This window comes from Promicromonospora kroppenstedtii DSM 19349 (assembly GCF_000515355.1).
Lineage (GTDB): Bacteria > Actinomycetota > Actinomycetes > Actinomycetales > Cellulomonadaceae > Promicromonospora > Promicromonospora kroppenstedtii.
The window spans coordinates 64,219-150,609 of the sequence record NZ_KI911740.1 but is presented as its reverse complement, the minus strand read 5'-3'; the positions used below and the strand labels follow the sequence as shown (position 1 = coordinate 150,609).

At 66.2% G+C, this 86,391-nt stretch carries 77 protein-coding genes and 1 pseudogene; 27 read left to right on the top strand and 51 right to left on the bottom strand.

Going from position 1 to position 86,391, the window contains the following annotated elements:
- From PROKR_RS35960 to PROKR_RS23125, 3 genes and pseudogenes are all read left to right on the top strand, one after another.
- Positions 1-255 (top strand): annotated as a pseudogene (locus tag PROKR_RS35960) (hypothetical protein); the annotation flags it as partial.
- Positions 256-305: 50 nt separating this feature from the next.
- On the top strand, positions 306-1,514 hold the full coding sequence (locus PROKR_RS23130) for an MFS transporter (RefSeq protein ID WP_051433269.1): 1,209 nt from the start codon (positions 306-308) through the stop codon (positions 1,512-1,514).
- 52 nt (positions 1,515-1,566) lie between these two features.
- Positions 1,567-3,000, top strand: coding sequence for a hypothetical protein (locus tag PROKR_RS23125; protein ID WP_036968056.1), 1,434 nt, complete (start codon positions 1,567-1,569; stop codon positions 2,998-3,000).
- Positions 3,001-3,024: 24 nt separating this feature from the next.
- Here the strand turns inward: PROKR_RS23125 and PROKR_RS23120 are convergent, their stop codons facing one another.
- The 4 genes from PROKR_RS23120 to PROKR_RS23105 all read right to left on the bottom strand — a co-directional run bounded on the left by PROKR_RS23120 (position 3,025) and on the right by PROKR_RS23105 (position 5,383).
- Positions 3,025-3,474, bottom strand: a complete 450-nt coding sequence (locus PROKR_RS23120) for a hypothetical protein (protein ID WP_036968054.1) — start codon at positions 3,472-3,474, stop codon at positions 3,025-3,027.
- Positions 3,467-3,895, bottom strand: coding sequence for a DUF4259 domain-containing protein (locus PROKR_RS23115; RefSeq protein WP_036968050.1), 429 nt, complete (start codon positions 3,893-3,895; stop codon positions 3,467-3,469). The genes PROKR_RS23120 and PROKR_RS23115 overlap by 8 nt, the downstream gene beginning before the upstream one ends.
- Before the next feature lie 53 nt (positions 3,896-3,948).
- Positions 3,949-4,917: an aminoglycoside phosphotransferase family protein gene (locus PROKR_RS23110; RefSeq protein WP_036968048.1), complete on the bottom strand. Its 969-nt coding sequence runs from the start codon at positions 4,915-4,917 to the stop codon at positions 3,949-3,951.
- Between the two features lie 82 nt (positions 4,918-4,999).
- A complete protein-coding gene (locus tag PROKR_RS23105) occupies positions 5,000-5,383 on the bottom strand; it encodes a MerR family transcriptional regulator (protein ID WP_084800632.1) in 384 nt (127 codons plus the stop codon).
- A gap of 65 nt (positions 5,384-5,448) precedes the next feature.
- Between PROKR_RS23105 and PROKR_RS23100 the strand changes: the two genes are divergently transcribed.
- On the top strand, positions 5,449-6,984 hold the full coding sequence (locus PROKR_RS23100; RefSeq protein ID WP_051433268.1) for a SulP family inorganic anion transporter: 1,536 nt from the start codon (positions 5,449-5,451) through the stop codon (positions 6,982-6,984).
- Between the two features lie 9 nt (positions 6,985-6,993).
- On the opposite strand, the gene PROKR_RS23095 is transcribed toward PROKR_RS23100, so the two are convergent.
- The 3 genes from PROKR_RS23095 to PROKR_RS23085 all read right to left on the bottom strand — a co-directional run bounded on the left by PROKR_RS23095 (position 6,994) and on the right by PROKR_RS23085 (position 8,607).
- Positions 6,994-7,449 (bottom strand): NUDIX domain-containing protein, encoded by a 456-nt coding sequence (locus tag PROKR_RS23095; RefSeq protein WP_036968045.1) that lies wholly within the window; start codon positions 7,447-7,449, stop codon positions 6,994-6,996.
- A 120-nt stretch (positions 7,450-7,569) separates the two neighbouring features.
- Entirely contained in the window at positions 7,570-8,193 is a 624-nt protein-coding gene (locus tag PROKR_RS23090) for a hypothetical protein (protein WP_036968042.1), read from the bottom strand.
- A gap of 102 nt (positions 8,194-8,295) precedes the next feature.
- Positions 8,296-8,607, bottom strand: coding sequence for a hypothetical protein (locus PROKR_RS23085; protein WP_036968039.1), 312 nt, complete (start codon positions 8,605-8,607; stop codon positions 8,296-8,298).
- A 149-nt stretch (positions 8,608-8,756) separates the two neighbouring features.
- Here PROKR_RS23085 and PROKR_RS23080 point away from each other — a divergent pair, with 149 nt between their 5' ends.
- Positions 8,757-9,731 carry a phosphotransferase family protein gene (locus PROKR_RS23080; RefSeq protein ID WP_036968036.1) on the top strand — a complete coding sequence of 325 codons (975 nt, stop codon included), beginning with the start codon at positions 8,757-8,759 and terminating at the stop codon, positions 9,729-9,731.
- 68 nt (positions 9,732-9,799) lie between these two features.
- On the top strand, positions 9,800-10,888 hold the full coding sequence (locus tag PROKR_RS23075) for a PrsW family glutamic-type intramembrane protease (RefSeq protein WP_036968034.1): 1,089 nt from the start codon (positions 9,800-9,802) through the stop codon (positions 10,886-10,888).
- A 14-nt stretch (positions 10,889-10,902) separates the two neighbouring features.
- On the opposite strand, the gene PROKR_RS23070 is transcribed toward PROKR_RS23075, so the two are convergent.
- The 11 genes from PROKR_RS23070 to PROKR_RS23015 form a co-directional block, all read right to left on the bottom strand.
- Positions 10,903-11,469 carry a YcxB family protein gene (locus PROKR_RS23070; RefSeq protein ID WP_036968031.1) on the bottom strand — a complete coding sequence of 189 codons (567 nt, stop codon included), beginning with the start codon at positions 11,467-11,469 and terminating at the stop codon, positions 10,903-10,905.
- A gap of 519 nt (positions 11,470-11,988) precedes the next feature.
- On the bottom strand, positions 11,989-14,871 hold the full coding sequence (locus PROKR_RS23065; RefSeq protein WP_169736532.1) for an RNA 2'-phosphotransferase: 2,883 nt from the start codon (positions 14,869-14,871) through the stop codon (positions 11,989-11,991).
- A gap of 113 nt (positions 14,872-14,984) precedes the next feature.
- A complete protein-coding gene (locus PROKR_RS23055) occupies positions 14,985-15,179 on the bottom strand; it encodes a hypothetical protein (RefSeq protein ID WP_036968021.1) in 195 nt (64 codons plus the stop codon).
- 267 nt (positions 15,180-15,446) lie between these two features.
- Positions 15,447-17,231 carry an AIPR family protein gene (locus PROKR_RS23050; RefSeq protein ID WP_211240211.1) on the bottom strand — a complete coding sequence of 595 codons (1,785 nt, stop codon included), beginning with the start codon at positions 17,229-17,231 and terminating at the stop codon, positions 15,447-15,449.
- Complete coding sequence (locus PROKR_RS23045) at positions 17,215-20,481, bottom strand: ATP-binding protein (protein WP_036968015.1); 3,267 nt, start codon at positions 20,479-20,481, stop codon at positions 17,215-17,217. Before PROKR_RS23045 ends, PROKR_RS23050 begins: the two co-directional genes overlap by 17 nt.
- On the bottom strand, positions 20,478-21,116 hold the full coding sequence (locus PROKR_RS23040; RefSeq protein WP_036968223.1) for a hypothetical protein: 639 nt from the start codon (positions 21,114-21,116) through the stop codon (positions 20,478-20,480). Before PROKR_RS23040 ends, PROKR_RS23045 begins: the two co-directional genes overlap by 4 nt.
- A gap of 68 nt (positions 21,117-21,184) precedes the next feature.
- Positions 21,185-21,403, bottom strand: coding sequence for a helix-turn-helix transcriptional regulator (locus PROKR_RS23035; RefSeq protein WP_036968013.1), 219 nt, complete (start codon positions 21,401-21,403; stop codon positions 21,185-21,187).
- Entirely contained in the window at positions 21,400-24,525 is a 3,126-nt protein-coding gene (locus PROKR_RS23030; RefSeq protein ID WP_036968010.1) for a type I restriction endonuclease subunit R, read from the bottom strand. The genes PROKR_RS23035 and PROKR_RS23030 overlap by 4 nt, the downstream gene beginning before the upstream one ends.
- Positions 24,522-25,628 carry a restriction endonuclease subunit S gene (locus PROKR_RS37035; protein WP_211240210.1) on the bottom strand — a complete coding sequence of 369 codons (1,107 nt, stop codon included), beginning with the start codon at positions 25,626-25,628 and terminating at the stop codon, positions 24,522-24,524. Before PROKR_RS37035 ends, PROKR_RS23030 begins: the two co-directional genes overlap by 4 nt.
- 89 nt (positions 25,629-25,717) lie before the next feature.
- On the bottom strand, positions 25,718-27,664 hold the full coding sequence (locus PROKR_RS23020) for a type I restriction-modification system subunit M (RefSeq protein WP_051433267.1): 1,947 nt from the start codon (positions 27,662-27,664) through the stop codon (positions 25,718-25,720).
- Positions 27,665-27,933: 269 nt separating this feature from the next.
- The gene (locus PROKR_RS23015; RefSeq protein ID WP_036968007.1) at positions 27,934-28,605 is read right to left on the bottom strand and encodes a hypothetical protein; all 672 of its coding nucleotides are present in this window, start codon (positions 28,603-28,605) and stop codon (positions 27,934-27,936) included.
- A gap of 205 nt (positions 28,606-28,810) precedes the next feature.
- Between PROKR_RS23015 and PROKR_RS23010 the strand changes: the two genes are divergently transcribed.
- The 3 genes from PROKR_RS23010 to PROKR_RS23000 all read left to right on the top strand — a co-directional run bounded on the left by PROKR_RS23010 (position 28,811) and on the right by PROKR_RS23000 (position 30,587).
- Positions 28,811-29,095 carry a hypothetical protein gene (locus PROKR_RS23010; protein ID WP_036968004.1) on the top strand — a complete coding sequence of 95 codons (285 nt, stop codon included), beginning with the start codon at positions 28,811-28,813 and terminating at the stop codon, positions 29,093-29,095.
- 854 nt (positions 29,096-29,949) lie between these two features.
- Positions 29,950-30,330, top strand: coding sequence for a hypothetical protein (locus PROKR_RS23005; protein ID WP_036968001.1), 381 nt, complete (start codon positions 29,950-29,952; stop codon positions 30,328-30,330).
- Positions 30,331-30,332: 2 nt separating this feature from the next.
- Positions 30,333-30,587: a hypothetical protein gene (locus PROKR_RS23000; RefSeq protein WP_036967998.1), complete on the top strand. Its 255-nt coding sequence runs from the start codon at positions 30,333-30,335 to the stop codon at positions 30,585-30,587.
- A 595-nt stretch (positions 30,588-31,182) separates the two neighbouring features.
- On the opposite strand, the gene mobF is transcribed toward PROKR_RS23000, so the two are convergent.
- Positions 31,183-34,887: a MobF family relaxase gene (gene mobF / locus PROKR_RS22995; RefSeq protein ID WP_169736531.1), complete on the bottom strand. Its 3,705-nt coding sequence runs from the start codon at positions 34,885-34,887 to the stop codon at positions 31,183-31,185.
- Between the two features lie 236 nt (positions 34,888-35,123).
- Here mobF and PROKR_RS22990 point away from each other — a divergent pair, with 236 nt between their 5' ends.
- The gene (locus tag PROKR_RS22990) at positions 35,124-36,068 is read left to right on the top strand and encodes a 1-aminocyclopropane-1-carboxylate deaminase/D-cysteine desulfhydrase (RefSeq protein ID WP_245605941.1); all 945 of its coding nucleotides are present in this window, start codon (positions 35,124-35,126) and stop codon (positions 36,066-36,068) included.
- Between the two features lie 20 nt (positions 36,069-36,088).
- Here the strand turns inward: PROKR_RS22990 and PROKR_RS30960 are convergent, their stop codons facing one another.
- The gene (locus tag PROKR_RS30960) at positions 36,089-37,132 is read right to left on the bottom strand and encodes a hypothetical protein (protein WP_051433265.1); all 1,044 of its coding nucleotides are present in this window, start codon (positions 37,130-37,132) and stop codon (positions 36,089-36,091) included.
- 241 nt (positions 37,133-37,373) lie between these two features.
- Between PROKR_RS30960 and PROKR_RS22980 the strand changes: the two genes are divergently transcribed.
- The 8 genes from PROKR_RS22980 to tyrS all read left to right on the top strand — a co-directional run bounded on the left by PROKR_RS22980 (position 37,374) and on the right by tyrS (position 45,367).
- Positions 37,374-38,555, top strand: coding sequence for an HAD family hydrolase (locus PROKR_RS22980; protein ID WP_245605940.1), 1,182 nt, complete (start codon positions 37,374-37,376; stop codon positions 38,553-38,555).
- A gap of 88 nt (positions 38,556-38,643) precedes the next feature.
- Positions 38,644-38,796: an albusnodin family lasso peptide gene (locus PROKR_RS33045; RefSeq protein ID WP_157602553.1), complete on the top strand. Its 153-nt coding sequence runs from the start codon at positions 38,644-38,646 to the stop codon at positions 38,794-38,796.
- 64 nt (positions 38,797-38,860) lie between these two features.
- Positions 38,861-40,711 (top strand): albusnodin/ikarugamycin family macrolactam cyclase, encoded by a 1,851-nt coding sequence (locus PROKR_RS22975; RefSeq protein ID WP_084800627.1) that lies wholly within the window; start codon positions 38,861-38,863, stop codon positions 40,709-40,711.
- Positions 40,708-41,310, top strand: coding sequence for a lasso peptide biosynthesis B2 protein (locus PROKR_RS30955; protein ID WP_051433264.1), 603 nt, complete (start codon positions 40,708-40,710; stop codon positions 41,308-41,310). Before PROKR_RS22975 ends, PROKR_RS30955 begins: the two co-directional genes overlap by 4 nt.
- Before the next feature lie 5 nt (positions 41,311-41,315).
- Positions 41,316-41,933 (top strand): GNAT family N-acetyltransferase, encoded by a 618-nt coding sequence (locus PROKR_RS22965; protein WP_245605939.1) that lies wholly within the window; start codon positions 41,316-41,318, stop codon positions 41,931-41,933.
- The gene (locus tag PROKR_RS22960; protein WP_036967992.1) at positions 41,930-42,637 is read left to right on the top strand and encodes a GNAT family N-acetyltransferase; all 708 of its coding nucleotides are present in this window, start codon (positions 41,930-41,932) and stop codon (positions 42,635-42,637) included. The genes PROKR_RS22965 and PROKR_RS22960 overlap by 4 nt, the downstream gene beginning before the upstream one ends.
- On the top strand, positions 42,634-43,884 hold the full coding sequence (locus PROKR_RS22955; protein WP_084800626.1) for a class I SAM-dependent methyltransferase: 1,251 nt from the start codon (positions 42,634-42,636) through the stop codon (positions 43,882-43,884). Before PROKR_RS22960 ends, PROKR_RS22955 begins: the two co-directional genes overlap by 4 nt.
- 94 nt (positions 43,885-43,978) lie before the next feature.
- Complete coding sequence (gene tyrS / locus PROKR_RS22950; protein ID WP_036967986.1) at positions 43,979-45,367, top strand: tyrosine--tRNA ligase; 1,389 nt, start codon at positions 43,979-43,981, stop codon at positions 45,365-45,367.
- Positions 45,368-45,502: 135 nt separating this feature from the next.
- Here the strand turns inward: tyrS and PROKR_RS22945 are convergent, their stop codons facing one another.
- The 4 genes from PROKR_RS22945 to PROKR_RS22930 all read right to left on the bottom strand — a co-directional run bounded on the left by PROKR_RS22945 (position 45,503) and on the right by PROKR_RS22930 (position 48,083).
- A complete protein-coding gene (locus tag PROKR_RS22945; protein ID WP_036967983.1) occupies positions 45,503-46,033 on the bottom strand; it encodes a class IV adenylate cyclase in 531 nt (176 codons plus the stop codon).
- Between the two features lie 49 nt (positions 46,034-46,082).
- Positions 46,083-46,577, bottom strand: coding sequence for a GNAT family N-acetyltransferase (locus tag PROKR_RS22940; RefSeq protein ID WP_036967980.1), 495 nt, complete (start codon positions 46,575-46,577; stop codon positions 46,083-46,085).
- Between the two features lie 102 nt (positions 46,578-46,679).
- A complete protein-coding gene (locus tag PROKR_RS30950; RefSeq protein WP_051433263.1) occupies positions 46,680-47,384 on the bottom strand; it encodes a hypothetical protein in 705 nt (234 codons plus the stop codon).
- 192 nt (positions 47,385-47,576) lie between these two features.
- The gene (locus PROKR_RS22930) at positions 47,577-48,083 is read right to left on the bottom strand and encodes an HAD domain-containing protein (protein ID WP_036967978.1); all 507 of its coding nucleotides are present in this window, start codon (positions 48,081-48,083) and stop codon (positions 47,577-47,579) included.
- Between the two features lie 500 nt (positions 48,084-48,583).
- Between PROKR_RS22930 and PROKR_RS33040 the strand changes: the two genes are divergently transcribed.
- On the top strand, positions 48,584-49,525 hold the full coding sequence (locus PROKR_RS33040; protein ID WP_211240209.1) for a hypothetical protein: 942 nt from the start codon (positions 48,584-48,586) through the stop codon (positions 49,523-49,525).
- On the top strand, positions 49,518-50,603 hold the full coding sequence (locus PROKR_RS22920) for a ParB N-terminal domain-containing protein (RefSeq protein WP_051433261.1): 1,086 nt from the start codon (positions 49,518-49,520) through the stop codon (positions 50,601-50,603). Before PROKR_RS33040 ends, PROKR_RS22920 begins: the two co-directional genes overlap by 8 nt.
- Positions 50,604-51,171: 568 nt before the next feature.
- Here the strand turns inward: PROKR_RS22920 and PROKR_RS33035 are convergent.
- The 15 genes from PROKR_RS33035 to PROKR_RS33025 form a co-directional block, all read right to left on the bottom strand.
- The gene (locus PROKR_RS33035; protein WP_169736529.1) at positions 51,172-52,452 is read right to left on the bottom strand and encodes a hypothetical protein; all 1,281 of its coding nucleotides are present in this window, start codon (positions 52,450-52,452) and stop codon (positions 51,172-51,174) included.
- A gap of 122 nt (positions 52,453-52,574) precedes the next feature.
- Entirely contained in the window at positions 52,575-53,384 is an 810-nt protein-coding gene (locus PROKR_RS31870; protein WP_245605938.1) for an alpha/beta hydrolase, read from the bottom strand.
- A 139-nt stretch (positions 53,385-53,523) separates the two neighbouring features.
- On the bottom strand, positions 53,524-54,786 hold the full coding sequence (locus PROKR_RS22915; RefSeq protein ID WP_036967975.1) for a hypothetical protein: 1,263 nt from the start codon (positions 54,784-54,786) through the stop codon (positions 53,524-53,526).
- A 4-nt stretch (positions 54,787-54,790) separates the two neighbouring features.
- Entirely contained in the window at positions 54,791-56,233 is a 1,443-nt protein-coding gene (locus tag PROKR_RS38255) for a class I adenylate-forming enzyme family protein (RefSeq protein ID WP_084800624.1), read from the bottom strand.
- Between the two features lie 160 nt (positions 56,234-56,393).
- On the bottom strand, positions 56,394-56,621 hold the full coding sequence (locus PROKR_RS31860) for a phosphopantetheine-binding protein (protein ID WP_084800623.1): 228 nt from the start codon (positions 56,619-56,621) through the stop codon (positions 56,394-56,396).
- 7 nt (positions 56,622-56,628) lie between these two features.
- Complete coding sequence (locus PROKR_RS31855; RefSeq protein ID WP_084800622.1) at positions 56,629-58,416, bottom strand: ABC transporter ATP-binding protein; 1,788 nt, start codon at positions 58,414-58,416, stop codon at positions 56,629-56,631.
- Between the two features lie 589 nt (positions 58,417-59,005).
- Entirely contained in the window at positions 59,006-59,272 is a 267-nt protein-coding gene (locus PROKR_RS22905) for a phosphopantetheine-binding protein (protein WP_084800621.1), read from the bottom strand.
- A gap of 2 nt (positions 59,273-59,274) precedes the next feature.
- Complete coding sequence (locus PROKR_RS31850; RefSeq protein ID WP_084800620.1) at positions 59,275-60,204, bottom strand: TauD/TfdA family dioxygenase; 930 nt, start codon at positions 60,202-60,204, stop codon at positions 59,275-59,277.
- Positions 60,194-61,600 carry an AMP-binding protein gene (locus PROKR_RS31845; protein ID WP_084800619.1) on the bottom strand — a complete coding sequence of 469 codons (1,407 nt, stop codon included), beginning with the start codon at positions 61,598-61,600 and terminating at the stop codon, positions 60,194-60,196. Before PROKR_RS31845 ends, PROKR_RS31850 begins: the two co-directional genes overlap by 11 nt.
- 22 nt (positions 61,601-61,622) lie before the next feature.
- Entirely contained in the window at positions 61,623-62,909 is a 1,287-nt protein-coding gene (locus tag PROKR_RS33030) for a hypothetical protein (protein ID WP_157602542.1), read from the bottom strand.
- On the bottom strand, positions 62,909-64,345 hold the full coding sequence (locus PROKR_RS31840; RefSeq protein WP_084800618.1) for a class I adenylate-forming enzyme family protein: 1,437 nt from the start codon (positions 64,343-64,345) through the stop codon (positions 62,909-62,911). Before PROKR_RS31840 ends, PROKR_RS33030 begins: the two co-directional genes overlap by 1 nt.
- Before the next feature lie 2 nt (positions 64,346-64,347).
- Positions 64,348-65,583, bottom strand: a complete 1,236-nt coding sequence (locus tag PROKR_RS31835; RefSeq protein WP_084800617.1) for a Rossmann-fold NAD(P)-binding domain-containing protein — start codon at positions 65,581-65,583, stop codon at positions 64,348-64,350.
- A complete protein-coding gene (locus PROKR_RS31830) occupies positions 65,547-66,563 on the bottom strand; it encodes an NAD-dependent epimerase/dehydratase family protein (protein WP_169736526.1) in 1,017 nt (338 codons plus the stop codon). Before PROKR_RS31830 ends, PROKR_RS31835 begins: the two co-directional genes overlap by 37 nt.
- 2 nt (positions 66,564-66,565) lie before the next feature.
- Complete coding sequence (locus PROKR_RS22885; RefSeq protein ID WP_157602539.1) at positions 66,566-67,798, bottom strand: glycosyltransferase family protein; 1,233 nt, start codon at positions 67,796-67,798, stop codon at positions 66,566-66,568.
- A 110-nt stretch (positions 67,799-67,908) separates the two neighbouring features.
- Positions 67,909-68,178 (bottom strand): hypothetical protein, encoded by a 270-nt coding sequence (locus tag PROKR_RS33025; protein WP_157602536.1) that lies wholly within the window; start codon positions 68,176-68,178, stop codon positions 67,909-67,911.
- A gap of 161 nt (positions 68,179-68,339) precedes the next feature.
- Here PROKR_RS33025 and PROKR_RS31825 point away from each other — a divergent pair, with 161 nt between their 5' ends.
- A complete protein-coding gene (locus PROKR_RS31825) occupies positions 68,340-68,552 on the top strand; it encodes a helix-turn-helix domain-containing protein (RefSeq protein ID WP_084800615.1) in 213 nt (70 codons plus the stop codon).
- 67 nt (positions 68,553-68,619) lie between these two features.
- Here the strand turns inward: PROKR_RS31825 and PROKR_RS22875 are convergent, their stop codons facing one another.
- From PROKR_RS22875 to PROKR_RS22835, 9 genes are all read right to left on the bottom strand, one after another.
- Positions 68,620-69,927, bottom strand: a complete 1,308-nt coding sequence (locus PROKR_RS22875; RefSeq protein WP_036967965.1) for a tyrosine-type recombinase/integrase — start codon at positions 69,925-69,927, stop codon at positions 68,620-68,622.
- Positions 69,928-70,120: 193 nt separating this feature from the next.
- A complete protein-coding gene (locus tag PROKR_RS22870) occupies positions 70,121-71,155 on the bottom strand; it encodes a DNA/RNA helicase domain-containing protein (protein ID WP_425414931.1) in 1,035 nt (344 codons plus the stop codon).
- 1,022 nt (positions 71,156-72,177) lie between these two features.
- Complete coding sequence (locus PROKR_RS22865) at positions 72,178-72,516, bottom strand: nucleotide pyrophosphohydrolase (RefSeq protein ID WP_036967963.1); 339 nt, start codon at positions 72,514-72,516, stop codon at positions 72,178-72,180.
- Between the two features lie 80 nt (positions 72,517-72,596).
- The gene (locus PROKR_RS22860) at positions 72,597-72,884 is read right to left on the bottom strand and encodes a DUF1330 domain-containing protein (RefSeq protein WP_036967961.1); all 288 of its coding nucleotides are present in this window, start codon (positions 72,882-72,884) and stop codon (positions 72,597-72,599) included.
- A gap of 186 nt (positions 72,885-73,070) precedes the next feature.
- Positions 73,071-73,904, bottom strand: coding sequence for an alpha/beta fold hydrolase (locus PROKR_RS22855; protein WP_036967958.1), 834 nt, complete (start codon positions 73,902-73,904; stop codon positions 73,071-73,073).
- On the bottom strand, positions 73,901-74,416 hold the full coding sequence (locus tag PROKR_RS22850) for an SRPBCC family protein (protein ID WP_036967955.1): 516 nt from the start codon (positions 74,414-74,416) through the stop codon (positions 73,901-73,903). The genes PROKR_RS22855 and PROKR_RS22850 overlap by 4 nt, the downstream gene beginning before the upstream one ends.
- Positions 74,413-74,781: an ArsR/SmtB family transcription factor gene (locus PROKR_RS22845; protein WP_051433258.1), complete on the bottom strand. Its 369-nt coding sequence runs from the start codon at positions 74,779-74,781 to the stop codon at positions 74,413-74,415. The genes PROKR_RS22850 and PROKR_RS22845 overlap by 4 nt, the downstream gene beginning before the upstream one ends.
- On the bottom strand, positions 74,778-75,494 hold the full coding sequence (locus tag PROKR_RS22840; RefSeq protein WP_157602533.1) for a DUF998 domain-containing protein: 717 nt from the start codon (positions 75,492-75,494) through the stop codon (positions 74,778-74,780). The genes PROKR_RS22845 and PROKR_RS22840 overlap by 4 nt, the downstream gene beginning before the upstream one ends.
- Positions 75,495-75,597: 103 nt before the next feature.
- Positions 75,598-76,521, bottom strand: coding sequence for an HIT family protein (locus tag PROKR_RS22835; RefSeq protein WP_036967949.1), 924 nt, complete (start codon positions 76,519-76,521; stop codon positions 75,598-75,600).
- Positions 76,522-76,700: 179 nt separating this feature from the next.
- Here PROKR_RS22835 and PROKR_RS22830 point away from each other — a divergent pair, with 179 nt between their 5' ends.
- From PROKR_RS22830 to PROKR_RS22805, 6 genes are all read left to right on the top strand, one after another.
- Complete coding sequence (locus tag PROKR_RS22830; protein WP_036967946.1) at positions 76,701-78,254, top strand: TIR domain-containing protein; 1,554 nt, start codon at positions 76,701-76,703, stop codon at positions 78,252-78,254.
- 80 nt (positions 78,255-78,334) lie between these two features.
- Positions 78,335-78,688, top strand: coding sequence for a hypothetical protein (locus PROKR_RS22825; RefSeq protein WP_157602530.1), 354 nt, complete (start codon positions 78,335-78,337; stop codon positions 78,686-78,688).
- Between the two features lie 20 nt (positions 78,689-78,708).
- Positions 78,709-79,047, top strand: a complete 339-nt coding sequence (locus PROKR_RS22820) for an Imm51 family immunity protein (protein WP_036967940.1) — start codon at positions 78,709-78,711, stop codon at positions 79,045-79,047.
- Between the two features lie 80 nt (positions 79,048-79,127).
- Positions 79,128-80,306, top strand: a complete 1,179-nt coding sequence (locus PROKR_RS22815) for a sensor histidine kinase (RefSeq protein WP_036967937.1) — start codon at positions 79,128-79,130, stop codon at positions 80,304-80,306.
- The gene (locus tag PROKR_RS22810; protein WP_036967935.1) at positions 80,303-81,001 is read left to right on the top strand and encodes a response regulator transcription factor; all 699 of its coding nucleotides are present in this window, start codon (positions 80,303-80,305) and stop codon (positions 80,999-81,001) included. The genes PROKR_RS22815 and PROKR_RS22810 overlap by 4 nt, the downstream gene beginning before the upstream one ends.
- Positions 81,002-81,083: 82 nt before the next feature.
- Positions 81,084-82,721 (top strand): alpha/beta hydrolase, encoded by a 1,638-nt coding sequence (locus tag PROKR_RS22805; RefSeq protein WP_245605936.1) that lies wholly within the window; start codon positions 81,084-81,086, stop codon positions 82,719-82,721.
- 79 nt (positions 82,722-82,800) lie between these two features.
- Here the strand turns inward: PROKR_RS22805 and PROKR_RS37030 are convergent, their stop codons facing one another.
- The 3 genes from PROKR_RS37030 to treZ form a co-directional block, all read right to left on the bottom strand.
- Entirely contained in the window at positions 82,801-82,947 is a 147-nt protein-coding gene (locus tag PROKR_RS37030) for a hypothetical protein (protein WP_211240206.1), read from the bottom strand.
- 307 nt (positions 82,948-83,254) lie between these two features.
- On the bottom strand, positions 83,255-84,535 hold the full coding sequence (locus tag PROKR_RS22800) for a glutaminase (RefSeq protein ID WP_036967932.1): 1,281 nt from the start codon (positions 84,533-84,535) through the stop codon (positions 83,255-83,257).
- Positions 84,536-84,779: 244 nt separating this feature from the next.
- On the bottom strand, positions 84,780-86,391 hold a 1,612-nt coding region (gene treZ, locus PROKR_RS22795; RefSeq protein WP_036967929.1), incomplete at its 5' end, for a malto-oligosyltrehalose trehalohydrolase.

Genomic DNA, 86,391 nt, shown 5'->3' with positions numbered 1-86,391 from the left:
GGCGGCTGCTTCGCGGGCGCCGCAGGGCGCGCCCTGCGCGACCAGTCCGCCCAGGCCGGCACCGCGACCTCCCTGTACGGTTTCGGCACCTTCGCCGCGGCGGGGCTCATCGCCCCGATCGCAGGCCTGATCGGCCTGCACGACGCCGCGCCGATCGCGGGTGTGCTGTCGGTGACGGCGCTGGTCGGGACGACGGCGGCGGTGGCGATCCGGCGCCGGGACCGGCGCGCGCTGCTGCCCCACTCCGTCGTCTGATCCACGCAGCAACACGCACTTGACCCTGAACCTGACTGGAGAATCGCACCATGTTCGACCTGCCCGAGCTGCGCCGGCACGTCCCGCTCGCGGTGGCGCTCGGGGTCGACTCCGTCGGCACCGGGATCAGCGGCCCGCTGCTGCTCCTGTTCCTGACCCGCGTCGCCGACATCCCCCTGGCCCAGGCCGGGCTGACGCTCTCGGCGACCTTCGCCGTCGCGCTGGTCGTGCCGGCACTCGTTGGCCAGGTGGTGGCCCGGCTGGGCGGGCGGAACATCCTGATCGCCGCGCAGGTGCTCCAGGCCGTGGGGCTCGCCGGGCTGCTGGTGGCCCGCGACCTGCCCGCGGTCGCCGTCTGCACGCTCGTGGCGGCGGTCGGGCAGCGCGCCTTCTGGTCGTCGGTCTTCTCCGTCATCGCCGACGCGTCCGACTCCGGCCCGGCCGAGGACAAGGACCGCTGGTTCGCGTTCACCAACATGGTGCAGAACACGGGCTACGCTCTGGGCGCGCTGGCGGCGGGCGCGCTGCTACTGCTCCCGGGCGACCTGCCGTACCTGCTGGCCATCGGTACGAACGCGGCCTGCTTCGCGGTCTCGGCGCTGCTGCTTCTGGTCGACCGTTCGGGCCATCGGGTCCATGCCGCCGACGCCGCCCCGGTCCGGGCGCACCGCCTGCCGACGCTGCCGTACCTCGGGCTGATCGGCGTCGGGGCGCTGTTCGCGTTCTGCAGCACTGTCCTCGGTTCGGGCCTCGGGATCTACGTGGTCGACGGTCTGTCCGCGCCGGCCGCGCTCGTCGGACCGCTGCTCGCGATCAACACGATCCTCAGCGCGCTCGGGCAGGCGCCGGCGGTGCGCCTGACCCGCCGCCGGTCGCGCGTCGCCGTCATGGTCACGGCCGGGATCATCTGGTCGGTCTGGGGCATGTGCACCGCGATGCTGGGGCTGGCCACGGCGTGGCTGATCGTGCCCGGCCTGGTGCTGTCGGTGCTCGTCTACTCGGTCGCCGAGCTGCTGCACGGCCCGCGGTCGATCGCCTACGCCGCCGACGCCGCACCACCCGGCCAGCGCAGCACCTACCTCTCGTGGTTCCAGTACTCCTTCGCGCTGGCCAACATCGCGGCGCCGGGCGTCTTCGCGGCGACGTTCAGCGTGGACCCGGCGCTGCCCTGGGCCGTGACGTCGGTGGTGGCGCTGGTCGCCTGCGTGGGGCTGGTGCTCGTCGCACGGGCGCTGCCACCGGAGGCGGCGCGGCCGTGACGGGGCCGACTAATCGTTCGTGCCCGTTTTCGGCCGCTGACATGATGACGGCGTGCTGAGAAACGTTGACATCGCGGAGCGCCTGGCCGAGGGCCTCGCCGCCGTGCGTGCTCGCGACGCCGCATCAACAGCGGTACTCGAGAGCTGGCTCCTGTCGATGCCCGCGCGTGACCTGCTTCGTGTCGATCAAGCCGCTCGACACTGGCGGCTGGCCGCCCTCGGGTCGGCGGAGGAGTGGAGCGACCGCGCGCTCCGCGGCTCAGGTCACGTCGGCGTCGCACTCGCGAGCATGCACTACAACGGCCACGTGCGCGAAGCCGCCCTCCGCCTCCTGGCACAGATGGGCGAGGCTCTGGCCGACCGCATGGTGGCCGTCCGCCTCGACGACAACGTGCCGCTGATCCGGGAGGCGGCCACCAGGTCGTTGCTCAACCGGACGTCGCTCGCGCAGGCGAGCCGTATCGTGCCCGTGCTGCAGTTCCTTGAGAGCCGCGCCCGTGCAGCCGAGGCCCTGCTCGTCTACCTGCACGCGGTTTCCGCCGACCACGGGGAGGCCGCGCTGTGGTCTCTGCTGAGGCAGTCGTCCACCCGGGAAGTCCGCCGGAGGGCGTTCCAGCACAGCCTGACGCAGGGGCTGGTGAGCACCAGCGACGCCGTTGACGCCCTGTCGCTCGAGGAGGACCGCGTCGTGCAGAGCCTCTTGGCTCGCTTCATCGCCGACACCGCGACACCCGATGTCATAGCGGCTGCTCTCTTGCACGACGCATCTGCCGAGAGTCGCGCGCTCGGGCTGGTCCGGCTGACCGCCGAGCAGATCGATCCGGCCGACCTCGAACGACTGCTGGTGGACCCCGGCGAGCTGGTCCGGCTCTGGGCACGGCAACGGTGGACCGAGCAGGGTCGAGACACACTCGCGGCGTACCAGGCGGCCGCGCTCGGACCCGAGCCGGCCCGAGTGCGAGCCCGCGCTTACCGAGGCCTGGTCGAGGCCGGGGGAAGCATCGACCACGCTGTAGCGATCGGCCTGGTCGGCAGCGACGAACCGCCCCTGCAGAAGGCTGGCCTGCGCCTGCTCGCCGACGACGCACGGGCGAGCGACGTTCCCATGCTGCTCCAGACCCTCCTGACCGGCACCGCCCGCGTCGCACGGCTCGCTTCCGAGGACTTGCTCGAGGTCCCGGCAGCCTGGTCCGAGGAAGACCTGCGGCCGCTGACGACCTCAGCCGCGCCCGAGCTGCGACGTCGGGCATGGTGGCTCAAGCGCGGTCGGAGTGGCTGGGACGAGACGATCGCGGACCTGGAGATCACCCTCGACGACGACCCCGCCCTCGCCGCGCTCGGTCGCAACCTGACGGTGCCCCAGTTCGCGGTCCCGACCGAACAGCAGCGAGCCCGGCTCGCCGAGCTGCTGCCCCAGGTCTGGCCTGATACCTGGCGCACGAGCCGTGTCGCGTTCGCCGCGGGCTTCCGGGCGCCGAGCTCATAAGCCCTCTGGCGTTAGTCGGGCCGTTCACCCGAACGCCAGCAGGTCAGCCCGCATCCGCTCCGTCTGGGGCTGCGGCCCGTAGACCCGGTCCCGCGCGTCCAGCGCCCGCAGCACCAGCGCGCGGCCGAAGTCGTCGATCTGACCGGTCAGGCGCAGCAGCGTGAACCCCGCGCCGATGACGACGTCGACCATGTCGACGTCGTCATCGGCGAGCCCGGCCGCGACCGCGGCCTCGTCGCCGAACCACTCGGGGTCGATCTGCGCCAGGGTCGTGCTGCCGTCCAGCTCGTCGGCCCGTCGCGCGGTCAGGACGACCAGGTCCCACCCCTCGTCGTTGCCGAACGGTGCGAAGTCGTCGCCCTGGTCGTCGTAGATCGGGTCGCGAAAGTGCGCGACGAAGGCCGGATGCTTGGGCCCGAGGCCACCGTCGTCGTCATCGGCTGCCGCGTCTGCGAGATCGGAGCGTTCAGTCACCGGACCCACCCACAGCCCCGGCGGGCGCAGCCGAGAGGGCCTGCCGCAGGTCCTCGATCGACGCCTCGACCTTGCCGAGCCACTCGCTCAGCGACTGTTCACTGGCCTCCTGCCACAGCTCGTAGACCTCCGAGCCGGCGCCGAGCACCTGGTCCGTCTGGTCCAGCAGCCACGCGGCACGCTCGTCGTCGAGCAGGTCACGGGCCGCCTCCACGGCCTCGGTGTGCGGCAGGTCGCGCAGCCCACGCGCGGCCAGCGCCACCTCGACGAGCGCGAGGACGGCCGCACCGGCGTCGCTCTCGATGTAGCCGCCCCGCAGCTCGTCGGCGAGGTCGGTGAACGAGAGCTCGCGGTCCGTGAGCGCCCCCAGCGTGTCCAGGGCCGCGTCGTTGCCCAGGACGTCAGTGCTCCATGTACCCATGGCGAGGAACGTACGCGGAGCCACTGACACTCCCCCGGCTGCCAGAAACAGGCCTACCGCAGCAGGCCCCGCAGCCAGGCGATGCTGGCTTCCGCCTGCACGCCCTGGAACTGGCGCAGGTGCGGGATCCCGGGCGGCGGCTCCTGCAGCGAGCCGTGCGTGAAGTAGGCGGCGAGCACCGCGACCCGGGTCGCGACGGCCTCGGGCTCGGTGCCGCGCGGGAGCGGCGTCCGGCCCAGCACTTCCGACGGCGTGGGCCCGCCGAGCGCGTGCATGGCGGGCAGCATCCCGACGAGATCGAGGAACGCCGCGCCCCGCACGGCGTGCGGCCAGTCGACGACGACGCCCCGCGGCCGGTCGTCGGGCCCGAGGACCAGCACGTTGTCCGCGCGGAAGTCGGCGTGGACCAGCCGGTCGCCCCCGAACGCCTCAGCCTGCCGTTCCGGAGCGGCGATCTGCGCGATCAGGTCGAGGTGCTCGGCGAGCCAGGGGTCGTAGATCGCCAGTCCCTGCGGGCGCTCGTCGGCCAGGACCTGCGCCTCGGACCGCGGCTCCTGGGCGTAGTCGGGGAACGCGTCGCCGTCGGGCGCCTGATGCTCGCCGATCTCGAGTGCGAGGCGTGCGAGCAGGTCGACGTCGTCGAGATCCCACGGGTCGGTGCGCACCGCGCGCCCGTGCACGGGTTCGAAGGCCAGCACGGCCCAGCTGGGCACGTCCACGCCGGCGACGCCGCCGTCGTCCGGCACGTCGAGGGACCACAGGAAGCGGGGCGACGGGAGTGTCGCGGGCAGCCGCGCGGCCTTGACCGCCTCGTTCCGGTGCAGCCGACGAGCCTCGGTCTGGTCAGGGGAAGCGGCCTTGACGAAGACCGGGCCGTTCTCGGTGGTGAGCACGCTGGCCAGGCCGGGCGAGTAGCCGCCGTCGTGCGAGACCCAGGAGGTGACCTTCGCGCCCAGGCGGTCCTCGATCGCCGTCCGGATCGGGTCGGGCAGGTCGGGCCAGGTGGGGCGTACGCGGGTCATGCCAGTGCAGCCTGCCGGAGCACGGGTCAGGGAACCAACGGAATTTCGGGACGACGCCGGGGTCGACGACGCGGAGGGTGGTTCAGAGCCGGTGCAGCAGGTCGATGAACTCGTCAGCCATGGCGAGCTTGCGGGCCAGGTCCGCGCGCCGCTCCTGCGCGGAGGTCACGTAGGCCGCCAGGCGAGCCCGGGCCTCCGGTGTGTCGTCCTGGGCCAGGGAGTCGGTGAGGTCGAGCAGGTCGGCCATCTCTTCCAGGCTGAAGCCCAGCGGCTTCATGCGCCGGATCAGCAGCAGGCGCTGGACGTCGGCCTCGGTGTAGAGGCGGAAGCCGCCCTCGGTGCGGCCCGACGGCGTGAGCAGGCCGACCTCGTCGTAGTGGCGCAGGGTGCGCAGCGAGAGTGCCGTCCGTTCGGCGACCGCCCCGATGTGGAACGTGACCTCGTTGATCACCGGTCGCTGCGCCATGGGGCCAGCCTCCCACAACACGACCGTCCGAACTCTACCCTCACGTCAGGGTAGAGTTGCCTCCCGTGCCTCAGACCCCCGCCGCCCCCGGCCCCGCGACCTCCCCCGCATCCGGCGCCCCCGAGGCCGCCGGGTCCGGTTCGTTCCGGGCCGCCTTCCGCTCCGTGACGACGCTGCGCACCGAGGTGCTCGCGGGCCTGGTGGTGGCGCTGGCCCTGATCCCGGAGGCGATCGCGTTCTCGATCATCGCGGGCGTCGACCCGCGGATCGGCCTGTTCGCGTCGTTCACGATGGCCGTCACCATCTCGTTCCTCGGCGGGCGCCCGGCCATGATCTCGGCGGCGACGGGCGCCGTCGCCCTGGTCATCGCGCCAGTGGTGCGCGAGCACGGGCTCGACTACCTGGTGGCGACCGTCATCCTCGCCGGGGTGATCCAGGTGGTCCTGGGCCTGCTCGGCGTCGCGAAGATCATGCGGTTCATCCCGCGTTCGGTGATGGTCGGCTTCGTCAACGCGCTCGCGATCCTGATCTTCCTGTCCCAGGTGACGCACCTGGTGGGCGTGCCGTGGGTGGTGTACCCGCTGGTCGCCGTGGGTATCGCGATCATCGTGCTGCTCCCGAGGTGGACCAAGGCCGTGCCCGCACCGCTGGTCGCGATCGTGCTGCTGACGGTGGCCGTCGTCGTCGCCGGAATCAAGGTGCCGACCGTGGGCGACGAGGGCGCGCTGCCCGAGTCGCTGCCCTCCCTCCTCTTCCCGGACGTGCCCCTGAACCTGGAGACGCTGCGGATCATCGCGCCGTACGCGCTGGCGATGGCGCTGGTCGGCATCCTGGAGTCACTGCTGACCGCCAAGCTGGTCGACGACGTGACCGACACGCACTCGAACAAGACCCGCGAGGCGTGGGGCCAGGGCGTCGCCAACGTCGTGACCGGGTTCTTCGGCGGCATGGGCGGCTGCGCGATGATCGGCCAGACCATGATCAACGTGCGCGGCTCCGGCGCCCGCACCCGGCTGTCGACCTTCCTGGCCGGCGTGTTCCTGCTGATCCTGGTGGTCGGGCTGGGCGACGTCGTGGCCATGATGCCGATGGCGGCGCTGGTCGCGGTGATGATCATGGTCTCGGTCGGCACGTTCGACTGGCGCTCGATCACGACGCTGCGCCGCATGCCGAAGTCCGAGACGACGGTCATGCTCGCGACCGTCCTCGTGACGGTGGCGACGCACAACCTGGCGTACGGCGTGATCGTGGGCGTGCTGACGGCGATGGTGCTGTTCGCGCACCGGGTCGCGCACTTCACGTCGGTGACGCGGCTGGATGTTTCGGACGACGACGGCGAGCGGGTCTACGCGGTCGAGGGCGAGCTGTTCTTCGCGTCGTCGAACGACCTGGTCTACCAGTTCGACTACGCGGGCGACCCGAAGAACGTGGTGATCGACCTGAGCCGGGCGCACATCTGGGACGCCTCCACGGTCGCGTCGCTGGACGCGGTGCGGGCCAAGTACGAGGCGCGGGGCAAGACGGTGACGATCGTCGGGATGAACGAGGACTCGGCGGCGCGGCACGGGCGGCTGGCGGGGGTTGTCGGGGGCGGGCACTGACGCACGGGTTCAGCCCTGGTCGGCGGGCAGCACGGCGACCGGATGGCCGTTCTCCAGCTCGGCCACGCCACCCTCGCTGATCGCACGCAGTGCGGCGATGATCCGGCGCGCGACGAGCGGGCGCATCCGCTCGCGCGCCTCGTCGAGGGTGCACCACGCAGAGGTCCGCAGCTCGTCCTCGGCGAGCCGGATGGTTGCGGTCTGCTGCTCGGTCAGCCGGCCGCCGTCGTACACGAGGACCAAGGCCTCGGTTCGCCCGTCGACGGCTGGTACGTGGTCGACGGCGACGAGGCGGCCCGGGCCAAGGTCCAGACCGAGCTCCTCGCGGACCTCGCGCGCGACGGCGGCCCGGGGCGACTCACCGAGCTCGACGGCGCCGCCCGGGGCCTCCCAGACCTGCTTGTACGTGGGCTCGCACAGGAGCACGCGGCCTGTGTGATCGGTGAACACGAGGGTCGCCGCCATGCGCTTCCGCGGGACGGTGTGGGTGTGCCGCGCTGAGCCGATGTCCTGGGGTTGTTCGTCGGTGGCTATGGTGGCGAAGGTAGACCGTGCCTGGCCGGAGTACTGGCCGGTGAGCCGACGTCAGAAGACTGCCGCCGAGAACCAGTCGAACCCGACCTCGCCGTTGCGCTGGATGAGGATGCTCGCGAACCCCTGGTTCGTCGTCCGGACCCCGACCGGCACCTTGAGGGGGATGGAGCTCTGCCCAACGGTGAGCGCGGCCGGGCTGTTCAGGCCGGTGATGCGCACCGTGCCCGCCGAGAACACCTGGAGGGTGACGTCGACCGTGTGGGTCTGGTTCGGCGGAAACTTGAGCAGGTAGACGATGTGGTACGGGAAGTGCGAGGCGAAGCTCGGGAGCCGGTGGTACGGCGGTTCCGCCTCCGTGCTGATGAGGCAGTCCTGCACGTACATGCCGAGCACCCGTCCGTCCGGCAGGCTCCGCCGGGACTGCCTGGGGGTGAGGCGCCCGATCGGCGTCGCGTCGAGCGCGGCGGCCTCGCCCTCCTCCTCGCCGAAGGTGGCGACGAGGCTCGTCCCGTCCCGTTCGGCCTCGTAGAGGACGTCGCGTACCGGCAGGTCGTCCCCCAGGTCGACCAGCCCGGCCGCCTGGAGCCGTTCGAGGACGGCGCCGTCCGGGCCGGTCGCCGTGATGTCTCTCAGCTGCGTGAGGGGGTCTGTTCCCGAGTGGGTCTCATCAGACATGATCGCTCCTCGTCGAGCGCCGCCCACGGGTGGGTTGCCGCGGGTTACTGACGGTTCGATCGTAAGAGCGGGACGGCGCGGGTTCGCGGTGGCCCGCGTTGTTCACCCCTTGCGGCCGCCCGAGAGGCCCGCGTCTGCAACCGCCCGTTCGAGGGCGTCGACCGACTGGTCGAGGATGTCGCGCAGCAGGCGCGCCTTGTGCAGGGCGTTGCGCGCCTCGGCCGGGGTGTCGGCGTCGAAATCGAGCGTGACGACGCGGCCGCAGTCAGCGATCGACAGACGTGCGCTGACCCGCTTGGCGTCGTCGTCCGGGGTGTATCCGGGCTCGACGGTGAAATCCGCCAGCGCGTACGCGCCCGCGTGGTGGCCGCGGCGGTTGAGGAAGGTGCGGCGGTAGAAGCGTCGGAACGCCATGGGTACCTCGTCTCAGGACAACTCCCGCCTGAGTGGGCGGGGCTGGAACCCGCGGGTGCTTCTCGCCATGTCGGCACTGTAGGTCGGTGGGGTTGGGGTTCGCACTGGAATTCGGCGCCGCCGAACGCACTGAACCTAGGCTGACGGACATGGCGCGCCTCCTCGACGACCCCGCTGCCCTTCGCACAGCTCTGTCGGAAGCCGGCGCGATCCAGCCGGGGTATTCGGGCAGTCTGGAGATCACGCGGATCGGCGCCGAGTTCGGCCTGAGCGGCACGACGGCGAGCGTCCGCCTCGACGACGACGCCTCGCCCGGGCTGGTCGTCAAGCTCGACACCGCGGAGACGATCCGCCGCGAGCAACTCTTCTACACCCGGTACGCCGCGGCGCTCGCTGGCCAGGTCCCCCGCTACCTGGGTTCTGTGCTCGACGACGACGCCGGGCTCCTCGCGCTCGAACTGGTCGCGCCGGCGGAGCAGCTCGACGTGCTCACCGGCTGCGACGACGCGACCGCCGAACGCCTCGTGTCCCTGCTCGCCACGCTGCATGCCGCGACGTGGGTCGCTCCGTCCGACGTCGACCTGCGGTTGCCACGCTGGCGGCGTCGGCCGTACGCGCCGGACGAGTGGACCGCACTCCTCGACACCGCCCGACGCCGGTTCCCGGAGATCATCGACAGTGAGGCGACCGAACGCCTCGCCGGGCTGCCGGGCCGGGTCGCCGGTGCGCTCGACCGGCTCGCTGCCGTCCCGCACGCCTGGATCCACGCCGACGCCCACCTCGACAACGTGCTGCGCCGACCGGGCGGCGGCGTGGTGCTGCTGGACTGGGCGACGTCGTGCGTGGGCCCGCCGCTCGCGGACCTGGCGCAGCTGCTGGCCGGAGGCCTCGTCGACGACCCGTCCACGAGCACGCGCGTGGCGGCCCTGCTCGAGGTCTATGCCGAGACGCTGGGCGCGCATGGGATCGAGACCGACCCCGACGACGTCGCCTCGCTCACGCGCGACGCCGTACTGCCCTGGGTCCAGGGCATGGTCGGCTGGGCGGCGGCGCCGGTCCGCCCGACCGGGCGAACGGACGCGGTGCTCCGTTTCCAGCTCGGCATCGCTGTGGCCTGGAGCTGAGCGGGGCGGCCGTCGTCGGGTCAACCGGTCCGATGGCGGCGCACGGCGGGTAATGCTTCTCTCCACTCATGACACTCGTCGTGATCGGGGCGATCCTCTTCCTGGCCGGCACGGCGGGTGCCTTCATCGCGGGTCGGCCACGGGAGGGCGTCCCGGCCCCGGGCTGGTTCCCGGACCCCGCCTCCCGCGTCGCTCGCCAGCGCTACTGGGACGGCCGGGCCTGGACCGGCGAGACCGCCGACGGCGGCCCGCTCGCCGATCGCGGCCGCCGGTTTCGCAGGAATTTCTGGGGCTCGTGGGTCTGGCACCTGCTGGCGGCCGTCGTCGTCCTGCTGGCCGGGTCGGTCCTGTACCAGTCCTCGGCGAACATCCACGTGATGGGTCTGGCGAGCCTGCTCGGCATGGCCGGCGTCTGCTGGGCCTTCTACGGTTTCGTGAGCCGCCGGCTCGCCCTGCACGACGTCGTCGGCCCCCTCACCATCGTGTCGGTCGTGGTCGGGACCAGCGGCGCCGTGATCCTGATCGCGGCGAACATCAACTCCTGGATCATCGACGGCGCGGGGATCGCGACGGCGACGGCGTGGGTCGGCGTCGTCGAGGAGGGGACCAAGCTCCTGGTCCCGCTGCTGCTGTTCGTCGCGGGCCGCTACCGTGACCCGCGCGCCGGCATCGCGCTGGGCCTGGCCTCGGGCTTCGGCTTCGCGATCACGGAGACCACGCAGTACGCCTACGCCACGGCGACGGCATCGGGCCCAAACTTCTGCGGCACCGGCACCCTGGATTCGACGCCGGCCGCGGTGGTGCAGGAGCAGATCTTCCGGGTGTTCACGGTGTCGCCGCTGCACTGGCTGTGGACCGGCGTCGCTGCCGCGATCGCGTGGCGTCTGTGGCACCTGTACGGACGCCGCGGCATGTGGGGCGCGCTGGGCGGAATCGCGCTGGTGATGGTGGTGCACTCGCTCAACGACAGCTCGGCGACGGCGTTCTGCGACGATCCTGCCGCCAGCACGGTCGCGGTGGTGCTGCGGTGGGTGCTAGTGGTGGTGATGTATGTGGTGTTCCGGGCGTGGGCGCGGAAGTCGGTGCCGCCGCAGCTGGTGGTGGTGGTTGGGCGGGGGTGGGTGCCCCGGCGGTTGCCTGCGGATCGCGGTCGGTAGCGCCGTGCTCCAGCTCAGCGGAGTCGGTACCGCTTGACGTGGGCCTGGATATGAGCTCGGACCGATGCCTGGTCAGCGAGTGGCACTGCCCGCTTGGGCAGCCAGTAGACGAGTGAGGCGAGTCCGTTCGGCACATAGACGTAGTACGCCTCGTTCGTCTCCAGGGCACGCGTGGCGACGTTCCATGTGAAGGACTGGCTGCCGCTGGGGCCCTCGTGGCGGAAACCCTTGCTGTCCAGAACTGCGTGAATGGGTTCGCGGTTCAGCGGCTTGCGCCAGGCGGCTCGGCCGCCGAAGCGCGCGTATCCGAAAGCGAACAGTGTGGCCACGGCGGCAGCCACGGTGAGGGGCACGAGCGTTGTCGCGTCAATGGCGGGTTGGCCGTCGTCATGGACGAGGAAGAAGCCCATCAAGACGGCAACCGCCAGCACAGCAAGCATCCCCCAGGCAAACCCCTTCAGAGTCCGCAACTGGGGCATGGTGCGGAGGAGATCGGCATAGTCCGACTGGGTGGGCGTGAAGTCGTACGCCGCCGCGAAGCTGGTGCTGGCCGTGGTCGGTCGGTAGTCGTCTGGTGTCACGCGGCGCAGCGTAACCATGGAGGGCTGGCCGCTTGGCCAGCGACCGGGGTGAACACGTGGGTGAGGTCTAGGGCTGTGCCGTAAAGCTGCGGCGGGGCCCGACCAGCAATTTAGAAGTTGATCATGTGGTTCGGAGGCGCGGGATCGTTGGAATTCTGCCGGTTTCCAGTCTAGCGGGGGCGGGGCGTGCCTGCTGCGTGCCACTCCGGAGCAGCCGTGGGCGAGAGCAAATCCTAATCGGCTACAACATCATGATCAGCGCGTCGGCTGTCGGGGAGCGACTGGGAATCAAGGCTCACGGTGCACTCCCCGCCGGCGCGGAGGACGGCAGGACCCCGATGTGTCACGTCGCAAAGGACCAGCCGGCCCGCCACTCACTGCGTTAAGTCCGGCGCGCGGAAACGGGCCGGTTCCTCATTTACCACCGCTCAGAGGCCGGCGCCTACAGCGCCGCGCCCGAGAAGCGTTCGGCGCGAATCGCCGCGAGCTTCGTACCGAGGAACCTGCGCGCCCATTCAGCTACAACCCCTTCACCGGCGGAAGCAAGTCCCAGTAGGTGGCCACGGGCTCGACCTGGAGAGCCTTGATTTCGACATCAAGCACCGCCAGCGTCTGCCCGCCGCGGCTCATCAGGCCAGGGGACCGCTCGCTTGTTGTCGACAAGAGAAGGGGGTAGCCGTGCCGGAGGCCGGCACGTATCGCTTCACGGGGTGATCGCGAGAGGTGCACCAGAAGCCTGCCCATTGGCCTCAGTCCTTGCCGACCCTCGATCACTGCTCTCGCCACCGAGATCGTCGTTCCGTGATACCCCTTGGTAGCCGGAGCCAAGACTTGCTCCGATTTAGTTGCTCCTGGAACGGCACGAGAATGGCCGTACCGAGCCCTCACCATGCCGTCTCGGAACTCGAAGCGGGGGTCGGAGAGCGTCGACGCCACGATCGAGATCTCATGTTCCGAAACCCCCTTGCCGATTGCCTCGGAGAGTTCCATGATCGACGCCCAGCCATCGTCGTCAACATCGACTTCCTCTCCGTGGCGAAGGTGGTACGCCATCGACTTACTAATCCGTCGGCGACGGTGCTCCTCAATGACCAGCTCAGCTGTGGTGAGATCCGAGAGTCCCCTGCTGCGACGCCAAGCCTTCAGGACCGACTGGAGCCACAAACGGAGGGAAGCGAACTTGGTATTTACCGCAAGCCAATCGAGCGTGGCCAGAGCGTGCTGCTGACCCCTGACAGATTCTTGGTCCCAGGTGAGCCGGCGGAGACAACGCGCGGCCACGCTCGCCTGGTAGGCGTCCCATGCTCGATCTCGTCGTTCGTCATCGTCCTCACTCACGCCCAGAGCAGCGACGTATCGATCGAACACGGCGCGACGGCTCGTCCAATCGCCATGGCCAAGGACCGGCGAATCGTCGGTTACCTGAGCGAGCTCGTATCCCATCGGCCGCGAACCAACTGCCTCTAAGTCGATTGCAAGGACCCGGCCATCTTCTGTGAGAACCCAGTTGTCCAGATGAGCATCTCTGCGGCGGACGATGTCCACGTGCTCCACGAACGACCACCAGTCTTCAAAAGCACGAAGCGGGTCATCAACTCCAATTGCGCGGAGCCACCAGCCAACCTCCTTTGACTTAAGCTCCTTTCTGACTCCGACACCACTCGCCTGCTCTACTCGATTCATGAATGCTAAGCAGTCGGCGACGCGTTCAAGGAGCGCCGGTCGTTGTGATTCAGGTGCCAGCTCTACCGCGGCGGCAGCTGGCGTGCCCGGCACGAAGCGGCGAACGCTACTCCGTCGGCCTGGCCCTGCCTCGAAGTCCACCAGATGCTCAGTCACCAGAAACTGATCGGCCAGGCCTCCATCGCGGATTGCGTCCTTGAGGTAGTTGATCCGTTCCGCTTCCCGCCGGAGCGCTTCCTCTCGAACCTCTTTGATCGTGAAGTTCTGGCTGACGAGACCGTAGTAGTCGCCGACGGTCTTCACCTCACTTCGCCCGCCAAGAGGGCTTTCGACGAGATCAGCACTTTGCATCACACGACCAGCTGCGATAGCGAACAGTTCCGTCGAAAGCCCGTCCCGTAGCAACTGGGCGTACTCGGCGGTGTCCGCTGGCAAAAGACCCGTCACCTGTGCGGGACCGTGCGCCTCAACGTCTTGTGCCATAAGAAGGACCGGGGCCGGAGCGGTCGGATCCTGAACTGACATCTTGATGAGTACCTCCAGCTGGTGTGAGCGATCCTGCGGACGCTCCAACACCGCTGCCAGGAGCAGCGCGTCCCTTGCACCCAGCAAGACGGACCTCTCATCCTTCAGTCCGGATAGGTGTCGCCCTCCGCCACGGAGCTCAACGACGCGCCGGAGCCTGTCGTGGTCTGCGCCGCTTGCTTCGAGTGCGAGCAAATCGGCGCAAACGCCTCTGGCGAGCAAGTCGCCCGCAAGCGCCCTGCCAATGATCGACTCCGTCAGTTCGACTGCAAGCTCCTTGACGATCCTCGCCGTCCGTTCGGTACGTGCACCGAACGGCAGCCGCAGCCCCACGACGGCATCACCATCCAGCAGATTCAAGTCCTTGTTGGCCTCACTGATCACCGCAGACAGCATGGACGCACGAACCAGGTCATCTGCGTCGGGATCGTGGGAGAAAGCGAGCGCGACACACACCGCAGCTTTCGCCAAGGCACCGACTCGAGCTGCACGTCGTGCGGTCGCCGATGCCAACCTCAGGAAGATGTCACATGAAGCAAGTTGAACGGCCGGATTGCTACGAGAATCGGCCACGCTCATGTACCCGACGGCTCGCTTCATTCCAGCGGCAAGCTGAGCGGCGTCCCGGTCAAGGTCGTAACGCAGAGCTTCGGCCTCGAGCAGGTACGGGACCGCTGTAGCGGGATCGTTGCCCTGTTCAAGCGACCGGAGCAGCGCAGAGATCGCCTCCTCGATGTCTCCTGAGACAGGGTGGTCGAACCGAGCCGCTAGCACCGTCGCGACCCCCAACCGACCGGTGAACTGGTGACGCCGCGGTTCCGGAGTGAGGTCGATGTGTCCGACCACGTCTCGCAGGTATCCACGGGCGACTCGCAGAGCGTGAACGAAGAGTACGGGTCGACGCCAGTTGACCTCGCGAGCGAGGTCATAAACCGCGATTGCGGCTCGTTCACGCGCCGTGTGGAGAGTCTTCAGGTAAGTCATCCCGCCCGGAAGCCGATCGACAACGAGTCGGGCACCAACAGACAGTTTCGCCTCGAACAGGACCGCCTCAGTTACAGACAGCGTCATGTCAAGGCCCCGTTGCCAGTCGGCGACTAGCGACTCCGGAGTCGCGGCGTCGGCGAGTAATGACGCGAATCGGACGCCGTCCATCTCCACCCGCATTGAAGCGTCACTCACAGGCTTTGGCACAATCGCGAGACTGCGAAGAGTAGTGCGAACAGAGTTGTGGGCCTCGTCAGGAAGGACCACTAACATCCTGGAACGACGTCGCGCCAACTCGCCCGGGGTCGGGAAGTGAATGCTCACTCGTCACCCTCGATACCGGGTTTCGACCCACCATCCCTCGGCGCCGACCGCTCGCTGGAGGACTCGCCTGCGCTCGCTCGGCCCGCGAGTCTCTCCTCTTCGAACGTCTTGGTCGCAGCCACCTCAGGCAGCGCTGCCGAGAACTCCAGGTTCTCGACCATCTCGACGAGAACGCGCGGTATGTCCTTCACACGGATTGGGAGGCTTCACCGTAGAAAACGTGACGCCAGCACGTGGGTGAATTGGCCGACAGTTCGGGTCGACGGAGAGTCGGTGGACCGGGCCACGAAGCGCGAGGGTGTACAGATGCACTGTGCTGAGCTCACACCAGCACAGCCGACAAGACGGTGCGACCTCAGCGATGATGAGACGGTACCCGCGGGGCAGCAGCAGGTCATCCGCCACCGCGGGGCGACGCACACATCGGACGACTCACCATCGTGATTACCGTCAAGGCCTCAGCGACCGGTGCTGCTGGTCAGCTCCCTGCGGGCCCGCTCGGCGAATCGCTCGTTGCGTACTGCCTCTCCCAACGGCACCCCAGCCTCTCGTTCGGCATCGATGGCCCGCTGGATCACGGGCAGCAGCTCGTGGACGACCAGCTTCTCCGCGGCCTCCGCGTTCCAGATCACCTTGAGAATCTTGTCGCACTCCTTCGTGGCTGCCCTGCCATTCGCCGGCAGCTGGACTGAACCGACCAGTCTCTGCCGGATCAGCGCCATCAGGTGAAACCGGGTGGGCCGGTAACCGCGATTGAGGCGCTGATTCCGGATCAGCCACTCCAGCCGGTACCAGGTCGCCGCGGCCGTGTAATAAAGGATCGGCGGCTGGCCGGTGACGTAGAGCTCCTTGCCCCGCGCCTTGATCAGATCCTGGAACCGGCCCACGCCGGACGGCTCGTCCAGGAACATCGCCAGGTACGCGCGGCTGAGCTGGGCACGGCTGATGACCCGGGTCTTCTCCACGTCCTTGCGGTCGCTGAATTGTTTCGCGCGACGTTCGTAGAACAGCTGGTGCGGCTTGTCTCGGCCGAGGGTAAAGAAGTCCTCCAGCTCTTTGTGGAAGTCCTGGCGCGCGGCCAGGTCCTCGTCACTGACGGGGGTCTGCTGGTTTGTCGCGGCGACAATACCCTGGATCACGTCCTCGTCCACCGAGTGAACGATGTGGACGCTGACGAAGACGTGGTCCGTGAGCTGATCACGCTCGTGGAACAGGACGTGACAGGTCTGGCATCCATTGACGATCTGGAAGTCGTCCAGCACGAAATCGTCGCCGACCCGGTCCATCTTCCGGGTCACGATGGTGATTCCGTTGTTCATCACGGCGAATCTCTGCCGCTTTTCCGGGTCCCGCAGGGTATCTCTAATACCGCTGTTGACAGGGTTGTATCCCTGGAAGGCACGTACGTTGCTCTCGAACAGGTTCTCACGCAGCTTTCCCGAGCCGTCGTCCAGTATGGTGCGGACCAGTTCGGTTGCCGCAACCAGCCCCACAAACGACTGTTCAACGCCCGGGGCCGCCGGCACAGCGAACTGTTTCGGCACCGGTACGGTGACCCGGACGGTGCTGGTCGCTTGCTTGTACAGCTCGCGCAGATCGCGCCAGTTCACGCAGAGCACGTCAGTCGTCTCGAATCGGTTGAGCCGATCCAGATGCCTCTCGGCCGATCGCGCCTTGCGATGGACCATGTCCGAGACCTGGTCGCCGGTGGTCACATAGCGGACGTGCAGCTGCGGAAGCTGGCCGGCGAGCTGGGCAGAGTTCCCGTAGATGGCGTCCAGGCACCCGCGCAGGTTCTCCACGTCCGCTGACACCTCGTACGGGATGCTCTCGGCCCCACACAGATGACCGAGATTCTCCGCAAGGTCCGAGATCACCTTGGTCTCGAACTTGCTGCTGGTCTTGGCCTGGATGATCACCACCTGCACCTGCGGCCGCCTGCGTTGCTGCATCGCAGCGCGCACCTCCGTCGGGTCCCGGTACAGCTCTCCGTCGATCAGTACCGCGTACGCGTCGATGCCGAGGTCGTTGCTACCGCCGGTGCGGTACGCGTCGGGATTGAAAGGGTCGTTGTAGTAGGAACTGAGCACACAGTAGGCAGCGAACGCCTCGAACGCCTCGGCCTCCGGCAGCTCGGTCAGGTCCTGGTCCTGCTGGAATGCCTCGAGCAGGCTCTGGATTACTTTCTCCACGACAGGTTCCGCCTCTCCACTTCTTGAGCGGGCTTCAGTCTCGTCGAGCACGGTCGATGACCTCTTCGACGGTCAGCGGGCTCGACGGGTGGTAGCTCAGGCAGATGGGGGTGCTGATCTTCTGAAATGCCAGTCCTTCGGCGACGGCGTAGAACTGACCAGTGCCCAGCCGGGAAATGTCCGGCACCGCACTGGATTTCGCGGCCGCCATCTCCTTGGCAGCGGCGATCTGCGGCGGGCTGTTGAGGAACCCGAACAGCTGCGTGGCGGCGTTACCGGTGATCCGGTTGTGGATACCGCGTGGCGCCTGCGTCGCGAACACCAGGCCGAGTCCGTACTTGCGTGCCTGCGAGGCCAGCGCGAGGGTGCTGTGGGTGCTCGCGGTCAGTGAACCGGACGGAGCGATCGTCTGTGCTTCGTCCATGACCAGTAGTCCACCGAGCGGTCGGTCTCCGGCGGGGTGCCGCTTGATCCAGGCAAACAAAGCCATCTGGAGCTGGTTGACAAAACTCTGCCGTTGCTCCTCGGTAGGCAGGCCGACCAGGCTAATCACCGAGATCCGGGCGCGTTTGCCGACTGCCGGGGTGAGCAGCACGCTGGGGTCCACCGGTTCACCGACCCCGCCGAACAACGGATCGTTGATCATGGCTGCGCGCAAGGTCTGCGCCATGTCCGCGGCCATCTCGCGCGCTTTGGCCAGTCGTGTCACCCCATCGGGCAGGTCACCAAGCAGGTCCAGAAAGTGGCTGAGCCCGCCGCCGCTCCTGCGTGCGAAGTACTGCAGCGCCTGGTTGAGAACGGCACGAGACCGTTCGGCCTTAGCGGTCGCGCCGTCGGCGCGGGCACGTGGTGCGAGCATGGCGACGGCCGTGTCGACGGCTTGGCGGAACTCGTCCTGGTCGTCGGCGACCGCAGCGAAGTCAGGCAGTGGACGGAACGCCAGCGGCCGACCGGATTCCCGGCGGGGAGTCCAGACCACGACATCGGTGTTGCGAAGGTAGTCGTCGGCACGCGCCGCGTCGTGGGGTCCCCAGGCATCCGGCGGCTGTGGCCACGGGTCACCGAGACGCGCCAGGTCATTGTTGGGATCGAGCACGATCGCGGACACGCCACGCAGCGCGCACTCCTCGACCAGCCGACGGATCAGCACCGTCTTACCCGATCCGGATCCGGCGAAGATCGCAGTGTGCTTCCGCAACGACGCCAGGGTGATCGTCACAGGTGTGCCAGTGTCGATCCGGACACCCACGTGCAGCATCACCGGGTCCGCTGCCGCCTGGCCCGGAGCAGCCGCCACCGGGTCGGCGGTGTCGTAGTCGGCGATCGGCCAGGATGCCTCGGACGGTTGCGGCGTGGGTGCCGATCCGGGTTCAGGACGCGGCGGTTCTGCGTCGTCCTGTGGGTCGCCGAACACTGCGCGCAGGAGGGCGGTGCGTCCGGCCGGACGGCGGCTGCGCAACCATGCACTGAACCGGGCTGGTGGCTGGGTACCGGCGAGTCGCTCCAAGGACGCGAACGTGCGCAGTCCGGTCTCCAACGTCTCCCTCGACAGCTCGATCACGACCCCGCCGGCCGCCTCGAACTCCTGAACCTTCTGCCGGGTCTTGTGGCCGCTCGACCAATCACCGGTGCGCAAGAGATAGGCCTTGCGTTTCGGCGCCGACAGGTCCAGCCCTGTGGCGTTCAGGACTCGGTCGATACGGTTGATGACAGCTCTCCCGTCCCGCCACGCGATCGCTCGGAACGACCAGAAGATCTTGTCCTCGGTACCCTCGTCCACGGTCCGTTGCAGTTCGGCGTGCAGGGCAGGATTACCAGCGGCCATCGTCGCCGGGGGCAGCTCGTACTGAGAGCGCTCCTCGCCCTGTTCGGCAGTCCACCACGTCAAGGCGGAACGCATGAGATCCGGCATGCACCGATCCTCCTGGCGCGGGTCCAGCGCCCTGGCGATATCCGCGACCACGCCGGCATCGTTCACCAGGTCGCTCAGCTGCCGGTCGATCTCGGTGAACTCACTGTTGTCGACAGGCAGCTGCACGGCCCCCGGCCGTGGCGCCGGTGTCTCTGCACCGCTCGGCTCGGCGAGGCTGGTCAGCTCGATGACTTCGTCCGCGTCCAGGCACGCCCGGACGTGGGTGTCGATCTGACGGATGAGGCCGCGAGCGGTGAACCGGACCGCGTCGGCGAACGCCTCCGGCCGCACCGGCCAGCTCGGATAGGGCGGGGTGAATCCGACCTTGCGAAACTTGAGCGCGAACCGCCTCTCGATGAGCGCCTGCCCGACCGCCGCCGTCGGGATGGTGTCCAGCTGCTCGGCGCGGCGGAAGCGTTGCTCGACGGAGCCTGGCGCATAGTCCGCGATTCCTTGCCAAATCGGATCCATACAGGCAACGAGCACCAATGACCGGCGAGTGACCTCGCGCAGTTCCATGAGGCCGCTGCCAACGTCCTCGAACGACTCTCTCCTGGGCAGTCCCATCGAGTCGGGTATCGAATTGGGTGCGGCGTCGGGCCCCTCGACCGCAGCACTGTCGGTCGCTCGGTCCGATTGCCTGATCAGCGTGTCGATTTGGTCCAGGGCAATCACGCTCGGCCCGGTGAGTGCGATCAGCTTGAAGAGTTCACCTACCGTCTCGTGCGGCTTCCTGGAGGCAGCGCGAATACCCCACTCGGCACGTTCGCCGACCACCGACTCGTCTTCCGCCGACAGATAGGCGGTGGCGACCTCCCTGGCCGCCATCGAACTGCTCGCCAGCAGCGCCACGGCCCGTAGAGTGTGTCCGCATTCGAAGGCGAGCTGCCGATCAAACTGGTCCAGCGCCTCGACGATGCCGTCGAGGCCCGACCGGGTCGGCTTGTCATGTCCCATGAGCTGCCGGTGCAAAGGTTCGGGCAGGTCGAGTTTCCGCGAGAGCCCCAGCCGCAGGGTCTGGCCCTGTTCGACTCCGTTGGTACCGGGCCGGAGCAGGCCACTGAGCAGGTCATGCACGACCCTCTGCCAAAAGGCCCGCTCGTGGCGCAGGTCGAGGGCGAAGAAGTAACCGCCCGCCGCGCTGACCCGCGACCGCACACTCGCGACGAGATGGGTCTTGCCTGACCCTGGCCGTCCGGTGACTACCACGCCAAGAGGGCTCTCGGCGGCACTGGCCTTAGCGGCGTCGAAGCCGGCCATGACCGTGCGTAACGCCTGACCGTTGAGGCCGGCAATGTGTGGCTTCGGCTCCTCCCACACGCCGTCCTTGCCGAGCGCCCAGTTGATCGCGGTCAGTTCGGCCAGTGCGTCGCGTTCGATCTCCTTCATGGGCGTCCGATAGAGATCAGGTGCACATCCTCGCCGCCCGTGTGCAGCGCGGCTGCCCTGTCTGCCTGGGTCAGCGTCTTCTGGTTGAACTCAGGATTGAGCCGCACCTCCGGTTCCAAGACCAGACGCAGAAGGGCTGCGTCCAGGTCGGCACGCGGCAGGTCGGCGACGGCGTGCCGGAGCCGCGTAAGGCTGACCCAGGAGCCGGGCGCGGCAGCCAGCGCGGCATACGCGTCACGGATTCGATCCGTGATGTCAACGGCAGGCACAGCCGGCTCGTCGTCCAGGACGAAAACGTCCGCCACCCGTAGATCGGACCGCGCCATGAAGGCCGCAAACCGACGGGTCAGCGCGTACTGCAGCCGCGTTGCCCGTGCCGCGCCCTTCGGCGTGGCACTGCCCAGCTCGTCCCCGCAGCGCCGCCAACCCTCGTCGGTGAGCTCGTGCATCCATGCCCGGTAGCGACCCGTCTGCCATGCCCTGATGTAACCGAGCTCGACCAGGCGTTCCCGAGCCCTCCTGTCGATCGTGATACCCAGCTCGTCGGCGAGCCCGGCGTTGGACGTTTCCCGGGTCAGCGTCATCAGCGCGAGCAGCGCCGAACGTTCCGGCAGGTTAAGCTGAGTGTCCGCCATGTCGCAAACGTACCTGGATTCCGACATGAGGGGCAGTGCCGTTGCAGGCACCGGTGCAACTCACCCGGCTAGCGAGAGCCGCGCTCGGTCAGCTTGAGAGTGAGCCCTAGCGCTCGCGCGATCTTGCCGATGGTCGCGGTACTGACATCGCTGTCGGCCTCGACGCGTGCGATCGTCGGCCGCGACAGGCCTGCAGCCTGCCCGAGCTCCACCTGTGACCATCCCCGCTTCTTCCGGGCCTCGCGGATGATCTCGCCGAAGAGAGGACGACCGGACTCTGTGCTCACGACCCCGACGCCTCTGGCTTGCCCCCGGACGGCTGGTCGCGATGGTGCTGGGAGTGGAGCGCGTCCGCCGCGATGTTCGCGATCTCAGCAATGAACGCGGGATCGGTCATGTAGGACTGGATCTCCTGGGACTCCTGACAGGTCTTCAGGACCGCCAGGCCGACGGCACTGCTGAAGCCCTCGGACGCCTTGAGCTGGGCCACGGTGTTGTTCTGTGCCATCGCCACCGCCTCCTCGTTGGCGTCCAAGAAGCCCCAGAAGGTCGTAATGAAGCCCGATACGCTCTCGGGACTCATGTCGACGCCCTGGGCCTTGAACATCTCGTTGACGCGATCGATGGCCTCGTCCAGGGGACCGCGCTCCGGTGTACCCGCGGAGCCACGGCGCTCCCCGTCGAACTCCGGCAGCTTGATCCCCTCGGTGCTGCCCTGGATCAACGAGTGGTCCTCGTTGATCGCCGACGGCACCAGCTTCACGCCGGAGAGTTGCACGCCCTCCAAGTAGCTGTCGTCGCCTTCGGCGCCCTCCGCGTGCAGGTTACGCACCAGGAGCGTTGCGAGGATCGCGCGGCGGTGAAGGTCGGGGTCTTGGTAGTCGACGATCTGGCTCAGGAACTGCCATGCGTTGCGGTAGGCGAGCACGTCGGCACGGAACTGCTCCAGCTCCTCCCTGAGCTTCTTGTCCTTTGTCAGCCGCGCCTGCCTCCACTGAGTGGCCCAGCTGACCTTGACCGGCGCGAGTGCCTTGGCGATCGCCTCTCCGCCCGCGTCAGCGAGGAAGGCGTCGGCGACGGCGTCCATGTCGCCCTGACCGTAAAGCCCGGCGGTGTCCATCCGCTCCCCGAGCGTGTACAGCGCGTTGGGGTCGACGTCGCCCTCGACGTGGGCGTCGGAGTAGTAGAGCGCGAAGTCCTTCTGGACGCTGGCGGGCGTGTTGCGGAAGTCGACGACCATCGGCGCGGTCTTGCCCGGGTAGATGCGGTTCAGCCTCGAGAGGGTCTGGACGGTGGCGACGCCGGTGAGCTTCTTGTCGACGTACATCGCCATCAGCCGCGGCTCGTCGAAGCCGGTCTGGAACTTGTTGGCCACGATGAGGACCTTGTAGATCCCCTCCTCGCGGAACGCGTTGGCAACATCGCCGAGCTCGTTGACGGAGATCTCGGTGACGTCCTCGCCGGACTGGTCCTTAAGACTGCCGGAGAACGCCACGAGCGTGCTCATGTCGTGATAGCCCTGCGCGGCGATGTACTCGTCCATCTTCCGCGACCAGTTAAGCGCCTCCAGCCGCGAGCTGGTCACGACCATCGCCTTCGCCTCTCCACCGAGCATTCCCATGACGTTGCGCCGGAAGTGCTCGATGACGACACGGACCTTCTGCGCGATCGCGGTCGGGTGGAGACGGGCGTACCTGACAATGTTGGAGACGGCCTCGCCGGTGTTGACCTGGATCTCGGTCTCGTCCTCGTTGTCCAGGATGTTCTTCACCCGCAGGAACATGTCGTAGGTCGAGTAGTTGGTCAACACGTCGAGAATGAAGTCCTCCTCGATCGCCTGCGCCATCGTGTATGTGTCGAACGCCTCCCAGCGGCCGTCCCGCTCAGTACCGAACAGGCGCAGCGTCTTCGCCTTGGGTGTCGCGGTCAATGCGACGAACGTGATGTTCGCGGCCTTCGCGATCGCTGAGTCCTTGGCCTCCAAGAGATCGTCGGCGCTGATATCCTCGCCCGGATCGAGTTCGACGTCGACCAGCAGCTCCTTCAGCTGGCGCGCGGCTGAGCCGGACTGCGAGGAGTGCGCCTCGTCGGCGACGACGGCCCATCGTCGGCCGCGGAGTTCCTCGGTGTCCTCGATCAGTTTCATGACCTCCGGGAAGGTCTGCAGGGTGCAGGTGACGATGTGGTCGCCCTCGAGCAGCGCCTTCTTCAGTTGCGGGGACTTCGCCTGCGACTTTTTCTCCCCCACCGTGACGACGAGCCCCTTGCTGGACTGCACCAGGTGCATGTCGTGACGGATATTCTCGTCGAGCACGGTCCGGTCGGTGACGACGATGACCGAGTCGAACGTCGACTTCGAGTCCGCGCCCATGTGCCGGATCAGCCGGTGGCTGAGCCAGGCGATTGTCTTGGTCTTGCCGGAGCCGGCCGAGTGCCAGATCAGGTACCGCTTGCCGGTGCCGCTGGCCTCGATGTCGGCGACGATGCGCTCGACGGCGCGCAATTGATGGAAGCGCGGGAAGACCAGCCGCCCGCCGTCCTTCTTCCCCGACTTGCTCGGCTCGAAGAGTGCGAAGTCCTTCAGGATCCGCATGAACATCGGGCGGGCCAGGATCTCGCGCCACAAATAGTTGGTCGAAGAGCCGCTCGCGGAAGGCGGGTTGCCCTCGTGGCCCTCGTTGCCCTGGTTGAAGGGCAGGAAGATCGTGTCCCCACCCTGGAGCTTCGTGGTCATGTAGACGAGGTCGTTGGAGACTGCGAAGTGGACCAGCGCCCGGCCCGGTGCCAGCAGCGGACGGGTTCTGCCGGGCTTGCGGTCCTCGCGGTACTGGCGGATCGCGTGCTGGACGGTCTGGGTGTTGTCGGTCTTCAGCTCCATCGTCACCACGGGGAGGCCGTTGGCTGTGAGGACGACGTCGAGCTCCTCGCCGGTGGTCGTGTCGAACCGGACCTGGCGAAGGACTCGCAGCCGCACCGCATCAGCAGCCTCCACGACCTCGGTGAGGTTCGGGTTAGCTGGCGGGAACTCCATCATCGGACCGAACTTGGCAGCGGGGCGCCCCACCTGGGCGTAGGTAAAGCCCTTGCGAAGCACACCGAGGAGTCCTCCGACCGGGTGCCCGGTGGTGGCGTCCATCTTGGTCGCCTTCGCGAGCTCCTTGGTGATGTGCAGCAGCAACTTCTTCTCGGCGTCGTCCCTTTGGCCGTTGCCCAGGTCGGCCGGCACGGCCTTCTCGTACTCGTCTGGGTATTGGGTGCTCAGCCATCGCAGGACATCTCCGGGGACCATGGCCAGGCCAATGTCCCAGCCGGTCGGCTTGCCGTCGTTCTCGTAGAGCCAGCCGCGCTCGGACAGCTCCTTACAGAGGTTCGTCTCGAACTCGAGCTCCATCAGTTGCGCGTGGCTCATGCGGCTACCCCTTGCTCGATCAAGACGTTCGTGATCAGTGCCCCTCGCCGTTCGATCAGCAGCTGGCGAAGCGTCGAGACCTTCTCCAGCATGCGATCGACGCTGGCGGACACCTCGTCAAGATGACCACCAATCCGCCGTTGCTCCTCCATCGGCGGCATCGGCACCGGCATCATGTCGAGCGCAGTCTTAGTGACTCGCTGAGCGTTCGGACGGACGCCGGTGCCGATCGTCCCGAAGTAGTCGACGTAGCGAGGACTACGCAGCAAGTGATGCACGTAGCGCGGATAGAACCTTGGTGAGATCGAGAAGGCCTTGTAGTCGGGGCTGATGTAGCCGGTCAGTGACGAGACTCCGAGGCCACCGTGGTTCAGCCACATCATGTTGGCGGCCAGCTGGTCCGGTCGAACAACCCTGTAGTTCGACACGTCTGACGACGCCTGCTGACCGTCGGTCCGGGTGTTGATCTCGACGCCCCGATACTCGGAGATTGAGAGCAGCGGGCCGGGTGGGTCGTCGCCGTTCCGCTCGGTGCTCTCGAAGAAGTCGTAGCCGAACTTCGTGCGTTCCCAGTGCTCGGGGATCCCATCCAGCGGGGAGTGCGCGTCCTGCCTGTGGCCGGCGTGATCGTCTGTGAGCCCGAACACCGCCGCAGTGTCCGTGGTCCGTTGCCGAAGAGCCTCCGCTAGCGCCTCAAGTGTTGTGATCATGCTATCGACCTTCTCGAGGCTGCTTGCGATCTCGCGCTGGGTGTCGATGTCGGGCAGGAAGACCCGCATCGAATCGAGCATCTCTGGCTGCAGATCCCACTGATTCGGCCGGATGCCCTTCGAGATGCTGGCGTAGTACCCGACGTGATGCATCGACCGCAACGTGTAGTGAAGGAACCGCGGATCGTCGTCCGTCTGCGGCTTGTAGACGAAGTACGCCGGAGAGACGATGCCGCGGAGAGCGGAGACGCCCAACGACCCCTGCCACGTCTTCATCTTGTTCAGAACGAGATCGCCAGGTTCGACGAGCTGGTACGCAGACATGTCCTCGCCCGCACGGTTCCAGTTGTCACTGCGGTCCGACTTCCTGATGACGCCGTAGTCGCGGTACACCGACAAGAGCTCCTCGGCAGGGAAGCCGGTCTTCTTGCCACGCCGATACAGGCACCAGAACGGCACCGACCTCCAGCTCGCTGCCGACCTCATGACTCGTGCACTTCCGCAAACATGGCGGCAAGGTCACGCATGATGCGTGCGACGTCAGCATCGATCTCGGCCAGAGGACGCGGTTCGGTGGGCACGTAAAAGAACCGCTTGAACGGGATCTCGTTGCCGTGCTTGGCCTTTGTCGCGTCCCAGCGGGCGTCCGGAGCGAACGGCAGCAGTTCGCGCTCCATGTGCTCGGCAACGTCCTCGGTCATCGGAATGCGCTCAGTGAGCTTCCACCCATCGGCGACTACCGGCCGTCCTCTGCGATCGACCGAGAGAGGCTCTGACTCATCGGGCACGGCCATCGCAGCCATGACCGCGTCGACCAGGCCCATCGGTGCTTTCAAGCCCGCCGCCTTCGCCGCCGCCGGGAGAGACTGCGGCAGGTCGTTCCACGCGGTGCCGTCGAGTGACTTCAGCACATCCACGTGACCTTCGACGAAGTCCTTGCGACCTCGGAGGACCTCAACGGCCTCATCGCTGAAGCGAGTAGCCAGCCGCGCCTGCTTGAACACCGGCACATCGCGGAACATAAAGTCCTCAGGAGTAAGGACCCGGGAGATCGCTGGGTCGGCGTGCTCGAAGGCCTCGTAAGCCTTGAGCAGGATCTCGCGGTGGCGCTGCTCCATCTCGCGACGCTTCTCGCCCATGGGCCTGCGGAGCAGCTCCCACTGCCCCGAGCCGTCGATGAGCTGGATCTTGCCCTTTCGCTCAGGGGCCTTGTTCGTGTCCAGGAACCAAACGTACGTCGCGATCCCGGTGCCGTAGAACATATCAGCGGGCAGGGCGACGATCGCGTCGATGAGGTCATCCTCGAGCAGCCACTGACGGATCGCACTGGGGCCGTTGTCAGCTGCGAACAACGGTGAGGCGTTGGAAACAACCGCGGCCCGGCCACCCTGACCGTTCCTCGATGCGGGGGTCAGCTTTGATGCGCAGTGCGCCAGGAAGAGCATCTGGCCGTCAGCGGTGCTCGGCAGGCCGTGGCTGAAGCGCGAGCCCGGCACCTTGGCCTGGTCCCGCACCGTCTTCTCGTCCGCCGACCAGTCAGTGCCGAAAGGCGGATTCGACAGTACGTAGTCGAACGTCTGGCCCTCGTAGAGGTCCTCGACGAGCGTGTTGCCCTGCTTGATCGCGTCCGGCCGGCCGCCCTGGATCAGGAGATCGGCCTTGCCGAGGCCGAAGGCTGAGGGCATCAGTTCCTGGCCGTACAGGGTGACGTCGATCTTCTCGTTCATCCGTCGCAGGGCCTCTTGCGCCACCAGCAGCATGCCGCCAGAGCCGGCGGTAGGGTCGTAGATCGAGCGCAGCGCGCTGTCTCCGGCGAGGGTTTCGTCGTCGTTGGTGATCAGGATGTCGACCATCAGCTTGATCGCGTCGCGCGGGGTATAGAAGTTGCCGGCAGCCTTTCCCTTCTTGTTGAAGGCGCGGTACATGACGTCCTCGAAGACGTCGCCCATGGCGGTATTGGCGAGGCGACCAGGAGCCAGGTCGATGGTCGAGAAGTGCTTGACCACCGCGTGCAGGCGGTTGGAGTCAGCCAGGACCTGAGCACGCCGATTGAAGTCGAAGGCTACCCAGATGTCAGCGATGTTGTGGGAGAAGCCGTCGATGTAGGACTTCAGTGATTTCGCGACGTTGTCATCGACGGACGCGATCGTCTTCAGGTCGAGCGGCGAGGTGTTGTAGAAGCTGAGCTTGAACCTGTCCTTGACCGCGATGTCGATCAGATGGGGCGGCATCCCACCTAGCGCGGCCACGAACTTGGTGACTTCGTCCTTGGAGCTCGCCAGCATGCACTCCAGCCGGCGTAGGACCGTGAACGGCAGGATGTAGTCGCCGTAGTCCTCCTCGTCGACCACGTTGCGCAGGAACTTGTCCGCTGTATCCCAGACGATTCGTGCCGTCGTCGCCGTGCTCGCTGCCGTGGGTTCTGCCATGTTCACCTTGATCCTAGATCTCCGCGCCTGTGTATCAGGAACATTACATGCCCCATCCCGTTCGAGGGCGTCAGTGGGTCTGAAGACACCGGCCGCTGGGGCCGCGGGTCCGGTCCTGGCACCGGCAGACGGCGACCAAGTGCAGGTAGACGCCCAAGGTCGCTTCAACCGCTCCAACTGGACCCGGCGGCGGGTCTGCTCCAGAGCGCCACCGGCCAGTCGCGCGACGCGGCGCCCACTGCCGGAACATGCAGGTCGAGCCATGCAGATCAGCTCTGCGGTCCGCCGTTCTCCCGCAGCCAGGACTCGAGTCCTTGAGGCACCCCGGTGCTGTCGATGTTCGCCAACTCGCCGGCAGCGACGAGCCACTCGCGATGAGCCGCCGGAAGGATCGCCGCCGTGGCGTCGATGGCGTACGCCGACTGCACAGTGGCGGGCAGGTCGCCGTCCGCAGCTGCCTCGTGTGCCGCAGTCAGCGTGGATCCGACACTCTCGGCCGCATGTCGCAACGTGTCCCCCGCGCGGGTCACGACCTCCTTGAGCACAGCGGTGAACTCCCGCTGTATCTCGTCCGGGATCGCGCCAGGGCCGCTTTCGCCGAGGTGGCCCAGAACGTTGCGCGTGGTCGCGGGTTCCAGCGGCTCAGTTGAAGAGGGCGCGGGGAGCAGGTCCCGTTCCTCGACACCCGCACCATGGCCGGCGGCGAGGCCCGCCTGAGCTTCCTTGAAGACCGTGAGCTTGATCGCGGAGATCGCCGCACCGCGGGCCGCTGCCGCAACCTCGTCGACCGCAGACGCCACAGCCGCGGTGTCGGTTTCCGCGAGACCTTCGTCGAGGGCACCGCGTGCGTCGTCGATGGCGGCTGACCGGTTGTCGAGGTCTTCCTCGAGGAACGCGACGTTGTCGTCGATGAAGGCGTCGGTTCTCTGCCAGTCCGGCACGCGGCCACTCCCCGGTATGCGTCGATTACGGCGGTTAAGCGGCCCAGGCTGTCACAGCAAACACCTGGGACCCCGTAGGTGACCGGCGGGCCGCGGGCCATCCACAGTTGCTCGCTGGACACCCTACCGACGATCGTGCCCGACAGGCTGCGCGAACACGCCCCCACCCCCCACCTGGGGTTCCGTTCCTGGTAGACAGCCTGTCGTGACGCCGAAGCCGACCATCGCCGACCGGATCCGAGACGACGCCGCCCTCATCGATGGCACACACCAGGGCGCGCAGATGCTCCTACATCTCCTGGGCAAGCACCGCGATGCGGCCACTGACGACATCGAGCGTGACTACTGGCAGACGCGGATCGACGTCACCGACGAGGCCGACCGTGCCATGCAAGCCGATCTGCACAGGCAGCCGTTGAGGGTCCTCGCTCTCCAAGAGCGCTGGATCGCCGAGATCAAGCAACTGCGCGACGGCGAGCACGTCTCGTAGCCCTGCGGCTTGCGGATGTAGCACCGAACCACCACCGAGCCAGTCGCTCAACACGTCCAGGGGGGCCAAGCGTGTCGTTCTACACGTCATCGAGAGCGCTGGACGAGATCGAGACCAGCCGCGTCAAGGAGACGACCAGGTCGTTCGGGCTGAGCAAGATCCTGACCGGCAGCACCAGTCGAACTGTCGAGACCGGATTCCAGGACCAGGTGGACCACGCGCTCGGACGTAGCCGCAGGCGCGGTCGAGCGGTGCTCACCAAACCCGTGGACCACGGTCGAAGAGGGCCAGATCCTCGACCTTCGCCTGAATGCCCTGAACTCGGGGATCATGCCCTTCCTCAGGTTCGGCGATATCCGCCGCGGCGAGAACGTCAGCGTCGCCGCGTTCTGGGCTCACGCGGTCATCTCGCCGCTCCACCAGCCGACAGGCTCCCCCGATGGCCAGGAGGCCTCTGGACTCCATCTCGTGCTCGTCGGGTCGCTCGACAACGTCTGCAGAGCGAGCTGGGCGTCGCAGGTGCCGGAGACAGTCGGACACGTACCCCTCCGATCCGGGATTCCTCTCCTCGTTCATCGCGGCAGAACTCGGGCTCGACAGCCCGCACGCGCGTCAGCACATCCACATGAGCGAGAAGAGCCAGAACCTCGACCCGGGGATCGCGCCGCGTTCGCCTGGCGGGAGACCGAACGCGCCTCGAAGGGGGGTGCCGTGGCACGGGCCCCGGACAGCTGGATCCGTCAGCGCCACTCCGCTGCTCGTGTCGTGGCGACCGTCATCGACATCACGTCCGAGCCAGTCGAAAGCGCCGAACGGGTCGTCCTTGCGCGCCCGGTCCTCATCCAGGACTTCGCATGACCAGCCCCCCGACGAACGAAGGGCCGCACAATCAGAACGGCGAGGCCGAGTGGGACACGCCGAGCGCTCGAGACAACCTCGAATACCTCCTCACCGAGGTTCGTGCCCGCCGACCACAGCTGATCCGCGACCCGGGCGAGCTCGACGTCCGCGTCTCTCCGTCCGACGGCGTTCCCGACGCACCCGAGCCACTGGGCCTTTTGCACCTGCTCGAAGGGCGCGCCCCGGCCGAGGCTCTCGAGCTGGCCATCCAGCAGTGGTACGACAGCCGCTACCCGGATCCGACGAAGACCAGCCCGGCGATCCGGCACCTGCCGCAAAACCACGCCGGCGACGTCGCGCTCTGGATCAAGCGTGAGCAGGGAACCCGGCCCTAGCGATGCAGGTTCTCGACTACCTAATCGCCCTGCGCAACGCACAAGACACCCTCGTGCTTCCCCGCTCGACCGCAAGCGCCGTGGCGGCCGGATTCGACCTGACCACGAACGGAACACGCATCGACGCCCAGACCGCACAGGAACTCACCCACCTGGTCTGGAGCCTCGACTGGGGCGAGGACGCAGCCGAGACCGTCGTCGGCGACGACTGGGGCCACATCAGCCGACGAGGGGACGGCCCACGACCCGTCATGTGAGGTCCGGCGATGCGGGCCTGCGGTGCTCGTCCTCCCGGCGGGTGCTCCCAGCGGCAGCTCGTGCGTCAAGGGCCATGCGTTCGTCGTCGGGCATCGGACCGGCCGTTTGCGGGATCCCGCCGGGCAGGACCCGGACCCCGCCTGGGCCTGACTTGCTGTGGCGCGGGTGAGGCGGTGCTTGAGGACGGCGCAGATGTCGTCGGCTCTGAGGAGCGTGCCGTAGGCGGCGACTGCGGGCAGGACTCGTTCGACGTCGCGCCCGTGGTCTTCGGCGCGGCGGAGCTCGCGGCACATTGGCCCGAACGCGTCCGTCGTGATCGCGCCGGCGGCTTCGTCCTTGGTGAGTCGGCCTGCGCCGGTGAGCACTCCGAGCATGAGGTGGGTCCAGCGTGGGAGTTAGGCATGGTCGGCGAGGTGCTCGTACTCAGCGATGAGCCGTTCGCGGCCGGCCCACTTCTGGTACTCGGCGCGCAGGGTCTCGTGGGCGGAGAGCTCGGCGCCCGTGCGGGTGAGGACGCCGACCGTGGTGGACTATGGCAGTACGTCACGCCGATGCCCGCCCTCAGTCCATCCCGCGAGGTTTCCGGCCTCGATCTCACATGCCGATCGATGGCGAAGGTATGGATAGCGCAGGGATCAGGGGCGCGACCTGTGTCGTCCTGTGAGCCTTGCTGACCGCGGCGCGGACCGTCTCGCGGTCGTGTCCTTGACGCGGGTCGTTCGCCGCTGGGCCGAGCGGTTCGCGCCCCGTGATGCCGTACTTGTCGCGGTAGGCGGCAACAACGACGAGTTCGCGTGGCACCGGCCCGTGGCCGTACAGCCTGACGCCGTATCCCATGCGGTGCACCCATCCGGCCCGGTCTTGGATCGCGGTCCGTGCCAGTGTCGTGGCGCGTTCTTCGAGCAGGCGAGCACGTTCGTCGAGGGCTTCGCGCACGTCGTCGGGCATCGGTCCGCGGGCAGGCGGGATCAGGCCGGCGATCAGCGGTACCGCGCGCTTTGACGGTCGTGCGTTGCGACGCTCGTCACGGGCGAGTCGGGTCAGGACGACGGCACAGGGGTCGTCGGCGTCGATGAGGTTGCGCTGCCTGACGACCCGCCGCAGTGTCGCGTGGACGTCATGGCCGGTGGCTTCGATGCGGCGCAGTTCGGCACACAGGGACCAGAACGAGTCGCTGTCGATCGCGGTGCGCGCTTCGGCAGGAGTGAGCCTGCCGTCAGTGACGAACGTCCGCAGAGCCACATCGGCCCAGCGGTCGCGTTGGGCGAGGCTCGCGATGACTTCGTACTCGGCCGCGAGCTGCGCGATGCCGGTCCACTTGTAATGTTCGACGGTCCGGGTCTGGTGGGCGGACAGCTCGGCGCCGGAATGCTGGAGCACCCCGAACAGGATGCTGCGGGCGGTGGTCTTGTCGTCGGGGCGTGGGTTGTGGTCGGTGGTGGGCTGGTCCAGCGCGACGTACGCCATGTTGGTGTCACGGCCGCGGGTCATCGCGACGTAGACGTTCTCGCGGGTAGTGGTGCGGGTGACTAGGACGTGGGAGGTGTCCACGGTCAGGCCTTGGGCACGGTGAGCTGTGACCGCGTAGCCGAGGTCAAGGTGCTCAGCGACGTAGTCGGCCGGCAGCAGCACGCTGGCACCCAACTTCTGTCCTTCGCGGTGCGCCTCGACCGACCCGTCCTGGTGCACCGCAATGATCTGCCAGCGGTCGCCGTTGCGAACGAAGCCGCCGTCGAGCACGTCCCGCCTGGTGGTCAGCGTGCGGTCGTTGCGGCGGGTGATGACAAGGTCCCCCACCGAGGCACGGCCGCCGTCGGCCAGGGGGACGTCGCGTCCAGGGCTGGTGAGGCCGGTCAGGATGCGGTCCGCGCGGGCGCGCTGGTTCAGGTTGTGCACGACGTTGATGGCCTCGGCCACCAGCACACTGGTCTCCCCCACCGCGATGGACCGTTGCCAGGCGGCATACGCCGTGTCGATCATCTCCGCGGTGGTGCCTTCGCGGATGCGGTCGTGATGGTCGTAGGTGTCGATCACCGAGGCGTCTCCATCGCGGAGGGCGAGGGAGGCCGTTTTCTCCCAGTCGTGGCGGAACCGGTGCACCCCGGACAACGTCGGCGCACCCCTGGCTACGAGGGTTGGATCCTCGACGGCAGCAGTGTTGCGTGCTTCGACGAGCATGCCGAACGCACCGCCCGCGTCCACCGACTGCAACTGCGCGGGGTCTCCCACGAGGAGCACCTTCGCGCCCGCTTGTTCGGCAGCGGCAGTCATGCGGTCCAGGTCCATGGTGCTTGCGAGGGAGGCCTCATCCACGATCACCATCTGCCCCTGCGTGAACTGCGTGTGCCCGTGGTGATAGGAAGTGAGCCACCGGGCGGTGGTGTCGCACGGGATACCGAGGTCCTCGGCCAGGACCTTCGCGGCGGCGGCCGAGGGCGCCAGCCCGATCACTGACCCTGGCCCGTGGTCGTGGTGCCAGGCGGTCAGCAGGGCGGACATCGCAGTGGTCTTCCCGGTCCCTGCTGGGCCGACCAGCACGTCCACCAGTCGGCCCGATGTCGCGATTGACGCCAACGCCGTGGCCTGCTCCATGGTCAGGTGGTGGCCGCGGTACCGGGCCCGGACCGCGACCCGCAATCCGCTCTGACCGGTCACCGGACCGGAGGTGTCCTCGGCACGGGTCAGGAGCCGGGTCTCGGCGGCCATGACCCGGGTGTTGGAGTACACGACGTGGTGCCGTGGTCGTAGTGCGCTGGACCCGTCTGCCCGCAGCAGCATCTCCGGGGTGGGTGCGAGCTCGGGTGGGGTCAGCGGCAGCGACCGAGCCTGGGCGGCTGCCACGACCCGGGTCACGAGCAGTTCGCGCTCCTCGTGAGATGCCAGGCGCACGCCCATCGTCTGGCGGGTGGCTTCGGCCCACAGGTTCCAGTACGTCCACGTGGCGCGCTTCTGGGAGACGACGTCGACGGCCCGGGCGGCGAGCTTGTCGACGAGGTCCGCCGGGACGTCGTCGGCGCGGAAGACGTGCCCGAGGCCGGAGGTGATCACGTCCTGCGCCCACCCGGCGGTGCCCCCCACCAACTGTCCGGCGCGGTGGTGCCATTCGGTGGTCAGGTCGGCCAGCGACCGGATCTGCTTCCCCGGCCGGGTCTCCAACGTCGCCTGGGAGCGGAGCTTGTTGATCGTCTCAGGCGAGGGCCGCCGCCCGTGCCGGGCTTCGTACTGGGCGATGAGCTCGTCGGTGCGGACGTCGACATCCCGCGACCGGGAGGAGAACTCCCTGATCAGGCTCTCGGGGACACCGGTGATTTCCCATGCCTTGGTGCGCCGCTCGCCGCGGTCGCGCTGGTCCCAGCCGATCCCGAAGGTGCCCGTCAGGCGGTCCATCAGGACGGCGTTGTAGTGCTCCGAGAGCGCGACCTGCGCCCTGTACATCGCCCGAGAATCCAGAGTGCGCCACTGGCCGTCGATCAGGGTGCGGACCTTGTTGGAGATGACCAGGTGGGTGTGCAGCTGCGGGTCGTGCGCCCGCGAGTCCCAATGGTCGTACGCGACGGCAGCTATCCCGGCGATGTCGACCTGCGCGGTGCCACCGTGCCCAATCCGGGTGGCGGCGATCTCCCGCTCGAAGAACTCCACCACCTCCGCCAGCGCGGCGTGGTGCGCGGCCAGGATCAGCGCCTGGCTCTGGCGGTCGGCCAGGCCCCACAGCACCGAGACCGACTTCGGCGGCGAGAACGTCAGATCGAATCCGGCTACCACCTTCCGGTCACTGGCCCCGGCGGCCTCCGGGAACGTCAGCCCAAGCGGCTCCCCCGTGACCGGGTCCAAGCCCGCGCCGATGAGGCGTTTAAGGTGTTCCTCGGTCACCGCGTCGCTGGGCTTCAGTTTCCCGTCGCCGAACTCCGTGACGCCCTTGCCGAGCCACCGCCCCGGCGGAGTGCCAGCCTCTGTGTAGTAGCGAAGCACCGACGACGGCTCACCCAGGTCGCAGTCGCCACGCACGACCGATCGCAGCAGGTACCCGACTCCGTCCCCTGCTGCGACCACGCTGATCGACACCGCCACACCAGTCAGGTGTGCGGCCCGTCCCAGGCCCGGCACGATTGTCGGAACGCACCTCAGCATGCATTCGGCAACCGCTATCAAACGACTCAATCCGCCATTGGTGCCAGAGGTGTGGTCCTGCCGAAGCGGCCCGCGGGACTTGCTGTCCCTCAGCTCGACGCCCGCGCCGCTGCCGCGACGTCGCGGCTTTCGCGTGCCGGTGAGTCGCCTGTGCCCGTGTCGACGTCGCACCAAGCCAGTCGGTGGCTGCCATCGGGTAGCGCCTCGGACGCGGTTGCGTTCGCCTGGTCCCTGGCTTGGCACATCCCGCCCATCCCCGAGGGCGGGCGGGCCTAGGTGTCGCCATTCCGTACAGCAGTTCCGCTTTCCCATCCTTCTGCGGAGGTCTGGTTCCCACATCCAGCGGACGGTGTGCTCGTGCCGCGGCTTGAGTCGCCTGTGCGGCCCGCGTCCCGCCGTCGTCTACTGTGACTGCACTGGTCCGGATCGGTGTCATGGAGGTCGTCGGCATGTGCGCTGCTGAGGCTCCCGACCTCCACCTGCCCTCGCCGTTGACGGAGCTGCACGACGATCGCCTGTCTGACGCGGGTGTGCGGCTGCTGCTCAAACGGGACGACCTGATCCACCCCGAGCTGCCGGGCAACAAGTGGCGCAAGTTGAAGTACAACCTGGCCACTGCGCGCGACGCCGGCGCCCGCCGTCTCCTGACGTTCGGTGGCGCATACTCCAACCACATCCGTGCCGTAGCGGCCGCAGGCCAGATCTTCGCGTTCGACACGATCGGCGTGATCCGCGGGGAAGAGCACCTCCCGCTGAATCCATCGCTGCAATTCGCCGTCGAGCGCGGCATGCGGCTGACCTACCTGGACCGAACCACCTACCGGTCCAAGACCAATCCGGCGGTGATCGACCGCCTGCGCGAGCAGTTCGGGGACTTCTACTTGATCCCCGAGGGCGGCAGCAACGCGCTCGCGCTGCGGGGATGCGCCGAGCTGGTCGACGAGATCGACCAGGACTTCGACGTCATCTGCTGCGCCAGCGGCACCGGCGGAACGCTGGCCGGAATCGCCGCGGCACTTCCCGCTTCACGTGCTGCCATCGGATTCTCGGTGCTGAAGGGTGGCGACTTCCTGCGCGACGACGTCGCCTCCTTCCAACGCGACGCCTACGGCCGCGTCACAGAAAACTGGTCGATCGAGACCGGCTACCACTTCGGCGGGTTCGCCAAGACGAACGACTCTCTGCGCGCTTTCATCGACGACTTCGAGAGCAAGCACGGCTTACGGCTGGAGTGGGTGTACGTCGCCAAGATGATGTACGGCCTGTTCGACCTGATTCAACAGCGGCGGTTTCCACCGGGCACGACCGTGATCGCGGCCATCACCGGACCAAACTTCACCGCCGAGGGATGACCTGCCAGCCGTGCAATTGGTCAGACCCGCTCGTGGTAGCGGCGCTGGACGGACTTGGCGGTAGAACCTTCTTCCCAGGTAAGTGTCCACTCGCCGGTGTTGACGGTGAAGTCCCGTCCGAAACCGAGCCAGCGCCCGCTCATGCGCCGGCGGCTCGGGTCGATCACAAGCTGCAGAGCCCCATGGTAGGTCGCGCCTCGGTAGTACCCGTCGGGCGCCGTCGTCTCGCTCCAGCTCCCCGTGGCGACGGGCGGGTCGAGCGCGAGCTCGACCCGTACGCGGGAGCCGGTCGAGTGCGGGAGGCTCTGCGCGATGAGCTTGTTCGCGCTCTGCCTGGCCACCAGGTAGTGCTCATCGACCAGATCGTCCTCCGTCCTCGCGCTGCGATACACGTACCGGCTGTGCCAGATCCCTTCGAAACCGGCCGATGCCGGCGAGTGCGCGCTCGTAGTTCCGCCAGACGAGGCTTGCCCTGTGAACTCAGGTGATGCAACGGCGAGAGAAAGCCCGGCACTGAGCTTGAGCAGGAGCGCGCGGCGTTCGTCCGGGTTGCCCAGCTGGCGCGACCACTCAGTCGCCAGGCGAGCGATCTCGCCCATGTCTGAGTGCTCCAGCAGAGTTGCCAGTTCTTCGGGCGCCTCCGCGCCGGCGTCACCGGCGCTCGTAAGCCCAGCCAGCTGGGCGGCATCAAACCCCGCGGGACCGCCGAAGGCCTGGTCCCGCGTTCGGAAGTCTGCGCCGTCGGCGACGAGGTCGGCCACACTGCACTCGTACAGTTCCGCGAGCCGCGCCAGCACGTCCAACGATGGTGCGTGGCCTGTACGGCTGGGCCACAGTTCCCAGTATGAGAAATTCTTGTCCGTCTTCGGGTCGTCGGGCCAACGCTGGTTCCAGCGGTCGGCGGCGTCCCGCTGACTCCAGTCGCGTGCCATCCGCAGTCCGGCGCGGAGGTTGACGTGATATCGCTCGCGGAACACTGTGGCGACTTGAACCCAGGTCTTGTGCTCGGCGCGCAGGGCCGCGGCGAGTTCCCGCTGCTCCTGTCGGACGCTCCTCGCCCCCATGGCCGGCCCTCTCGTTCGGTGTGGCTCCCACCGAACACGTTATGGCGACCCACCGCAAGATATCCCGGTTGAACAGGGAGCGTTCGTACGGCATGTTCACCGACCTGTGGGGTGTTTTGAGCGCCTGACCTGCGATTTCGTTAAGGCATTGGATCTTCGCCAGTCCACGTCGATACCGCAGCCCGTCAAGGGAGCACTTCCGATGGCCCACACCCCAGCAAGCCCCCCTCGCATGAGGCCGGTGACACCGCGCAACGAGACCACTGACATCGTCTCCCGGCGCATGGTCGCCCTGGACATCGACGGAACGCTCCTTGGGCGTGACGGCAGAGTGCCGACCGGAACGGTTGCGGCGCTGGACCTGGCTCGCGCGGCCGGGCACGAGGTGGTGCTGGCGACGGGTCGGTCTCTCGTGGGGCTGAGTCCGGTCGCCACGCAGCTCGGCCTGATCGACGGGTTTGCAGTGTGTTCGAACGGCGCTCTGACGGTGCGTCTGGACCAAGCTGTCGCCTCTGGCTACGTGATCCAGCGTGCGCAGCAGTTCGACCCTGCTCCGGCGGTCCGGCGTGCTCTCGACCTTGCGCCTGGGGTCCGGATCGGTGTCGAGGACGTCGGGTGGGGCTGGCAGGTGTCCGAGCCGTTCGAACCTGAGTTGCTGAACGGCGAACAGAAGCACGTCCCAGTCGTGGATCTGTGCAGGATGCCGGCAACGAGGATCGCGCTGCACGCGCCAGGAATCAGCCAGCACGTCGAGGACCTGGCCGCTACCGGAGTCACGGTGACCCCCGGCGGGCAGGACTGGCTGGACCTGACGGCGCCTGGAACCGGAAAAGCACCCGCCCTGGAGCGCCTCCGCACCCAGCTCGGCATCGGGCCCGCGGCAACGGTTGCGGTCGGCGACGGGCACAACGACTTGGGAATGCTTACCTGGGCGCGCCGCGGTGTCGCGATGGGACAGGCCTCCGATGAGGTGCGACAGGCGGCGGACGAGGTCACCGGCACCATCGACCAGCATGGGGCCATCACAGTTCTCCGCTCTCTGCTTCCCAGGGACATCCATACGGATGCACTCTCACCGCTCGCGGGGCAGCTCGCGGTCGCTGCTCATACCTCATCGGGCCTTATGGCCTTGCGGGTATGGCACGAGGACCGCTCAGAGATCTCGCGTTGCGACACCTGGGTCCTTCGCGACGGCGTCTGGGTACGGCACGGCCCGATCCCCTCTGCCACCGGGGCGACCATGCGTGCGATCGAGCTGGCCGCCGCCGAGGCCGGTCTCGCTTTTCCACGCGGCGATGTCGGCCGCCGTCGTGCGCACTGGCGCAGCGTGCACGACGGCGGAGGCCGGACCGGTTTCGAGCTGCCTCTGCACGAGCGGCTCGAAGCGCTGACTTCCACGGCCGCACACGACTTCCCGCACTGACACGCCGCGCCCTGGTCGCCTGCCGAGCGGATCCGCCGGCCAGTAGTCGGCCGTGGCCCCACAGTTGTCCGGGACCTACCCGGACCCGATGAGAGGAGAGATAGCGATGGAGAGCGACGCGATCACGACGGCGGCCGAGCCCACGGAGCAGGAAGTGACTGACCTCGGCGGCATCGTCACGCTCACAGAGGGCAGCAAGAAGAAGGCCGGCACAGAGGACAAGCGGTACGCCTACCGCTGATCTGACGGTGGTGGCTCGGCGACTCCGTCGGGCCACCACAACCCGGCACCACACAAGGTCGGGCATGACGAGCGCAGAGGGGATACAGATGCATTGGCTCGCAGGATCGCTCTGCACGGATACTGCTCGGCGTCCGGCTGGCAGCGTACCCGTCGACGGCGTGTCGGACCTCTGGCTGGTCGGCGACCCACCCCGAGCATGGGTTCGCACCGCGAACGCTCCAATGCGGTGTGTCGTTGTCGTCGGGACGTGCGGCGCCAGCGATGACGAGCTGAGCCACCTTGCTGCATCCGGTGTTCCGGACGACGTCGTCCTACGGTGGCCGGGCGCATACGCCGTCGTCGAGCAGACGACGGTAGCCACCACCATCTGGACGGACCTTGCGTCCTCCGTCCCCGTCTACACCACGGTGTTCGACGGAACCACGTACTGGGCAACGTCGGCGCGCGGCCTGGCCGGGCTGATCAATGCTGCTGTGAGCAGCGAGCGCCTCGCGGTGGAGCTGCTCGCCCCAAGCAGCCCCCTCCTTGCGGGCACCACCACCTACTTCGAAGGGGTCGACCTGGTGCCCGCCGGCCACCGGATGAAGATCAGCAGCAGCGCGACGGCTGTGGCCCGCGTGTGGTGGCCGGGTGGGGCACCGGATCCTGGGGTTTCACTCCGTGCGGAGCTCGACGCCGCCGTCGGGGTTCGGGTGGACGACACCGAGTCGCCGTCGTCGGACCTGTCCGGCGGCCTCGACTCCAGCTCCCTCGCACTCTTGGCCGCACACCGACTCAGCCCCGACCGGTCCGTGGCTGCCTTCACCGTCCATGCACCGTTCGACCGCCCAGCGGGCGACCTGCGCTACGCCCTCGAAGCGGCCGAACGGCCCGGGCTCGCACATCACCTCGTCCCGCTGGAGGCGGGGCACCTCCCTTACGGCGGCTTGGACACCATCCCGGCTACCGACGAACCGGCGCCATCGACATGCGCCTACGCTCGATTCGACTACCAGATGACCGCGATGGTTGACCGAGTGGGCACCGATGCACACTTGACGGGTGACGGCGGAGACTCGTTGCTGGGTACGCCGGACGCGTGGATCGCTGACCTCTTCGCAACCGGGCGGTACCGCGAGGCTGTGGAGGAGGCAGTTCGCCTTGCCCGTATGCGCCGCCGCTCACCGGGTCGAGTCCTGAGCGATGTCCTTGACTCCCTACGCAGTGACCCTGCCGACGCGCTTGAAGCATGGGCACGGCTGGCACGCGGGCAGGTTCCAAGTCCTCGCGCAGTCCGGCGCCTGAGGCAGCTGCTGCCGCTAGTCAACCTGCAACCCTGGGCTACCCCTATGGCTCGGAACCACGCCGCAGTACGCGCGGACCAGGCGGCCGAGTCAGCTCTGGCGGTACCGGCGGGCCAGCGGGCGGTCTGGGACGTCGTCGAGCAGATGGGCGAGGTCGGACGCACGGCCTACGCTGATGCTCAGCTAGCGGCCGAGTCCGGCGTCCACCTGCATAACCCGTTCGCGGACTCCCGTGTCATCGACTCTTACCTGTCCGGGGTCGCTGGAAGGATGCCGAGCCCGGCCGCGTACAAACCAGTGCTTCGAGCAGAGATGGGCGGCATCCTGCCGGCCTCGTTGCTGACACGAACCACGAAGGGCGTTTACACCCCCGACTACCACCTCGGGCTGCGCACCCACCTGAGCGGTCTCAGCAGCATCGCCGACGGGCACCTCGCCGCACTCGGGTTGATCGACCCCGCGGGCTTGGTCAACGGCTTGCGTCGGGCCGCGGCCGGACTCACCGGCGGCCTCTGGCTCTTGGACGCCGCGATCGTCTGCGAGACCTGGCTACGGGCTCACCACTCCACTGCACTTCCCGTCTGGGAGAGCACCAGCGACAACGTCAGATCGGAGGTGCTCACGCCATGATGTCTGCATTTGCGATCCCTGACGTAAGGGTCTGCGTCTTCGACGGCGTGACCATCCGGGTCGATTACGCGACCGGTCGTATCACCGCCGCTACCGGCACCACAGCCGAAGCGTGGGCGGCGGCACCCGGGGCTATCCATGGAGCCCGCTGGGGGCTGTCGTTCGGCACCGAGGAGGCCGACGTCGAATTCCCCCCTTCTCCGCCGCCCACTGTCCGCCACGCTGTCGCTGCTGCAGCGGCACTCGTCGTGACGCTGGTGGTCCGCTCGCTCGGTCCGCCCGAGCGAGCGATGTCACGGCTGACGAACCTTGTGGCGACGGCAGCCGGCCTCACCACCACGCCGTCGGCGACAGGCGAGGCGGAACAGGCCGTGTGCGCCGTCCGTTGGGCGTCGCGCTGGGCGCCGTTCCGGGTCGCGTGCCTTGAGGAGTCGGCCGCCGCCGTACTGGTCCTCGCACTGCGTCGACGCAGCGTGACCTGGTGCCATGGCGTTGCGCCGGATCCGGTGCAGTTCCACGCTTGGATCCAGGCTCACGGCTCCCCCGTCGCGGAGCCCCCGACAACAAGTCGCTACACCGTCCTACGTGCCATCCCCTGACCCACTTGGAGCTCGTCATCAACAACACTGCAAGCCCCGACCTGTGGCTGACCCACGACGGAGTCGGCCTCGGCCCGCTCCGCGCCGACCTGGCCGAGACCTACTGGCGCTGGGAGAACTCCGTCCCGGTCATGGCCGGCTACGCCCGCCAGACCCCGGAATCCCTCACCGAACGCACCGCCGGCCTCGAAGCCCAGCTCGAAGGCAGCGCCGACCAGACCCGCTTCACCATCTACCGTCGACACGACGACACCTGGACGCCAGTCGGGATGACGTCCCTGCTCATCGACGACCGCTACCGCACCGCCGAGTTCTTCATCTACATCGGCGAACCCGACCACCGCGGGCACGGCACCGGCACTACCGCAACCACGATGGTCCTGGACTGGGCCTTCCACGTCACCGCGCTGCGCTGCGTCTACCTCGAGGTCCTGGCCAACAACACCGCCGCGATCCGCGTCTACGAGAAGGCTGGGTTCCGCACCGTCGGCACCCGACGCCGCACCGGCTCCTGGCTCGGCCAACCCGCCGACGAGATCATCATGGACGCCATCCCTGAGGAGTACAGCGGACCGCAACTCGTCGAAGCCGCCGTCCTCGGTACCCAGCGACCCCACCCATGACGGGTACTTCTCGGGACGCTCTGAGCGCAGTCCTACCGACATTCGGATTGCGGGTCCGTTGGGATGACCTGGAGTTGCGCCTGCCCGACGACGTCGAGCTGCTCGCGCTCGCCAGTCTCGCCGCCGATGGCGTGCACAACCCCGAGGTCGCCCCGTTCTCCTGGCCATGGACCCGTGGCACCGACGAAGAGGTCAAGCGGAACGTTCTCGCGCACCAGTGGAAGAACCGGAGCCGGACCGCCGCCGACGACTGGGCGCTGTCGCTTGCCGTGTTCCGCGACGGCGAGATCGTCGGGGAGCAACAGATCTCTGCGAAGAACTTCCAGGTCACCCGATCGGGAAGTACCGGCTCCTGGCTCGGGCTTCGACACCATGGCCAGGGCATCGGCACCCGGATGCGACTCATGGCGCTGCACCTCGCGTTCGAAGGGCTCAGCGCGGCAGAGATGGTCAGCGAGGCATACGACGACAATCCCGCCTCGAACGCCGTGTCCCGCCGTCTCGGGTACACGGCAAACGGGTCGCGGGTCACCGCCCGCGAAGGACGCTCGGTTTTCGAGAACAGTTACCGCATGTCCCGAGCGCTGTGGGATGCCCGCCCGGACCACCTGCGTGCCGAGATTGCACTCGACGGAGCCCCGTCGGTCCGCCAGTTGTTCGGAATCGATCAACCGAAGCAGTCAACTGACAGGGGGAACGCATGACACAGACCGATGCGCAGAGCGGCATCGACGCCGACCCGACGTTGAGTTCCGAAGCCTTGCGTGAGCGGATGATCGCTGAGCTCATAGAGTCTGGCGTGCTCTCGGACCCGAAGATCGAGGCAACGTTCCGTGCAGTACCCCGCGAGGTGTTCGCACCCGCTGGCACCCCGGCAGACCTGCCATACGCGATCCACGATGCCTTGCGGACGCGGTTCGGCGACGACGGCAAGGCCCTGTCCTCGCTGTCCGCACCAACGATGCACGCCGGCAACCTCGCGCAGGCCGAGGTCCAGGAAGGGCAGCGCGTGCTGGAGATCGGGTCCGGCGGCCCCAATGCCGCCATGCTCGCCCACCTTGTCGGACCCACCGGCACCGTGGTCAGCGTCGACATAGACGAAGACGTCAGCTCCCGCACCCGCACCGGCCTCCAAGATCTCGGCCTGACCGACCGGGTCGAGGTCATCACCGCCGATGCCGCCGAACTCCTCGGGCGCGGCGTGTTCGACCGGATCATGGTCACCGTCTCCCCCTGGTCCCTCCCGCAAACCTGGATCGAGCAGCTCGCGCCCGACGGGATCCTGGTCGTCCCCCTCCAGATCGCACCAGGACTTCAACGCATCATCGGGTTCCGCAACAGGCACGGTCGACTCGTCTCGGAGTCAACAGTGCCGGGTGGATTCGTGCCCCTACAGGGCGCGGGGATTTTCAACCCGCCCTCGGTCCAGCTGACCGGCCCGTCGGGCAAGCCCGTCACGTTCACGTTCCCCGGTACCAAGGTCCCCGAAGGATTCGCGGTGTCGGACGACGTCCTGGCGACCGAACCGGTCGAGGCCTGGTCCGGCGTGATCTACAAGAACCGCACCATCTGGCTCGACCTGCTCACCTACGTCCTGGTCCAGCCGGGCGCCTGCGCGATGGAAGCCGAGGACCCGGCGGACCGCGGCTCAGACATGTCGTTCTACCCGGCCCTCGTCGACGGGGCTTCGTTCGCGGCTCTGCACCGCCGTCCCGCCACAGAGACCACGCTCGAAGTCGGCGCGATCGGCAAAGGCCCCGACGCAGCCCGCCTCACCCGACGGCTCGCCGACACGATCGCCCGCTACGGCGCCGACTACCGAGGCGCCGAACCGCTGTTCCAGTGGTGGCCCGTCGGTACCGAGCCAGACGAGGATGTCTCATCGTCCGTGGCGGTCCTGCCACGCCCGCACGGCACGCTCGCGATCAACTGGCCCGTGCTCATCACCTAAGCGCTGTCTACGGCGGAGTCCTCTGCCGGTCCACCCCGCCGACAGGTTCGACCAAGCACGAACCCATTACTGACCTCAGGAGTAGCAGACGACCATGACCCGCCTCGCCCAGTCCGTCCAGACCGCAACCATGCTGCTGCGTGGAGCCGACCTGGCCGGCTATCAGGCGGTCAGCGACCTGCTCACCGAGACGACGGCCCGCCGCACGATGGACCTGTCGGACCTCTCACCGTCCGAGCAGGCCGAGCTGATCGCAGCCCGAACCCAGCAGCTACAGCCGTCGACGCCCGCGCTCGCCGAGCGCGTCGCCAGGGCCGCTGCCGAGGATCGGAAGTTCATCGCGAAGTTCGGCATCGACCCGACCGGCTCGGAGGTCCACCTCGGCCACTCCGTACCGATGATGCTGCTGTCCCGGTTCCAACGGATGGGCCACCAGGTCGTCTTCATCGTCGGCGACATCACCGCGAAGATCGGCGACCCCTCGGGGCGGTCCGACGAGCGCCCGACGCTGACCGACGAGGACATTGCCCGGAACCTGGCGACCTACAAAGATCAGGTCACCCCGTTCTTCGACTTCTCGCACGCCCAGTTCCGCTACAACGGCGACTGGCTGCGCGATGTGAAGCTTCCGCAGATCATCGAGATCCTCACGAAGATCCCGGTCTCGATGCCGCTGCAGCGCGAGGACTTCCGCAAGCGGCTCGAAGCTGGCCAGGGGCTGTCGATGGCAGAGCTGATCTACTCCGTCGTCATGGCCTTGGACTCGGTCGAGATCAACAGTGACGTGGAGATCGGCGGGATCGACCAGTTCCTCAACATGCAGATGGGCCGCAAGGTCATGGAGATCAGCGGCCAGACGCCCGAGATCGTCGCGGCGACCTCGCTCATCGAGGGCACCGACGGCACAGGCGCGAAGATGTCCAAGTCGCTGGGCAACTACGTGCCTGTCGCGGCCCCGGCAGGCGAGATCTTCGGCAAGCTCATGTCCGTGCCGGACCGGTTGGTCGAGCCCTACTTCCGCGCGCTGTCGGAGTGGACCGATGCCGAGCTCGCCGTCGTCATCGAGCGGCTCGAGGCCGGGACCCTGCACCCGATGGACCTGAAGAAGATCCTCGCGGGCGAGGTCACTGCTGCGATCCACGGCGTCGACGCCGCGATGAAGGCTCGTGAGGAGTTCACCGCCCAGTTCTCGAAGCGCTCCTTCAGTGACGTCTCCGATCTCCCGGTAGTGGCGGACCTCGACGTGCCGGTCACCGAGATCGTGAAGAGCCTCGGATTCGCGAAATCGAACGGCGACGTGCGCCGCGTGGCAGAACAGAATGGACTGCGGATCGTCGTCGAGACCGATGGCGGGCGGGCGCAGACGACGCTGACACCGGACGATGCCCGCGAGAGCCTGGCGACGGTCCTCGCGGGGATCGACACGACTGCGGGCAAGGTCTTCCTCAAGGTCGGCCGCAAACTCGCCAAGATCGCCGGCTGAGCCCATGGCCGGCGGCGCCCCGGGGAGCGCACCGTCTTCTTCGATCTCTTCGGAACTCTGGTCGTGGCGCTGACCGCAGTCGGTCGCTCCTCGACGGCAGCGTGGCTTGCTGGAACTGCCGTTCAGCCTGGCGCTTCAGAAGCGGAGTTCGGGGATCGCAGCCAGGTCGATGCTATACCGGTCGTAGACCTTCATCGTGTTCTCCCCGGTGAGGTCATCGGCGCCGAAGCCGAGCAGGCCGGCGATTCGGATCACCTCCTCGGCTGTTGCGGCTTCGATCTCCAGGTAGGTGGGAATCCGCGGCCAGCTGTCGATCTCGATCTCGGCGCCGTCCAGAACGAAGCTCACCCGCTTGTTCTCCTGGTACGACTTCGCGGTGAAACCGAGCATCCCGAGCAGCGCATTCGTCTCCTCGAAGCTGTCGACGACGACCTCGGTCTCATGGGTGCCATCGATCGCGTCGCTCTTGATCTCCTTGACCGTGAGTGTCGTTTCCTGGCCTGTGTCCCGCAGCCTGATCCACTTGGACATGTCGCCAGGCACGATGTCATAGACATACCGGCGCATCAGCTTCTCGCCGAACTTCTGGCCACCTTTGTCGAGGATCGTCCGCTCGACGGCGGCTGGGTCGATATCGAGGATCTTGCCCTCGTGCTCGATCGGCACAACGGGTCCATTCGTTAGCAGAATCACGCTCGGTCGAATTGCGATGGGTTCATCGCACCATGCGGATCAGGGCGAAGCCGAGACTGTCGGTAAGGCCTGCGCCGTCCGGCATGAACCCGTGCTTCTCGTAGAACCTACGGGCACGCGGGTTCGCACCAGCCACCCAGAGTTCGGCGGGCCGGTTGGGCGGCAGAACGGTGTCGAGCAGGAGGCTGCCGATCCCGGTGCCATGGTGCTCACCGAGCACGTAGAGCGACCACAGCTCATCGGCCCGGACGGGCGGCGGCACGTCCTGCTTCTTCCGCGTCGGACCAGCCTTGGCGAAGCCCACCACGAGTTGGTCGACGACGGCGACGAAGGGGTACGCGGCAGCGTCGTTGGACAGTCGTTCTTGCCACCGCTGCGCACGGCGCTCGACCGTGTCGGTCTCCCAATGCTCGGCCGGGAGCAGGTTTGAGTAGGTCTCCACCCAGGAGGTGTGGTGCACGACGGCGATCGCCTCGGCGTCATCGAGGACCGCGGGTCGCACCAGTGGCTCGCTCATCGGCTCACGATGGCACCTGACGCGCGTTGGCCGCGAGGCATTTGCGAAGCATCGCTTGCGATCCAGCCTCCGGCCGTTCGTCCAGCGACTCGACCGCGCAGGTCACCCGCGCTCACGAAGACGTTCAGCCGCGGATCGGCTTCCGCCGGGGCACCGCCAGTCGAGAGTCTCCAGCCGCGAGTCCGAGCGGACTGCTTCGATGAGGGCACGCGATCCGGACACTCGGGTCGCGGTGAGGTCGTAGTCCGTCCACACGAACCAAGATCGGTCCGAGGGCCACCAGTTCGACGGGCTCAGACCGCGGAACAGGTCCTCATTTCGCGTCAGACTGCCGATGGCCGACAGCGTTCCCTCCAGGACGGTGAGCCTCTCGTACTCGTTGGCGGGCACCATCCCGTAGTAGGCGAAGCAGGCCACGTCAGGTCCGGAGAACTCACTCACGATGTCGAGCAACGCTGTCTGCGACTCGCCATCGAAGACGCCCTCCTCAACCTCTACGTCCGGCCAGTGAAGTTTCCTGATCAGGTACATGGCGTTCGGCGGCCATCCCCTTGCCTTCGACACTGCCGCCAGATCCTCGTCAGTGACGTCATGCCATCGACGCCGGACACGTGGCCCTTCCTCACGATCTGCAAGATCGATCGGAACCGTCAGGTCGTGCAAGACCCACGTGTCGTCCTCCCAGCCGGAAGCGTCCATTCCACAGGTAACCCCGTCCTCACGAACGTCCTGCGGGATCCACGCGAGCGCTGCCTGTGGGTCGGCTACCGGCCCGAATCCGCCGACCTCATCGGCGACTTGCGTCATGACCGTCCTTCACGTTGCGAGTTCGCGTCATCGGTATCGGCGATGCGCCTATTGGCGGCAGTCAATGCCTGTGAACGCGCTGTTTGCCTGGGGACGTCCGGCTCTCGTTCCGCAATCGGACCGCCCGCTGGAACCCGCAGATCCGCGAAACCGACGGAACATTCGATCCGGCCGACGGCGTAGCGCGGCCAGTCACAGCAGCTCCAGACCTCGCAGCCATGTCGCGATCTCGGCGACGCCCTCGGCAGTCAGCCCGACAGACGATTCGACCTGGAACAGCAGCGCGGGCCCAGGATGTTCCCGCTCGACGAACGAGCAGTCCGTCTCCGTGATGACGTCGTCGACCCACACGAACGGTCGGCCCGCCGCGACCCGGACCAGGGCACGCGTCTTCCACCCCAGACTGTTCGGGTCGCCATCCCCGTAGGGCGGCAGGTCCGCGACCGACAGCTCTGGTAGCCCGACCCGCGGCGCGATCACTTCGTTCGCGTCATTCATCCAGGCCGTCGCCCACACCAGGTCGCAACCCAGACCCAGCAGGAGCGGACCAAGGGCCGGATCGATGAAGTCGAACTCCGGGCGCGGCATGTCGGGGTCCTCAGGCTTACCGTCGCGAGGCTGAGGCAGCATCCCGGGCCCGCCGAACGGCAAGAGGGTCCCGTCGACGTCGAGGAACAACAGCGGGTGGGCAGCAGTCACGCATGCACGATAGCGGCCGGCGAACAGCGGCCGGCGCCGGTGTGCCCCCGCCTTCGCAGACGATAGGAGGCGGACGATGCGCACCGACGCGCACCGCCCGGGGAGATGCAGCAGACCAGGATGCCAATCTCGAGCGACTGTGCCACGAAGCGGGCCCCACGACGACAAATAGGTGCGCGCTCCTGACCAGGGCGTACGCCCCGCACACCAACAGGTGTGCGCTCCTTGGGTGTGCGGAAAGTGCGCGCACGGTCTGCATGATCGCGCCCATGAACACGAAGCCAAACGTTCCCCCGACAGATCCCGCGTTGCACGGTGACCCATGCACTTCGTGCGGCCCGCGACCACCAGACACCGCGGCCAATCTGCACGAGTTGGGGGACATGGACGACCCACACATCGACCTGCGTGAACGCCATGTCCCCCAACCGCCTGGACTGCAGAATGCGCGCCCAGGGGGACGTCGCGTGGTACCTCGACGGGTACAGGTGCATGTCACGGTGCAGGACATGGACGCCACCGATCGCATGACGCCGCCCGCCCCGCTCGGCCGGACGGCAGAGCCACGCGGATTCGCTTCACCAGAAGGCCTGCGCCAACTCTTGCTTCGACTGCATGCCGCAGGCCCCGACGTCTGGGCCACCGATCCGGAGGCAGAGGCCCTACTTGAGCACTGCGCCCGCCGGTTCGGTGCGCTGGCGCGCCGGTACCGGCAGACTCCGCACGACGCCGCGGTGGCCGCGTTCGAGGTGCTGCGTGCCGCTGCGACGGCGCGTGCCGTGGATCCGTGGGCGGTGGTGACCAGAGCGGTGGAGCTGACCTTGCAGGCGAACGAGCGCGCAGACGCCCTGCTGTGCTCCACGGGCAAGGCTCGGCGCCTGATGTCCGGCGGGCACCATGACGTGGTCCGATTCGGCGAGCGCGATGACGACGACCGCTCCTGGACGGACCACCTCGACGCGACCGCTGATGCTCGGCGCCGGTCGTCGGACAACGCTCCCGCCGACCCGAGTCCAGTCAACGGCGTCGCTCCCGGGGAGGTTCCAGTGGCCGTGGCGAACATCGTCGAGCTGCTCGTCGCGCTCGGCTGGCCCCGCGCCGTCTCCACGAACGGCTTGGACTACATCTGCTCGCGTCTGGTCGAGGCCCGCAACCCAGCCACCGCGTTCGAGTACCTGCGCCGTGACCTGACGCCGCTGACCCTGCTGGACATCTCGCACCGCTCGTGGACCGCTCTGTGCCGCATCGTCCTGGGACCCGACGATGGCCTCGGGCAGGTCTCCGGTCTCCTGCGCCGTGTCCTGTCCGGCGAACCGATCGCCACTCTGCTGACGGATCAGAAGCTCATCAGCCAGGTCACCCATTCCTGGCTGTCAGGACGCGAGGCCATCACGCCCGCGACAGATCGATCGGGCATGACACGGACGGTGCGCAATGCCTAACGAAGCCGACGCCCTCGCCGGGGCGCTCACCGTGACAGTTGACTCGATCATCGTCGGGGCTCGCCATCGCAAGGACGCTGGCGACCTTGATTCGCTCGCCGCGTCGATCGACCAGCTCGGGCTGCTGCAGCCCATCACCGTCACGCCGGACCGGGTGCTGGTGTGCGGGTGGCGGCGTCTGGAGGCCGTCAAGCGTCTGGGCTGGAGGTCGGTCGAGGTCTGGGTGCGCTCTGGGATCTCCGACCCGGTCACGGCTCTGCTCGCCGAACGCGATGAGAACACCCAACGCAAGGACTACACCCCGCTGGAGAAGGAAGCCCTCTATCGCGAGATCAAGGAACTACTCCGCGAGGATGCCGCACGCCGCCAAGCCGAGACCCGCTTCGGGGGCACACGCCGCAACGAGAACAAGAAGACCAGCCAGGTCGACGCCGACGGTGGAGTCCACCGGACCCCACCAGGGCAACCTGCCGAACCGACGAAGATCGCACAGGAGCACCCTGGGCAAGGCAAGGTCCGAGAGCAGGCTGCGCTGATCGTCACCGGCCGCAAGTCGCAGAACACCCTCGAACGCCTCAGCATGCTCGTCGACCTCACCCGCGACGCCACCCGGCCTGACCACATCCGCAGCCTCGCCACAGCGGCCCTGGCGCGGATCCAGGACGGGCACCCGGTCTTCCCCGAGTACGAGGCCGTACGGGCAACTCTCGCCGCCACCGATCCCGACCAGCAGACCATCGAACCCGTGACCTCTGAGGACGTCCAAGAGCTACTGGCCACGGTCAAGAAGAACGAGAACCGCCACCGCGCCTCAGACAACAACAGGAGCAAGGCCGACAACCACGACAGCGACCACTCTGGCGGCACGCGACGCAGCGTCCCGTCGGCCAGCCTGCGGCAGTGGGCCGCGATCTGGCCCGGCCTTAAGGGCTGGACCACTCAGTACAACCCCACCGTCATCGCCGAGGCCGCCTCTGAGACGGACTGGGACACCTTTCGTGAGGTACTCGCCGAGACCAACGCCTTCGCCCGCGCCGCCGAGGCCGCCCGAACCACGAAAAGACCGAACGCCCGGTGATCGTCAACCGGGCCGCGTCCTGGAGCATGATGACCAAGAACGAGGCAACCGCGATCGCAACGCTGCCACTGCTCGCACCGCTCACGTTCTTGGTCTGCCTTCTCCTCGCCCGGACTTTGGTGCCCGCTGGACCTGGAAGACGCGGCTAGGCTCCCGGCGCCCCACGAGCTGCCGGGTCGCACCCGATGGCATCACTGTAGAACAAGACGTCGTGACGTCGACGTACACGTGGGGTGCGGTTGACCTCGCGATCGTGTCCACGACGGCGTTCGTGCGCTACGTCTCGCCAGCCGTCCTATCGAAACCCGTCCTGGTGCCGAAGCGAGCGCTACGACCCGAAGACATCGCGCCAATGCAAGACCTCATCACGACGCACGCATCGCGATTCCGCAAGCGCTGAGCCGGTTGCGCACCACGCCTGCCTGATCGAGCAGCCCGCGCGCGCCAGGCTTGTCAGCCCGGTCTCGACACCCGTGAATGCTTGCCTCGCAGCGGCAAGAGGTTCGACGGTCGCCCAGAAGGCCCGAGCACGACATGCGCTATGGGAGCAAATCCACCACCATAGAGTTCAAGAAATATAGCCATCGAGAGCCCGAGATAGCGCGCTAAGCGCCGACTCAACCATCCATTTGTCGAGCCGACTGGTGCACCTAACCGCAATTTCAGTCGACGTTATCGTAATTTGAAAGTGCAAAAGAGACAGCACAAGCGCTCCATGCGATGCAACATCTGGCTGGCCAGGCACCACAGAAATCTCGAACGGTGCGCTCTCTGCGGACCCACTCGTAACCTCGGACGATCGCGCATCGAATACGAAGATCGTGACGTCACGATAGAAATTGGGCTCCAACGATACATAATTGCCGGCTGTTTCCAGTTCCGCGAAGTCGTACAGTCCGTTCAAGTACGCGACCATCACCTTCCGGTGAAACCCTGACCAGTATTCCGGGCGTCGCACGCCAGCAGGGTCGGGCGCAACGAACGACACATCGTCTGCCAGACATGCTCCTGGTTTACGTCCGCGCAGGATTGTCGCGTTCGAGAATACGGTCATCACCGTCGGCGCGCTGATCGCACACAAATCGGCCGCTATCCGTGTACATTCGGCCATCAAGAGTGACGGCACCGATACGCCCGAATCCGCGGCCAGACGACCATAAGCGGGCCGATTCGGGATACGTAACGAGCCGCTCCAATTCTCCGTCCTATACGTCGTCGCACGTACGTCCCTTCCCACCCATCGCGGGCTAGCATGAAATTCCTGCCAGTACTCGGTTGTGGAGCGCGCTCGGGCCGTCGTCTGCGCACGCGCCAGTTCGGACGGCTGCAAGATCTCGGACTCGTCGCAGGCGCTACTGAAAGACGCCCCACTTGAGACAAAAAGTGCGATCGCGTTGATTGTCAGGAGATCTGCCACGCTGTGATGAACCCATATTTCAAGACCCCTGGTGCTGATCAAGAATCGTGAGCAAAAGAAACCGGAACTGGAGGGCCGAACAGCCTGGATCCTTCCACGGGCAACCGCCTCTCTCGTCGGCAGCACCGCCGAGTGCCAGTTACCGTTGTGGTTCCACGCGAAAATCCGAAGGCATTCGAAGACCTCGACAGCCCGGTACAGACGATACTCAGCATCTTCAGCACCTAATTTGATGGTCGCAGTCAGCCACTGGTCGCGGCCTTGTTCGGACCTTCGGAGATGCTTAAGCTGAGTCCCGATTGCGCCAGCTTGCAAATTATCACACATATCGTGCAAATCCCGATCGGCTAAGAACGATGCGGTTCGAGGAACTCGAACCAACACAGTTCGATTCTTGCGCGACAAATAAAGGGGCCATTCTGACATTGCCATGCCCACAGGCGAACCATGGCCGCACCGAGCACGTGGTTCCCTCGGCGCCGGCACGAGCCGCCGACCGTTCCACGCCAACAGAAACGCAAATAACACCGGCACGCCTACGCGTCCCCGAAGGCTCAAGTGATCGGTTCACGCCAGAGCCAGCGAAGCGCGTCAGGCAGGAGCACTCCCGCATGGTTCGCGTTATGCCCGCCGTCCCCGAGGACGAGATGGAAGTCGTACCCAGCTTCGGCCAGGGCGGCACCGACTCGTAGATTCTCTGCGAGCCAGTTCCTCTCAGGCTGATTCCAACGCAGGTCACGGTGGCCAGCCTGCATCACGATCCGAAGCGGCTTGCGTGGTGTGTTTGGAATGAGCTCGGGGTACGGATTACCACCGGGAATCTGCGCGAAGCTCGAGAGAAAACACACTACGCGACGAAATCGGTCGGTGTGGTGCCAGGCCGCGGTAAAGGCGCAGTCTCCACCGCTGCTTCCCCCGATGATCGCCCAACGGTCCGGGTTGTCGCTGACATTGACATGGCTTCTGACCTCACGGACGATTTCATCAACGAGGAAACTGCCATAGCGGGAATCAAAGGCGTCGTACTCGGCATTACGGTTCTTGCGCAGCGATGGGTCCCCGACGGACTCGAAGACGCCGGGGTCTACGAAAACTCCGACTGTCACAGGGATGTCACCGCTGTGCACGAGGTTGTCCAACACGATCGCGCCTCTGACGTCACCGTCTGGGTCCAGGTACCACCACCCGTCTTGAAACACCGCGAGTCCTGCAGCTTCCGCTGGGTCATACGCGTCAGGAATATGGATCCAAACTCGGCGCGACGTTCCTGGGTAGATGCTGCTCGAATCCCAATGCAGCTCGATTGTCCGTCCTGGCGGAACGCCCGGACGCCGGAAGGAGTCTGGGCCGTGGTCGTACAACACACCCTGCGAGTCAAACCTGAATGGGCGATATGCCGCATGATTAGTCAATCTACACTTCCTGCTCTATTCGCCGGGAGTGGAGCGTCCGCCCCGGAACAACGGTTGCATTTACTGGTCTGGCGAGCCCGGCTGGGCCGCGTCATGAATGAGCAACGTTCAGCGCCGCAGCGGCAACCTCCGATGCACCCTGATCCGTGCCGAATACAGAACTGAGACGGCCTCCTTGCAGTCTCGCCAGGTCGGTCCTCTCCACACCGGGAAGCGACAGGTGGGATGCAAGAGTTTCGACTGCTAGATCGTGAAGCCGGCCACCGCGCCCGAACTGCGCGGCAACGTCCTGAAGGATCAGCGAGGTCAGCTCGGAGATTTCGCGGTTCTGTCGTTGAGAACCCACGTCAATACCCGGAAATACCTCATCGGTCCCCGCCCGAAGGCGACGAAGAATGGAGCCATGGGCGTAGTGCTGACCGGGGAGCGCGAAGAACGGAACCTTGGCGGACCATGCCTCCGCGATAGATGTGATTCCAGGCGGTGCAAAGAAGAACTCACAAGCACTCAGGTCACTCATGAACATGGCATGTGTCGGCCAGGCATGAACGAGACGACTCGTGGCGGCTATGGACTGCCCGAGCACGATCGGGTTCCCCCCGACTCGCACTGCGCCGTCGCCGACACCACTGATCTGCGCCGCCTCAAGGACCAACTGAATTATTGTGTCTGCCCACGACACCGCGGCCATGCTGTCAGTCAGCTCGTTCGACAGGCCTCCAACACTGACCATCACACGAACATCACCAGACGTTGAGGATTCACCGTCCGATGCCGGGTCGATGATGGCACCAACCGCCAGCGTCCTGCAGCGTTCTCGAGCCGCAGAAATGTGGGCTCGTGCGCCCTCGTCATACCGCTGAAAACACACGAGCGTTGAGACCCTGTGAGCGACGTACTGCGCTTCGTGCATCGGGAGTGCGCCAGCCGCCTCTAGGGCCTGTCTGCGCGCGCCGGGGCTACTACTGGATACGAGGTCCTTGATGAGACCCTCGTGCGGGCCGTCGATCTCGGCCAGGTCATCCGGCCAGTCCCACATCCAGAAGAGAGAGTCGACGTAGACACATGGCACACGTGAGAAGGCTGCCGCGAGTGCGATCGACGGCTCCATCACCGAGACCACCAGGTCGCGCCCTTCTACCATGCCGACCAGCGTGTCGAGGTCGAACGTACTTGTAGGCGCGACCGACGCAAAGAGGTCTGCCTCGCGTTGAGCCGCTGCCAACGCAGTGCCCGACCCCACGAAATCGACGCGCTGTTCAAACCTCCGCCCAAATATTCGTGCAATCGCGATGGCTTTGGATGAAGGACCGAACCCATAGGGTTCGGCACCCATGAGAATGTTCAACGGCATTACTTCAGGCCTCCTTGTGCGCTCCGGTGCGCGATCGGTGGATCAATGACTCGAGCCGTAAAGTGTCCACCTTTCCGGCAACCGAACGTGGGATGTCGTCGACCATCACCAGGCTTACATGCTCTCGAGGAATCCCGATGCGATCTGCGATTACGGAATTGATCGATGTCAAAGACGAAGATTGATTCGACACTTTCACGCAGACATACAATCGGTCACGGGTCGCATGTGCCGCAACTTCCGGACCCAACAGTTGTCTTGCGATATCTCGAACGTCACCGAGATCCACGCGGTATCCGGATATTTTGACCACGTCGTCAGTGCGACCAACGAGCCAAAGAAGGCCGTCATCATCAATTGACCCCCGATCCCCCGTCGGGCGGGAAGCTTTGCACTCACGGGGCTCAAATAGGTCGCAGGCACTCGCAACATATCCCGACATGTTGTAGTCAGTCTTCGCGACGATCCTGCCAACTACGCCATTAGGAACCGGACGACCGAGGTCATCGACGATCTCGAGGGAGACACCCGGGATCGGGCGCCCACAACTACCCCACTTCTCTCGGGCGAGACCGGGAGGACTGATTGAGATTCTTGGCCCGGTCTCAGTTTGCCCATACATTAGGCGCAGGTCGATCCCTCTAGCACCACACAGCTCATATAATGGTGACACGAGTTCTTTTGGCACGGCCCCCCCGGCGAACATAATCCGTCGGACCCCGGACAGGTCTCGTCCGCGCTTCATGGCCGCTAAGACCATGGGGGCGGAACCTGCGGCAAACGCTAAGCTCGTAACCCCTCCGTTCTCCACAGAATCCCAGAACTCTCCCGCCGTCACAGACGACGAAGAAACGACCAAACGCGCGCCGACCAGCAAATGGGCTAATAGGTTCGAAAGGCCATAGGAATACGCAGGCGTAAGCGTGGTCATACCGACGTCCTGCGAATTCAGCCCGAGCTTCTTAGCTACCGACAGGGCGTTGCCTACTATTGCGCCTGCCCCCATCGAGACGTACTTTGGCCGCCCGCTCGATCCCGACGTCGGAAGTATTACCCTTCTATCCCGGTGCACGGCAGTATCCGTGCTGACGCCACTCGGGGCTATTTCGCCACGAGAATATATATGTGTGGCGCCAAGATTCCGAGCAGCGATCGCTGCTTGACCGGTATTGGCGGCGTCGACAAGTACGACTGGCAGTCCCTCGTCCAAAAGCCAGAGCAGCGCAGTCAAGTCCTCGACATTTCGGTGCAAGGAGCAGACCACGAGTGACTGCGAATCAGCCTCGTTTAAAGTCGGCCATGAGGAGTGCCCGAAACTCTCCAGCAAATCGACCACCGGGGTCGCGTCAGTCCCATCTGCCAACCGCTGCAACGAGGCTGACCTCGGAGCGAGATTCAGAAGGACACCCGAATTCGTTCTCTTGTCCCGATTGATTATGGCCTCCATCTGAGACGACTTCTGCTGACGATTTGTGAGTACTTCGCTCCGCTGAACGCGGCGTATCGGTGATCTCGCGCGAGCAGCGCGTGCCTTCTCCTTTCGCGTGCGTGCCACGATCGACGGCTCTACTAACGGAGCCAGACAACGGGCCTATGACATAGCCGCACTAATAGCGAGCCTCTTCGCCGAGTTCCGATATCAAATGGACGATCGATTCGCTCGCAACCAGCCTCTCGATCGCAATCGTTCGCCCGACGATCGTCTCGAATCGAGCGATTAGGTCAATCGCCTGTAATGAGGTGCCTTCTAGACTGAAGATGTCGTCGCCCGGCTCAGGTGACCTCCCGTAGACGTCACGAACTGCTGCCTCAAGTTCGGAACGGACACTGCTCATGTTCCACCTAACTCTCTGTCGAGCTCTGCATGTCGACTACAGGTGCGCTAGGCCTCTCGCGCTCCAGTGTCTGTTCACGGAAAAGACGCGCGAAGTAGCCCTCCCGCGAGAGGAGTTCCTCGAAACTGCCAGCTTCGACGATCTGACCGGCCTCCATCACGTAAATACGTTCCATTTCCCGGAGCGTCCATGCCCTATGGGAGACCACGATGGTGGCGCGTTCCTTACGCGACCGTCGCAACTCATCGAAGATCTCCACTTCGGTCTCGGCGTCGATGGCAGACGACGGTTCGTCCAGCACCCAGATATCCGCATTGCGCAAATAGACCCTTGCGAGTGCAAGTCGTTGCCATTGCCCGCCAGATAGACCTACGCCTCCCCACACCTCGCCCAGCTGGGTGCTCACTCCCTGCCCCAGACCATCAACGAAATCTTCGGCTCGTGCCGATCGAAGCGCGTCCATGACTTCGCTGTCGGTCGCTCCACCCGAGCGGCCCAATGCCACTGATTGAGACACGGTGAGTTCGTACTTGCCGAAGTCCTGGGCCATGGCGCCAAAATTGGATAGCCACCAGTCTTGTGCAGCCGGCGCCACTGGCCTGCCGTTGACCAACACCCGCCCACCCGCAATGGGCAGCATTCCGAGGAGCCCGTTGAGCAGCGTCGTTTTCCCTGCGCCATTGCGCCCGACGATCGCAATCATCTCGCCTCGACTTAAGGACAGTGAGGCCTCGCGAACTGCTGGCCGCGAGCTTTCAGGATAGAACAGGGTGAGATCACGAACTTCGAGGGTCTCAATTGGTCCGGCCTCTTCGGAGGCGAATCGACTTACCTGGGGTGGGACTGGCCGACTGAGGAATACGACGAGAGACGCCACCGTGGGCCCGTATTGGACCAATAGTGCAATCTTCGATCCACCCGTTGCGACAGCATTCACAGCACCGAAGACTCCATAGACCGCCGCAGTCGCCACCGGTGTGAATCCGACACCTAAGAAGACTGCACCAATTGCCAGCGCGAACAACGTGCCGTTGACTGCAGCTGCGATTCCGGTAGCTTGAAGACCTGCTCGGATCGGACCTTTGCGGACCTCGCATATTCGGGCTTGTGCTTCTTTCTCAAGCTCACCGATGCGATCGACTGTCCCGAATGATGTCAGCTCGAGTAATGCGGACCTGCTGCCAAGTGTTTCTCTCAGGTATCGCTCGCGCCTGTAGATCTTCCCGAGGAGGAGCCACATCCTCTTGTGGGCGCGGCTAATGTATACGCCGATTGTGACTGCTGGGATTATCGTGAGCACTGTCAGTCCCGCAGCAGCTAGGCTGTAGTTTGCAAGGGCAATCACTACGCCGATAGCACCCAGGATTGATTCAACGGCCATAAGCGCATCGCCGTAGACGCGTGAGATGTGATCGACTATCGCCCTGCTGTGTCCTTCGATCTCCGACGCGAGGTCCTCTGTCGCAATCTCGTGCGGTTCGAGTTTCGCGGTGCGGTCCGCCAGCTGACCCTGAAGGGTTGCTCCCGTCTCCAGTTGCACGATCTCGGCGATGAAGTCGCGAACTGTTCGCAGCGAACTGACAAGTCCCACCAGGACTATTATGGACGCGATTTGCGGTGCGATCGTCTGATATGTGGCATTATCTGTTCCCAGTTCCTCAATCAGCGAAGCCATCAACAGGACTTGTGCGGCGGGCACGCAAGCGAAGGCAATCGAGAATAGCGCGACCAACGCGCCACATACTGGAGAAGCCTTAAAGCTTGCGCCAACGATGAAAATGCTGTTCCGGATCATTCAAGATTCCTTGTTCTCGCGATCGCCAGAGGTGGGCAATTCGTGAGTTTCACTCGTTGGTAGTCCACGCCGAACTCGACACCGGCCGCCTCGATCGGAAGAGGCGTCGCCACCATGGCCCCTCGCATACCAACTCCGAGCGATTTCGCCACCGATTCGCGGCAAGCCCAGCGCCACGCAAATTCGGCAAACTGTGCCTCCAATCTGCCCATCGCAGTTAGTTTGGGAGCAAGCAGCTGCCGAAGCCGCCACGAAACTGGCCGGGAGCACTGAATGTCTACGCCAATTCTCACGTTCACCGGTGTGTAGGCGACGGCACACCATGGCCCATCGTGCGATATGGAGATCGATCTGCCTGGGACACCGCGCAGAAACGGCCTCCCGCTCGACTCGTGGCCCACCATCTCCTCATAGTTCGAGTAGTCATACCCCTCACCTTGCAGGATGCCCTCGAAGAGCTCGAAGCACCGCCATCTTTGCGCCTCTCGGTCGGGTTCCGCGCCGCCGACTAGTTCTGCGACGGCAATGAAGATCGTTGACACTGAGCCTGGCAGGCGGCAGACAATAGGTGGTGTAGTTACTGCCACGGCTATTTCGCCCTCGCAACGACGCCTGTCACGGCATCGAAAAGCGTTCCAGCCGTTGCGAACGTGTCCCAGTTAAGGGCATCGAGCGGCAGTTCTACATCCCACTCTGTCTCGATCACGACGACCAGCTCAACGAGCGACAGCGAGTCCAGTCCCGCCGCCTCGAGTTCGGTTTGACGCGAGATTCCGCCGGTAAGCCGGGACATATAAGGTTCGAGAACTTCGGCAAATCTCTCCCACGAAACTCCAGCCACAGGATACGCCTCCATATTCACATGTCGCCCATTGTCACTAGAATTCGACGATTCCCCTCGAAGGGCATTCGTCCATGCATGTGCTGTTGGTTGTCGAGTGCGATCACGTCTCCGCGCGCCCACTTCGGTTTTGCCGCCAGGTTCAGCGCTAGATCCCGGACCTGCCTAAGGTCGTGGAGTTCGATCTCTTCACCATCGCCATAAGACACGCTGTGGGGAATAGCGTTAGGCCCGAACATGCGCTCGAAGACATTACGCTCACGTTCACTCATGCTCATCCGAGGATCCCACTGGTCTGCTTGGTTGAACCATAGAGCGCTTCCCGTCTCGCGGTGCGCGCGCAGCCCCGGGCGGTGCCTGATAATGCGCAGGTCGCCATTCTCCTCCCACAAAAAGGAGACCTTGCGCTTTGCGAGGTGTGCCTCGCATTCGGCGCGAGAGTCCGTTTGGTATTGTTCCATCCAAGTTTTTCCGGGACGGCGGCCGTCGTGGGGGAGCAGCTGTGAGTAGCGCACACCCCTGGAAGCGAAATCACTGACGATGCGTCGCGGTAAAGCTTCGAGCAGTTCGGATGCGTCACAAAGGGGAGTCTCACCACCCGTGGACGGCGGGTCGACGCAGACAAAGACGAGTAGTTGCGGAACCTTAACCTCATAGGATAATTCCTGGTGAAGGCTGAGAGTCTGCCGATTTGGGTACTCCGTTGAAGTGTAGACAGCGTCTGCAAGTTTCTTCCGCGGTGAGTTTCCGCCGATGTACTCCATGGCCTCGAGACCTGCGCCCTGGCTCAGGGTTTCCAGCCACGTCTCGGGCTCCCCAAGATGTTTCACGTTCCTGATCAACACGGGACTGCGCAAGCGATTTCCCTCTTGCGTCCATCTGTCACGGACAAGCGCGCCTGCGTCTCGATCGCTCAGGCGTGTTCCGTCGACTACGTCAATCCGCATCGCTGCTGAATCCCTCCGCAGTTCGGGTCGCACTACTATTGAGAAGGCGCTCCCGTATCTTCATCCGGTCGACCTTTCCATTTGCGGTCGTTGGCAGGCGGTGCATGTTGAGCCATCGGCGCGGCACTGCCGTCGGGCCCCACCTCTTCCCAATGATTGGCGTCAGTTCGCGGCGTAGGAGCGAGATGTCCAAGGCACCGACGATTGCTACACCGAGGCCGCGGACGTACTCGTCATCGCTGGCGAGCGGGACGACCGCCGCATCTTGAACGCCCCGGACCGAAAGCAACAACAGCGTCAGTGCGCGCACATCGATGTTCTCCCCGTGCACTACGACCATTTCGTCGACTCGCCCTGCAAGAAAGACGTACCCATCGGCATCGATTCTCGCCAGATCCCCGGCGCTCCGGTACTCGTTGAGTGCTCCTCGGATTCGCGAGAGAGATTTGATAAAGAGCTCGCCGACCACGTTGGGCTCCGTGAGGCGGCGCCCATCGCTTGTGCGCACTTCCGCACGTCCCCAAACGGGCCGTCCTGAGGTCCCCGGTCGCACACTCTGATCGATCCCGCTAGCTACGAGCGTCCCAATCCCTTCTGTCGTCGCATACATATCAAACACTCTCGATGCCCCCAGGTGGTCCGTCCATGCCTGACGGGAATCGGGAGGAGTGGGGCCACCTGTCGTCACGACGTTCTCTATTGTTCGGGGACTCCATTTTTGGGTGTCTAGGAGGCTGGCCAGTGCCTGGAACTCAGCCGGAGGAAACAACGCCCACGTCACGTGGCCGGTATCAATGAGCCGCGCAACACTCGCCGATCGGAAAGTGTCGGCGACCACGACGCGCAGGCGTCCCTCGAATGCACAGTAGAACGCCCAGAGAAATGCCGAATGCGTCCATACGCCACCGATATAGCAGACTGAGGAATCTGTCAGGCCCGTGACCTGGTACCCCGAGGGCATTGGCGAGAGCTGGCCGACCGGTATCTCGCCGAGCTTCTTGGCGCCTGTCGTTCCCCCGCTCGCGACATACACCGCGTCTTCGCGCTGTCTCAATCGCTGCGCTAGGTGCGGAGCGCTCGCGATCCGCAGATCCGCCGAACGATAGCCGGCTACTCCGCGTTCCACATGAACGTACGCTTTGAGTTCAGCTCCGGCGGAAGACCCCTTCTCATCCGCAGCTGGCGTGGTCAGGAATCCCTCCGGAACCACGGCCACGACTCCCGGATGGAGCGCGGCCGCAATCAGGTCAACGATTCCGTTGAGCCCGCGCCTTGGCGTCATCACAACGAGCTCGCGATCGCGAATGCTTTCATGCCATCCGTGTAGGACGGCACGCGCCTGGCGGACCAGTTCATCCCAGGAGCAGAGGACGGCGCCATCGATCTCGGCGATCACGACCCCTCCGTCATCGGCCGGATCAATCAATTCGAGCCTCCGTCGATCTGCCGACCAAATTCTCGAGAAGTGAATTCAGCACACCGCCAAAGGACTTGGTTGCGTCGCGAGGCTCCCTTGCCCTCGGCAGATCCCAGCGAAGTGAGATCCATTCGTCGGCGAAGCTCAGATCGACGAACGCCCTTGCAACCTCCGGCACGATCTCCAGTTCGAAGCTTGCGCCCTGGACCTCCAAAACTTCCCCGCTCGATGCGCGACCAAGTTCGTTCGCATTCCGCCTGACATTTAGTCGGAGGCTCCGCGCTCTGAGCGACCGGGCGCGGTCTAGGTTTAGATTCGAGTCAAAGTCAAGCGGATGGTGCTCGCTGGCCCGGGCCTCGTTAAGTAGTGTGCGCCACAATTTGGATGCGAATACTCCAGAGAGCACCGGCAGTTGGAGCTCCGTCGCTGGCAGTGTGAGGTTCACATTGCCGGGGCCCATATATGCTGCACCGGGCACTGGACTCGCCCGGCGGTGGAGTAGACTCATGGGTACTCTGAGGTCTTTGGGTGCCCGAATGCATTCACGCCACGCCGCGCCGATGCACATAAGCAATATGCTCGTGGGGTTGGAGTTAATTAACCTACTGGTTCTGGATATCGGAAGACTGTAAATCGCGGTGCCCTTCTCGCGCACCCGCAGTCTTTCCCATTCGAATCCTGACCAGTACGACTCATACTCAAGAAGCGACGATGCACTCTGCTGCGCGTTCAACTTACTCCGCCGTGAGTGAAGTCTTCTATTCTCGTGCTCCAATACACTCGAAAGCGGCAGAATCTGCATCGTGCGGCCGGCCTGGGAAGTGTTGGCGATGCGCCGCGAGAGCTGTTGTGTGAATGCTTTGAGCCCTGCCGCATCAGCAAACATGTGCGACGCGGCGATCACCGCCGAGTAGATTCCATCCTCGCGTTCGTATGTGAAGAACTGGACCGGTGCGGCATCGAGTTGGATCCGCCAGCTGCCGACCGTGAAACGATTATGTATTACACGGACCGCCCAGTCGCGGCTGCCGCGCAGTGTTGTATCCGTGACGGGAATCGGAAATGAACCCGCCTGCAGGCCGGCCATACCCGACCTGGTCTGCACCAGGACCCATCTCTGCAGTTCGAAATCCGCGCACAACTCCCGGATGTGCATCGCCAGCTCGTCTTTCGATTTGGTGCCTTGTGGCAGTACGTCCCCTACAACTACCCATCTTTCTGGCTCACGATTCATCTCTCGTATCCAGGACCACTCCTCGGCCTGGCCCCAGGACAAGTCGATCATCATCACCAGCCTCCCGAAACGTCGTCTCGTGCAAGGGCACGCAACGTCGCGCGGTCCGGTTTGCCGTTTGAGGTCAACGGGATCGCGGCCAGTCTGACAAACCGTTGTGGCAACCGCTCTGTGCCGAGAAACGACGCCATGTGCTCGATGAGCGTTGCTCGTGAGACATCGTCTCCGCAGACGGCAAATAGCGTCGACCTGCCGGCCTCATGTGGTGGCACGCAAACCGCCGCTTCAACGCCGGCACACGATCGTGCTGCGACCTCGATCTCAGCGACGGACACTCGGTGGCCCCGTTCCTTGTAACCATCACCGAGTCGCCCGACCACGTGTATCCGACCGTCGAGATCTAGCATGCCAAGGTCCTCTGTATCGAGCTCTCGGACGCCGTCAATTGTTGGGAACTTCAAGCTCGTCGAGATTGGGTCCCGCCAATACCCGACCGCGAGGTGCGGCCCTCGCACATGTATGCGTCCAACCGTTCCAGGGCTCACCGTTCTGCCACTTCCGTCGCGTATAACCACTTCTGTGTCCCTGAGCGGCGTGCCGCTGCTGGTGGCCGACACCTTCCATTCATTTGGCTCAGATATCGAGACCCTCTTGCACTCCGTGATGCCGTACATCGTCACGATTCCTGCGTTCGGCGCGAGGCTCGCGATTCGCTCAAGGACCGATCTGTCGACGGGTTCGCCGGTGAGTGTCACCAACCGCAACACATTGCTCATCGCAAGAGGGTTGCTTTTCACTGTTGCCAAGCGCGCAAGCGACGGCGTCAGGGCCAACACGGTCGCGGATGACCATTCAACAGCCCGCTGGAACCAGCCGAACTCGCCTGAGGGATTGCACAGGAAGAGAGTGGCACGAACCGAGAGGCTGAGCAGCATCTGGTACAAGCCGTAATCGAACGATAGACGGATGGGCGACAGAACATGATCGCCATGGCTATACCGAAGTCGCTCATTGATCATTTCAAGGCAGAACTCAATTTGCTCACGCGCGAGCATGACCCCGCGCGGAATCCCTGTCGAACCAGATGTATACATCAGCAATGCGAGGGCGGACATCGCCTTGGTGTCTACCTGTCGACTGCTGCGCAACGCCACCGGAACGACCTCACCCTCGAGCAGCTCTACGCTCGCACCCGCATCCTCGACGACAGCACGGCGGCGAGAACTGGGCCACTCGCTGTCATACGGGACGACGGTTGCGTCCACGGACATAGCTGCAAGTAGGGACACGACGTCCCCGCACGAGTGGGTGGTCCGCACAGCGACCCGGTCCCCGGCCCCCACGCCGGCGTCTCGTAGCGCGGCTGCCATCAGTTCCGCCCGGTCGATCAGCTCCGGGTAGGTGAGCGTCGCTGTTCTGTCCACAACGGCTACACTCCCGTTGTCGCTCTCTGCGCGAGTCAGAATTTTGGACAACACGTCCCATGGCATGCCTACCGACCGTCCTTCCGGTGCCACCCAACTCCAACGGTGTACAGAGGTGTCGCGCTCCGACGGGCCTGCTCGGTAAGCACCGCACTGTCGTGAACTTCGCCGTGGACATCGATCAGGCAGTCCAAGTTGGACAGCGCTGTCAACTGTCCGTCGGCTTCCAATTCGAGAACTTCGGCCCCACGTAGCCGGAGCTCCTCGGCAAGCCACACTGCCCGTGATCCCCGCTTATCACTGGAGCCTCGCTTGAACCCCATTCCGACGATGCCCACGGCCTTTCGATGGAGTTCGCCGATCTCGCGCTCGATACGTCCGACTACCCATTCCTCGTATCGCTCGGACAACTTGATCGGAGCCCACATAAAGTCCGCGGCACCGAATGGGCCGTCGAGCACCGCGAGGGCTTTGGCATCTTTCGGCAGACAAGGTCCCCCTACGAAGCCCGCTCTACTAAGCCCGTGCGCACGAGGATAACTCGCCCGCAGAGCCGTCCGAATCTCATCGAACGAACATTCATACTGAGTAGCCAGCACCTCAAAATAGTTGGCAAGTTGGAAGTTAAAGTAGCGATACCCATTAGTTATGAGTTTCGAGAGTTCGGCCGCCTCCCAATTCGGGAGCGAGATGCAGTCCATTCCCATGCTCTCAAACCACGACGTTGCACGTTCCACAGCAGGAAGGGGACCACCCAGCAGCTGTGGGATCTCAAGAACCTCCCGCTCGACTACCCCTTCAAGCGATCGCTCTGGCGCGACGACGAGGTCGCACGCGACGCCGCGCTCGGCGAGATATTCGCCAATGCCCCGCGTGGTACCTGGCGAGACCGTCGATCGAATGAGGAGCAGATGTGATGAGTTCAGGAATGGCGCCAATTCCTCGACCACACCATTGATACTTCCCCTTGTCGCGCCGTTGTCGCCTTCAGTTCCCACCACAACGACAATCACCGTCGCGTCTGCGACAAGTTCGATTTTCGTCGAAACTTCGCGAATTCTGAGGTCTGGCCGCTCGTCAAATCGCGCTCGCCAAAGTTCAACGCGATCGGCATCCTTGTCAATTACCAACGTCTCACAAAACCCAGCGATCGCGGCCGAGAGCGACGATCCAATCTCGCCACACCCCCCGACTACTGCGACGCGTTGTTTCTCCCCGTGTGCGCTCCCCGATTCATCTGCCATCTCAAAAGCGAATCCGTCGAAACTCAAAGCCGCCCCTCCATGAATTGGTTTGAGACCCATGGAACTAAATCATCGAGAACTTCGGAGAGTTGCTTCTCTGCTCGAAAATTGAGCAGGTCTGCAGCTTTCGAAACGGACGGACTGCGTTGTGCCACATCTCCGTCGATAGCCGGATCAAACACGACATCGAACCCAACATCCGGCCTCATTCTGCGCCAGATCATCTCTGCCACCTCTATGATCGAATGTGACTGTTCGATCGAAAGATTGAAATCCTCTCCCCTACCCTTTTCGGTGGTCATCGCCATTGCAATGCCCCGTGCAATATCCTCGGCGGCAGTAAAGTGCCTTCGCTGCTGACCGTCGCCGAGAATATGCAAAGGCGCCTGGCCGAGCAACACCTTGTGAATCAGGTCCGGAATGACATGGCCCATCACCAGTTTGACGCTTCCGGATTCTCGGCTAAAGCCGCGGACCGCTCGGGTCTCACCGGTACCCACGCAATTGAACGGGCGAACGATCGTGTACGGCAAGCCATAGTGGTGCCCTGCGGCACGCACATATGTCTCCATGGCGCGCTTTTCCATTCCGTAGGAGAGGTGGGGCGGGGGCAGTTTCGACTCGAGGCCTTCAGGAGTGGGCCACGTCTTAGCCTCGGCGAAAACTATCGAGGAACTGACAGCTACGTAGCGCTTCAGCCCACGTGTCCGCTCGTGATAACGGATAGCTGCGCCGAGAGTGGCCGCGGTAAGTCCAGAATTATAAAGGCCGACTGAGCCGTCATTAACAGTCAAGTACGGAAGCCCTCCGACCGCCGCGGCGTTAGCAACGACATAGTCCGCGCCATCCATCAGCCCGCTCAGAAGACTTTCGTCGAGGACTGAGCCTCTAACGTGCGTGTACGCCTCGTGAGCAAACGGCTGGCGTTCCCCGTACTTCGAGTCATCGTCCACCCCAACCACGTCGAAACCGCGCTCGATTAGGTGCGGTATCAAGTGACTCGCCACGAATCCATTGGCCCCCGTGACTAGAACGCGCACGCCTATCTCCCGTCATTTCTCGAACTGAGGACACTTCTATATTCGTCGAGCATTCGCTGCGCGTACGCTGACCAGGACTCCCCGATGCGCCCATCCCTCAACGCTGGTGGGATGTGGTGACGCACGTTCTCAGACATATCGAGCGCACGATGGATAATCGCCTCAGTGATACCTCCGTCATACGTGTTTAGCATCGGCTCATCGATTTCGTCGGCATCGTCGATTGCCGCCCCACGCCGGGGAACCCAGACAGGAGTGCCGAGCGACAGGGCCAATCCCGCGACACTCGACTTCACGGCCTGAACCGTCCCAATCAAAGCCAGACTCGCGGCGCGGAAGTAGAGCGCGACGTCGCTCTCCGGGACAAAATGCAGGTCCAGTCTTATGCCCCGGGGGTCACGCTCACCAGCCTGTCTGATCTCTCGTTCCAGCGCGCTGTCTGTTACGCCACCGGCGACGAGTAGGGTGCACGCGCGGTTCGTCCGCTGCCTGTAGCGTGCAAACGTATCGATCATGCCGGGAAGGTTCTTGTAGTGGCGGGCGGATCCGAATGCGAGTGCTATGGGCTCGTCCGTCGGCAGGCCCAATAGTCGCCGTGCGTTCTCGCTCGATTCGGTCTCGTGGGCGTAGACGCCTACATAGTTGCGGTTTCCTAGCAGCCGGCGCTTCTTGCTAATTAGAACTGGGAACTTTGCGATGAATTCGTCACCTAGGGAAGCGTTGCAGGAGACGAATAGGTCGGACATCGCGGCGAATCGCATCATGAACTTGTCAGTCAGTTCCCGGAATACTGGTTCGTGCGGCATGGTGTTGTTCGCATCCCACACAAGTTTCGTACCGCGCTTCTGCGCGGCCGCAAGCGAATTAAGTACCCACATGGCTGACAACGCCGCTAGCCAGGGTGTCTTCTCTCGTCTAGGCAGCCATTCCGGCCAATGGACGTGGATGATGTCGTAATCCCCACGTCTCGCGGCATTTAGCGAGAAATCTCTTACTTCTACACTCGCGATCCTCTCGAACTCTCGAAAGAGCAGCGTAACGTCGACGTTCCCAGCTGAGTACCTGTTGTAATGTGGCGACGTAATGACAATTGGATCGCGCAACGCCTCTCCCTTGCTTCTTTGCGGACGCGGCTCAACTCGATTCCGGCCTCCACGCGGGTACTCCGGCGCCTCCTTGCGACGTGGCCCTTTGTCCAGGTCGTCGTAGAGAGAAAGGGCCTGCAGTATTCCCATGGCGACACTTTCAGGTGCCGACCGCAGCCTGAGGAACCAGTGCTCTTCACGGTCAGTGCGCCCCCCTCTACGTGGCGGCGGATCCTCCTAACGTCGTCGTAAGTGATCGATCACCTGAACCAGACGTTACCGAGTGATCGATCACACTGCAAGGGTTTGCCGCAAATCGCCGGATTATGAAGCTCGCCGTCGAGCGCCTCGCTCGTCGTGGTCGACGTGCGGTCGTTGCGCCGGCTAGTGACCAGGTCTCTCACCGACGCGCGGTCACCATCGGGCAGGGGGACGTGACGCCCGGTGCTGGTCAGACCAACCAGGATGCGATCGAAGCGGGCACGTTGGGTTGGGTCACGCACTGCGGTGGCCGCCTCGGCGACCAGCACGCTCGACTCCCCTTGCGACAGCCCGCGGCCAGGACCCGTACGCGCCGTACCTCACCTGCTCGGTGCCGAGTTAACTAGCTCGGTTGTGCTCTGTGGCGACTCAGCGCCGGAGTTCGCTGCTCACCTCCGACGTAGAGCCCGAACTCCCGAAAGGAGCGATCATGCCGCGCACCAGCCCAGCACCTGCCCATTCCGCCCGCCTGGTCCCGCTGACTGAGGCCGCCGCGCACTTCCACGTATCCACCAAGACGCTGCGCCGCCGTATCGCCGACGGCACCATCACTGGATATCGCGTCGGTCGTCTCATCCGGGTAGACCTCAACGAACTGACCCAACGCCTTGTCGTCACGATCCCCTCAGCGCACTCCGTGTGAGCGCTCGCTGATCAACGACCGCGGAGACGGCTGGACGCGCAGCGGTGCGGGCCCAGCCGTTGATGCGTCACGCAGCGTTGCCCTCCGGTGTGTTCGCGCGCTCCTTCTCCAGCCGGATCTCCTCCCCCACCGCCGCACTCATGCGCGCGGCGAGCTCGATATCCCGGGCCATCGTCGCCTTCTGGTACCGCAGCACCACCGAGACGTCAGAGTGCCCGCCACGTCGCATGAGCTCGGCCAGGGTCGCCCCCTCCTGCGCGATCCGGGTCAACCCCGTGTGCCTCAGGTCATGGAACCGGTAGCCCTCCGGAAGTCCCGACACTGCGCCCCGAGCGCCCACCCAGATGCCATTCCATCGCGACGCCGACAGGTACTGGCTACCTCGCGCTTCACTCGGTACCACCGGCGCCGTCCGCCCCCGCCCCACGTGCTGGTCGAGATGGTCGCGCAGCCGCTCGATCATGAGCGGAGGCACAGCCATCGACCGGCGGCCGCTGTCCGACTTCGGGTCCGTGAGCTTGCCCGTGCTCCCGTTCTTCTGCCGCCGCACGTACAGGGTCGCCGCAGTCCGGTCGCCGTTCCAGACGATGTCGTGCCGCTGCAGCCCCAGCGCCTCCCCGCGCCTGAGCTGGCACCACGCCGCGAAGAGCACGGCGATCCGCCAGGGCTGCGGCACGGCCGCGTAGAGCGCGTCGACCTGCGTGGGTGTGGCGACGTCGTCCTCGGGTGTGTGGGCGTCGTTGTGCCGCACGGACTTCCGGGTCGGCGTCGGCGCGTCCGGCATCGCCGCGAGCAGCCCGTCGCGCACCGCCGCCCGGAGGACCATCTTCAACACGTCGACGGCGTCGCCCGCGATGCCGTTGTGCTTGGCGCCCTCCTTGAGCACCGACGGCATCGCGACGAGCTTGATCACGAGGGCACGCACCCGCTCGGTGTCGATCTCCCGAACCTTCACGTCCCCGAGCGGCGCCAAAAGGTAGTTGCGTACCCGCCCTCGGTAGGCGATCACGGTCCCCGGCCGACGGAGCTTGCCACCCTTGCCAGGCTCGGTCGCGATGCGCTCCAGCCACCGCTCGGCATACTCGCGAAACGTCACGTCCCGCGCGGCAGCGGCCTCTGCTGCGGCCCGACGCCGTCGCACAGCCTCGTCGGGCGGAAGCCACTCCCCTCGGCTGATCTTCGCGTGCACCCCGTTGAGCCACTCGCGAGCGTCACCCTTCGTGAGGAAGGTCAGTGGCTTGTCGTCCTCGGTGCGCGCCGAGTAGACCCTGTCGTCCGGACCCACATAACGTGCCTGCCAGCGCTTCGAGGGCAGCTTGCGCAGCCTGCCCCATGCCTCTCGCTTCTGAGGCCGTACCTCGGTTTTCGTGCCCATCGTCGGTTCCCTCCTGGTCGTGTCGGCGTGCCTCCTGCGTGCCTCTCGGGGAGGCAATTCGGGGCTCCTCACGTCCATAGGTGTCCACGACACCCCGGCACGCGAAAAGGCCCGGATCCGCGGAATTCCGCGGATCCAGGCCTCTGACCAGGCCGACCGCCCAAAGGCGGCCGAGCGACCAACTAGAAGTTGATCATGTGACCAGACGTCGCCCAGACATCAGCGACCGAAGAAACGCCCGCGTCTCCTCATCCGTCGAATAGATCAGTGTCCCGACCATCCCCCGTGTCAGCAGAACCTTGTATGTGTTCCGAGTGAGCCGCTCGAACTGACCCTCGGTGACGCTCTTCTTGGTCAGTTCCCCGTCACGGCTCTCGGCTCGCCGCACAACCCAGCCCCCTCCACCCCCATCGGCCGCCTGCCGCCAGATGAGATCCGGCCCGAGAATCACTCCGTTCCAGTCGTACTCGAATCCTTGCGCCGTATAGACGCATCCCACCTGACCAAACCCAGCCGGATCAGTCGCCCACAACGGAGACGGCGGTGCTCCGCCCACCGAGCGTTCGCCACGCAGGTTCCACGGACGTTGCCACGCACCGATCGTGACGTCCGGAACCAGAGACCCATCGTCACGCGGATCGGACCACGGCCAGCAGTAGCCGGCCGTCATCCGCGCGCCCTTGCCCGCATTCCGGTAGGCCTGCAACCGAGCCTCGAGCTCCTCCGGCGAGTCCACGACGTCGACCTCGAAATTCTCGTCGACGCCGTCCCAAGGCTGCGGCCCGTCCTCGACATCACGCAGGCCGAGCAGCCGCTCGACCCACTCGATGTACGCGAGGCTGCCGCCGGAGCGGAACTGGTCGGTCAGATCGATCTGCCGAACCTCGAGCCCCTTGGCCTCAGCCGCGAGACGAATTTCGTCGGGTGTACCCATCTCGCCGGGCCGTACCACCTGGTTCTGATCCAGAAGGAATACGGGCACGCGAGCGGCGTCGAGCAGCTCGTCGACCTGCGCACGTGCCTTCTCCCGGAGTTCCTTGCGTGCGTACCGGTCCACCGACTTCTCCCGAATGCGGTGAGCCTCGTCCAGGATCAACACCTCGAGGCCGTTGCGCTCTGCCTCCATGAAGTTGTTGAAGTACTTGAACAGGCCCTGCGTCCGCGTGGAGCCCTTGCCCGCGACCTTCCGAAGCGTCTGTGTGAAGCTGCGCGACCCCGTCGCGTGGATCGCCGTCCGACCCTCACGGGCAAGTTCCCCATGAGCGACAGTGCGATCACGGACTTACCCGAACCCGGGCCACCCGTCACCAGGACCACGGACTTGGAATCAGAGGAAACTGCCTTCTTCACCTGGTGCAGCACCAGGTCCCGTGCGGTCTTCTGCTCGTCCAGGAGAACGAACTGCTCCTGCTCGCGAATCTCCTTGGCCACCACCGACATGAGCTGCTTCGAGGGTGCGGTCTTGGAGCCAATCAGCCGGTCCGCCGCCTCCGCTCCCGACGCATCCTTCGCCAGCAGCGACTGCAGGTGAGCGATGAACTGGCTGCGACGCTCCCCCGTGAACATGGGAGCCTGAGCCAGCTCCTTGCTGGCAAGCAGATCGCCGACGCCGAAATCGGTCGCATTATGGAGGTACACCACGCCTTGAAGCTGGTCGGGGGTGTGCTCGAAGGCCTTCGAGAAGTCGCGCAGGTACTGGACGTAGCCTGCGACCTGGGTGCTCGGGTGCGACGAGAGGTATCGAGCGCCATCGACCTCGACGAGCGCGTCGTTGTCCTCCCACAGGTGCGCCTCGCTCCACTGCTTGAGCTCGACAACGACGTAGGAGTGATCGCCAGTTCGCGGGTGCACTCCGGCGAGGATCGCGTCGGTACGCTTCGAGGTCAGCGGCAGCCGATGTTCCAGTACCACCTCAACCTGATCCAGGCCCGCATCACTGAGGTCCCGTGCGAGGGCTGGCAGCGAGTTGCGCCACGAACGCCGCTCCCCCTCGCCGACATGCACGCCCTGATGCGAGAGCTGGTCTGCGAGATGCGTCTCCACGGAAGAAGAGTCTGAGTTGAGCGACGACGACAACGACGCCGCCGAATAGCGGATGACCGACAAGTACGTCCCCTGAGCAGCACGAATGAACGTGCGGCGGGGACATGTCCGCAGGTCGAGCCGGAAGTCCGTCGATGCCGCGTAGGCAGGTCGAGTCTAGGCAGGTCAGGAGCCGACGGGTCGGTAGAGCGCGGGCGATTCGTCCGATCAGGACGCAGAAATGGCCGGCGGAAAACGTCCGTCGTTCCGCGTGATCTTCGCGTGACCGGCCTGCACGAGGTCGACACCGCAGACGTCGGCCAACTGGACCAGGTAGAGGAAGACGTCGGCGAACTCTTCCTCGACCTCGCCTCGGGTGTGCGGGTCGGCCAACTTCTCGTGGATCTGGTCGTCCGTGAGCCACTGCATCTCGGCGAGGAGCTCGCCGACTTCGCCACCCAGCGCCATCGCGAGGTTCTTGGGCGTGTGGAACTGGCCCCAGTCACGGACACGAGCGAAATCGCGGAGTCGGTCCCTGACGGACTCAATGGTGGTGGCGTCATCCATGAGGTTGATTCTGCCCCGCCCGTACCGCTCCCCTACTTCGATCCGTTCAGGGGTAGGAAGTAGGCATCGTCGGTCGCCCCTCAGGCACCTTCGACAAGTACGACCCGGAAGATAGCTCCCCTGAACCGGTGCTCCGCCGCAGACTTGTAGGCGGGGCTGTCGTACCACGCACGCGCTGCGGCCGTGGTCGGGAACTCGATCACCACGACCCCCTCGGGCGCGGTGCCTTCGAGTACCTGCTGCTCGCCATAGGCGGCGAGGATTTTCGCGTCATGCCCCTCGAACGACTTCCCGACATTCTCCAGGTAGGCATCGACCTCGGACTGATCGTGCGTGCTTTCCTTGAAGAACACGACGTACGCACTCATGACGGGGCCCTTTCGAACGGCTTCTGGCGATGCGTGTCGTTGAGGCGTCCAACCATCAATCCAGCTCGCACCCGTGAGAGCTGAGCATAGCGGCTGGTCAGAGATGCCGACCGCGTGGCGCGAGCGTATTTGCAGATCCCGACGATGCCGAGATCGTCGGTCAGAAAAGCACCGACCACCCCACCGCTAACCCTCCCGAAGAAACTCCCTCAGATGCGGGACGATCGCCTGCGGCTGCATGGTGGGCGTGCCGTGATGGGCACCACTGACAGTCACGGCCCGCCCGCCGGTCGCGGCAGCCACAGCCTTCGTGCCGGCATGCGCCCAGGGCTTGCTCTTCTGCCCCACGAGCGCCAGGACCGGAACGCTGATCGCCTTCCACCGGTCGCCCGAAATCGGTCCGCCGTCCTGGAGGCCGGCGCAGAGCTCGACGTCGTACACCGTGGTGTGGGCCATCGCGGTCATCTGGCGCCATGCCGGGACCATCATCCGCATCGCGAGCACCATCGCGGCAGGCGCCTCAAGGGCGTCCCGCATGAACCGGGTCACCGCCTGGCCCCGACGCTCCTCGCGGACGAGCTGGTCCAGCTGCCGGGACAGCTCGCGCGGGACGGGTGGCCGGCCGTCGTCGACGATCACCGGTGCCTCGAAGGCCACGACCCGTTCGACCATGCCGGCAAGGCTGTTCGCGGCGTCGAGCGCGAGCACGGCGCCCGAGGACGCTCCGAAGAGGGAGGCCGAGCCGCCGTGGGCAGCGATCAGGGCGGCGAGGTCCTCCACCTCTCGGCCCGGGCTCCACGGCGAGGCTTCGGTGCTGCGCCCGCGGCCTCGCCGGTCATAGTTGATCACGGTGTGGTCCCGCGACAGGAGCGCGGCGAGCCGCCGGTGGTCGGACCGGTCGGCAAGGGCCGGTGCGACAAGGACGACGACGGGGCCGCTTCCGGAAAGGTCGTACGCGATCGTCGACCCGTCGGAGGAGGTCACCGTCCGGTCCTGGGTTACGGTGGCGGAAGTGCTCATGGCCGTGCCTCTCGTGATGCGGGTCGGACGTACACATCGAGTCGTTCGAGTGCGTCGGTGAAACCTTCGATCATGCCGGTCGGTTCGGCTTGCTCCAGCGCCTGGAGCGAGGGGAACCGGACGACGATGCCGACCTCGCAACGCCGCGGTTCCAGTTCCTGGATCGTCACGCGGGTCAGCTGCTCGGTTCCGGGGATCGGGGTTCCGTCCGGTGTGCAGGAGCCGTCGAGGAACTGCAGCGATGCGTACGGGTCGATCTCTTCGTAGACGGCGCGGCCCCAGTGCTCCGCCTCGATCTCGTGGCTCTGGTCGGGACGGAGGCGGTAGCGCCAGACCCCGCCAGGGCGGAGGTCGAGCTCGAAGACGTCGGACCGCCAGCCCTTGGGGCCCCACCACTGTCGCAGGTGCTCGGGCTCGGTCCAGCAGGCCCAGACCAGCGCAGGGGTACCCCGCACCGTGCGTCGGACGATGAGTCGTTTGTTCGTGCGGTCCCGCACGACGGTCGCGGTCATCGGGTCCCCTCCTGTCGGTGTGCGTCGCTCGGGTCCTCGTCGAGGTCTTCGAGGTAGTCGCCGAGCCGGTCGGCGCGCTCCTCCCAGACGACGGCGAACGTGTCGAGCCACTGTTCGAGCGAGGCGAACGGGCTGCGTTCCAGCCGGTAGATCCTCGACTGTGCCTCCCGGCGTGCACTGACCAGACCGGCGTCGGCCAGGATGCGCAGATGTCGGGACGCGTGCGGCTGAGCGATCTTGACGTGGGCGGCGATGTCCCCCACCGCGCGTGGTCCGGCGCGCAGCAGTCCCACGATCGCGAGCCTGTTCGGTTCGGCCAGGGCCGTCAGGACGGCGAGCGAGGGCGTAAGCGAGGAGTCCGTCATCGGGCCGCTCCTGCCGTGTCGGCCGGCACCGGGTCGACGTCCGCCGTGTGCGACGTCCGGGCCACGGCGAGCGCGCAACCCGCGGTGATCGCCACCCATGCGGCAACGGCGACGAGAAGTCCACGCGCCTGCCAGCCGATCGGCACATCGGGACCGAGGCCTCCACCCTGCGGCAGGAGGATCCCCATGCTGACCGACAGCAGGACGACCGCACTCACGACCAGCCCGGCGGCCGTCCACAACCACCGGCGTACGGGCCGCCAGCCTTGGCTGCGCCGTACGAGTGACACCCCGAGCAGGATCGCGGCGAGCGGGACGGCGTCCAGCAGCACCGGCGCGACATTGTGGACCATCCCGGTCGCGGTGGGCTCCGAGGCGTCCCATCGATCGGTCGGAAACACTGCCCCGAGCACGCCGCCTGCCGCCCCGACCAACAAGGCGTAGCGCCCGACGTGAGCCGTGCGGGACGCCGGTTGCCCGCGAAGCGCCGCAAAGAGCAGCACGCACGCGAGGCCGAGGAGGGCGAAGCCTGACGTCATCGCCCACCCCGTCGCCCCCAGCGCCAGCTCACTGGGCGGCTGCCAGCTCGGTACCACCTCTGGCTGGGTGGCCTGGGCGAAGCTCATCAGCAGCACGAACGCGGCGGCGCAGACGATCGACGAGACCGCCGCAGCGGGTCGGATCAGGCGTGGATCGGTCTCTCGAATGGACATGACCTCAACATACACATCACCGTATATACATACAAGCGTATATGCAGTGCGGGTTGATGGAGCTGCTCATCACCAGGCGATCGCCCCACGCAGGCTCCCGACATCAGCCCCGCCACACCCCACTGATCGCGATCACCACACCGATCAACGCGAGCACCCCGTAGAACGGCAGGATCGACCACGACTTCCAGATGCTCCAGCCGGGCAGCCATGCCCTACGCGCTCCCGACAGCCGGCCCGGCGGTGAACCGGGTCGCGACGGCGGCACCGCGACACCGGATGGGTCCAGCGAGAAGGCCCTGATCGGCGCGGCGTTCCGCGCGACGGCGTCGTAGAGCTGCCGGTACTCACGCTCGACACGCAGGTAGTTGGCGTCGATGTACATGAGCAGGAGCACCGTGGCCAGCCCGAGCAGCGCCAGTCCGGCGGACCGTTCGGTCACACCGAACCCGTACAGGGCGGTGACCACCGGCAGCAGCCAGGTCTTCACGTTCGCCGAGGCACCGGCCATGCGGGTCACGACGGCCTGGACGAGCTCGAGATGCTTGCGACGGTCCTCACCGCTCGGTCCGTCCCCCAAGGCCACTCCCGTCTGGCACGCCGCGCGCAGCAGCGCCCAGGCCTCATCCTTCTCAACCTCCGAGTAGCTCGTCCCGACGGGCCAGATGCGTCCCATCGCGTCCCCGGCCCGTCTCGGCACGAGGTGCACGTGCAGGTGGAAGACGGTCTGCGTGGCGGCCGCGCCGTTCGACTGGATCACGTTGAGGCCTTCGGGGCGAAGCACCCTTCTGACGACGCCGGCGAGCCGCGCGCAGACCCGCCCGAGGTAGGCGGCCTCGCTCTCGTCCAGCGTCCAGATGTCCGGTACGTGACGGCGCGGAACGACGAGGACGTGCCCGACGACCGCGGGCGTGGTCGGGAAGAAGGCCACCACGCGTTCGTTCTCGTAGATCACACGGGCACCCGGATCGTCCCCGCTCACGATCCTGCAGAACGAGCATCTGACGGACGTCGTCAAGGTCGGCACCTCTCCGCGCAGGGCAGGGCACGGGCGTCACCGCCGACCGTGTCCCGGATGTCACCTTCGCGACGATCCTTCCAGACGGTTCGCATGACGGAAACAGATGCCACCGAGTGGTGGCGCCGGACGACGCCGGTCGGGGAGGATGACGGGCACCGAGCATCTCCACCCAGGTGAGGAGTGCAATGACGCGGGACGTGTACCAGCTCGCCCAGGTCTTCAACGAGTCGCAGGCGTCGGGCATCACCTACGTAGCGCCCGCCGAAGCACAACGGCTCAAGGGTTCGCTTATGACGCCGGGTAAGCACGTCACGCTCGTCGGACCGTCCGGCAGCGGCAAGTCGACAGTCGCCGAGCGGGCACTCGCTGCGGCCGGGTTCGATGCCGACCGGATCCTCTCCTTCAACGCGCGGGCCCACACCAGTGCGCAGAGCATCTTCACCGTCCTGGGCGCCGAGCTCGGCGTCGGACGGACGGTGAAGGCGGTGGAGCAGGGGCTGCGGGACTTCGACCTGATCAAGATCGAGGACGTCCACCGCCTCTCGCTCAAGGCGCGCACGCAGCTCGCCTCGCGCCTCAAGCTCTGGCACGAGAGCGGCATCCGCCTGTTCATGATCGGGATAGCCAAGACGAGCGACGCCATCCTGGGCCACGACCCGGAGCTCGCGATCCGGAACGACACCTGGTACCTGGGCACGCAGAGCGACACGTTCATGGACGCGCTCATGACACAGGGGGAACGCGCCCTCAACATCCGGTTCGACGACGCGACCCGGGGCGCGGCGATCAGAGCCGCCAGGGGGTCGCCGTCGATCTTCCAGGCGATCTGCCGGGCTGCCTGCGTCGAGGCCGACGTGATGCGAACCGCCGCGGAGCCGCAACAGGTCGCCATCGACCTCGCCGTCGTCACCCCCCAGATCGCCAAGCAGTTCGACGGTCGCTACATCCGCAGTCTCGTCCACCTGACACAGGGGCGGCGTTCTGTGCATGACGTGTACTTCAAGCTCGTCCAGCGCGCCGCGGCCAGCCCGGGATTCCGCACCGCCTACAAAGAACTGGAGGCCGCAGTCGTCGGAATCGCCGACCCGGCCGACAGAGGCCGGGTCAGGAGTGCGTTCAACCGCGCCATCGACGTCCTCCCGACCTTGATCGAGGAGAGCGGCCTGAACGAGACCCTGACCTACGAGCACCGGACCCTACGGATCGACGACCCGGCGTTCCGCTTCTACCTCGACCATCTCGACCTCACCCGGGTCAGCTCCGGGGTAGTCCCCCGTCGACGCAGGTACGAGTACGACGTGGCGGTGTCGTTCGCGGGGAACGACCGGCCGGTCGTCGACAAGTTCGTCGAGGTGCTCGAGGAACGGCACATCAAGGTCTTCTACGACTACAACCAGCAGGCGGAACTCTGGGGGAAGGACCTGCGCCGCGGGCTCGCCCGCATCTACGGGGAGCAGGCACAGTTCATGATCATCTGCCTGTCCGACGACTACCCCGAGCGCGACTGGACGACGTTCGAATACGAGGTCGGACGGAACGCGGCGAGCAAGCGCACCGAGGAATATCTGCTGCCCCTTCTCGTCGGAAATCGGCCACCCATCGTCGGACTGCCCGCGACCTTCGGCTTCCTCAGCCTGCAGGACCAGCCGATGGAGAAGGTCGCGGATTTCGTTCTGGAGAAGCTCGCCTCGGCGCAGGAGATCTCCCCGAGTGCCCTCCGGCTACGTCGGGCGCCCTAAGATCGATCGACGTCATCCTCACCGGATCGGTGGCCCGCGTCAGTCATCACATCATCGCCGCCCTACCTCTCAGGATCCCCGTGCTGATCTCCGACTCCACCCGGGACCTAGCCCGGGACCTGATATCCCGTAGCGGTGACGTCGTGGACCACATCGAGGTCGACTCGCGCGAGGCTCGCGCCCTTGTGCGCGTGTCACCTGAGCTGGCACCCATCGAGTTCGTCGTCGACCTGGAGGGCCTGCAGCGTTTCATCGAGTCCGCCCAGCAGGACGCACGCGACGTCTTCCCGGACGCCGACCCGAGCGAGGGCGGACTCCGACTCATATCGGTGCAGCTGTGGGAGGAGATCGATACCGCAGCGACTCAGGTCGTAGCGGTGGGTATCGATCGACAGGGTGCGACCTGGCACCGCACGGAGCAGCAGTGTCGGTGACGGCTGCTACGTTCCGGCGCATGACGCTACCGAAGCTGGTCGAGACCACCCCCGGAAGGTTCTCGCTGCTGCTGCACGCAGGGACGACGCCGGTCGACGCACTGGTCGAGGAACTCGGGCACGAGCCGAACGGATACTTCTGGGAGGGCGTCGCGCGCAGGCTGGTCGCTACCGAGGCGCCTTCGCTCGAGAGCCGGTTCGGCTACGACCCGGAGGGCGACATGTTCTGCGCCTACGGCGAGGACAGAGCCGCACTCGAAGCGTTGGGCGAACTGATGGACGGCGTCGCCAAGGACGACAACAGGATGCGGAGCCTGGTCGCTGCAGCCGATGCGGACGGGTTCGACTTCGACGACTGAGCGCGGCCTGACAGTGCCGAAGGTGCCCTCACGACCGCTCAGACGGGTCGGTATCGTGCCCTCGCCCTAGGCTCGACCCGATGCCCACCGCACGTACCACCCCCGCCGCGCCACCCGCGAGCACCGCCTTCCGCCCCCGCCTGAACGACGCCGCCCTCGTCGCCATCGCCGCAGCCCTCGCCCTGATCTCGTTCCAGATCCAGACCAACGAACCAGACCCTCTCCCCACCGCCCTCCTCATCGCCGACCGCGCAACCGGCCTCCTCGGCTGCCTCGCCCTCTGGTGGCGCCGCAAGTACCCGGTCCAGATCGGTATCGCCCTGGCCACGGCCAGCGTCTACTCCGAAACGGTCACGGGCGCAGCGATCGTCGCCCTCTTCACCGTCGCCATCCACAGCTCGATCCGCGCCACCGCGACCGTGACCGCGATCAGCATCACGTCCCTCAGCACCTACCAGCTCCTCTGGCCCGACCAGACCACCCCACCCATCACCGTCTTCGTCATCATCGCCCTGGGCCACGCCGCGACCGTCGCCTGGGGCCTGTCCATCCGCAACCGGCGAGCCCTCGTCGCTTCCCTCCGCGACCGCGCCGCGGCCGCCGAGCGTGAGGCTCAGCTCCGCGCCGAGCAGTCCGAACGCGAGGCCCGCCAGGCCATCGCCCGCGAGATGCACGACGTCCTGGGTCACCGCCTCTCCCTGCTCAGCGTCCACGCCGGCGCCCTCGCCTACGCCCGCACCGCACCGCCCGACGACGTCGGCCGCGCCGCCGAGGTGGTCCGCGAGAACGCGCATCGCGCCCTCCAGGACCTCCGCGAGGTGATCGGCGTCCTCCGCGCCCCCGTGGGCGAGCTGCCGATGCCGGCCGTGGCAGACGTCCTCGAACTCGTCGACGAAGCCCGCAAGGCCGACACAGAAGTAGAACTCCACGACGAAGCCGGCCTCACCACCGGCCATCAAGCGATCCCCGACCTCCACGGCCGCACCGTCTACCGCGTCGTCCAGGAGTCCCTGACCAACGCCCGCAAGCACGCCCCGGGCGCCCCCGTCAGCGTCCGGATCACCGGGCGGCCCGAGGACGCCGTCGTCGCCGAGGTGATCAACGCACCCCCGACCACCCGACCGAGACAACCACAAGGAAACAGCACCGGACTCCAAGGGCTCCAGGAGCGCACCCGCCTCGTCAACGGCACCCTCGACTACGGCCCGACCGACCTGGGCGGCTGGCACGTCCGCCTGCGCCTACCCTGGCCGTCGTGAGTGATCCCACGCCCGGCGCCGAGCCGGCCATCAACGTCCTCATCGCCGACGACGACGCCATGGTCCGCTTCGGCCTCAAGATGATGCTCGACGGCGCCCCCGACCTCAACGTGGTCGCAGAGGCCGGCGACGGCGCCGAGGCGATCGAGCTGGCCCGGCGTCACCACCCCGACGTCGTCCTCATGGACATCCGGATGCCCGGCACGGACGGGCTCACCGCGACCGAGATCCTGCGCAAGGACTCCCCCGCCCCGCAGGTCATGGTGCTCACCACGTTCGACGCCGACGCCCACGTGCTGCGCGCGCTCCGCGCCGGGGCGGCCGGGTTCCTGCTCAAGGACACCCCGCCCGACGAGCTCGTCGTCGCCGTCCGGCACGCGGCCCAGGGTCGGCCCGTGCTCTCCCCCGAGGTGACCCGACGGCTCATCGCCAAGGTCGCCGAGTCGGACCAGGACGGCCGCCGCGCCACGGCCCGCGAGCGCCTCGGCGTCCTCGGGGAGCGTGAGCGGGAGGTCGCGGTCGAGATCGGGGCCGGGAGGTCCAACGCGGAGATCGCGGCGCGCTACTTCCTGGGGCTGACGACGGTGAAGACCCATGTGTCGTCGATCCTGTCCAAGCTCGGGCTGAACAACCGGGTGCAGGTGGCGCTGCTGGTGCAGGAGGCGGGGCTCGGCTCGCCCGCCGACCCGGAGTAGCGGGCACGCTCCGACTTCCGGTCGGCGGGTTCGGACCCATCGGCCGATGCGGGGAGCGGGTGAGATTTCTAGGGTCGTTGGCATGCCTTCACCCACACGACCATCCCGCTCGTCGCACGTGGTGCTTCGGATCGCCGCGGTGCTCGCCGCCGTCTCCCTGGCCGCGACCGGGTGCGCCAGTGGCGCCAGCGTTGCGCTGACGGCGTCGGCGAACGATGCCGCGCCCAGCCCGACCGCGCAGGCCCCGACCCCCGACCCGATCGACTGGACCGAGTGCGGCCCGGGCCTGGACTGCGCCACCGTCGAGGTTCCACTGGAGTACAGCGACCCGGACGGCGAGCAGACCCCGCTCTCCGTCGTCCGGCACCGCGCCACGGACCCGGACAACCGCATCGGCAGCCTGTTCATCAACCCGGGCGGCCCGGGCGTGCCGGCGTCCGACATGGTCCGGTCGATCGACCCCACGGGTAAGACCGGCCCGTTCTCACCCGACGTCGTGGCGCGCTTCGACGTCGTCGGCATGGACCCGCGCGGCGTCGGGGAGTCGGACGCCGTCCGCTGCCTCACCGACGAGCAGCGCGCCGAGCAGGCGGCCGAGGACCGCGACCCGACCATCCCCGGCGGCAAGCCGTTCCGGCGGCTGGTCCAGGACGCCCGCACCTTCACGAAGGGCTGCGCCACGCACCAGGACCGCGTGTTCCTGGCGAGTCTGTCCACCGACAACGTGGCCCGTGACCTGGACCAGGTGCGCGCCGCGATCGGCGAGGAGCAGATCACGTTCTACGGCGCCTCGTACGGCACGGTGGTCGGTCCGATGTACGCCACGCTGTTCCCCGAGCGCGTGCGCCAGATGGTGGTCGATGCCCCCGTCGACACCGACCTGTGGCAGAACGACCCGCTCCAGCTGCTCGACGACGTCGCCCGGTCCAACGAGGAGACGCTCGACCTCTGGTTCGAGACGTGCCGCGCCGAGGGCGTGGAGGCCTGCCCGTTCGGCGACGGCGACCCGGAGGCCGCGTTCGACGCCCTGATCGCCGACCTGGAGCGGGAGCCCCTGCAGGTCCCGCCGATCGAGGGCCTCACCCCCGGCGGGACGCTCGACGGCGCCATGGCGCTGGAGGGTGTCCGGGCCGCGGCGGGCGTCCGCACGCTCTGGCCACAGCTCACCGCGGGCCTGCTCGCCGCGCAGCAGGGCAACGGCGCCTTCCTTCACTTCATGGTCGTGAACCTGACGGTCGCGCCGTTCGGCGGCCCGTTCGCCACCACCCTGCAGGAGCCCCACACCGCCGTCCGCTGCGCTGACTGGCCCTCCCTCCGGAACCTCGGGGAGCACCGCGCGGCCGCTCGCGAGATCGACGCCCGCGGTGAGCGCCTCGGCAGCCGGGCCGCCTACAGCGCGCTGAACTGCGCGTTCTGGCCCGCCGCGAACAAGGACCGGTTCACCGACGAGCTCACGGGCGCCGGTGCCCCGCCGATCCTGGTGGTGGGCGGCAAGGTGGACAACGTGTCGCCGTACCACTGGGCGCAGGCCATGACCGAGCGCCTGGAGGGCGCCGTCCTGCTCACCCGGACGGGCGTCGGCCACACGTCCTACCGGACGAGCGGGCCGTGCATCGACGACGCGGTGGATGCCGCGCTGATCGACGGCGTGCTGCCGGCTGAGGGAACGGTCTGCGAGGCGGTGCCGGCGGGGACGACGCGGGTGCCGGCGGGCCGGTAACGCGCCAGGTGCCGACCGGGGCGTCCGCTGTCAGCCAGCGAAGCGGGACTCCCCGGTCGGCACCCGTGGACATCGTGCGTTAGAAGAGGCCTCCGCCGCGCTTGGAGCGCTTGCTGCTTCCCCACAGCCGCTTGGTCAGGTTCTTGCTCCGGCCCTTGGTCGTGCTTCCCCACGTGCCGCGCTTCAAGCTCTTCGCGCGCGACTTCCTACCCCACAGACCAGCCATCAGCGACCCCCTCGTATGCAGACAGGCCTGCGAGGATACGCAAATTTTGCGATCACGTGAATCACCGCAGACGTTTGACCCGCCCGCAGCCATGGCCGGGCTCGACGACGCAAATGACCCCGCGGTCATTCATTTACGACGGCGTCCTGTGGGGCGACGTCGGCACGCTCTACTGGCTGGCCCGCACCAAGGACCTCTCGCCCGCGGCGACCTGTCCGACACCCGGTTCGTCATGCAGTGCTGCTGAGGTCGCCGCGGGACTGAGCGGAAGCGGGCCTGGACCCAGGCGGGCAGGTCAAGCAGCACCTCACACCGAGCCCACCGTCCCCTTCTCCAGCCGCTCCACGCTCCACCACTCCACCGCGCGCCCCTGACTGTCCGAGAAGCCGACGACCGTCTCCTCGGGATCGACCAGCGCGATCCGGTGCCCCTCGTCGATCAGCTTGGTCGCCGTCTCGGACGCCGTGCGGCGCGCCACCGGCAGCACCTCGTCCACGCGGCTCAGGTCGAACACCACGAGCTCGGTGGCGGGCGGGTCCTCGATGAGCACACGCACCAGCGACTCGATGCTGCTCAGCACCAGGTCACCCTGCAGCACGTAGACCGTGGCCGGCTGCCCCTCGACCGTCACCTCGCGCGTCTCGCGCAGCGACGACCGGGCGGGCCGGCTGGCCTCCATCAGGTGCAGCCCCAGGTCGTCGGAGAGCAGCTGCATCATCTCGACGCCGCGCGCGCTGTTGCCGTGCGGGTCCAGGCGCGGGGAGAAGACGGCGACGCCGATCTGCCCGGGCAGCACGCCGATGATGCCGCCGGCCACGCCGCTCTTCGCGGGGATGCCGACCGTGGTGAGCCAGTCGCCCGCAGCGTCGTACATGCCGCACGAGGCCATCACGCTGAGCAGGTGCCGGGTGCCGGTCCTGCTGAACAGCCGCTCGCCGGTGTTGGGCTGCACGCCGCCGTTGGCGAGTGTCGCGGCCATCAGGGCGAGGTCGCGCACGGTGACCGACGCCGCGCACTGCCGGATGTAGCCGGTCACCGCCGTGCGGGGTTCCTGGCGCAGCGCGCCCGAGGAGTGCAGCAGGTAGGCGAGGCCGAGGTTGCGGTCCCCGGTAGCCAGCTCCGAGGCGGCGACCGCCTCGTCCACCTTGATCGGCCGCTCGGCGAGCCGCGAGAACAGACCGAGCATGCGGTCCACCGCCGACTCCTCGTCATCGTCCAGGAGGGCGTGGGTGGTGATGGCGCCCGCGTTGATCATCGGGTTGCGCGGCTTGCCGGTCTGCGGGTCCAGGGAGAGCTCGTTGAAGGCCTCGCCGCTGGGCTCGACGCCGATGTGCTTGAGCACGGTCTTCAGCCCACGTTCCTCGATCGCCTGGGCATAGGCGAACGGCTTGGACATCGACTGGATGCTGAACTCGTGGTCGGTGTCGCCGCTGGCGTAGACGGTCCCGTTGACCGTGCACAGTGCGACCGCCACCCGGTCGGGGTCGGCCGCCGCCAGCTCCGGGATGTAGTCGGCCAGAGCGCCGGACTCGATGTGCGCCGTCTGCTCGATGATGGTGTCGAGGTAATCGAGAATTGGTGATCGCATCAGGTCTCCCCCGTGGTCCGTGCCGTCCGGCAGGTCAGGTTGTCACATTTCGCTCCTACCCGTGCGGCAGGGTGGCATGGATCGACCGCCACCCGGCGGACTCGAAGACGCCGACCGGCGACTGTCCCGGGTGGTCGGCAGTTTGCAGCGCAGAGTCGGCAGTTGGCATCGAGATCGGTCCAGGCCTGTACCGACCTGGATGCAGACTGCCGACGCCACATGAACGCGCGACCTCAGGCAACCATCACCCCAGCACAACAACCCCCGGCCCCGACACGGTCACCCTCGTCCCACCGGCTCCGCGCTCCACGACCGCGGGCTCACCCCCGAGCACCACTTCGGAGTCGAGCACGACCTCCGCCTCGCCGTCCCGCTCCACCACCACCGACACCGGCCCCTCACCCAGCGCCAGCACCACATCGACCGGCCCACCACCAGAAACGGCCGCACGCGTCATCACCAGCACCCCGTCCCCAACCCGCACCGACGTCCCGAAAGAATCCCCCGAAGCCACAGCCGCCTCCGCCCGGCGCAACCCCACCAACCGCCGGTACAGCTCCAGCATCCGCCGCCCATCACGCGTCGAGGCCTCCCCCCAGTCCAATCGAGAAGCCTCGAACGTCGAGAGGGCTTGCGGATCAGGCACCACAACATCAGCCCCGTACAGCTCGACCCACCCGTGCCCGCCGAACTCCGCCGCCCGCCCGCGCGAGATCGCCGCCGCGAGCTCCGGCTCCTCGTGGTCCGAGAAGTACTGGAACGGGGTGGTCGCGCCCCACTCCTCGCCCATGAACAGCATCGGCGTGAACGGCCCGAGCAGGACCACGGCCGCGCTCACCGCGAGCGCCCCCGGTGTCAGCACGCGCGACGGCCGGTCGCCCAGCGCGCGGTTGCCGACCTGGTCGTGGTTCTGGGAGCAGACGACGAAGCGCCGTCGGTCCAGGTCGGCGGGCACGGGCGCGCCCCAGTTCTTGCCGCGGAAGGTGGACCAGCCGCCGTCGTGCACGAAGACGTCGGTGAGCGCCTTGGCGAGCGTCTGCGGGGTGCCGAAGTCGACGTAGTACCCCTGCCGTTCGCCGGTCAGCAGGGTGTGCAGGGCGTGGTGGACGTCGTCGGCCCACTGGGCCGTCATCCCGTACCCGGCCCGGCCCTGGAAAGCCTCGCGAGTGGGCGTAACGGTCCGCGGATCGTTGGCGTCCGACTCGGCCACCAGCAACAACGGTCGCCCGAGATCGGCAGCAAGGACAGCAACGGCGTCCGACAGCTCCGCCAGCACATGCCGCGGCGAGTCATCGACCAACGCGTGGACGGCATCGAGCCGCAGCGCATCCACGTGGAAGTCCCGGAACCACCGCAGCGCCTTGTCGACCACGAAGGCGCGCACCTCGGCGGAGCCGTCGCCGTCGAGGTTCACGGCCGCGCCCCACGGCGTCTGGTGCCGGTCGGTGAAGTAGGGGCCGAACTCGGCGAGGTAGTTGCCGGACGGTCCGAGGTGGTTGTCGACGACGTCGAGGCACACGGCGAGCCCGCGCGCGTGCGCGGCGTCCACGAAGCGCTGGAGCGCGGCCGGGCCTCCGTACGGTTCGTGCACCGCCCACAGGGCGACGCCGTCGTACCCCCAACCGTGGTGCCCGCCGAACGCGGCGACCGGCATCAGCTCGACGACGTCGACCCCCAGGTCGGCGAGGTGGTCGAGGCGCCCGACGGCGGCGTCGAGCGTGCCCTCGGGCGTGAACGTGCCGACGTGCAGCTCGTAGACGACGGCGCCGCGCACGTCCCGGCCGGGCCAGTCGCCGTCGGACCACGGGAAGGCGCCGGCGTCGAAGGTGCGCGACGGCCCGTGCACGCCCGCGGGC

Excerpts from the sequence above, each read along its gene's own strand:
- PROKR_RS23040 (WP_036968223.1), bottom strand. The coding sequence starts at position 21,116 with ATGGCGGACACTCAGCTTAACCTGCCGGAACGTTCGGCGCTGCTCGCG.
- PROKR_RS22845 (WP_051433258.1), bottom strand. The coding sequence starts at position 74,781 with ATGACGGACTCCTCGCTTACGCCCTCGCTCGCCGTCCTGACGGCCCTG.
- PROKR_RS23020 (WP_051433267.1), bottom strand. The coding sequence starts at position 27,664 with ATGGCAGAACCCACGGCAGCGAGCACGGCGACGACGGCACGAATCGTC.
- PROKR_RS22885 (WP_157602539.1), bottom strand. The coding sequence starts at position 67,798 with ATGGGAATACTGCAGGCCCTTTCTCTCTACGACGACCTGGACAAAGGG.
- PROKR_RS22865 (WP_036967963.1), bottom strand. The coding sequence starts at position 72,516 with ATGGATGACGCCACCACCATTGAGTCCGTCAGGGACCGACTCCGCGAT.
- PROKR_RS23075 (WP_036968034.1), top strand. The coding sequence starts at position 9,800 with ATGACACTCGTCGTGATCGGGGCGATCCTCTTCCTGGCCGGCACGGCG.
- PROKR_RS22915 (WP_036967975.1), bottom strand. The coding sequence starts at position 54,786 with ATGCCGTTGAACATTCTCATGGGTGCCGAACCCTATGGGTTCGGTCCT.
- PROKR_RS23115 (WP_036968050.1), bottom strand. The coding sequence starts at position 3,895 with ATGGGTACATGGAGCACTGACGTCCTGGGCAACGACGCGGCCCTGGAC.
- PROKR_RS22960 (WP_036967992.1), top strand. The coding sequence starts at position 41,930 with ATGACGGGTACTTCTCGGGACGCTCTGAGCGCAGTCCTACCGACATTC.
- PROKR_RS22940 (WP_036967980.1), bottom strand. The coding sequence starts at position 46,577 with ATGAGCGAGCCACTGGTGCGACCCGCGGTCCTCGATGACGCCGAGGCG.
- PROKR_RS33045 (WP_157602553.1), top strand. The coding sequence starts at position 38,644 with ATGAGAGGAGAGATAGCGATGGAGAGCGACGCGATCACGACGGCGGCC.
- PROKR_RS22830 (WP_036967946.1), top strand. The coding sequence starts at position 76,701 with ATGACGCGGGACGTGTACCAGCTCGCCCAGGTCTTCAACGAGTCGCAG.
- PROKR_RS22855 (WP_036967958.1), bottom strand. The coding sequence starts at position 73,904 with ATGAGCACTTCCGCCACCGTAACCCAGGACCGGACGGTGACCTCCTCC.
- PROKR_RS22905 (WP_084800621.1), bottom strand. The coding sequence starts at position 59,272 with ATGGAGGCGTATCCTGTGGCTGGAGTTTCGTGGGAGAGATTTGCCGAA.
- PROKR_RS22815 (WP_036967937.1), top strand. The coding sequence starts at position 79,128 with ATGCCCACCGCACGTACCACCCCCGCCGCGCCACCCGCGAGCACCGCC.
- PROKR_RS22875 (WP_036967965.1), bottom strand. The coding sequence starts at position 69,927 with ATGGGCACGAAAACCGAGGTACGGCCTCAGAAGCGAGAGGCATGGGGC.
- PROKR_RS31860 (WP_084800623.1), bottom strand. The coding sequence starts at position 56,621 with ATGAGCAGTGTCCGTTCCGAACTTGAGGCAGCAGTTCGTGACGTCTAC.
- PROKR_RS22975 (WP_084800627.1), top strand. The coding sequence starts at position 38,861 with ATGACGAGCGCAGAGGGGATACAGATGCATTGGCTCGCAGGATCGCTC.
- PROKR_RS23000 (WP_036967998.1), top strand. The coding sequence starts at position 30,333 with ATGCAGGTTCTCGACTACCTAATCGCCCTGCGCAACGCACAAGACACC.
- PROKR_RS22800 (WP_036967932.1), bottom strand. The coding sequence starts at position 84,535 with ATGCGATCACCAATTCTCGATTACCTCGACACCATCATCGAGCAGACG.
- PROKR_RS30960 (WP_051433265.1), bottom strand. The coding sequence starts at position 37,132 with ATGGGGGCGAGGAGCGTCCGACAGGAGCAGCGGGAACTCGCCGCGGCC.
- PROKR_RS31835 (WP_084800617.1), bottom strand. The coding sequence starts at position 65,583 with ATGGGTCTCAAACCAATTCATGGAGGGGCGGCTTTGAGTTTCGACGGA.
- PROKR_RS22805 (WP_245605936.1), top strand. The coding sequence starts at position 81,084 with ATGCCTTCACCCACACGACCATCCCGCTCGTCGCACGTGGTGCTTCGG.
- PROKR_RS31850 (WP_084800620.1), bottom strand. The coding sequence starts at position 60,204 with ATGCGGATTGACGTAGTCGACGGAACACGCCTGAGCGATCGAGACGCA.
- PROKR_RS31840 (WP_084800618.1), bottom strand. The coding sequence starts at position 64,345 with ATGCCATGGGACGTGTTGTCCAAAATTCTGACTCGCGCAGAGAGCGAC.
- PROKR_RS30950 (WP_051433263.1), bottom strand. The coding sequence starts at position 47,384 with ATGACGCAAGTCGCCGATGAGGTCGGCGGATTCGGGCCGGTAGCCGAC.
- PROKR_RS22850 (WP_036967955.1), bottom strand. The coding sequence starts at position 74,416 with ATGACCGCGACCGTCGTGCGGGACCGCACGAACAAACGACTCATCGTC.
- PROKR_RS22840 (WP_157602533.1), bottom strand. The coding sequence starts at position 75,494 with ATGTCCATTCGAGAGACCGATCCACGCCTGATCCGACCCGCTGCGGCG.
- tyrS (WP_036967986.1), top strand. The coding sequence starts at position 43,979 with ATGACCCGCCTCGCCCAGTCCGTCCAGACCGCAACCATGCTGCTGCGT.
- PROKR_RS33030 (WP_157602542.1), bottom strand. The coding sequence starts at position 62,909 with ATGATGATCGACTTGTCCTGGGGCCAGGCCGAGGAGTGGTCCTGGATA.
- PROKR_RS22860 (WP_036967961.1), bottom strand. The coding sequence starts at position 72,884 with ATGAGTGCGTACGTCGTGTTCTTCAAGGAAAGCACGCACGATCAGTCC.
- PROKR_RS23095 (WP_036968045.1), bottom strand. The coding sequence starts at position 7,449 with ATGGCGGCGACCCTCGTGTTCACCGATCACACAGGCCGCGTGCTCCTG.
- PROKR_RS23045 (WP_036968015.1), bottom strand. The coding sequence starts at position 20,481 with ATGAAGGAGATCGAACGCGACGCACTGGCCGAACTGACCGCGATCAAC.
- PROKR_RS23005 (WP_036968001.1), top strand. The coding sequence starts at position 29,950 with ATGACCAGCCCCCCGACGAACGAAGGGCCGCACAATCAGAACGGCGAG.
- PROKR_RS31825 (WP_084800615.1), top strand. The coding sequence starts at position 68,340 with ATGCCGCGCACCAGCCCAGCACCTGCCCATTCCGCCCGCCTGGTCCCG.
- PROKR_RS23085 (WP_036968039.1), bottom strand. The coding sequence starts at position 8,607 with ATGGCGTTCCGACGCTTCTACCGCCGCACCTTCCTCAACCGCCGCGGC.
- PROKR_RS22820 (WP_036967940.1), top strand. The coding sequence starts at position 78,709 with ATGACGCTACCGAAGCTGGTCGAGACCACCCCCGGAAGGTTCTCGCTG.
- PROKR_RS37030 (WP_211240206.1), bottom strand. The coding sequence starts at position 82,947 with ATGGCTGGTCTGTGGGGTAGGAAGTCGCGCGCGAAGAGCTTGAAGCGC.
- PROKR_RS23105 (WP_084800632.1), bottom strand. The coding sequence starts at position 5,383 with ATGGCGCAGCGACCGGTGATCAACGAGGTCACGTTCCACATCGGGGCG.
- PROKR_RS23130 (WP_051433269.1), top strand. The coding sequence starts at position 306 with ATGTTCGACCTGCCCGAGCTGCGCCGGCACGTCCCGCTCGCGGTGGCG.
- PROKR_RS23080 (WP_036968036.1), top strand. The coding sequence starts at position 8,757 with ATGGCGCGCCTCCTCGACGACCCCGCTGCCCTTCGCACAGCTCTGTCG.
- PROKR_RS22920 (WP_051433261.1), top strand. The coding sequence starts at position 49,518 with ATGCCTAACGAAGCCGACGCCCTCGCCGGGGCGCTCACCGTGACAGTT.
- PROKR_RS23030 (WP_036968010.1), bottom strand. The coding sequence starts at position 24,525 with ATGAGCCACGCGCAACTGATGGAGCTCGAGTTCGAGACGAACCTCTGT.
- PROKR_RS38255 (WP_084800624.1), bottom strand. The coding sequence starts at position 56,233 with ATGGAGGCCATAATCAATCGGGACAAGAGAACGAATTCGGGTGTCCTT.
- PROKR_RS23090 (WP_036968042.1), bottom strand. The coding sequence starts at position 8,193 with ATGTCTGATGAGACCCACTCGGGAACAGACCCCCTCACGCAGCTGAGA.
- PROKR_RS23110 (WP_036968048.1), bottom strand. The coding sequence starts at position 4,917 with ATGACCCGCGTACGCCCCACCTGGCCCGACCTGCCCGACCCGATCCGG.
- PROKR_RS31855 (WP_084800622.1), bottom strand. The coding sequence starts at position 58,416 with ATGATCCGGAACAGCATTTTCATCGTTGGCGCAAGCTTTAAGGCTTCT.
- PROKR_RS30955 (WP_051433264.1), top strand. The coding sequence starts at position 40,708 with ATGATGTCTGCATTTGCGATCCCTGACGTAAGGGTCTGCGTCTTCGAC.
- PROKR_RS22955 (WP_084800626.1), top strand. The coding sequence starts at position 42,634 with ATGACACAGACCGATGCGCAGAGCGGCATCGACGCCGACCCGACGTTG.
- PROKR_RS33035 (WP_169736529.1), bottom strand. The coding sequence starts at position 52,452 with ATGGCAATGTCAGAATGGCCCCTTTATTTGTCGCGCAAGAATCGAACT.